At 28.6% G+C, this 115,343-nt stretch carries 125 protein-coding genes, 8 tRNA genes, 3 rRNA genes and 1 other RNA gene (1 of these 137 running past the window's edge); 61 read left to right on the forward strand and 76 right to left on the reverse strand.

Annotation, left to right across the window (positions count from 1 at the left end; all coding sequences use genetic code 11):
• Positions 1–65 precede the first annotated feature (65 nt).
• From rrf to fliI, 8 genes are all read right to left on the reverse strand, one after another.
• Positions 66–181 (reverse strand): 5S ribosomal RNA (rrf, locus tag ACZ5OA_RS00005).
• A 68-nt stretch (positions 182–249) separates the two neighbouring features.
• Positions 250–3,122, reverse strand: a 23S ribosomal RNA gene (locus ACZ5OA_RS00010).
• Between the two features lie 99 nt (positions 3,123–3,221).
• A tRNA-Ala gene (locus ACZ5OA_RS00015) sits at positions 3,222–3,297 on the reverse strand.
• Positions 3,298–3,301: 4 nt separating this feature from the next.
• Positions 3,302–3,378, reverse strand: a tRNA-Ile gene (locus ACZ5OA_RS00020).
• Between the two features lie 151 nt (positions 3,379–3,529).
• Positions 3,530–5,024: ribosomal RNA gene (locus tag ACZ5OA_RS00025) — 16S ribosomal RNA — on the reverse strand.
• Together the 16S, 23S and 5S rRNA genes with 2 tRNA genes alongside form the textbook arrangement of a ribosomal RNA operon.
• 213 nt (positions 5,025–5,237) lie before the next feature.
• A complete protein-coding gene (locus tag ACZ5OA_RS00030; RefSeq protein WP_464907491.1) occupies positions 5,238–6,065 on the reverse strand; it encodes a PLP-dependent cysteine synthase family protein in 828 nt (275 codons plus the stop codon).
• A gap of 33 nt (positions 6,066–6,098) precedes the next feature.
• Complete coding sequence (gene htpG, locus ACZ5OA_RS00035; protein ID WP_464907492.1) at positions 6,099–7,877, reverse strand: molecular chaperone HtpG; 1,779 nt, start codon at positions 7,875–7,877, stop codon at positions 6,099–6,101.
• A 253-nt stretch (positions 7,878–8,130) separates the two neighbouring features.
• Positions 8,131–9,429 carry a flagellar protein export ATPase FliI gene (fliI, locus tag ACZ5OA_RS00040; protein ID WP_464907493.1) on the reverse strand — a complete coding sequence of 433 codons (1,299 nt, stop codon included), beginning with the start codon at positions 9,427–9,429 and terminating at the stop codon, positions 8,131–8,133.
• Positions 9,430–9,505: 76 nt separating this feature from the next.
• Between fliI and tig the strand changes: the two genes are divergently transcribed.
• The 7 genes from tig (at position 9,506) to ACZ5OA_RS00075 (ending at position 15,673) form a co-directional block, all read left to right on the forward strand.
• Positions 9,506–10,786 carry a trigger factor gene (gene tig / locus ACZ5OA_RS00045; RefSeq protein WP_464907494.1) on the forward strand — a complete coding sequence of 427 codons (1,281 nt, stop codon included), beginning with the start codon at positions 9,506–9,508 and terminating at the stop codon, positions 10,784–10,786.
• Positions 10,787–10,866: 80 nt separating this feature from the next.
• Positions 10,867–11,448, forward strand: coding sequence for an ATP-dependent Clp endopeptidase proteolytic subunit ClpP (clpP, locus tag ACZ5OA_RS00050; RefSeq protein WP_464907495.1), 582 nt, complete (start codon positions 10,867–10,869; stop codon positions 11,446–11,448).
• A gap of 2 nt (positions 11,449–11,450) precedes the next feature.
• Positions 11,451–12,452, forward strand: a complete 1,002-nt coding sequence (locus ACZ5OA_RS00055; RefSeq protein WP_464907496.1) for a GGDEF domain-containing protein — start codon at positions 11,451–11,453, stop codon at positions 12,450–12,452.
• On the forward strand, positions 12,453–12,962 hold the full coding sequence (gene def / locus ACZ5OA_RS00060; protein WP_464907497.1) for a peptide deformylase: 510 nt from the start codon (positions 12,453–12,455) through the stop codon (positions 12,960–12,962). It begins immediately after the preceding gene.
• Positions 12,932–14,404: a YifB family Mg chelatase-like AAA ATPase gene (locus ACZ5OA_RS00065; RefSeq protein WP_464907498.1), complete on the forward strand. Its 1,473-nt coding sequence runs from the start codon at positions 12,932–12,934 to the stop codon at positions 14,402–14,404. Before def ends, ACZ5OA_RS00065 begins: the two co-directional genes overlap by 31 nt.
• The gene (queF, locus tag ACZ5OA_RS00070) at positions 14,405–14,788 is read left to right on the forward strand and encodes a preQ(1) synthase (protein ID WP_464907499.1); all 384 of its coding nucleotides are present in this window, start codon (positions 14,405–14,407) and stop codon (positions 14,786–14,788) included.
• A gap of 30 nt (positions 14,789–14,818) precedes the next feature.
• On the forward strand, positions 14,819–15,673 hold the full coding sequence (locus ACZ5OA_RS00075; RefSeq protein WP_464907500.1) for a Wzz/FepE/Etk N-terminal domain-containing protein: 855 nt from the start codon (positions 14,819–14,821) through the stop codon (positions 15,671–15,673).
• A gap of 26 nt (positions 15,674–15,699) precedes the next feature.
• On the opposite strand, the gene ACZ5OA_RS00080 is transcribed toward ACZ5OA_RS00075, so the two are convergent.
• The gene (locus tag ACZ5OA_RS00080) at positions 15,700–17,028 is read right to left on the reverse strand and encodes an FAD-dependent thymidylate synthase (RefSeq protein ID WP_464907501.1); all 1,329 of its coding nucleotides are present in this window, start codon (positions 17,026–17,028) and stop codon (positions 15,700–15,702) included.
• 533 nt (positions 17,029–17,561) lie between these two features.
• On the reverse strand, positions 17,562–18,023 hold the full coding sequence (gene ruvC, locus ACZ5OA_RS00085; protein ID WP_464908301.1) for a crossover junction endodeoxyribonuclease RuvC: 462 nt from the start codon (positions 18,021–18,023) through the stop codon (positions 17,562–17,564).
• Between the two features lie 130 nt (positions 18,024–18,153).
• On the opposite strand from ruvC, the gene dnaA reads away from it, so the two are divergent.
• The 5 genes from dnaA to ACZ5OA_RS00110 all read left to right on the forward strand — a co-directional run bounded on the left by dnaA (position 18,154) and on the right by ACZ5OA_RS00110 (position 25,017).
• Positions 18,154–19,458 (forward strand): chromosomal replication initiator protein DnaA, encoded by a 1,305-nt coding sequence (gene dnaA, locus ACZ5OA_RS00090; RefSeq protein WP_464907502.1) that lies wholly within the window; start codon positions 18,154–18,156, stop codon positions 19,456–19,458.
• A gap of 131 nt (positions 19,459–19,589) precedes the next feature.
• On the forward strand, positions 19,590–20,651 hold the full coding sequence (gene dnaN / locus ACZ5OA_RS00095; protein WP_464907503.1) for a DNA polymerase III subunit beta: 1,062 nt from the start codon (positions 19,590–19,592) through the stop codon (positions 20,649–20,651).
• Between the two features lie 53 nt (positions 20,652–20,704).
• Complete coding sequence (gene gyrB / locus ACZ5OA_RS00100) at positions 20,705–22,975, forward strand: DNA topoisomerase (ATP-hydrolyzing) subunit B (protein WP_464907504.1); 2,271 nt, start codon at positions 20,705–20,707, stop codon at positions 22,973–22,975.
• 363 nt (positions 22,976–23,338) lie between these two features.
• A complete protein-coding gene (locus ACZ5OA_RS00105; protein ID WP_464907505.1) occupies positions 23,339–23,611 on the forward strand; it encodes a NifU family protein in 273 nt (90 codons plus the stop codon).
• Positions 23,612–23,625: 14 nt separating this feature from the next.
• Entirely contained in the window at positions 23,626–25,017 is a 1,392-nt protein-coding gene (locus tag ACZ5OA_RS00110) for an NAD(P)H-hydrate dehydratase (protein ID WP_464907506.1), read from the forward strand.
• A 6-nt stretch (positions 25,018–25,023) separates the two neighbouring features.
• On the opposite strand, the gene ACZ5OA_RS00115 is transcribed toward ACZ5OA_RS00110, so the two are convergent.
• Genes ACZ5OA_RS00115 through fliK form a run of 4 tightly spaced genes read right to left on the reverse strand, consistent with a single transcriptional unit; the run spans position 25,024 to position 31,740 of the window.
• Positions 25,024–27,567 (reverse strand): flagellar hook-basal body complex protein, encoded by a 2,544-nt coding sequence (locus ACZ5OA_RS00115; RefSeq protein WP_464907507.1) that lies wholly within the window; start codon positions 27,565–27,567, stop codon positions 25,024–25,026.
• 50 nt (positions 27,568–27,617) lie between these two features.
• Positions 27,618–29,588 (reverse strand): flagellar hook-basal body complex protein, encoded by a 1,971-nt coding sequence (locus tag ACZ5OA_RS00120; RefSeq protein WP_464907508.1) that lies wholly within the window; start codon positions 29,586–29,588, stop codon positions 27,618–27,620.
• A gap of 3 nt (positions 29,589–29,591) precedes the next feature.
• Positions 29,592–30,266 carry a FlgD immunoglobulin-like domain containing protein gene (locus ACZ5OA_RS00125; RefSeq protein ID WP_464907509.1) on the reverse strand — a complete coding sequence of 225 codons (675 nt, stop codon included), beginning with the start codon at positions 30,264–30,266 and terminating at the stop codon, positions 29,592–29,594.
• A gap of 58 nt (positions 30,267–30,324) precedes the next feature.
• Positions 30,325–31,740, reverse strand: a complete 1,416-nt coding sequence (gene fliK / locus ACZ5OA_RS00130) for a flagellar hook-length control protein FliK (RefSeq protein WP_464907510.1) — start codon at positions 31,738–31,740, stop codon at positions 30,325–30,327.
• 87 nt (positions 31,741–31,827) lie between these two features.
• Between fliK and pyrC the strand changes: the two genes are divergently transcribed.
• The 4 genes from pyrC to ACZ5OA_RS00150 all read left to right on the forward strand — a co-directional run bounded on the left by pyrC (position 31,828) and on the right by ACZ5OA_RS00150 (position 34,466).
• Entirely contained in the window at positions 31,828–32,796 is a 969-nt protein-coding gene (pyrC, locus tag ACZ5OA_RS00135) for a dihydroorotase (protein WP_464907511.1), read from the forward strand.
• Complete coding sequence (locus ACZ5OA_RS00140; RefSeq protein WP_464907512.1) at positions 32,793–33,521, forward strand: YaaA family protein; 729 nt, start codon at positions 32,793–32,795, stop codon at positions 33,519–33,521. Before pyrC ends, ACZ5OA_RS00140 begins: the two co-directional genes overlap by 4 nt.
• Position 33,522: 1 nt before the next feature.
• A complete protein-coding gene (locus ACZ5OA_RS00145) occupies positions 33,523–33,867 on the forward strand; it encodes a putative Se/S carrier protein (protein WP_464907513.1) in 345 nt (114 codons plus the stop codon).
• A gap of 95 nt (positions 33,868–33,962) precedes the next feature.
• Complete coding sequence (locus ACZ5OA_RS00150; RefSeq protein ID WP_464907514.1) at positions 33,963–34,466, forward strand: bacterioferritin; 504 nt, start codon at positions 33,963–33,965, stop codon at positions 34,464–34,466.
• 18 nt (positions 34,467–34,484) lie between these two features.
• Here ACZ5OA_RS00150 and rlmN read toward each other — a convergent pair whose 3' ends face one another.
• The 5 genes from rlmN to ACZ5OA_RS00175 form a co-directional block, all read right to left on the reverse strand.
• Positions 34,485–35,549, reverse strand: a complete 1,065-nt coding sequence (gene rlmN, locus ACZ5OA_RS00155) for a dual-specificity RNA methyltransferase RlmN (protein ID WP_464907515.1) — start codon at positions 35,547–35,549, stop codon at positions 34,485–34,487.
• Positions 35,546–36,079: a purine-nucleoside phosphorylase gene (locus ACZ5OA_RS00160; RefSeq protein WP_464907516.1), complete on the reverse strand. Its 534-nt coding sequence runs from the start codon at positions 36,077–36,079 to the stop codon at positions 35,546–35,548. The genes rlmN and ACZ5OA_RS00160 overlap by 4 nt, the downstream gene beginning before the upstream one ends.
• A gap of 26 nt (positions 36,080–36,105) precedes the next feature.
• A complete protein-coding gene (locus ACZ5OA_RS00165) occupies positions 36,106–36,927 on the reverse strand; it encodes a ferritin-like domain-containing protein (protein ID WP_464907517.1) in 822 nt (273 codons plus the stop codon).
• 321 nt (positions 36,928–37,248) lie between these two features.
• Positions 37,249–37,713 (reverse strand): Crp/Fnr family transcriptional regulator, encoded by a 465-nt coding sequence (locus tag ACZ5OA_RS00170; RefSeq protein WP_464907518.1) that lies wholly within the window; start codon positions 37,711–37,713, stop codon positions 37,249–37,251.
• Positions 37,706–38,791: a potassium channel family protein gene (locus ACZ5OA_RS00175; RefSeq protein ID WP_464907519.1), complete on the reverse strand. Its 1,086-nt coding sequence runs from the start codon at positions 38,789–38,791 to the stop codon at positions 37,706–37,708. The genes ACZ5OA_RS00170 and ACZ5OA_RS00175 overlap by 8 nt, the downstream gene beginning before the upstream one ends.
• A gap of 253 nt (positions 38,792–39,044) precedes the next feature.
• Here ACZ5OA_RS00175 and galE point away from each other — a divergent pair, with 253 nt between their 5' ends.
• Positions 39,045–40,067: a UDP-glucose 4-epimerase GalE gene (gene galE / locus ACZ5OA_RS00180; RefSeq protein ID WP_464907520.1), complete on the forward strand. Its 1,023-nt coding sequence runs from the start codon at positions 39,045–39,047 to the stop codon at positions 40,065–40,067.
• 2 nt (positions 40,068–40,069) lie between these two features.
• Here the strand turns inward: galE and amrS are convergent, their stop codons facing one another.
• The 21 genes from amrS to nifB form a co-directional block, all read right to left on the reverse strand.
• Entirely contained in the window at positions 40,070–41,059 is a 990-nt protein-coding gene (amrS, locus tag ACZ5OA_RS00185) for an AmmeMemoRadiSam system radical SAM enzyme (protein WP_464907521.1), read from the reverse strand.
• Positions 41,034–42,278, reverse strand: coding sequence for an MgtC/SapB family protein (locus ACZ5OA_RS00190; RefSeq protein WP_464907522.1), 1,245 nt, complete (start codon positions 42,276–42,278; stop codon positions 41,034–41,036). Before ACZ5OA_RS00190 ends, amrS begins: the two co-directional genes overlap by 26 nt.
• Positions 42,279–42,329: 51 nt before the next feature.
• On the reverse strand, positions 42,330–43,553 hold the full coding sequence (rpoN, locus tag ACZ5OA_RS00195) for an RNA polymerase factor sigma-54 (RefSeq protein ID WP_464907523.1): 1,224 nt from the start codon (positions 43,551–43,553) through the stop codon (positions 42,330–42,332).
• 92 nt (positions 43,554–43,645) lie between these two features.
• Positions 43,646–43,936: a 2Fe-2S iron-sulfur cluster-binding protein gene (locus tag ACZ5OA_RS00200; protein WP_464907524.1), complete on the reverse strand. Its 291-nt coding sequence runs from the start codon at positions 43,934–43,936 to the stop codon at positions 43,646–43,648.
• 13 nt (positions 43,937–43,949) lie between these two features.
• The gene (locus ACZ5OA_RS00205; protein ID WP_464907525.1) at positions 43,950–44,327 is read right to left on the reverse strand and encodes a 2Fe-2S iron-sulfur cluster-binding protein; all 378 of its coding nucleotides are present in this window, start codon (positions 44,325–44,327) and stop codon (positions 43,950–43,952) included.
• A 35-nt stretch (positions 44,328–44,362) separates the two neighbouring features.
• Positions 44,363–44,749 (reverse strand): nitrogen fixation protein NifZ, encoded by a 387-nt coding sequence (locus ACZ5OA_RS00210; protein WP_464907526.1) that lies wholly within the window; start codon positions 44,747–44,749, stop codon positions 44,363–44,365.
• A 4-nt stretch (positions 44,750–44,753) separates the two neighbouring features.
• A complete protein-coding gene (locus ACZ5OA_RS00215) occupies positions 44,754–45,074 on the reverse strand; it encodes a nitrogenase-stabilizing/protective protein NifW (protein WP_464907527.1) in 321 nt (106 codons plus the stop codon).
• Between the two features lie 9 nt (positions 45,075–45,083).
• A complete protein-coding gene (locus ACZ5OA_RS00220) occupies positions 45,084–45,602 on the reverse strand; it encodes a flavodoxin (RefSeq protein WP_464907528.1) in 519 nt (172 codons plus the stop codon).
• A gap of 2 nt (positions 45,603–45,604) precedes the next feature.
• Positions 45,605–46,054: a NifX-associated nitrogen fixation protein gene (locus ACZ5OA_RS00225; protein ID WP_464907529.1), complete on the reverse strand. Its 450-nt coding sequence runs from the start codon at positions 46,052–46,054 to the stop codon at positions 45,605–45,607.
• Between the two features lie 9 nt (positions 46,055–46,063).
• Positions 46,064–46,516: a NifB/NifX family molybdenum-iron cluster-binding protein gene (locus ACZ5OA_RS00230; protein WP_464907530.1), complete on the reverse strand. Its 453-nt coding sequence runs from the start codon at positions 46,514–46,516 to the stop codon at positions 46,064–46,066.
• Between the two features lie 4 nt (positions 46,517–46,520).
• Positions 46,521–47,792, reverse strand: a complete 1,272-nt coding sequence (gene nifN / locus ACZ5OA_RS00235) for a nitrogenase iron-molybdenum cofactor biosynthesis protein NifN (protein ID WP_464907531.1) — start codon at positions 47,790–47,792, stop codon at positions 46,521–46,523.
• Entirely contained in the window at positions 47,789–48,298 is a 510-nt protein-coding gene (locus ACZ5OA_RS00240) for a nitrogenase component 1 (RefSeq protein WP_464907532.1), read from the reverse strand. The genes nifN and ACZ5OA_RS00240 overlap by 4 nt, the downstream gene beginning before the upstream one ends.
• Positions 48,299–48,338: 40 nt before the next feature.
• The gene (locus ACZ5OA_RS00245; RefSeq protein ID WP_464907533.1) at positions 48,339–49,148 is read right to left on the reverse strand and encodes a nitrogenase component 1; all 810 of its coding nucleotides are present in this window, start codon (positions 49,146–49,148) and stop codon (positions 48,339–48,341) included.
• Positions 49,149–49,270: 122 nt separating this feature from the next.
• Positions 49,271–50,818: a nitrogenase molybdenum-iron protein subunit beta gene (nifK, locus tag ACZ5OA_RS00250; RefSeq protein ID WP_464907534.1), complete on the reverse strand. Its 1,548-nt coding sequence runs from the start codon at positions 50,816–50,818 to the stop codon at positions 49,271–49,273.
• Positions 50,806–52,290 carry a nitrogenase molybdenum-iron protein alpha chain gene (gene nifD, locus ACZ5OA_RS00255; protein WP_464907535.1) on the reverse strand — a complete coding sequence of 495 codons (1,485 nt, stop codon included), beginning with the start codon at positions 52,288–52,290 and terminating at the stop codon, positions 50,806–50,808. The genes nifK and nifD overlap by 13 nt, the downstream gene beginning before the upstream one ends.
• Positions 52,291–52,323: 33 nt before the next feature.
• Positions 52,324–52,671 (reverse strand): hypothetical protein, encoded by a 348-nt coding sequence (locus ACZ5OA_RS00260; RefSeq protein WP_464907536.1) that lies wholly within the window; start codon positions 52,669–52,671, stop codon positions 52,324–52,326.
• Positions 52,672–52,743: 72 nt separating this feature from the next.
• Positions 52,744–53,649 (reverse strand): nitrogenase iron protein, encoded by a 906-nt coding sequence (nifH, locus tag ACZ5OA_RS00265; RefSeq protein WP_464907537.1) that lies wholly within the window; start codon positions 53,647–53,649, stop codon positions 52,744–52,746.
• Between the two features lie 142 nt (positions 53,650–53,791).
• Positions 53,792–55,288 carry a GNAT family N-acetyltransferase gene (locus ACZ5OA_RS00270; protein WP_464907538.1) on the reverse strand — a complete coding sequence of 499 codons (1,497 nt, stop codon included), beginning with the start codon at positions 55,286–55,288 and terminating at the stop codon, positions 53,792–53,794.
• Position 55,289: 1 nt separating this feature from the next.
• Entirely contained in the window at positions 55,290–55,556 is a 267-nt protein-coding gene (locus tag ACZ5OA_RS00275; protein WP_464907539.1) for a hypothetical protein, read from the reverse strand.
• 57 nt (positions 55,557–55,613) lie between these two features.
• On the reverse strand, positions 55,614–56,726 hold the full coding sequence (gene nifV, locus ACZ5OA_RS00280; RefSeq protein ID WP_464907540.1) for a homocitrate synthase: 1,113 nt from the start codon (positions 56,724–56,726) through the stop codon (positions 55,614–55,616).
• On the reverse strand, positions 56,726–58,141 hold the full coding sequence (nifB, locus tag ACZ5OA_RS00285; protein WP_464907541.1) for a nitrogenase cofactor biosynthesis protein NifB: 1,416 nt from the start codon (positions 58,139–58,141) through the stop codon (positions 56,726–56,728). The genes nifV and nifB overlap by 1 nt, the downstream gene beginning before the upstream one ends.
• Positions 58,142–58,249: 108 nt before the next feature.
• Here nifB and ACZ5OA_RS00290 point away from each other — a divergent pair, with 108 nt between their 5' ends.
• From ACZ5OA_RS00290 to clpX, 3 genes are read left to right on the forward strand one after another with little or no spacing between them, the layout of a single operon-like run.
• A complete protein-coding gene (locus ACZ5OA_RS00290; protein WP_464907542.1) occupies positions 58,250–58,756 on the forward strand; it encodes a thioredoxin domain-containing protein in 507 nt (168 codons plus the stop codon).
• On the forward strand, positions 58,753–59,592 hold the full coding sequence (locus ACZ5OA_RS00295) for an SIR2 family protein (RefSeq protein ID WP_464907543.1): 840 nt from the start codon (positions 58,753–58,755) through the stop codon (positions 59,590–59,592). The genes ACZ5OA_RS00290 and ACZ5OA_RS00295 overlap by 4 nt, the downstream gene beginning before the upstream one ends.
• A 10-nt stretch (positions 59,593–59,602) precedes the next feature.
• A complete protein-coding gene (gene clpX / locus ACZ5OA_RS00300) occupies positions 59,603–60,820 on the forward strand; it encodes an ATP-dependent Clp protease ATP-binding subunit ClpX (protein ID WP_464907544.1) in 1,218 nt (405 codons plus the stop codon).
• A gap of 22 nt (positions 60,821–60,842) precedes the next feature.
• Here clpX and ACZ5OA_RS00305 read toward each other — a convergent pair whose 3' ends face one another.
• The 7 genes from ACZ5OA_RS00305 to ACZ5OA_RS00335 are packed head-to-tail and all read right to left on the reverse strand — an operon-like array spanning position 60,843 to position 64,750.
• The gene (locus ACZ5OA_RS00305; protein ID WP_464907545.1) at positions 60,843–61,073 is read right to left on the reverse strand and encodes a hypothetical protein; all 231 of its coding nucleotides are present in this window, start codon (positions 61,071–61,073) and stop codon (positions 60,843–60,845) included.
• A gap of 60 nt (positions 61,074–61,133) precedes the next feature.
• A complete protein-coding gene (locus ACZ5OA_RS00310; RefSeq protein WP_464908302.1) occupies positions 61,134–61,220 on the reverse strand; it encodes a 4Fe-4S binding protein in 87 nt (28 codons plus the stop codon).
• A gap of 9 nt (positions 61,221–61,229) precedes the next feature.
• Positions 61,230–61,619, reverse strand: a complete 390-nt coding sequence (locus ACZ5OA_RS00315) for a DUF362 domain-containing protein (RefSeq protein WP_464907546.1) — start codon at positions 61,617–61,619, stop codon at positions 61,230–61,232.
• Positions 61,600–61,983: a NifB/NifX family molybdenum-iron cluster-binding protein gene (locus tag ACZ5OA_RS00320; RefSeq protein ID WP_464907547.1), complete on the reverse strand. Its 384-nt coding sequence runs from the start codon at positions 61,981–61,983 to the stop codon at positions 61,600–61,602. The genes ACZ5OA_RS00315 and ACZ5OA_RS00320 overlap by 20 nt, the downstream gene beginning before the upstream one ends.
• Positions 61,984–61,986: 3 nt before the next feature.
• Positions 61,987–62,385: a DUF362 domain-containing protein gene (locus ACZ5OA_RS00325; RefSeq protein WP_464907548.1), complete on the reverse strand. Its 399-nt coding sequence runs from the start codon at positions 62,383–62,385 to the stop codon at positions 61,987–61,989.
• Positions 62,386–62,431: 46 nt separating this feature from the next.
• Positions 62,432–63,130 (reverse strand): NifU family protein, encoded by a 699-nt coding sequence (locus tag ACZ5OA_RS00330; protein ID WP_464907549.1) that lies wholly within the window; start codon positions 63,128–63,130, stop codon positions 62,432–62,434.
• A gap of 36 nt (positions 63,131–63,166) precedes the next feature.
• Positions 63,167–64,750: an aspartate:alanine exchanger family transporter gene (locus ACZ5OA_RS00335; RefSeq protein WP_464907550.1), complete on the reverse strand. Its 1,584-nt coding sequence runs from the start codon at positions 64,748–64,750 to the stop codon at positions 63,167–63,169.
• A gap of 257 nt (positions 64,751–65,007) precedes the next feature.
• Between ACZ5OA_RS00335 and ACZ5OA_RS00340 the strand changes: the two genes are divergently transcribed.
• Positions 65,008–66,594 (forward strand): sigma-54-dependent Fis family transcriptional regulator, encoded by a 1,587-nt coding sequence (locus ACZ5OA_RS00340; protein WP_464907551.1) that lies wholly within the window; start codon positions 65,008–65,010, stop codon positions 66,592–66,594.
• A gap of 8 nt (positions 66,595–66,602) precedes the next feature.
• Here ACZ5OA_RS00340 and nifT read toward each other — a convergent pair whose 3' ends face one another.
• The 6 genes from nifT to rsmA form a co-directional block, all read right to left on the reverse strand.
• Positions 66,603–66,818, reverse strand: a complete 216-nt coding sequence (gene nifT, locus ACZ5OA_RS00345; protein ID WP_464907552.1) for a putative nitrogen fixation protein NifT — start codon at positions 66,816–66,818, stop codon at positions 66,603–66,605.
• Positions 66,811–68,490, reverse strand: a complete 1,680-nt coding sequence (locus ACZ5OA_RS00350) for an L-aspartate oxidase (protein WP_464907553.1) — start codon at positions 68,488–68,490, stop codon at positions 66,811–66,813. The genes nifT and ACZ5OA_RS00350 overlap by 8 nt, the downstream gene beginning before the upstream one ends.
• 1 nt (position 68,491) lies before the next feature.
• Positions 68,492–69,610 (reverse strand): aldo/keto reductase, encoded by a 1,119-nt coding sequence (locus tag ACZ5OA_RS00355; protein ID WP_464907554.1) that lies wholly within the window; start codon positions 69,608–69,610, stop codon positions 68,492–68,494.
• Positions 69,611–69,789: 179 nt separating this feature from the next.
• Complete coding sequence (locus ACZ5OA_RS00360; protein WP_464907555.1) at positions 69,790–70,035, reverse strand: HP0495 family protein; 246 nt, start codon at positions 70,033–70,035, stop codon at positions 69,790–69,792.
• 100 nt (positions 70,036–70,135) lie between these two features.
• A complete protein-coding gene (locus ACZ5OA_RS00365) occupies positions 70,136–72,010 on the reverse strand; it encodes a ribonuclease J (protein WP_464907556.1) in 1,875 nt (624 codons plus the stop codon).
• Positions 71,970–72,770 (reverse strand): 16S rRNA (adenine(1518)-N(6)/adenine(1519)-N(6))-dimethyltransferase RsmA, encoded by an 801-nt coding sequence (rsmA, locus tag ACZ5OA_RS00370; RefSeq protein ID WP_464908303.1) that lies wholly within the window; start codon positions 72,768–72,770, stop codon positions 71,970–71,972. The genes ACZ5OA_RS00365 and rsmA overlap by 41 nt, the downstream gene beginning before the upstream one ends.
• 59 nt (positions 72,771–72,829) lie before the next feature.
• On the opposite strand from rsmA, the gene hisF reads away from it, so the two are divergent.
• From hisF to ACZ5OA_RS00510, 28 genes are all read left to right on the forward strand, one after another.
• On the forward strand, positions 72,830–73,591 hold the full coding sequence (hisF, locus tag ACZ5OA_RS00375; protein WP_464907557.1) for an imidazole glycerol phosphate synthase subunit HisF: 762 nt from the start codon (positions 72,830–72,832) through the stop codon (positions 73,589–73,591).
• Positions 73,588–73,842 carry a hypothetical protein gene (locus ACZ5OA_RS00380; RefSeq protein ID WP_464907558.1) on the forward strand — a complete coding sequence of 85 codons (255 nt, stop codon included), beginning with the start codon at positions 73,588–73,590 and terminating at the stop codon, positions 73,840–73,842. The genes hisF and ACZ5OA_RS00380 overlap by 4 nt, the downstream gene beginning before the upstream one ends.
• Positions 73,839–74,999: an amino acid permease gene (locus tag ACZ5OA_RS00385; RefSeq protein WP_464907559.1), complete on the forward strand. Its 1,161-nt coding sequence runs from the start codon at positions 73,839–73,841 to the stop codon at positions 74,997–74,999. Before ACZ5OA_RS00380 ends, ACZ5OA_RS00385 begins: the two co-directional genes overlap by 4 nt.
• Before the next feature lie 73 nt (positions 75,000–75,072).
• Positions 75,073–75,495, forward strand: coding sequence for a hypothetical protein (locus tag ACZ5OA_RS00390; RefSeq protein ID WP_464907560.1), 423 nt, complete (start codon positions 75,073–75,075; stop codon positions 75,493–75,495).
• A gap of 121 nt (positions 75,496–75,616) precedes the next feature.
• Positions 75,617–75,928, forward strand: a complete 312-nt coding sequence (gene rpsJ, locus ACZ5OA_RS00395; RefSeq protein WP_464907561.1) for a 30S ribosomal protein S10 — start codon at positions 75,617–75,619, stop codon at positions 75,926–75,928.
• 9 nt (positions 75,929–75,937) lie between these two features.
• Complete coding sequence (gene rplC, locus ACZ5OA_RS00400; RefSeq protein WP_464907562.1) at positions 75,938–76,513, forward strand: 50S ribosomal protein L3; 576 nt, start codon at positions 75,938–75,940, stop codon at positions 76,511–76,513.
• A complete protein-coding gene (rplD, locus tag ACZ5OA_RS00405; protein WP_464907563.1) occupies positions 76,510–77,091 on the forward strand; it encodes a 50S ribosomal protein L4 in 582 nt (193 codons plus the stop codon). The genes rplC and rplD overlap by 4 nt, the downstream gene beginning before the upstream one ends.
• 3 nt (positions 77,092–77,094) lie before the next feature.
• Entirely contained in the window at positions 77,095–77,376 is a 282-nt protein-coding gene (locus tag ACZ5OA_RS00410; protein ID WP_464907564.1) for a 50S ribosomal protein L23, read from the forward strand.
• Positions 77,377–77,385: 9 nt separating this feature from the next.
• On the forward strand, positions 77,386–78,210 hold the full coding sequence (rplB, locus tag ACZ5OA_RS00415) for a 50S ribosomal protein L2 (RefSeq protein ID WP_464907565.1): 825 nt from the start codon (positions 77,386–77,388) through the stop codon (positions 78,208–78,210).
• A gap of 9 nt (positions 78,211–78,219) precedes the next feature.
• A complete protein-coding gene (gene rpsS / locus ACZ5OA_RS00420; protein WP_464907566.1) occupies positions 78,220–78,501 on the forward strand; it encodes a 30S ribosomal protein S19 in 282 nt (93 codons plus the stop codon).
• Positions 78,502–78,510: 9 nt separating this feature from the next.
• Positions 78,511–78,831: a 50S ribosomal protein L22 gene (gene rplV, locus ACZ5OA_RS00425; protein ID WP_464907567.1), complete on the forward strand. Its 321-nt coding sequence runs from the start codon at positions 78,511–78,513 to the stop codon at positions 78,829–78,831.
• A complete protein-coding gene (rpsC, locus tag ACZ5OA_RS00430; protein WP_464907568.1) occupies positions 78,831–79,547 on the forward strand; it encodes a 30S ribosomal protein S3 in 717 nt (238 codons plus the stop codon). Before rplV ends, rpsC begins: the two co-directional genes overlap by 1 nt.
• Positions 79,525–79,950, forward strand: a complete 426-nt coding sequence (gene rplP, locus ACZ5OA_RS00435; protein WP_464907569.1) for a 50S ribosomal protein L16 — start codon at positions 79,525–79,527, stop codon at positions 79,948–79,950. The genes rpsC and rplP overlap by 23 nt, the downstream gene beginning before the upstream one ends.
• Positions 79,937–80,122, forward strand: a complete 186-nt coding sequence (gene rpmC, locus ACZ5OA_RS00440; protein ID WP_464907570.1) for a 50S ribosomal protein L29 — start codon at positions 79,937–79,939, stop codon at positions 80,120–80,122. Before rplP ends, rpmC begins: the two co-directional genes overlap by 14 nt.
• Before the next feature lie 3 nt (positions 80,123–80,125).
• The gene (gene rpsQ / locus ACZ5OA_RS00445; protein WP_464907571.1) at positions 80,126–80,374 is read left to right on the forward strand and encodes a 30S ribosomal protein S17; all 249 of its coding nucleotides are present in this window, start codon (positions 80,126–80,128) and stop codon (positions 80,372–80,374) included.
• A 2-nt stretch (positions 80,375–80,376) separates the two neighbouring features.
• The gene (gene rplN, locus ACZ5OA_RS00450) at positions 80,377–80,745 is read left to right on the forward strand and encodes a 50S ribosomal protein L14 (RefSeq protein WP_464907572.1); all 369 of its coding nucleotides are present in this window, start codon (positions 80,377–80,379) and stop codon (positions 80,743–80,745) included.
• Positions 80,745–80,975, forward strand: coding sequence for a 50S ribosomal protein L24 (gene rplX / locus ACZ5OA_RS00455; protein WP_464907573.1), 231 nt, complete (start codon positions 80,745–80,747; stop codon positions 80,973–80,975). Before rplN ends, rplX begins: the two co-directional genes overlap by 1 nt.
• Before the next feature lie 4 nt (positions 80,976–80,979).
• Positions 80,980–81,531, forward strand: a complete 552-nt coding sequence (gene rplE, locus ACZ5OA_RS00460; RefSeq protein WP_464907574.1) for a 50S ribosomal protein L5 — start codon at positions 80,980–80,982, stop codon at positions 81,529–81,531.
• Positions 81,524–81,709: a type Z 30S ribosomal protein S14 gene (locus ACZ5OA_RS00465; RefSeq protein ID WP_464907575.1), complete on the forward strand. Its 186-nt coding sequence runs from the start codon at positions 81,524–81,526 to the stop codon at positions 81,707–81,709. Before rplE ends, ACZ5OA_RS00465 begins: the two co-directional genes overlap by 8 nt.
• Positions 81,710–81,721: 12 nt before the next feature.
• The gene (gene rpsH, locus ACZ5OA_RS00470) at positions 81,722–82,117 is read left to right on the forward strand and encodes a 30S ribosomal protein S8 (RefSeq protein ID WP_464907576.1); all 396 of its coding nucleotides are present in this window, start codon (positions 81,722–81,724) and stop codon (positions 82,115–82,117) included.
• 13 nt (positions 82,118–82,130) lie between these two features.
• Entirely contained in the window at positions 82,131–82,667 is a 537-nt protein-coding gene (rplF, locus tag ACZ5OA_RS00475; RefSeq protein WP_464907577.1) for a 50S ribosomal protein L6, read from the forward strand.
• Positions 82,668–82,677: 10 nt separating this feature from the next.
• Entirely contained in the window at positions 82,678–83,037 is a 360-nt protein-coding gene (rplR, locus tag ACZ5OA_RS00480) for a 50S ribosomal protein L18 (protein ID WP_464907578.1), read from the forward strand.
• 9 nt (positions 83,038–83,046) lie between these two features.
• The gene (rpsE, locus tag ACZ5OA_RS00485; protein WP_464907579.1) at positions 83,047–83,514 is read left to right on the forward strand and encodes a 30S ribosomal protein S5; all 468 of its coding nucleotides are present in this window, start codon (positions 83,047–83,049) and stop codon (positions 83,512–83,514) included.
• Positions 83,515–83,523: 9 nt separating this feature from the next.
• Positions 83,524–83,922, forward strand: a complete 399-nt coding sequence (gene rplO / locus ACZ5OA_RS00490) for a 50S ribosomal protein L15 (protein WP_464907580.1) — start codon at positions 83,524–83,526, stop codon at positions 83,920–83,922.
• A 1-nt stretch (position 83,923) separates the two neighbouring features.
• Positions 83,924–85,177, forward strand: a complete 1,254-nt coding sequence (secY, locus tag ACZ5OA_RS00495; protein WP_464907581.1) for a preprotein translocase subunit SecY — start codon at positions 83,924–83,926, stop codon at positions 85,175–85,177.
• A gap of 94 nt (positions 85,178–85,271) precedes the next feature.
• Positions 85,272–86,036, forward strand: coding sequence for a type I methionyl aminopeptidase (gene map / locus ACZ5OA_RS00500; protein WP_464907582.1), 765 nt, complete (start codon positions 85,272–85,274; stop codon positions 86,034–86,036).
• On the forward strand, positions 86,037–86,252 hold the full coding sequence (gene infA / locus ACZ5OA_RS00505; RefSeq protein ID WP_464907583.1) for a translation initiation factor IF-1: 216 nt from the start codon (positions 86,037–86,039) through the stop codon (positions 86,250–86,252).
• 9 nt (positions 86,253–86,261) lie between these two features.
• A complete protein-coding gene (locus ACZ5OA_RS00510) occupies positions 86,262–86,882 on the forward strand; it encodes a hypothetical protein (protein ID WP_464907584.1) in 621 nt (206 codons plus the stop codon).
• An 11-nt stretch (positions 86,883–86,893) separates the two neighbouring features.
• Here ACZ5OA_RS00510 and ACZ5OA_RS00515 read toward each other — a convergent pair whose 3' ends face one another.
• The gene (locus tag ACZ5OA_RS00515; protein ID WP_464907585.1) at positions 86,894–88,393 is read right to left on the reverse strand and encodes a UvrD-helicase domain-containing protein; all 1,500 of its coding nucleotides are present in this window, start codon (positions 88,391–88,393) and stop codon (positions 86,894–86,896) included.
• 71 nt (positions 88,394–88,464) lie between these two features.
• Between ACZ5OA_RS00515 and ACZ5OA_RS00520 the strand changes: the two genes are divergently transcribed.
• Positions 88,465–89,502, forward strand: coding sequence for a ribonucleotide-diphosphate reductase subunit beta (locus tag ACZ5OA_RS00520; RefSeq protein ID WP_464907586.1), 1,038 nt, complete (start codon positions 88,465–88,467; stop codon positions 89,500–89,502).
• Positions 89,492–90,181: a 7-carboxy-7-deazaguanine synthase QueE gene (locus tag ACZ5OA_RS00525; RefSeq protein WP_464907587.1), complete on the forward strand. Its 690-nt coding sequence runs from the start codon at positions 89,492–89,494 to the stop codon at positions 90,179–90,181. Before ACZ5OA_RS00520 ends, ACZ5OA_RS00525 begins: the two co-directional genes overlap by 11 nt.
• A 2-nt stretch (positions 90,182–90,183) precedes the next feature.
• Here ACZ5OA_RS00525 and ACZ5OA_RS00530 read toward each other — a convergent pair whose 3' ends face one another.
• Positions 90,184–91,029, reverse strand: a complete 846-nt coding sequence (locus tag ACZ5OA_RS00530) for a lysylphosphatidylglycerol synthase transmembrane domain-containing protein (protein ID WP_464907588.1) — start codon at positions 91,027–91,029, stop codon at positions 90,184–90,186.
• Positions 91,013–91,957 carry a glycosyltransferase family 2 protein gene (locus ACZ5OA_RS00535; protein ID WP_464907589.1) on the reverse strand — a complete coding sequence of 315 codons (945 nt, stop codon included), beginning with the start codon at positions 91,955–91,957 and terminating at the stop codon, positions 91,013–91,015. The genes ACZ5OA_RS00530 and ACZ5OA_RS00535 overlap by 17 nt, the downstream gene beginning before the upstream one ends.
• 32 nt (positions 91,958–91,989) lie before the next feature.
• On the opposite strand from ACZ5OA_RS00535, the gene ACZ5OA_RS00540 reads away from it, so the two are divergent.
• On the forward strand, positions 91,990–92,532 hold the full coding sequence (locus ACZ5OA_RS00540; RefSeq protein ID WP_464907590.1) for a phosphatase domain-containing protein: 543 nt from the start codon (positions 91,990–91,992) through the stop codon (positions 92,530–92,532).
• A gap of 22 nt (positions 92,533–92,554) precedes the next feature.
• Here the strand turns inward: ACZ5OA_RS00540 and ACZ5OA_RS00545 are convergent, their stop codons facing one another.
• From ACZ5OA_RS00545 to ACZ5OA_RS00585, 9 genes are all read right to left on the reverse strand, one after another.
• Entirely contained in the window at positions 92,555–94,039 is a 1,485-nt protein-coding gene (locus ACZ5OA_RS00545) for an ArnT family glycosyltransferase (RefSeq protein ID WP_464907591.1), read from the reverse strand.
• A gap of 44 nt (positions 94,040–94,083) precedes the next feature.
• Positions 94,084–94,746 (reverse strand): FAD-dependent oxidoreductase, encoded by a 663-nt coding sequence (locus ACZ5OA_RS00550; protein WP_464907592.1) that lies wholly within the window; start codon positions 94,744–94,746, stop codon positions 94,084–94,086.
• Between the two features lie 4 nt (positions 94,747–94,750).
• On the reverse strand, positions 94,751–95,140 hold the full coding sequence (locus ACZ5OA_RS00555) for an FAD-dependent oxidoreductase (protein ID WP_464907593.1): 390 nt from the start codon (positions 95,138–95,140) through the stop codon (positions 94,751–94,753).
• Positions 95,127–96,380: a transglycosylase SLT domain-containing protein gene (locus ACZ5OA_RS00560; protein WP_464907594.1), complete on the reverse strand. Its 1,254-nt coding sequence runs from the start codon at positions 96,378–96,380 to the stop codon at positions 95,127–95,129. Before ACZ5OA_RS00560 ends, ACZ5OA_RS00555 begins: the two co-directional genes overlap by 14 nt.
• A complete protein-coding gene (locus ACZ5OA_RS00565; RefSeq protein ID WP_464907595.1) occupies positions 96,377–96,817 on the reverse strand; it encodes a hypothetical protein in 441 nt (146 codons plus the stop codon). Before ACZ5OA_RS00565 ends, ACZ5OA_RS00560 begins: the two co-directional genes overlap by 4 nt.
• Positions 96,817–97,416 carry an LPP20 family lipoprotein gene (locus ACZ5OA_RS00570; protein WP_464907596.1) on the reverse strand — a complete coding sequence of 200 codons (600 nt, stop codon included), beginning with the start codon at positions 97,414–97,416 and terminating at the stop codon, positions 96,817–96,819. The genes ACZ5OA_RS00565 and ACZ5OA_RS00570 overlap by 1 nt, the downstream gene beginning before the upstream one ends.
• A gap of 87 nt (positions 97,417–97,503) precedes the next feature.
• Positions 97,504–97,601: signal recognition particle sRNA small type (ffs, locus tag ACZ5OA_RS00575), an RNA gene on the reverse strand.
• A gap of 50 nt (positions 97,602–97,651) precedes the next feature.
• Positions 97,652–97,741 (reverse strand) — tRNA-Ser (locus ACZ5OA_RS00580).
• Between the two features lie 76 nt (positions 97,742–97,817).
• Positions 97,818–98,756: a magnesium transporter CorA family protein gene (locus ACZ5OA_RS00585; protein ID WP_464907597.1), complete on the reverse strand. Its 939-nt coding sequence runs from the start codon at positions 98,754–98,756 to the stop codon at positions 97,818–97,820.
• Between the two features lie 49 nt (positions 98,757–98,805).
• Between ACZ5OA_RS00585 and tsaD the strand changes: the two genes are divergently transcribed.
• Genes tsaD through ACZ5OA_RS00625 form a run of 8 tightly spaced genes read left to right on the forward strand, consistent with a single transcriptional unit; the run spans position 98,806 to position 106,535 of the window.
• Positions 98,806–99,795, forward strand: coding sequence for a tRNA (adenosine(37)-N6)-threonylcarbamoyltransferase complex transferase subunit TsaD (tsaD, locus tag ACZ5OA_RS00590; protein WP_464907598.1), 990 nt, complete (start codon positions 98,806–98,808; stop codon positions 99,793–99,795).
• Positions 99,792–100,742: an agmatine deiminase family protein gene (locus tag ACZ5OA_RS00595; RefSeq protein ID WP_464907599.1), complete on the forward strand. Its 951-nt coding sequence runs from the start codon at positions 99,792–99,794 to the stop codon at positions 100,740–100,742. The genes tsaD and ACZ5OA_RS00595 overlap by 4 nt, the downstream gene beginning before the upstream one ends.
• A gap of 39 nt (positions 100,743–100,781) precedes the next feature.
• Entirely contained in the window at positions 100,782–101,849 is a 1,068-nt protein-coding gene (locus tag ACZ5OA_RS00600) for a CsgG/HfaB family protein (protein WP_464907600.1), read from the forward strand.
• Between the two features lie 9 nt (positions 101,850–101,858).
• Complete coding sequence (locus ACZ5OA_RS00605; protein WP_464907601.1) at positions 101,859–102,929, forward strand: LPP20 family lipoprotein; 1,071 nt, start codon at positions 101,859–101,861, stop codon at positions 102,927–102,929.
• A gap of 54 nt (positions 102,930–102,983) precedes the next feature.
• Entirely contained in the window at positions 102,984–104,261 is a 1,278-nt protein-coding gene (locus tag ACZ5OA_RS00610; RefSeq protein ID WP_464907602.1) for a 3-isopropylmalate dehydratase large subunit, read from the forward strand.
• Positions 104,262–104,270: 9 nt separating this feature from the next.
• On the forward strand, positions 104,271–104,561 hold the full coding sequence (gene tatB, locus ACZ5OA_RS00615) for a Sec-independent protein translocase protein TatB (protein WP_464907603.1): 291 nt from the start codon (positions 104,271–104,273) through the stop codon (positions 104,559–104,561).
• Positions 104,558–105,718 (forward strand): formate-dependent phosphoribosylglycinamide formyltransferase, encoded by a 1,161-nt coding sequence (purT, locus tag ACZ5OA_RS00620; protein WP_464907604.1) that lies wholly within the window; start codon positions 104,558–104,560, stop codon positions 105,716–105,718. Before tatB ends, purT begins: the two co-directional genes overlap by 4 nt.
• A gap of 31 nt (positions 105,719–105,749) precedes the next feature.
• Positions 105,750–106,535 carry a hypothetical protein gene (locus tag ACZ5OA_RS00625; RefSeq protein ID WP_464907605.1) on the forward strand — a complete coding sequence of 262 codons (786 nt, stop codon included), beginning with the start codon at positions 105,750–105,752 and terminating at the stop codon, positions 106,533–106,535.
• Between the two features lie 205 nt (positions 106,536–106,740).
• On the opposite strand, the gene ACZ5OA_RS00630 is transcribed toward ACZ5OA_RS00625, so the two are convergent.
• The 8 genes from ACZ5OA_RS00630 to ACZ5OA_RS00665 all read right to left on the reverse strand — a co-directional run bounded on the left by ACZ5OA_RS00630 (position 106,741) and on the right by ACZ5OA_RS00665 (position 110,720).
• Positions 106,741–106,824, reverse strand: a tRNA-Leu gene (locus tag ACZ5OA_RS00630).
• Positions 106,825–106,856: 32 nt separating this feature from the next.
• Positions 106,857–106,933 (reverse strand) — tRNA-Arg (locus tag ACZ5OA_RS00635).
• A 70-nt stretch (positions 106,934–107,003) separates the two neighbouring features.
• A tRNA-Arg gene (locus tag ACZ5OA_RS00640) sits at positions 107,004–107,080 on the reverse strand.
• A 26-nt stretch (positions 107,081–107,106) separates the two neighbouring features.
• Positions 107,107–107,183: transfer RNA gene (locus ACZ5OA_RS00645), tRNA-His, on the reverse strand.
• Positions 107,184–107,219: 36 nt separating this feature from the next.
• Positions 107,220–107,297, reverse strand: a tRNA-Pro gene (locus ACZ5OA_RS00650).
• Between the two features lie 245 nt (positions 107,298–107,542).
• The gene (locus tag ACZ5OA_RS00655; RefSeq protein ID WP_464908304.1) at positions 107,543–108,805 is read right to left on the reverse strand and encodes an adenylosuccinate synthase; all 1,263 of its coding nucleotides are present in this window, start codon (positions 108,803–108,805) and stop codon (positions 107,543–107,545) included.
• Positions 108,802–109,623 (reverse strand): ATP phosphoribosyltransferase regulatory subunit, encoded by an 822-nt coding sequence (locus ACZ5OA_RS00660; RefSeq protein WP_464907606.1) that lies wholly within the window; start codon positions 109,621–109,623, stop codon positions 108,802–108,804. The genes ACZ5OA_RS00655 and ACZ5OA_RS00660 overlap by 4 nt, the downstream gene beginning before the upstream one ends.
• Complete coding sequence (locus ACZ5OA_RS00665; protein ID WP_464907607.1) at positions 109,620–110,720, reverse strand: pyridoxal-phosphate-dependent aminotransferase family protein; 1,101 nt, start codon at positions 110,718–110,720, stop codon at positions 109,620–109,622. Before ACZ5OA_RS00665 ends, ACZ5OA_RS00660 begins: the two co-directional genes overlap by 4 nt.
• A gap of 202 nt (positions 110,721–110,922) precedes the next feature.
• On the opposite strand from ACZ5OA_RS00665, the gene ACZ5OA_RS00670 reads away from it, so the two are divergent.
• Positions 110,923–111,819, forward strand: coding sequence for a cation diffusion facilitator family transporter (locus ACZ5OA_RS00670; protein ID WP_464907608.1), 897 nt, complete (start codon positions 110,923–110,925; stop codon positions 111,817–111,819).
• A gap of 86 nt (positions 111,820–111,905) precedes the next feature.
• On the opposite strand, the gene ACZ5OA_RS00675 is transcribed toward ACZ5OA_RS00670, so the two are convergent.
• The 3 genes in view from ACZ5OA_RS00675 to ACZ5OA_RS00685 are tightly spaced (at most 8 nt apart) and all read right to left on the reverse strand, a layout consistent with a single transcriptional unit that may run on beyond the window.
• Positions 111,906–112,775 (reverse strand): AEC family transporter, encoded by an 870-nt coding sequence (locus ACZ5OA_RS00675; RefSeq protein WP_464907609.1) that lies wholly within the window; start codon positions 112,773–112,775, stop codon positions 111,906–111,908.
• 8 nt (positions 112,776–112,783) lie between these two features.
• Positions 112,784–114,637: a transketolase gene (tkt, locus tag ACZ5OA_RS00680; protein ID WP_464907610.1), complete on the reverse strand. Its 1,854-nt coding sequence runs from the start codon at positions 114,635–114,637 to the stop codon at positions 112,784–112,786.
• Positions 114,634–115,343, reverse strand: partial view of a polyprenyl synthetase family protein gene (locus ACZ5OA_RS00685; protein ID WP_464907611.1) — the 3' portion only. 142 nt of this gene lie beyond the right edge of the window; only the last 710 of its 852 coding nucleotides appear in the window; its start codon lies beyond the right edge, outside the window; it ends in the stop codon at positions 114,634–114,636. Before ACZ5OA_RS00685 ends, tkt begins: the two co-directional genes overlap by 4 nt.

Consider the following 115,343-nt stretch of genomic DNA (forward strand, 5'->3'; position numbering starts at 1 on the left):
AATAAGAGGAGTTTGTATTATATTATGTTAAGTAAAACATCTATTAAAAAAGAGTCATTATAATTGTTTAGCAGGGGCTTACTTTTCCACCTCCGTAGGAGGCAGTATCATCAGCGCAGAAAGGCTTAACTACTTGGTTCGAAATGGAACAAGGTGTAACCCTAACGCTATACCCACTAAACAAATATAATGACTCTTGAGTCAAATTGTTTAATTGTATATAAATTAGTTGATAAAAGTCTTGTCTGAATTAAAAAGTCAAACGGTCTATTAGTATTGGTCAGCTAAATGCATTACTGCAATTACACATCCAACCTATCAAGCATGTAGTCTTCATGCGACCTTCAGGGAAAGTTAATCTTGGAGTTGGCTTCGTGCTTAGATGCTTTCAGCTCTTATCACATCCGAATATAGCTACCCAGCGATGCCCTTGGCAGGACAACTGGTACACCAGAGATTCGTCCATCCCGGTCCTCTCGTACTAGGGACAGCTCTCCTCAACTTTCCTACGCCCACGGCAGATAGGGACCGAACTGTCTCACGACGTTCTGAACCCAGCTCGCGTACCGCTTTAAATGGCGAACAGCCATACCCTTGGGACCTGCTCCAGCCCCAGGATGCGATGAGCCGACATCGAGGTGCCAAACCTCCCCGTCGATATGAGCTCTTGGGGGAGATCAGCCTGTTATCCCCGGGGTACCTTTTATCCTTTGAGCGATGGTCCTTCCACACAGAACCACCGGATCACTAAGACCGACTTTCGTCTCTGCTCGAAATGTCTCTCTCGCAGTCAGGCTGGCTTATGCCTTTATACTCTACAACCGATTTCCATCCGGTTTGAGCCAACCTTTGTAAGCCTCCGTTACTCTTTAGGAGGCGACCGCCCCAGTCAAACTACCCACCAGACAATGTCCTCCTTGCTGTAAACAAGCGAGTTAGCAACCAAAATACCTAAGGGTGGTATCTCAAGGGTAGCTCAGATAGAACTGGCGTCCTATCTTCAAAGCCTCCCACCTATCCTGCACATAGATATCCCGATTGCAATGTCAAGCTGTAGTAAAGGTCCACGGGGTCTTTCCGTCTTGCCGCGGGTAGGAGGAATTTTCACCTCCACTACAATTTCACTGGATCCCTGGTCGAGACAGCTCCCAACTCGTTACGCCATTCATGCAGGTCGGTATTTAACCGACAAGGAATTTCGCTACCTTAGGACCGTTATAGTTACGGCCGCCGTTTACTGGGGCTTCAGTTCACTGCTTCGCTTGCGCTAACAGATCCCTTTAACCTTCCAGCACCGGGCAGGCGTCACACCCTATACATCCTCTTGCGAGTTAGCAGAGTGCTGTGTTTTTGCTAAACAGTCGGCAGGGACTTTTCACTGCGACCCACTACTCTCATAGTGGGCACACCTTATACCGAAGATACGGTGCTAGTTTGCAGAGTTCCTTAACCAGGGTTCTTCCACGCGTCTTAGAATACTCATCTCACCCACCTGTGTCGGTTTACGGTACGGGCCACTAATAATTCAAACGGTTTAGAGACTTTTCTTGGCACGACGGCATCATACTCACTTTCGCTCCTCCGAAGAAGATTGAAAGCCTATCAGGTATCGTTGTATTGTATAGCGGATTTGCCTACTATACCAACTACTCCCTTCGGTTACCTATTCCATCAGATAACAGTACTTAGCCCTATGCGTCCTCCCATCACCTCATTATTAGTGGGTACTGGAATATTAACCAGTTTTCCATCGATTACGCCTTTCGGCCTCACCTTAGGTCCCGACTAACCCTACACTGACGAGCATAGTGTAGGAATCCTTGGGTTTTCGACGAAGGAGATTCTCACTCCTTTTATCGCTACTCATGCCTGCATGCTCACTTCTTGCCGCTCCACTACTCCTTACCGGTATAGCTTCATCGCTGACAAGAACGCTCTCCTACCACTCCTGACCAGCAGGAATCTACAATTTCGGTGGATAACTTTAGCCCCGTTATATTTTCGGCGCTTTTCCGCTCGACCAGTGAGCTGTTACGCTTTCTTTAAAGGATGGCTGCTTCTAAGCCAACCTCCTGGTTGTCTAAGCAGAAAAACCTCCTTTTCCACTTAGTTATCACTTTGGGACCTTAATTGGTAGTCTGGGTTGTTCCCCTCTTGACATAGGATTTTATCACCCTACGCCTCACTGCCAAGATTCCACCATAAGTATTCGAAGTTTGACAGGGTTTGGTACAACTGTAGGTCGCCCTAGCCCTATCAGAGCTCTACCCCTTATGGCTACGTCTTGACGCTGCACCTAAATGCATTTCGGAGAGAACCAGCTATCACTGAGTTTGATTGGCCTTTCACCCCTATCCACAAGTCATCCGAAAGTTTTTCAACACTTACCGGTTCGGTCCTCCACGGGCTTTTACACCCGCTTCAACCTGCTCATGGATAGATCACTCAGCTTCGGGTCTACAGCATCTGACTAATCGCCCTATTCAGACTCGCTTTCGCTTCGGCTTCGCATTCGCTTAACCTCGCCAGACACCATAACTCGCAGGCTCATTATGCAAAAGGCAGTCCATCACCGTTGATAAACAATACGGCTCTGAATGATTGTAGGCATATGGTTTCAGGTTCTATTTCACTCCCCTCACTGGGGTTCTTTTCACCTTTCCCTCACGGTACTGGTTCACTATCGGTCTAACAAGTAGTATTTAGCCTTGGAGGGTGGTCCCCCCATGTTCAGTCAGAATTTCACGTGTTCCGACTTACTCACTAGGATATTATTTAGTCTCACATTTCATATTTCACTTACAGGACTATCACCTTTTATAGTTTAGCTTCCCAGCTAATTCAGTTATATAATATGCTACATAATATCGGGCTAATCCGATTTCGCTCGCCGCTACTTTCGGAATCTCGTTTGATTTCTCTTCCTCTGGCTACTGAGATGTTTCACTTCACCAGGTTAACTCCCTTGCGGGTGACTAATGTCTCCATTAGCCGGGTTTCCCCATTCGGACATCTACGTATCAAAGCTCTTTGGCAGCTCCACGTAGCTTTTCGCAGCCTAACACGTCCTTCATCGCCTCTGTTAGCCTAGGCATTCACCATACGCCCTTTATAACTTCTTAATTCTTTATTTGACAAGACTTTTAACAACTAATTTTCAATTAACTTTTTAAGAGTTTTTCGCTCTTAAATTAAATAACCGCAGTTATCTAATTTAAAAGTGGTGGAGAATAGCGGGATCGAACCGCTGACCTCCTGCGTGCAAGGCAGGCGCTCTCCCAGCTGAGCTAATTCCCCACTCTGGTGGGACTACCAGGACTTGAACCTGGGACCTCACCCTTATCAGGGGTGCACTCTAACCAGCTGAGCTATAGTCCCAAATGTACCCATGATAAGCTTTAAGCTTAAAACATATAATTAAGTAACAAACTATTTTCCTTTGAGTGTCAAAGTTTTATTTATTGTCGATTTGAATAGTTTTCTCTATATCTCGAAAGAAGAGAAATAAATCTCTTCTTCTTTCCTCTAGAAAGGAGGTGATCCAACCGCAGGTTCTCCTACGGTTACCTTGTTACGACTTCACCCCAGTTGCTGAGCCCACCGTAGAGGGTAGCCAATTTGGCATCCCCGCTTTGGGTGAACTCAACTCCCATGGTGTGACGGGCGGTGAGTACAAGACCCGGGAACGTATTCACCGTGGCATGGCTGATCCACGATTACTAGCGATTCCAACTTCATGTAGTCGAGTTGCAGACTACAATCCGAACTGGGATTAGGTTTAGAGATTTGCTCCACCTCGCGGTATTGCGTCTCTTTATCCTAACCATTGTAGCACGTGTGTCGCCCTAGGCATAAGGGCCATGATGACTTGACGTCGTCCCCACCTTCCTCCTGGTTACCCAGGCAGTCTTGTTAGAGTGCTCAGCCGAACTGTTAGCAACTAACAACAGGGGTTGCGCTCGTTGCGGGACTTAACCCAACATCTCACGACACGAGCTGACGACAGCCGTGCAGCACCTGTCACCAAGTTCCTGCAAGCAGGCACTCTCTCATCTCTGAAAGATTCTTGGGATGTCAAGCCTAGGTAAGGTTCTTCGCGTATCTTCGAATTAAACCACATGCTCCACCGCTTGTTCGGGTCCCCGTCTATTCCTTTGAGTTTTAATCTTGCGACCGTACTCCCCAGGCGGGACACTTATCGCGTTAGCTGCGTCACTGCTTTATAGCAACGACTAGTGTCCATCGTTTAGGGCGTGGACTACCAGGGTATCTAATCCTGTTTGCTCCCCACGCTTTCGCGCATCAGCGTCAATATTGTTCCAGTAAGTCGCCTTCGCTTTCGGTATTCCTCCTGATCTCTACGGATTTCACCCCTACACCAGGAATTCCACTTACCTCTCCCAAATTCTAGGTCTGCAGTTTTAGAAGCAGTTCCACAGTTAAGCTGGGGGATTTCACTTCTAACTTACAAACCAGCCTACGCGCTCTTTACGCCCAGTGATTCCGAGTAACGCTTGCACCCTCCGTATTACCGCGGCTGCTGGCACGGAGTTAGCCGGTGCTTATTCATATAGTACCGTCATTATCTTCCTATATAAAAGGAGTTTACAGACCGAAATCCGTCATCCTCCACGCGGCATTGCTGCATCAGAGTTTCCTCCATTGTGCAATATTCCCCACTGCTGCCTCCCGTAGGAGTCTGGACCGTGTCTCAGTTCCAGTGTGACTGATCATCCTCTCAGACCAGTTACGCGTCTTAGCCTTGGTAGGCTCTTACCCTACCAACTAGCTGATACGTCGCAGTCTCATCTCACAGCACTAAAGCTTTCCCCCGTGGGGTATATCCGGTATTAGCAATCGTTTCCAATTGTTATCCCAGACTGTGAGGCAGATAACTACGTGTTACTCACCCGTGCGCCACTTAGCTGACAATCTAACCGAAGTTAGATCCGTTCTCGTTCGACTTGCATGTGTTAGGCATGCCGCCAGCGTTCACTCTGAGCCAGGATCAAACTCTCCATAAAAAGTTTAATCCTTTGAATCACTCAAAGAAATTTTCGTTTGTTACTTATCTATATGTTTTCATTAATTCTTTCAATTTCTCTCAACCGCTTATTGCGTTTGTGGACTGGAATTATAGTAAATTATAATCCCTTTGTCAAGTCTTTTTTCTCTTTTCTTTTCAAATTTAATGAAGTTTCTTAATAAAATATATGAAAAGCCTTAATCTAGGGAAATTATAAAAAGCTCAAATATCTTTCAATATTATCAGATGCAACTGTAACTACATTTCCTTTTAACTTTTTAGCAGCTATTATATTCGCAGCTGTACTGATTCCTCCTGTTATTCCAATGTCAGGAAGATGTTTTGTAAACTCTATAACTTCATCATCATCTACTAAAATAACATCATCAATATAATTCATATCTATATTTGCAGGAATAAAACCTGCACCTATTCCTTGAATCTTATGTGATTTTAAATTATTGTTTTTATTAAACATCTTATTATATAAAGGAGATGAGTTTTTACTTTCAACTGCTACTATTTTAATTCCATAAGGTTTTAACCTTTTTGCCATTCCCATGAGCGTACCACCGCTTCCAACACCTGCTACAAAATAATTAATTTTTGGAACTTGTGCTAAAATCTCTGGTGCAGTCGTTTGGATATGTGCAATTTCATTCATTGGGTTGTTAAACTGATTTGTTAAATATAGACTGTTTTTTTTAGCATATTCTTTTGCTTCATTTATAGCATCACTCATATTTCCATCTACCAAAATTAAATTAGCGCCATAAAGTTTTATTATTTTTTGTCTTTCTATAGAAAAAAAAGATGGCATAAAAATAGTTGATTTAATATTAAAGTATTTTCCATAATAAGCTAATGCTATTCCTGTATTTCCACTTGTAGCTTCAACAATTTCTGTGTAACCTTTATTATAAGCGTCACTCAGCATATAAACTGCAGGTCTATCTTTAATACTTCCTGCTGGATTTTTATATTCAAGTTTTACATAAATATTGTTTAATTTTTTTATTGGAGTATTGAAAGAGTGCATAATCTCTCCTTTTTAGAAGAGATTATACTAAAATTATAGAGATTTTTTAAGTATAGAGTTAATTCTATCAATAAATTCTTTTGGATTAGATAGCTCTAAACCAAGTGTAAGTTTTGCTTCATCAACCAAAACTTTTAAAACTTCTTCTTTATAATTTTCATTTAGTTTTTTGATAATATCACTATTTGGATTCAATTCTAAAACTGGTTTTACTTTTGGTGCTTCCATTCCCATTTGTCTCATCATCATTTCCATTTGAGGATTATGGTCTTCATCAAATACTAAAACAGCTGGAGTTTCTTTTAGTCTATCTGTTACTTTTACTTCTTTTACCTCATCACCTAAGCTAACTTTCACTTTTGCAACTAAATCTTTGTATTCATCACTTAAATCTTTTACTTCTTCTTTATTAAGTGGTTTAAATTCATACTCTTTATATTTAGTTACCATTGGAAAAACTAATTCATCAATTTCATCACTTAATAATAAAACTTCTTTATCTTGATTTTCTAAAAGTGGTGAATTTTTAAGTAACTCTTTATTTTTCCCAACTAAATAATAGATTACCTTTTCATCTTTATTTGCTTGGATATATTCATCTAAACTAATAAATTCTCTTTTGTTTGTATCAAATTTAGAAAGTTCTAATATTTTTTCTTGATGTTCATAATCCCCTAAACCTTCTTTCATCACTTTACCAAATTCATTCCAGAAAGTTTTATATTTTTCATCATCAAGTTTAGAAATCATTTTGAAAATATTTTTTATACTTGTTTTTTTAATTTTAGCTAAAATTGGATTACTTTGAAGTATTTCTCTACTTACATTTAATGGTAAATCTTCACTATCAATAATTCCTCTAACAAATCTTAAATAAGTTGGTAATAACTCTTTATCATCATCTGTAATAAACACTCTTTTGATATACAATTTTACTCCACTTTGATAATCTACTCTATATAAATCAAGTGGTGCTTTACTTGGTAAATAAAATAAAGTTGTATATTCAATAGTTCCTTCTGCTTTTGTATGTATCCATTTCAATGGTTTTTCATTTGAATGAGCCATTGTTTCATAAAAAGATGCATAATCTTCATCACTTAATTCTTTTTTAGGTTTAGTCCATAATGCGGTTGCACTATTTACTTGAGCTACCTCTTTTTCAGTTTTACCATCTTCAAGATATTTAGTTTTTTCCATATAGATTGGATAAGGAATGTGATTTGAATACTTTTTGATGATATTATCTATTTTATTTTCATCTAAAAATTCTTCACTATCTTCTCTTATAAATAGAGTAATTTCAGTTCCATAATTTTCTTTTTTGGCTTTAGTTATTTCAAATTCACCATTTCCTTCACTAATCCATTTATAAGCCTCATTTTCACCAGCTTTTTTTGTAATTACTTCAACTTTTTTTGCCACTATAAATGCACTATAAAACCCAACTCCAAATTGACCAATTAAATTATTATCAACTTTTTCTTCTTTTTCAATTTGTTCTAAAAATGCTTTTGTTCCACTTTTTGCAATTGTTCCAAGATTTTCAACCAAATCAGTTTCATTCATACCAATACCAGTATCGCTAATTTTAATAGTTTTATTTTCATTATCGATTTTAACATCAATTCTTGGATCAAATTTAAGTGATTTTAGCTTATCGTCTGTTAATGTTAAATATTTTAATTTATCAATAGCATCACTTGAATTTGAGATAAGTTCTCTTAAAAAGATTTCCTTATTTGAATATAGTGAATGAATCATTAAATGTAATAATTGTTTTATTTCTGTTTTAAACTCTTGTTTAGCCATATAATTCTCCTTGAATTTTTTGTTAATTATAACAAGTTTAGTATATTATTGTCAAGTTTTCTTATTTATTTAATTAAACTTTATAAAAAAGTAATTAAATAAACAAAACAACTGCTAATTTTAACAAAAAAAAGCGTTAAAAAAAGTGTGCTTCAACCCCAAAGGGCGCTTGCGCTCTCTTTTTAGCTTTTTGTAATGTTAAAAAATTTGCATTATTGTTGAGTATTTTAGATTACTATTTATTTATTAAAATTTATGAAACTATACTTAAAAGCATTTTCTCAATCTCGTCATAAGAATATATTTCTTCAGCACCTTGTACCATAAAACCTTTCATCTTTTCTATTTTAGATACTGCTTCGTCAAGTTCAGCATCAACTCCTTTTGTATAAGCACCAATTCTAATCAAAACTTCATTTTCTTTATAAAGTGCATACAATTTTTTAAATTTCATCACAGCTTTTTTATGTTCATCACTAATGACATCCCCCATAACTCTACTTGCACTGTTTAAAATATTAATTGGAGGATAAATACCCATATCTGTAAGCTCTCTACTTAAAATTATATGTCCATCCAAAATTGATCTACTTTGATCAGCTATGGGGTCAGACGACATATCATCACCATCAACTAAAACAGTAAAAAATGCTGTAATTGCACCTTTACCATCCTCTTTTCCGGCTCTTTCCATAAGTTGTGGAAGTAACATAAGCGAACTTGGTGGATACCCTTTACTTGTAGGTGGCTCACCCATTGCAAGACCTATTTCTCTTTGTGCCATTGCAAATCTTGTAATACTATCCATCATAAATAAAACATCCATTCCTTTATCTTTGAAATATTCAGCAACTGCCATTGCAGAAAAAGCGCCATATTTTCTCATTAAAGCAGAATCATCACTTGTAGCGACTATCATTACCGTATTTTCTAAATTGCCACCTAAATTTTTTTCTATAAATTCTGGTATTTCTCTTCCTCTTTCTCCAATTAATGCAATTACTTTAATAGGTGAAGTACTTCCTCTAACAATCATACTCATGAGAGTTGATTTTCCAACTCCACTTCCGGCAAAAATGCCAAGTTTTTGTCCTTTTCCACAAGTTAATATACCATCAATAGTTTTCACTCCTGTTGGAAAAACATCGTGAATTAGCCCTCTTTTAAGAGGTGAAATTGGTTTTGACATAATTGGATATTTCGTATCTGTTTCGATAACTCCTTTACCATCAATTGGCTTCATAAAAGGATCAACCACTCTTCCTAAAAGTCCATCTCCTACTGGAATTTGCATACCATCTTCATCTATATAAACTTTATCATTAATTTTAAGCCCTTCCAAAAATCCAAAAGGAGTAATAGTAAAACTACTTCTATCCAAACTTGTTACCATTCCAAGAGTTGTAATATTTCCCTCTATTTTCACAATATCACCTATACTTGGAGTAATTCCAATAGCTATTAAGTTAGTAGGATTAATTTTAGTAACAACTCCAAATGGTTTTGAAAGTTGAGTTCGCTTTATTCTATTTTTTAATGATTTTAATGGCAAATTTTCATCCCTTAAATTTGTAATTTACTATTTTTTTTGATATTATACCTAATTAAAAACTAAATAAAGGTAAGAGATGACAACAGAAAGAATTAATAAAGCAAATGCTTTAATTAAAATCGAACTTGATAACTCAATTATAGATGTACAAAAAGAAAAAGTAGCTAAAAAACTTGCTAAACAAGTAAAAGTAGATGGATTTAGAAAAGGAAAAGTTCCTGTAGCAATCGTTAAAAAAATGTATGCTGAACAAATTGAAAAAGATGCCATCGATGAATTAATCAAAAAAGAATATCAAGAAGCACTTACGCAATTAGATATTAAACAAGAAGATATTATGGGTGAACCGATTTTCACTAAATTTGATAGAGGTGAAGAAAAAACTGATATTGAAATCAAAATTTCTTCAAAACCAGAAGTTGCAATCGAAAATTATGAAGATTTAATCCCAGAAGTTGAACTTCCAAAAATTAGTGATACAGATGTTGATGCTAAAATTGCTAATTATGCAAAAGAATCAAGTGAACCTGTAAAAATTGATAAAGATACTGTAGAAAAAGGTGATATTGCTGTAGTTGATTTCATCGGATATATTGATGATAAAGAAATGGAAAATGGTGAAGCAAATGATTATCCACTAGAAGTAGGAAGTAATACATTCATTCCTGGATTTGAAGATCAATTAATTGGTATGAAAGTTGGAGAAGAAAAAGAGATTAAAGTTACATTCCCAGCAGAATATCAAGCAAAAGAATTAGCTGGAAAAGAAGCGACTTTCAAAGTAACTCTTAAAGAAATTAGAGCAAAACAAGTTCCTGAAATTGATGATGAATTAGCCAAAAAACTTCTTCAAAAAGATGATGCAACAGTTGATACTCTAAAAGAAGAAATTAAAAAAGAACTTTTAATGACTAAAAAAGCTGAAGTATTTGCTCCTAAAAAAGAAGAATTAGTAGAAAAATTACTTAAAGCTGTAGAATTTGATTTACCAGATTCAATAATTGAAAAAGAAGCTGAACTTGTAATTAATGAAAAAGCTTCAAAAATGAAACCAGAAGAAATCCAAGCTCTTACTTCAAACGAAGAAAAATTAAATGAATTAAGAGAAGAATCTAAAAAAGAAGCAGCCGAAAAAGTAAAATTAACTTTTATAGTTGATGAATTAGCTAAAAAAGAAAATGTAAACGTTGATGATAATCAAGTTTTACAAGTTATCTATTTTGAAGCACTTAGAGCTGGTCAAGATGCACAAAAAGTATTAGAATATTATAAAGAAAACAATCTTTTAGCTGCTGTAAAAATGAGTATGGTAGAAGAACAACTTTTAGCAACTTTATTAGATAAAAAAGCTAAATAATCTTTTCCCTTTGGGGAGATTATAAATGTTAAACTATTTTAATATTTATAATTTGTAACAAATTAATTTAAAGGACATAAATGTTAATACCTACAGTCATAGAAAAAACAGGAAGAGGAGAAAGAGCCTATGATATATACTCTAGACTCCTAAAAGATAGAATTATTATGCTTCACGGAGAAGTTAATGATCAAAGTGCTAGTTTAATAGTCTCACAATTTTTATTTTTAGAAGCAGAAGACCCAGAAAAAGACATCTATCTTTATATAAATTCACCAGGTGGAGTTGTAACTGCTGGTATGAGTATTTATGATACTATGAATTATATAAAACCAGATGTTGTAACTATTTGTATGGGACAAGCTGCAAGTATGGGTTCATTCCTATTAAGTAGTGGTGAAAAAGGAAAAAGATATGCCTTGCCACATGCAAGAATTATGATCCATCAACCATTAGGTGGTGCGCAGGGTCAGGCAACAGATATTGAAATTCATACTAGAGAAATATTAAGAATCAAAAAAGAATTAAACGAAATTTTAGCTAAAAACTCAGGAAAAACTCTTAAAAAAATTCAAGCTGATACTGAAAGAGATAATTTTATGAGTGCAGCAGAAGCAGTGGAATATGGATTAATTGACAAGGTATTAACTAAAAAAGATTAAAAATGATACAAAAAAAAGATATAAAACTAACAGCAGATTTAGAGGAAGCTTCGACAGAACTTGAATTATTTGCTAAAAAAGTATTAGATAAGTTGATAGAAGAAAATATCTATCCAATTCCATACTATTATAATATCTATTTTTTCAATATGATTGAAGAAGAAAATTATGAATTTAAAAAATCTGTAATGGAAATAATTGAACTTGAAAGTAGTAATGAGTTAGAAGAAGATTTAAAATTTGAGCAACAATTAAAAAAATCTTTTCAATATTCTAAAAAAATAGTAAAAGATACTTCTATGATTTATAAACTATCATCACTTCTAAAAGATAAAAATAATTATTTTTTAAAAGAAGTAGATAGTGCAGCATCTCCACAAGTATTTAAAAATATATTATTAAATAGTAAAAAAAATATAGATATAATAAACAAAAAAATTTCTCAATCTTTACAAGAAATTAAAGAAATTTATGCACAAAACTTATCTACTTTAAAAGAAATTGAAAAAGAGTCTATATTTGACTCTTTATATGGAATTTACAATAATAAATATTTTTTTAGTGAAGTTGAAAAAGAGATAAAGCAAATTAAATCATTAAAACATATAAGCTCAATTATTATTTTAAAAGCAAAAGACAGTGTTATAAATAAATTAAAAAGTGATAAATCTAAAATTGTTGTAAATAAAATGATAGCAAAAATTTTACTTAAAACTTCAAGAAGAACTGATATAGTAGCCCACTTAGGTGATGGTAAATTTGCAATGCTTTTAAAACATACAGACAGAATTGGGGCAATAAGAACAAGCGAAAGACTTGCTGATATGATTAGTAATTCTTCTATGTTTATTGAAGATGATGAACTTGAAATTCAGATTGTTATTGGTATAAGTGAATTAACAATCAATAGCGATAAAATGGAAAGTATTATAAATTGTATTTACAATAAATTAGAAGAAGCAGAAGCAGAAGACGTTTTATATAAAATATGTGAAGGAAAATAATTGGAAATTGTAACTTATCCAAACAAAATTTTAAAACAAATTTCAAAACCAGTAGAAAGATTTGATAATGAGCTCCATAAACTTCTTGATGATATGTATCAAATTATGGTTAGTAATCAAGGTGTTGGACTTGCAGCTATTCAAGTAGCAGTTCCTTTAAGAGCCGTGATTATTGATATAGGTAATGAAGAAGGAAAGCAAGGAGAAGAAAGTAAAATAGAAGTAATAAACCCTGAATTTTTACTTTGGGATGGCTCTCAAAAAGATACAGAAGGGTGTCTGAGTGTACCTGATTATTTTGATGATGTTGAAAGATATGCAAATGTAAAAGTAAAATTTTATGATAGATTTGGTAATGTTCATATTCAAGATGCTGAAGGGCTTTTAAGCGTAGCTTTTCAACACGAAACTGACCATTTAGATGGACATCTATTTGTAGAAAAATTAGACTACATAAAAAGAAAAAAGTTTGAGAAAGAGTGGAAAAAGAAACTAAAACAAAAAAAATAAATTCTGCTATTTTTGATTTAATCACAAAAGAAGTGGAAGTTGAAACTACCTTTATAAAAGCTTTACCTGGATTTAGTATAGTTGGACTTGCAAGTAATGCTGTTCAAGAAAGTAAAGAAAGAATCAAAGCAGCCTTACTTAACAACGACTTCGCTTTTCCTCCACTTAAAATAATAGTAAACCTTTCACCTGCAAATTTACCAAAAAATTCAACTGTTTTAGATTTGCCAATTGCTCTTGGAATACTTTTGCAAAATAGTGAACTTGATTTGAGTGAATATTTGATTTTAGGAGAACTTGGACTTGATGGAGCAATCAAAGAAACTCCAGATATTTTCAGTATAGTTTTAGGTAGTAAATATAAAAAAATAATAACTGCAAAAAGTATAGCTGATAAACTTTCATTAATTCCAGGAATAGAAGTTTATGGATTTAATAATATAAATGAATTTTTCAATCTAAAACTAACTCCTACTAAACCAACCAATATAAATGCAAAATCTATAGAAATTAATGCTAAAAAATATTACTATTTAGATAAATTCAAGTTAGACTTCAAAGATGTAAAAGGCCAAAAAAATGCAAAAAGAGCTGCTTTAATAAGTGCATCTGGAATGCATAATATTTTGTTTGAAGGAAGTGCAGGAGTTGGTAAAAGTATGATAATTAATCGTCTTCGATATATTCTACCGCCGATGAGTTTAAAAGAAATTTTGGAAACTCAAAAAGTAAATGCACTTGAAAATAGAGAAATAGATTTTAAACCCATTCGCCCTTTTCGTATGCCACACCATTCAAGTAGCAAACCAGCTATTTTTGGAGGTGGATCAAGAGGAGCAAAAATGGGAGAAATTGCTTTAGCAAATCACGGAATTTTATTCTTCGATGAACTTCCATACTTTAATAAAGATGTTTTAGAGAACTTACGACTTCCATTGCAAGAAAGAAAAATTTTGATTTCAAGAGTAAATAATAAAATCGAATATAATATAAATATTCTTTTTGCAGGAGCTATGAATCCATGTCCTTGTGGAAATTTACTTAGTAAAAAAGAGTGCAGATGCAGCGAACTTGAAATAAAACGATACAAAAATAGAATAAGCGAGCCATTAATTGATAGAATTGATTTATATTTACAAATGACAGAAGATGACGATACTTCGGTAGTTTCATCAAAAGAGATGTTTAAAAAAGTTTTGATTGCTTTTGAGAGACAAATCAAAAGAGGTTATTTTAATGCAAGACTTCCTGAAAATTGGAAATTTAATATCGAAAAAGATGCCAGTGAAATTTTGGATAAAGCAATAACTAACTTTAACCTCTCAAAAAGAAGTGAATTTAAAATATTAAAAGTAGCTCAAACTATTGCTGATATAGAAAATTATGATAAAATAAACAAAAATGCTATTTTAGAAGCTTTAAATTATAGAAAAAGGACTTAAATGAAATATGGTGAAAAAGAGATAAAAGAATTTAGCATAGAAAATATGGAAATTTGGCCAAACAAACATAAAAAAGATTATCTAATCAAAATAACTTTGCCTGAATTTATGGCAAAATGTCCAAGAAGTGGTTATCCTGACTTTGCAACAATTTATGTAGAATACATCCCTAATGGATTTGTAGTAGAACTAAAAGCACTTAAACTATATATCAATAGTTTTATGTATAGATATATTTCTCACGAAGATAGTGCTAATGAAATTTATGACACAATTTACAACAAAATTAGCCCTAAAAAATTAAAAGTTACAGCAGATTTCAAACCAAGAGGTAATGTTCACACTGTTATTGAAATTGATAGTGAAATAGTTAAAAAAAATTGATATAATTTCAAAAAAATATAAAGAGAAAAAATGGAAAACAAACAACAAATGGTACCAGTACAATATATGTCTATGCCACAATGCGACGAAGATGAAATCGATTTAAGAGAATTATTTAAAACAATTTGGAAATATAAAAAATTTATAGCTATTTTTACAATAATAATAACAGTTTTAGCAGGAATTTATGCTTTTTCAAAAACTCCTATTTATGAAACAAAAGCAAATATTCAAGTAGGCTATATTAGCAATAATAATAATAATAATAATAAAATTTACTTATTAGAACCTCAAACTGTTAAAATTTATGTAAAAAATAATTTTGCCTCTTTTAATAATGACAAAACAACATATCCAAAAGTTGATATTGATATTTTAAAAGGAACAAGAGATATTTTAAATTTAAAAATTGATAATTTTTCTAATAAAGAAGGAATGGATTATTTAAATAAAATACTTAATTCCATACAAAAAAAAGAAAATAAAAAAATAAAAAACTATATAAAAAATATTAATTCACAAATTAATATATTAAAAAATTATTCAAAAGAATTAAAAAAACAAATAATTACTTTAAGAATACAATTGAAAAATGTAAAAGATCATAATATTTATAAAATAATTCTAGATAATATTAATGAAAATCAAAAAGATATAATTTCATCTAAATTACAAACATTAAATCTTCAAAATAAAATTTCTCCTATGAATATCAACAAAACTGAAATTATTGGAAAAATTGAACAACACGATTATCCAATAAAACCTAAAAAGAAATTAATAGTAATAGTTGCATTCGTTACCTCATTTATTTTAGCTATCTTTTTAGTATTCTTTATCGAATTTATTAAAGGATTTAAAGAAGAAGATGAAAATAAAGCATAACCTATTTTAGGTTTTGCTAAAGTTTATTAAATTTCTCTTTTATATTCACTAAATTTTAATTTCCAAACTTTCACCCCACAAAATCTATCGCCTTCAGGACAATATGGTCTAATACCTTCTTTGTATCTAACCGCACAAGGTGGTAAAAAGTTATCTGTATTTACTCCATTTTCTTCTAATTGTCTAATTTGTTCATACACAATATCAAAAATCTCTTGTTGTGCGTTATAGCATAATCTCATTTGCGCTTTATGTGTAAATTCATTAAAGTCATCTTTTTCTAAAATTTCAATATTATGTGCATTTGTAAGTGCATAAATAGCTTCTCCAAATTCTATATTCTTAGATTCTTCTTCAAAAAAGTAATAACTACAATTAATCGCTTTTTTATATTCATCTAATAAATTATCTTTTATAATTGGTGGAATATAATAATCTCTTCTATAAATATCTTTAACTGCTGGGCGAATTGCAGGGCTTCTTCTATGCCTTTGGTTTTGTGCATCAGCTGAAAAAGATAATTTGATATAAGAATTAAATCCTCCAAGCAGACTTTCATCTAAAAACAGATTAGATTCTCTTAAAACTCCTGCATAATTTGCATTCATTTCAAAATTGTGATTAACAATATCAAAGATTTTCACACTATTTTCACTTCTATATTTATCCATATTAATTTTTGGAAAAACTGCTTTTTGATTTTTTGCAAACTCAATTAATGGTTTCAAATTTGAATCAATTCTAAGCATCTCAATTTCTAGCTTATTAGCAAACTCTTTTGCTTCTATTTGACTTTCAGGTAAAAAATTAACTGCATTTAAATATCTAAGAGCAGTTACAACATTTATAGTGTGATAAAGATGCGCTTTCATTCCTACTGGAAGTAAATATCTCGCCATTTCTTGTGCTTTTTTCTTAGCACTATCTTGTTGAAATTTAGGAAGTTTATCTTTCATAATCGGTTCTAACTTTTTGCAAAATAGCTCATAATATTCAAACATTTTATTGTAATAACTATTCCACTTTTCTTGATTTGCTACTTTGGGTATATAAAAATTCTCTATTCTCATTTTTGCATATCTTTGAGATACTTGTTCACTATTATAAAACATATGAGAATGAAGTAATCTCCAAATAAGATGTCTGCTCATACCTTCAATCAAAATAGTGAAATGATAGTGTTGAAGTGTTGTATGATGCCCTGCTTTAAAAATAGAATTTAATAATTCACTCTTTTTATCCCAATTTTGTGCCATTTCAGGAGTTACAATACTTTTACCAACATAACAACTTCTTGCACTTCCTACTGCTATATCAGTTGGTTTATAATTTAAATCCAAAATTTTTATATTCATTTTTTACCTTTATAAGACAATTTTTCTCTTAATTCATTTCTAATTCATTTTTATTGATTATAATTCTACTGCCCGAATGAAAGATAGTTTTTTCATACTACGACTCCTTTTGAATAAAAAAATTATTGTTTTCATACGACACTCCTTTTTCCCCTTTTGGGGACATATAAAACAACACAACACAATTATATATATAATTTATTATACCATATATATAATTTTAAAAAACAATAAAACAATAAAACAATAATTCATTTTTAATTCATTTTAAACTATTATAATTATATTGAAGCAACTGATGAAGATAATTTTTTCATGACTCCTTTTTAATAAAAATTATTATTCTTCATCTTTTCTTACCTACTAAATATAATTCTAAATACTAACTTAAAACACTTAACAATAAAACAAATTTATTAACACTACAAAAAGCTAAAAAGTGTCAACGCAAGCGCCCTTCGGGTTTGAAGCACACTTTTTTTAACGCTTTTTTTCGTTAAAATTTGTAGTTGTTTCGTTTATTTAGTTAGTATTTAAACTCTTTGTGAATGACAGATTGCTATAGCCATAGCATCCGTAATATCAAGTGGCTTAATTTCACCTCTTATTCCCAAAATTCGTTTTACCATAAATGCGACTGATTCTTTACTTGCTTTTCCATTACCGGTAACTGCTTTTTTTACTTGCAAAGGTGTATATTCACTAAAATTACCATGTTTCTGAATAATTCTAAGACTTAGTGCCCCACGAAATTGAGCCAATTTTAAGACGGTTTTTGGATTATATGCAAAAAATATATCTTCTATTGCAACTTCATCAATATCATTATCTAAAACAGTATCAAGTCCTTCGATTAATTCTGCAATTTGATGTTGTAAGATTTTTTCTTTTATTTTTATAACTCCAGCATCAACTAATCTCACTCTATTTTTCTCTTTTTCAATTATTGCATATCCACATCTAATACTTCCAGGATCTATTCCTAATATTTTTATATTCACTCCTTTTTCACTATATTTTCACATTTAATTCACTAAAAAATTGTTTGATTTTATCCATATTTTTGGTATAATAAATCATTAATTGGTGTTATTTTCACCTTTATCACATACAAAGGGTAAAAAATTGATTTTTGATAAAATAAAATTTTCACTCAAAAACAGTGAAGATTCTGATATTTACAACAAATATATAAAAAATCTTAAATTAGATGAAAAAAATTCGACTTCAAATCATCTAATTATAGAAACTCCCAATATTTATATTGCTACATATGTAAAAAGATACTATACTCAAAAATTGATAAATATTTATCAAAAGTTAACTGAAATAATACCAGAAATTGAATTTATTACAAACCAAAATAGATCTATTAAAAATTCTTTTGAAGAATCAATCCAAAAAGAAATATCAAAATCAACAGCTACTTTAATACCAGAATTCACATTTGAGACATTTGTAATAGGTCCAAGTAATATGTTTGCATGCAATACTGCAAAAGCCATAGCCAAATCACCGGGGACTCTATATAATCCAATGTTTATCTATGGAGGAGTTGGGCTTGGTAAAACTCATTTACTCCATGCTATAGGAAATAGACTTAAAGATTCACTCCAAGTAACCTATGTTACAAGTGAACAATTTATGAATGATTTCACATATAATGTAAGAAACAAAACAATGGATAGCTTTCATAAAAAATATCGTGAGTGCGATCTACTTATAATTGATGATATCCAATTTTTTGAAGGAAGAGAAAAAACACAAGAAGAGTTTTTCCACACATTCAATGAATTGATAACACATAAAAAACAGATATGTGTAACAGCAGATAGGCATCCTAAAAATATTTTAGGTATAGATAAAAGATTATCTTCAAGGTTTGAGCAAGGAATTATCACAGAAATTCAACCACCAGAACTTGAAACTAAAATAGCAATCATTAGAAAAAAATGTGAATTAAACAGTATAAAACTTCCAGAAGATGTTATTACATTTATAGCAACTAGTTTAAATAATAATATTCGTGAAATTGAAGGAATGATAACACAAACATATGCAATGGCTAATGTTTTAGGTGAAGAAATTAATTTAGATTTTACAAAAGAAATTTTCAAAGATCAAATTGAAAATAAAGAAGTAGATTTAGATATAATATTAACATTAATTTCAAAAGAATTCAATTTAAAACCAAGTGAAGTAACAACAAAAAGTAGAAAACCAGCAATTGTCTTGGCTAAAAGAACAGGAATCTATTTAGCAAGAGAATTGACCCAAAAATCAACAACAAATATTGCTAAATTTTTTGGACTAAAAGACCATAGTGCTGTTAGTCATGCAATTAAAGCTTTTAATAAAAAAATAAAAGAAGATAAAGACTTTAAATTAAAACTAGAAGAATTAATTAATAAATTAAAGAGCTCATCGTGAATAATGTGAATATGTTTTCACCAAATATTAACATATATATACACCTTATTTTAGGTCTTTTTATTAGTTTTTCACTTATTCACATAGCCTACTACTATTACTATTAAATATATAAATAAAAGGAAAATGAAATGAAACTAAAATTTACAAAATCAATCATAGAAAATAATTTAGCTATAGCAATAAATTTTATAGAAAAAAAAGACAACTCTCAAATAACATCACACTTATTAATAATTGCTGAAGAACATTTATCAATAAAAGCAACTGATAAAGAATTTGGGGTAGAATTAAAAGATAAATCAACTGAGATTATAAAAAAAGGAAAAGCAACAATTAATGGAAAAAAATTTTACGAAATAATTAAAGCTTTAAATGATGATTTTATCTATTTAGAAATAGAAAACAATATAGCTACTATTACACAAAATAGTTCAATTTATAAATTACCTGTATTTGATGCAAATGAATTCCCTGAATTACCTACTGTAGAAGATTCAAAAGAAATTGTGATGGATCCTTTTATTTTTATGGATGGATTTAAAAAAATATTACCAGTTATAGATACAAATAATCCTAAATATGAATTAAATGGTGCATTACTTAATATAAATAATGAAACAATTGATTTAGTATCTACAGATACAAAAAGATTAGCAATTGTTTCAACAAAAAATAATAATTCAAAACAAATAGAGCTTATAATACCCAAAAAAGCTATTGCTGAGATTAGAAAACTATTTATTAATGATTTTAAACTATTTTTTGATGAAATTAATTTAATTATAAAATCTGAAAATATAAAATTTTTCACAAAACTTATAAATGGGAAATTTCCAAATTATCAAAGAATTATTCCTAATAGTTATAAAACAATTATAAAATTAAATAAAAGTGAATTTATAAAAAAAATAAAACAAATAACTGTAATTTCAAATGAAGTTAAATTCACAATTAATAATTCTATTTTAGAATTTAATTCTATTAGTGAAGAAACATTCGAAGCAAAAACAACTATGAATATTGAGAGTAGTTTAGAAAATTTTATTTTTGCTGCTAATTCAAGATTTATATTAGATTTTTTAAGTGTTATAGATAATGAAATATTTGAATTATGTCTAAATGAAGCAAATATACCGTTTACTTTAAAAGAAGGAGATTTCCAAACCATAATAATGCCACTTAGCATTTGAAATAAGTATATAAAAATTTGATATAATTACAAATATATTAAAAAAGGAAAATAATGTCAGAATATAGTGGAAAGAATATTAAAGTTTTAAAAGGCTTAGAAGCTGTTAGAAAACGACCTGGTATGTATATTGGTGATACTAATGAAAAAGGTCTTCATCATATGATTTATGAAGTAATAGATAATTCTATTGATGAAGCAATGGCTGGATTTTGTAATAAAATTGATATAAAAATAAACAAAGATGGAAGTGTTACTGTAATTGATAACGGAAGAGGGATTCCTGTTGATATTCATCCTACTGAAAAAATACCAGCAGCTACTGTTGTTTTAACTATTTTACATGCAGGTGGTAAATTTGATAGTGACACTTATAAAGTAAGTGGTGGACTTCATGGGGTTGGTGTGAGTGTTGTAAATGCTCTAAGTAAAAAACTTATAATGACTATTAAAAAAGATGGCGAAGTTTATGAACAAACTTTTGAAAAAGGAAAACCAGTAACTGAGCTAGAAGTTATTGGTACAACAAATAGAACAGGAACAAGTATTCAATTTTATGCAGATGATACTATTTTTGAAACTAATGAATTTAAAGATTCTATTTTAGTTAAAAGATTTGAAGAATTATCTTATTTGAATTCCCAAATCACAATTAATTATGAAAATGAAATAACAAAAGTTAAAAAAAGTTTTCACTCAGAGGGTGGAATCAAAGATTTTGTTTTAACTTTAAGCAAAAAAGAGAAAGTTAGTGATGTAATCTATTTCAAAGAAGAATCTGAGACTGAAGAAGATAGATTTGAAGCTGAAGTAGCTATATGTTATGATACAGGATATAGTGAAACTATGCTTAGTTTTGTAAATAATATTCATACTATTGATGGTGGAACACATGAAAGTGGATTTAAAGTAGGGCTAAGTAAAGCTATACTCAATTATATTAATAAAGAGATGAAACTTAAAGAAAATATCAAAATCTCTGGAGAAGATGTAAGAGAAGGTTTAAATGCTATTATTTCTGTAAAACTTGGTGACCCACAATTCGAAGGACAAACAAAAGGAAAACTTGGAAGTAGTTTTGTAAAGCCAGTAATTCAAAAAATAACTTATGAAGTTTTAAGTAGATATTTTGAAGAACATCCAAATGAAGCAAAAATTATAGCAAATAAAGCAATCGATGCGGCTCGTGGAAGATTAGCTGCTAAAAAGGCAAGAGAGCTTACAAGAAAACAATCAAAACTAAGTATTGGAACACTTCCAGGAAAATTAGCTGATTGTCAAAGTAAAGACCCTGAAATATCTGAACTTTATTTAGTCGAAGGTGATAGTGCAGGAGGAAGTGCAAAACAAGGAAGAGATAGAGTCTTTCAAGCAATCTTACCATTAAAAGGTAAAATTTTAAATACTCAAAAAGAGACAAATTTCACAAAAGTATTTTCAAGTGAAGAAATAAAAAATATAATTACAGCTCTTGGATGTGGAATAGCAGAAGAGTTTAATCCAGATAAGATTAGATATAAAAAAATTATTATAATGACGGATGCCGATGTTGATGGAAGTCATATTCAAACACTTATTATGACATTTTTCTATAAATATTTAAGAGAATTAATCCAAGAAGGATATATGTATATTGCTCAACCGCCACTTTATAGATATAAAAAAGGTAAAATTGAAAAATATTTAAAAGATGATAAAGAACTTAATGAATATCTAATCGAGCAAGGGATTGATTCACTTGATTTAGACATAGGAAGACCAGAACTTCTTGAGCTTCTTAAAAATATTGCTGAATATAAAATAGCCTTAAATCATTTACAAAAAAGATATTCACTTATTGAAGTGATTAGATTTTTGATAGAAGGTACGGGTGATTTAGAAGAATATTTGAAATCAATTGGATTTAATATTTTAAATAAAAAAGATGATAATTATTTCATACAAACAAATAGAGGTTTAGAAGAAATTATAATTAATGATGATTTAACTAATCACTATTTATTCAAAAGAGCTACTAAAGCTTATGAAAAAATATCAGGATATAAAAATTTAGTAGATGGAGATTTACTTGATTTACTTGAAACGGTTGAGAAAAAAGCAAGAAGTGGTGCAAACATCCAAAGATATAAAGGTTTAGGAGAAATGAATCCTGAACAATTATGGGAAACTACAATGAATCCTGAAAATAGAATTTTAGTTCGAGTAAATATTGAAGATATAGAAGAATCAAGTGAATATTTTGAACTATTTATGGGAAGTGAAGTTGAACCAAGAAGAAATTATATTCAAACACATGCCAAAGATGTAGAAAATTTAGATGTATAATAGTAGAGCTACTCTATTTAATACATAACTATAAAGATACCAAAATACGAAACAGAATGCTTCATTTGGTAATATAAAAAACTAATTATTTTGAAAAGATTTTATTTTTAAAATCTTTTAATTTCTCTTTAAGTTCATCAAAAAGTTTTTTAGCTTTGTTTTTACCTTTTATCTTTTTTGTTAAATTTTTCTATATTTTCTGGATTTATTTGTGTTATAAGTGAAGTTCCTAATAATAAAGATACTAACACAGTTAAAATTACTAATTTTTTCATAATTTATTTTTTTAGTAATTAAGTCTAAAAATGCATAAAAGAGATAAAATTTTATTATAATAAACAAAATTTATAAGTAGGAGAAAAAATGAGTAACAAATTTGATGAACTTAGTTTAACAGATAAGCTTGAAGAAATTCATCCGGTATTGAGCCAAAAAATTATGCCTCTTCTTGCAATGGATGGCGGTGGAATGGAAGTAATTGATGTAAAAGAAGCACCAAATGGTGATTTACAACTTTTTATAAGATATCAAGGAGCTTGTTCAACTTGTAGTAGTGGAAATGCCACACTATTTGCTATTGAAGAGACTTTAAGAAAAGAACTTGATACAGATAAAATAAGAGTATTTCAAGTATAAATAAAGAGGTAAAAATGAGGCCACTATTCAAAGAAGTTTATTCGCTTGATAAAAGATGTTATTCACTTGGAATGAGTGAAGATGTCTTAATGGAAAATGCTGCTTCTAAAATGTATGAAGAGATAAAAAATAGAAAATTAAAATCAGTTTTTATTATTTCAGGGCCTGGAAACAATGGTGCAGATGGAATAACTTTAGCTAGAATGCTTTTAGAAGAAGTTGATGTCTATCTGTTTTTACCTTTTGGTGCAAAAAGTAAAATGTCAAAATTGCAATTTAAAAGATATAAAAATTTTGGTGGAAAATATTCTGAATTTGAAATTGATAAATCAAAAATAAAAAAATATGATTGTTTTGTAGATGCTATTTTTGGAAGTGGATTAAAAAGAGAATTAGATAATAAAATAAATTCTATTATAAAAAATGTAAATAAAAAAGATGGATTTAAACTCTCTTGTGATATTCCAACTGGACTTGATGATAATGGAAATAAAAAGGGTGAAATTTTTAAAGCTGATGTAACGATTACAATGGGGGCTGAAAAATTATCTCTTTATAATGACACGGCAAAAGATTTCGTAGGAGAGATAAAAGTAGCAAATTTAGGAATAAGTTTTAAAAATTACATACAAAAAAGTAAATATTTTGTATTGGAAAAAAGTGATATGCTTTTACCTATTAGGAAGAAAAAAACTTCTCATAAAGGAACTTATGGACATTTAGGAGTGTTGGTAGGAGAAAAAGAGGGCGCAGGTATAATATCTGCACTTGCAGGAATTAATTTTGGTGCTGGGCTTGTAACAGCTGTTACAAAGGAAAAAATCCAGATTCCTTATGAAATTATGCATTCATATAGCTTAGGAAACTATTCTGCACTTGCTTTTGGTATGGGAATGGGTAACTTTTATGATGATGAGTTAGAAAGTATCTGTGAATTAGATATTCCAAAAGTAATTGATGCAGATATGTTTTATAAAAAAGAGATTCTTCATTGTTTGAAAAAAAATAGTGTTTTAACACCTCATCCAAAAGAGTTTTCCTCGCTTCTAAAAATATGTAAAATAGGTAAATATTCTACTTGCGAAATTCAAGAAAATAGATTTAAATTAGCTTTAGAATTTAGTCAAAAATATCCTAATGTTGTGTTATTATTCAAAGGAAGTAATACAATTATTGTGTATAAAAATCAACTTTATATAAATCCTTATGGAACTGGGGCACTTAGTAAAGGTGGTAGTGGAGATGTGTTATCTGGAATGATAGGAAGTCTTTTAGCACAAGGATATCATCCTTTAAAAGCTACCATTACTGCAAGCTTAGCTCATTCACTTGCGGGGGATATAAAACCTAATTATAATTTAACACCTCTAAAATTAATTGATAATTTTAAAGATTTATTAGACTAAAAAAGATTATCTTTTTAGGTCTAATAATGTTTGAAGCATTTGGTCTGATGTAGTAATTGTTTTTGAGTTTGCTTGGAAACCTCTTTGTATAACAATAAGTTCTGTTAAACTTTTACTTAAATCTACATTACTCATCTCTAATGCACCTGATTCAATACTTCCTCTACCTCCAGTTCCAGCAGTCCCTATGATAGGATCTCCTGAATTGGCACTTGCACTAAACAAGCTTCCACCTTCATGCATAAGACCTTCATTGTTTACAAATTTGGCCATTGCTACTTGTGCTAACGAATAACTTCTTCCATTTGTAAATACACCAATAACTGTTCCTGTTTGATCTATTGTTAAATCTTGAAGATCACCTCCTGGATAACCATCTTGAGTTTGCCCTGATGTTGCACTTGGTGAATCAAAACTTGTAAGACCTCCAAATCCATTTAAATCACCAAAATTAAGTTGAACTGCTTGTCCAGCATCACTACCATTATTTGGATTAAATATTAAACTTGGTGGATTAAAACTATTTAAACTTCCATCTGGATTAAATTTAACATATCCACTAGCTGGATTATCAAGTGTTGATGGACTTGGTACATCTGCATAAAAATTCCATACAGTTGGATCATTAGCACCAGTTGAAGTATGATTCTTTCTATAATGTATTGTTATTGTATGTTTACTTCCAAGAGTATCAAACATATCTAAACTTGTCGTATGAGTTGCAGCATTCATTACTTGTGAAAGTGCTGTTCCACCAGCTGAAAGTGTTCCATTTATAGAACTGAAAGCATCAGTGAATAATTGATTATCATGGTCTTCGTCAGGATAACCTTTGATTGCTATATTAAAAGAATTAGAAGAAGTGTTTTTAATACTTAATTTTCCATCTTTTAATGTAACTATACCACTATTACCTGATGTAGAATTAAGTGGATTTCCACTATCATCTACTGTTTGTTGCCATAAATTTTCTAAGTCTGAAATATCGTGAAAATAATAAATATCATTTTTCTTAAATTCATTTGTATCTGCGTTTGTTCCATTTAATCCTGATAAGATTTTACCTATTCTTCCTTCATCTGTTGTAGAATCAGAAGCAACTGCTCCTCCATTACTGTCTTGAACTGCTACATTAGTAATTACACTACCATCACTTTCGTGCATTTTACCATTAGAAAAAGTAATATTATCATCTTCATTCTTATCAGATAAATCTTTATTTAAAACACAACATAAATCAGCAATTGTTTGGAAATCTTTTCCATAAGTGTATGTGAAAGTGTCTCCTGCACTAGTATTAAATTTTACTTTTTGATTTACATTAAAAAAGGCTCTTTCATTATTTTCATCATAAGTCCAGTGCGTACCTTCGTTTGAATCAGATGTTACTGGATCTTTTGCATGGTAACTTCCTGAAGTCCCACCACAACCAGTATTTGCATTTATTGGCTGAGATGTGTATATGAATTTTCTATTTTCTCCTAACTGTTCTATATTACTAATAATTCCTTGTCCATCAGTTAAATGAAAAGCTTCACCATTTTGATTGAAAAGTTCACCAACATCATCTGAACCTATAAAAGCATTTTTTGTGTGTTTTATAGTTCCACTAGTTGTTGAAGCGCCATTTAGAGATTTTAGAATAGTAGATAATTTTGATGTATTTGATGAGGTATCAAATGTTACTGCATTATTTGGATCACTTATTCTTCCATTTCCGTTTAAAAAAACTTTATAATTTGTTTCACCTGTAGTGTCTTTGATGCTTGCATTAATTTCATCCATCAATTCTTTGACTGTTGTGAATTTCCCATCGGTATCTGAAGTGCTTTTTCCATAAGTTAATGTAACTGTATCTAGTGTTCCATCTTTTTTCTTTAAAACAAATTTAAAGTTATCAACATCTTCTGTCAAGTTTATCTTTTCTCCAATAGAATTATATGTTCCATTTAAATCATCTGTTGGAAGCAAAGTTGCATCAGTATTTGACATTTCTTTTATGGTATCACCACTATTAAGATTTGCTTTAATTGAAATTTTACTTGTAGCTTGAGCAGGAGTTGTAAGACCAGGTGGAATAGAAATAGGTTTTACCCCAGCACTTGAATCAATTTTATTATTTTTATCAGCCAACCATCCTTCTACTTTATAGCCGCTAGGATCTACAAAGTTCCCATCATTATCAAATGTAAAATCTCCTGAACGAGTATATTTGCTTGTTTTCCCATCATCTCCAGTTACTGCAAAAAATCCATCACCACTTAGTGCCATATCTGTCGATTTGTCAGTTTTTTGAATACTACCTTGTTTAAATATAGTTTCGACACTACTTACAGTTGAACCAAGTCCTACTTGAAGTGAATTTTTACCACCTAGTTCACCTTGTGGTGCAGTTGCAGATTTTTCTGTTTGACTTAGTAAATCTTGAAAGTTTGTTCTTGAATATTTAAAACCAGTGGTATTTACATTCGCAATATTATTACCTTCCACATCCATTGCAACTTGGTGGGCTTGTAATCCACTAACCCCACTCCATAAACTTCTCATCATAATAAACTCCTTAATTTACATTATAAATATATTAAGCAAAATATATTCCATTACCTTTTCATATCTATAGCTTTTTGAATCATTTGGTCAGATGTTGTTATTGATTTAGAATTTGAATCAAATGCTTTTTGCATAACAATAAGCTCTGTAAGAGCATTTGCCATTGAAACATTTGAATTTTCTAATGAATAATTTTTTATTTGTGCACCTGAGATGTAGTTTCCTTCACTGCTTTTATAAGTAAAAGCTTTACCAGAATTTGAAGTTTCTGTGAAATTTTGTTTACCTATATTATCAAGACCTTGTTCATTTTGAAAATGAAAAAGTGGAATTGCACCAATTACACCATCTTTTCCATTAGAAAAATTAGCAATAATTTCCCCATTTTGATCAATATCATATTTAGTTAAGTTTCCATTTAATAGTCCATCTTGTGAATATTGAAAACCTGTATTTTTTTTGTCAAAAGAAGTTAATCCTGCAAAATTACCACCAAAATTAATAGTTGAAGATGTGCCATTATTATCTATATTTATAGTTGTAGGTGATAATAGTCCACCATCTTTATCAAAAGTAAAATCTTGATTTTTTGTAGATACAACAGTTCCATCTGGCAGGGTTTCTGTGATAGTAGTATTCCAAGTGGTTGTATTATCATTTGTTTTTGTTTTTGTAAAATCAAATTTAAGATTATTTTTATTTCCCTCGGAATCTATAATATCTCCTGTAAAACCTTGATAATTGTGATTAAATACTAAAGAATTACTTGCAGTACGAGGATTAATCTGATTTCCTAATCTTCCTAAATTTTGAAAAAACATATCATTTGTATTGTTTGCTTTCAAAGATATAGTATTAATTGGGGTATCTGCATTATTTTGTATATATAATTTACCTTTTTCATCAACCCCTACTTTAGTAGTATTAGGATATACGTTATTTGCTAAATTTTGGATTTCACTGACAAAATCATTAATCGTAGTAAATTCACCTTTTGAAGTATCGGCTTTTGATTGGTATGTTAAGATCTCTGCACTTGCATTAGGGAAAAAATCTCCATTATTGTGTTTAATTATTAGTTTATTAGCTGATTTTATAGTAATTCCATTATCTGTTTTATCATAAAGAATATTGTTATCATCTAATTTTTGAGACAAGGCATTTATTATTGTATTTTTACTACTTCCATCAGGTAATGTTAGTTTTATATTCACTCCATTTACATCAAAATCAATATTTACATCTTTTCCATCGATGGGGTCATTATTTATACAATTATCTATTTTTACAAGTCCTGATTCATATTTTATATTATTACCAAATCCAAATACTGAATTTTGTCCATTTTTAATATTCATATTATTTTGGTCAATATTATACAAAACTCCAAAATCACTATTTATGCTAGCAGGTTTTACATTATCTGTTACATTACCATTATTCAAATTTCCAGATAAAGAAAGTTTTGTAGAAGCTAGTGCTGGGAAAGTTATTGATTCTGGAGCTATTAAAGAAGTTAGAGAAGTTGTATTATTCAAAATATTTGAAGTGTCTATATTTGAATTAAAGTTCCATTTATCACCCTCTTTTGTTAAAGTCTTCGCATCAATACCTAAGACTTTTTCTCCATTAGCATTAACTAATGTTCCTGTATTATCTCTTACAAAATTTCCAGCTCTTGTATAAAAATTTTCTCCATTTTGACCTTGAACTCTAAAAAATCCTTTACCTTCTATAGCCATATCAAATATATTATCAGTATTTTGTAAACTTCCTTGTTTTGTATTCATAGTAGTTACAGCGTCAGCACCACCTAATCCAATATCACTTTGAACTACTGGTGAATCGATTGTCATACCAGTATAAGTGGATGTATTTCCTGAAGAAAATAGTGTTTTAAAATCTACATTTTGAGATTTAAAACCAGTTGTATTTATATTGGCAATATTATCACCCCATACATCTATACCAGATTGATATGTTTTAACTCCATTTACCCCATTATAAAAAGATATATTCATATTTTACTCCGATACTTCTTTTATAGAAGAAAGTGGAACATAATTATCTGCCATTTTCACTAATGTTTTACCATTATCAAACTGAACAGAAGTGATTGGATAATATCCTAATTTTGTTGATTCTTGTTTATTATCAGTAGTTGTATAATCTGCAACTATTGAATATTCACCGTCATCTACTGGTTGTCCATTATTATCTTTTTGATCCCATGAAAAATCTTGAAGTCCTTTTTGTCCATTTTTTACATTTATACTTTTAACAATATTTCCATTTCTGTCTAATATTTTCACATTAGCTTCACTGAAATCATCTTTGAAATATAGTTTAAAAGGAATTTGTTGATTTGAATCTTTTGCATCACTTATAGTTACTTTATCTTGACCATTATTAGCTATTTTTCCTATCATTCCAATAGAAGAATATTGAGCACTTGAATCCATTCTGTCTATTAATTTTTGTAAATCATTTTTTAAATCAGTATTACTTTGAAGTTGTGTCATTTGAGAAGTTTGCTCAAGCATTTTATCTGTATCCATAGGTTTAGTAGGATCTTGATATTGAAGTTGTTTTATAAAAAGTTTCATAAAATCATCTGAAGTTAATTGAGCATTAGGATTTGACGCTACTTGGTCATTTGAAATTGTTTTAGTTACATTAGTTGTACTTGTAACATCCATTATATATCCTTTTTTAGGATATTAAGCAATTATTATTCCAAATGGAATAATTTTTTATTTATGCATATTTATATTTTGCTTCAATTTCAATATCTGAAAAATCTATATCATTACTATTATTTTTATAACTTTTTTTAGCTTGATTTTGTCTTCTCTCTTTTTCTTGATTAGAATTAAAATTCATATCTATATTACTAAACCCTATATTAGCTAAAGCTTGTCTAAATTCTGCTTGATTATTTTGAAATAGAATTACATTACTTTGATCTGTATTCATATGTAATGTAATATTATTTCCTCTTTGGATTATACTTACTTCTACTTTTCCTAAATTTTTAGGATTTAGTTCTATATTTACTTTTGAAATAGGTGGTTTGTAGTTTTTAATAGCTTCGTCTAAATTGTTTTTAAAATGATTAATTGTATCTTTTGCTAAAACTTGTTTTGCTTTTATTTCATTGATATTCACATCGGAATTAATTTGTGTATTTGTATCTATTGACTTTTTTTGTGAATTATGTAAAATAGTTTTTTCTACTTTTTCTTTTGCATTATTATTTAGTAAAGAGTTTAAATTTATTTGTTTTGTGGTATTTGTTTTTATATTATTGCTATGATTATTTAATTGAAGTGTTTTATCTATTGTGTGATTATTTTTAGTTACTTTGTTTGTAGAAGTTTTTAACTCATTATTTAGTTTTAATTTTTTATCTATAATTGAATTGTTTTGAATTGTTTTATTTATAGAAGTTTTTATATTATTATTTGTGTTTTTATTGTTTTTATTGTTTTTTATATTATCTTGTATAATATTTTTTATAGATATTTGTTTGTCACTATTTTTTGAGTTTGTTTTAATATTAGCTTTATGAGGGATAACTATTTTAGGTGTAGTATTTGTGATCTCTTTTTTTGTAGAAATTATTTGAGATGTTGATATCTTAGATTGTTTTTGTTTATTATCAAGTAATTTAGGACTTTCTTTTAAATTTTCAGTTATTTTAAATGTTAATTTTTTAATGTTTAACTCTTTTTTATTTGCAAATTTAATTAAATCAGTAATATTGTCAATTTTTTTAAATTGATTTATTTCAGTTTTAGTTAAAAGTATATTTTGTTGTTTTAAATTGGTTGTAATTATGTTTTTAATCTCTTTTACTATATCTTGATTAAAATTTATTTTATTTAAAACATTATTCAGATTTGGGATTTCATTTAAAATATTTTTATCTTTATTTAACAATAAATCTTTTAAAAGCTCTTGTATATCTTTTGTAATATCATCTTTTTCATTTTTAGAATTACTATTTTTAGTTTCTATATTATTTGCTTGTTTAGTTTTTATATCTTTTAATAATAAGTCTAAAAAGTTGATATTTTTTTTATCTTTAGAATTACTATCTTTAGTTTCTATATTATTTGCCTGTTTAGTTTTTATATTTTCTTTTGGTATTTCAATAGCCACTGTTTTCATATATATATCCTAAATATTGAATTATTAAAATTTATAAGCAATAATTATTCCCTTAAAATTTGCTATAATTAAAAAAAAGGTTATATTATGATAATAAATAAGCCAATAGATATGCATTTACATGTTCGTCAAGGTGATATGCTTAAAAAAGTCTTACCTGAGACTGTGCATCAATTTGCAGGTGCAGTGATTATGCCAAATACTATTCCTCCTGTAACTACACTTGATGGAGTTTTAAAATATAAAGAAGAGATTCAAAAAGTTAGTGGTGAAGATTTTACTCCTTTAATGGATGTTTTTTTACAAAACTTTACAGAAGAAGAGATTCAAAAGCTAAAAAATAATATTTTCGCTATGAAGTTTTATCCAGATGGAATCACTACAAATAGTGAAAGTGGAATTAATTCAATTGAAGATATTTATCCTACATTAGAGCTTTTAGCAAAATATAATATTCCTTTATCAATTCACGGTGAAACAAATGGAAGTATGCTAAATAGAGAAAGAGAATTTGCTCCTACTTATGAAAAATTAGCAAAAGATTTACCAAATTTAACCGTTATTATGGAGCATATATCTACAAAAGAGTTAGCTGAACTTGCTACAAAATATGACAATCTAAAAGCAACAGTAACAGTTCATCATCTACTACTTACATTAGATGATTTATGTGGAGGTGCTTTGAATGTTCATAATTTTTGTAAACCAACAGTAAAATTAGCAAGCGATAGAGACGCTTTACAAGAATTAGTAAGAAGTGGACATAAAAATGTAATGTTTGGAAGTGATTCAGCTCCACATCCACTTAAAAACAAATTCAAAGGTGCAGCTGGAATATTTTCTGCCCCTGTGATTTTGCCGGCACTTGCAGAGTTTTTTGAAGGAAACGAAGCAAAACTTCAAAGATTTATAAGTGATAATGCAATTAATAATTTTAATTTAAATGTAGTAAATAAAGATGTTGAATTGGTAGAAGAAGAGTGGGTAGCACCAAAAATGGTGGGTGAAGTTGTGCCTATGTTTGCTGGTAAAAGATTTAATTGGAGAGTGAAGTGAAGATACTTTTTTCTCCAAGTGAAGGAAAAACTACAAAACAAGAGTTTGAGCCGATAACTAAAGATAGCTTTATTTTTCCAGAGTTGTATGAAAAAAGAGAATTAGTTTTAAAAGAATATGATAAATATATTCACTCTTTAAGTGATGAAGAATTAAATCAATTTTTTGGTATAAAAAATGGTTGTGAATATGTTGTGAATATTTTTGAAGAACCTACTTGTAAGGCGATTGAAAGATATAATGGTGTTGCTTATGATTATTTAGAATATTCTTTGTTAGATGAAACTTCACAAAAATATATTGATGAAAATACTCTTATTTTTTCCAATTTATTTGGTGTGATTAAAGCAGATTCTTTATTGCCATTTTATAGAATGAAGCAAGCTAGAAATTTACCTAATATTGAAATAGATAAATATTACAAAAGAGAGTTTTCTGAAAAATTAGATGAGTATTTGTCTGATGAGGTTGTTTTGGATTTAAGAGCAGGACATTATGATAAATTTTATAAACCACAAAAATATATAACTATGAAATTTATAAAAAATGGAAAAGTTGTAAGTCATTGGGCAAAAGCTTATAGAGGTATAGTTTTGAAAGAAATGGCAAAAAATAAAATTAAAACTGGGCAAGAGTTACTTAATTTACAAATTAATAAATTAACTTTAACAGAAATTCAAGAAACTAAAAATAAAAAGACTATTATTTATGAAATAAAGGAATAAAATGGCTGAATTAAAATATTTATTAGATGGTGTTAGACTTCACGCGCAAGAGCTTTTTTATAAGATTACAAATAAACTGAATGATAAATATTATCTCTCTTTTTCAAATATTCCTGATGGCTTAAAAGCTGAAAAAATTTTAAAGAAAAATAAAACTAAGTTTAAATCAATTACAGTTCCAGATGATATTTTTGAAGCTTGTGGAGTAGCAATTGTAACGAATGAGTATGAAGATATAGCAAAAATTTTAAAAGATAATAATATTGAAGTAGAAGTTTTTATATATGAGGAGAATAAATCGGTCAAAATTTATGGTAATTTACAAAAAGAGGGTTGTGAATTGTAAAATATGTTACTATTAGTAACTTTTAAATAATAATTTTTTTCTTTTAGAAACTTTTTTCTTTATCTTAGTTATAATTAAGAAAAAAAGGAATCAAAATGGATAGAAGTAAAAGTATAGAGTTATTAAATAAAGCAGTAGGAGATGAATTGAGTGCGGTTCATCAATATATGTATTTTCATTTTATTTTGGATGATTTAGGGTATGATTTATTGGCTAATATTTTCAAAAGAACAGCAATTGAAGAGATGATGCATATTGAAAGATTTGCTGAAAGAATTCTGTTTTTAAGTGGTGATATAGAGATGAAAGCTTCACTTGAAGTAGTAAAAGAAAAAGATCCTGAAAAGATGCTAAAATGGGCGATGGATAGCGAAGAAGGTGCAATCGTTGATTATAATAAATGGGCAATGGAATGTGCAAATGCAAGTGATTCTATGAGTAAACAACTTTTTGAATCAATTATTGCAGATGAAGAAAGACATTTTGATCAATATGATACGGAATATCAAAATCTTAAAAAATTCGGAGATAGATATTTAGCTCAACAAGCTATGGAAAGAAGTAAAACTGTTGGTGGGATGATGCCACCAGCAAATTAATTCATCCTTTTGGATGAATTAATTATTTTCACAATTACACTCTTTTTCTCTAAGTTGTCCACAAGCAGCTGAGATATCCATGCCTTTACTTTCACGAATAGTACAAATAACACCTTTTTTGGTAAGTATATCTCTAAAATTTTCCATTTTTTGTTTAGTTGGTCTTTTATAATTTGTTCCAGGATATGGATTAAAATATATTAAATTTACTTTAGCTCTAATTCCATTTAATAATTTAACAAGTTTAGTGGCACTTTTTTCATCATCATTAATTCCATCAATAACTAAATATTCAAATAATACTTTTTTTCTTTTATCAATTGGAAATTTTTTCACAGCTTGAATAACTGAATGAATATTGTAAGCTTTATTCATTGGTATTAATTCTTCTCTTAATTTATCATCTACAGCATGTAAAGATATTGCCAAATTGATTCCTAGATCTTCAGTTGCCAATTTTTCTATTTTAGGAGCAATTCCACTCGTAGAAAGAGTTTGACGACGAGGTGCAATGTGAAGGGCATTTTCATTTGAAATAATTTTGATAGCTTTTACCATATTATTATAGTTATCAAGAGGTTCTCCCATTCCCATATAAACTACATTCAGAGTTTTTTGATTATTGAAATTTTTAACTTTTTTCATCAGCCATACTTGTGCTACAATTTCAGCTGGTGTTAAATTTCTAACAAATCCACCTTTTGCAGTTAAACAAAAACTACATCCAACTTTACATCCAACTTGACAACTAACACAAACAGTGTATCTATCTTCACTGATTATATTTCCTTCATCATCACTTTCTTCTTCTTTCATTTTCAATAAAACAGTTTCAACTGTGTGTCCATCTTTTAGTCCAAGTAAAAATTTTTCAGTCCCATCAGTTGCAATTTCTCTATTTATAATGGTTAATGGATTGATAATATATTCATTTTTCAACTCTTCTTTTAAAGTCTTTGGTAAATTTTTCATATCATCAAAATTTTCAATATATTTATCATAAATCCAATTGAAAATCTGTTTTTTTCTAAATTTTGGTTCAATCTCAAGCTCATCTGGTAAATAACTCATTATTTCTTTCATTTAATATATCCTTTTTCTTTTAAATAATTAATTAGTCTATTTTTAGCTTCTTTTATATTTTGTAAATATTGTTCGTGGGCATTTTCTTCGCAATAATTTGTAATTACAAAAATACCTTTTACTGGAATACTAAATTCTTTTGCAATTTTTACTACACTATAAAATTCCATATTTTCAACCTCAAATCTAAGTTTATCAAAAGCAAGGGCAGATAATTCATCAGTTGTGATATAATTTGAAGAATTAACTACTGTTTCACGTGAAACACTTGCTGTTATAAAATTATCAATTGGTGTATAAGATTTTTTTTGTAAAAAAGATATTTCCATTTGAGCAGCAGTTGAAGAAGTAATTATGTCGAAAATTTTATGTTTATTTGAATTGTAACTCCCGGCACTTCCAATAAAAATTAGTGATTTTGGCCTATCAAGTAAACATAAAGTAGTTAAATTGATTGCACTTTCAATAAGTCCAATTCCAATAGGATGAGCAAAAGAGAAAATTTCCTCTTTTCCAGCAGATAAAATCATACAATACCTTTTTTAATGGTATTATACTATTTTTTTAGATGAGATAATGCTCTACTTAATAATTCTGCGTGATAAACTTCTTGTCTTGAGATAAATAGTAAAAAGTTTGACAAATCATTATTTCCAATCTTTTCAGCTAATATTAAGCACTCTTTTTCAGCTCCTATTTCTTCTTCAATATTTTCTTTTAAAAATTTAACAACCTCTACATTTCTATATTTTTCTTTATCTATACTTCTTACAAAGTTTAAAGTACCAAGTTCTACTGCATATTTTGCAAATCTTTTTAGATGATAAATAGAATCACTTGCTAAATCAGCAAAACAATTTACTGCTTCTATATTGTCAGTTATGTGAGCTTTTAGATATGAATAGATAGTAATTAATTCATATTCTTTAAATGTTTCTCCTATTAAAAAGAAATTAAATGCATTAGCCTGAATAGGTGTTATTTCTATATTTTTTAGTGTTTTGTGTTCATCAAATGCTGTTATTTTTTCATCATCATTCATATTTTTTAAGATACTCAAGAAATACTCTTCATCATTTTTAAATCTTGCAATAGTTGGCGTGTCAACTCCATTACTATTTTTACATTTGATAGATTCTTTAATTTTTGTTATTATTTTTTCTCTTAATTCTTTTGTAGAAGTTACTTTTAAATCTCTTAAATTATCTATATCCATATCAAATTTAATATTATTCTTAACCATATCATTCATTGCCCACATCATATGTTTATATTCAATTAACCCAAAATCTTCATATATTTCTGCTATTTCTCTATTTGGGTGCATAAAAGATGCATACAATAAACTTAAATAATTTATTTGTTTAGTTTTTACCATTTTTATTCCTTCTTTTTTATTTATTTTATCATAAAATTTGAAAAAAATATAAAATAAGATAAAATTTGTATTAAATTGAGTAGAATTGTTACGACTTATATAAAATATGTCGTAGTAAATATACTTATTGACTTAATATATTAAAAATATTCTGACTAAATAAATGAAATGACTACAAATTTTAATGAAAAAAAGTGTTAAAAAAGTGCACTCAACCTGAATGGAACTTGTGTTTGAACTTTTTAAATTTTTGGAGTGTTAAGAAATTTGTTCTATTGTTGAATGTTTTAGGTTAGTATCTAAATATATAATCAAGTTTATTTAATCATTTTCTACAACTTCTACCAATGCATTAAAAAGAGTTATTACATCATTATCTGCTTTTTTTAAGTGATTCACACAATTTTTTGCCATATGCCATATAATTTTATATCCTATTTCTGGATTTTGATCCATAAAATTTTTGAGATCATCTCTTGTTACTTCTAAAATTATAGAATCTTCAATAGTTTTAATTGTAGAAGTTATTTTTCCTTCATCAATTAAATTTATTTCACCAAAAAACTCATCTCCACCTGCATCTATTATAGTTACAATATAATCTTCATTATATATATTTTCTTTTGATATAGAAACTTTTCCTCCTATAAGTAAAAATGCACTATTTCCAATTTCACCTTCTTTTATTAAAATTGTATTTACTGGAATTTCTTTTCTTTTAAAAATTTGTGTAAATTTTTGTGCTTCTTCTTTGTTTAATTCTTTAAATAGAGGATGATTATACATTATTTTCCTTTTCTATTATTATAAGTGCTGTATGATTTTGTATTATATAATCATTATTAGGGGTTAAAATTACTTTATTAAGTTGTATATCTTTTAATTTATGTATTTTATCATATAATTTATCTATATTAGGAGACTCTTCAGCTTCTTTAATATACTCTTTTTTTAGTTGTTTTAAGTTACCATAATTTTCTATTATTCCAATAAGAAGTGAATTATTTTGTAACATTTCATCAAAAATTTCTTTGTAAGTTACTGATGTTTTACTAGAATGAATAATTTTAAAATTTTTATCTTTAATTAAATTACCAACTACTTTTGAAATACCAGGGTCAGTAATTGCTTTTGATAAAAGGTCTTTATTATACTCTTCATTTAAAATAATTTCATCGCATTCTATTCTTTCTAAATATTTTTCAAATTTTGGATTTATTATTTCTGCAATTAAATAAATGTTTTTATTAAATGATTTTAATAAAATAGAAGTTGCTAATACTTTTGAATCGCTATTTTCATTATGTTCAGCAATTATAATAGCTTTACTAGCTTTGTTGGCTTTTGCTTTTAATAAAACTTCATCTTCACTAAAATCACCTTTTACAAATTTTATATGTTTTATTTTTTCAAGTACCATTTCTATTCCTGGTGTTAATTCGTCATTTATTATGACGATACCTTCTACATTTAATCTATTGTTTGACTCTAAAAATCTATTTAGTAGTATTTTGAATTGAGGTTTGTATCCACAAATTATTAAATGATTATTTAATTTATCCACACTTTCCCACTCCCTTATTTTAAATATAGTTTTTTGAATTAGTCGATTTGTTACAATCGCTGTAAAAAGTGAAACAGCTATTGTCGATAAAATGATTAAAATTATAGTGACAGCTTTTGTTAATGTTGTATGAGGAGTTATATCTCCATATCCAACAGTTGATGCTGTTATTACTGCCCAATAAAAAGTTTCAAAATAGCCTTTGAAACTTGAATCTAACTCAGGAAATATATAAGAAATACTTAATATAAAAAAAATAAAAAATAAAAAATAAAAAATCCAAGCTTTTATCTCTTTCATCGTTTTACATTATAAGTTATAAATTTATTCAAACTTAAATTTCCTTTTTATATTTTAATTCCACACTTAATAATTATCGCTATTTTTATTAAATTTTATAATTACTTGTATTGTTTCTCGTGAAACATTATTTATTATATTTAATTATACCAAAAATATTTAAAAATGATAATTAAATAAATAGATATATTTAAGCAGAACTATTTTGATATAATATGAGTATAAAAATTATAAATAATAAGGAAATATTTAAATGCAAATACTTATAACAGGTGGAGCAGGATATATAGCAAGTCATACATTGATAGAATTAGCAAAAGCTAATTATAACTTTATAGTTTATGATAATCTTTCTAATTCATCTTCCAAGTCTCTAAAAAGAGTATCTGAAATTATAAATAAAGATATAACTTTTGTTGAAGGTGATATAAGAGATAAGTCCAAACTTCAGGAAGTTTTTTCAAAATATAATATAGATTCTGTAATTCATTTTGCAGGGCTTAAAGCAGTAGGGGAGTCAGTAGAAAAACCTCTTAAATATTATGATAATAATGTATGTGGAACTTTAAGATTATTAGAAGTTATGAGAGAAAATAGTTGTAAAAAAATAGTATTTAGTTCTTCTGCCACTGTTTATGGAGATCCAAGTATTACGCCTATTACAGAAAAATTTCCAGTAGGAAGTACGACAAATCCTTATGGAACAAGTAAATATATGATAGAGAGAATTTTAGAAGATTTATATATCTCTGATAACTCTTTTAAAATAGCAATACTTAGATATTTTAATCCAGTTGGAGCATATGAAGATGGAACTATTGGTGAAAATCCAAATGGAATACCAAATAATTTAATGCCTTTTATAACACAAGTAGCAGTTGGTAAAAGAGAATATTTAAATGTTTTTGGAAATGATTATGATACTTACGATGGTACAGGAGTAAGAGATTATATTCATGTAATGGATTTAGCTAATGCTCATGTAAAAGCGATTGAATATCTAAATAAAATAGGTCAAATAGAGCCACTTATTGTAAATGTTGGAACTGGAAAAGGGTATAGTGTTTTAGATGTTGTAAAAGCATTTGAAAAAGTAAGTGGTAAAAAGATACCATATAAAATTGTAGATAGACGAGCTGGAGATGTAGCTAAAGTTTATGCAGATCCAACTTTTGCTAAGAAAATTATTAATTGGCAGGCAACGAGAGATTTAAACAAAATGTGTGAAGATAGTTGGAGATGGCAAAGTAAAAATCCTAATGGATATGGAGAATAAATTTATTTATTCCACACTCCTGCTATTTTATCATTACATTTAGGACAAGTTCCTTTATCTGTAATTTCGTTTTTAATTACTTCATATCTATGTCTTATAACTATTTCATATCCACATTTTGGACAATATGTAATGTCAGGTACATCTATATTTCCAAAATATATATAATTAAGTCCATATTTTTTACCCATATCATATGCTCTTTTTAATGTTTCTATTTGAGTTGCCTTTTTATCAAGCATTTTATAATCAGGATGAAAAGCGCTTAAATGCCATGGAATATTTTTATCAACATTTGCTATAAATTTAGCCATATTTTCTAACTCTTCATCGGAGTCATTAACTCCATCAATAAGTAGGGTTGTGATCTCTATCCATATACTTTTATCGTGCATTCTTTGAATGGTATTTAAAACTGCATCTAAATTACCTTTTAAAACTTTTTTGTAATACTCTTTATTGAAGCTTTTTAGATCAATATTTGCAGCATCTAGCCAATTCATATCTTCAATCTCTTCAATAGATTCAAAACCATCTGTTACAAATATATTTTTTGCCCCTTTAAGTTCTACTAATTTACCAATATCTTTGGCATAAGGATAAAAAATCGATGGTTCATTGTATGTATAAGCTACTCCGTCACATTGATATTCTGTTACTAAATTTGCCATATTCTCAGGTGTAACTACGACATTTTCATCAATTTTATTTGTTTGTGAAATTTGCCAGTTTTGGCAAAATGGACATCTAAAATTACATCCGACAGTTCCAATTGATAAAATATTACTTCCTGGTAAAAAGTGGTAAAGCGGTTTTTTTTCGACTGGGTCTATATTTAAAGCGCTTGGATGATTGTAAACTAAATTTTTAAGTTCACTGTTTTTATTTTTATTTACTCCACAAATTCCAGTTTGCCCCTCTTTTAATTTACAATAATGTCTGCATAACAAACATTGTATAGTGTCTTCATTTAATGTTTTGTAATATTGCATAACTTCCCCCTAATATTAAGATTATAATTAAATTAAAAGTAGCAAAATATTTAAAATTTTGTTTACTACCAATAAAATAACTATAAATAAGTTTTGCTATTTGATTTGTAACTGTTGCTATTAATATACCATAAATAGCAATATTTTGTAATAAAGTTCCATTTTGGGCATATTTGCTTAATGTAATTGTAATAGCATCTACATCAGTAATTCCGGCAATAAATGAAACTATTAAAGTTCCACTATCTCCGAAATAAGTATGAGCAACTTTTACACCTGCAAAAATTAGACCAAAAATTAGTCCATATTTTAAACTTTCCCATAATTCAAGTGGATTTTTATATTCTATTTGAGTATTAGTATAAGTATTCAAATTATCTTTTATTAAATAATAAATGTATATAAAACCTCCAATAGATGCTAATAGAAAAGGAATTACAAGTTTATGCATAATAGATATATTAAATAAAGCAGTCCAAATGAATACTCTTAAAAGCATAATAGTGTTTGCCAAATTGATAGCTATTGCTGTATGTTTTGAAACGGAAGGTTCTATTTTAGATTTTTGTGAAAAGGTTATTGTTGTTGCTGTGCTCGAAGCAAGTCCACCTATAATTCCAGTTAAATATATTCCTTTATTTCCCCAGAGTTTATTTAAAATATATCCTAAAAATGAAAGGCCACTTAGTAAAATTACAAATAGCCATAATTGATAAGGATTTATTAATTGCCATTTATCTATATATCTGTTTGGTAAAATCGGCAAAACTATAAATGTAATTAATAAAAATGTCACTACAGCATTTAAATCAATTTTAGATATATATTTTTCATATGTTGTAAGAGTTGATTTTAAATTTAATAAAAATACTACTAAAACAGATGTATAAATTGCAAATTCTATATTTTTATTTATCATTATTCCAAGAAGATAAGTAGCTATAAGACTTACTTCTGTTGTTATTCCTCTTCTTTTATTGTTATTATTTAAATTATTAAGATAGTAGCCAATTCCTATAATAAAAATAAGTCCATAGATAATATTTATATTTAAATATGTGGAAAGATAACCAATTAATGCAACTATAGCAAAAGTTCTAGCCCCTGCTAAATCTGTTTGATTTTTGTATAAATTATTGAGCTCTCTTTGTAAACCTATTATAAATCCTATAATTATAGGAATTAATATTTTTATATATTCATTTTGAAGATAGTTCATTTATTACTCCTACTGATAAATTTTGTTTATTATAATAAAATTTTCTCTCTTTTATGAATTTTTAATTAAATATATAAATTTTCTCTCTTTATAAGAAGGAATATTCATCTCCTGCCTATATTTTACAATAGTTCTTCTTTTCATATCAATATTATATCTTTTAATAATATTATTAAGAATTTCTTTATCATTTAAGGGTTTGTTATTATCTTCATTTTCTATTAGTTTTTTAATAAATTCTTTTATTTCAACAGTTGAAATATTATTAATATTGTTTACAAAAAAATCTTTAAACGCGAATACACCCCACTCTGTTTGTATATATTTGTTTTTTATAGCTCTTGAAATAGTTGATTCATTAAAACCCAACTCATTTGCAATATCTTTTAATCTTAATGGTTTTAAATTTCCACCTACAAAAAAATTGTATTGTTTTTCAGTAATAATTAAGGTTATATTGTAAAGTGTTTTTTTTCTAAGTTCCAACATATTTACAAGTTCTTTTGCTTCTTTAAATTTTTTCTTTAAAAAATTATTTGAATTATCTATAAGATTTATTTTTATATTTAATTTTTCTTTTTCGAAAAATACATGAATATCTGGAGAAATATGCCCTTTATTTTTTTTAAATTCAATTGCTGGAGGATATTTTAAATATTTTAAATATTTTTTTGCTTCATTAAAACGAGGATAATTAATAAATTTTTCTAATGATTTAAGTTCATTAATCATATTATTTAATAATATACTTAATTCATCATCCAAATCATAATTATGAATTTGAAATAAAAATGATTCTTTTAAATCTTTAGCCCCTATACCATTTGGTTCTAAATATTTGAAACGTTGTCTAATCGATTCTACAAATGTAGAAGTAACATTACAAATATTAGCAATCTCTTCAATATTACCATCAAAATAGCCTTCTTCATTGATATTTAAAATAATTTTCTTTGCAATTTTTTGTGATTTATCTGTTGGAAATAAAGGGGGAATATTTTGTTCTTCTAATGTTTCATATAAAGTTTTTTGGGTAACACTCATAGCCTCTATTATGTCGCTTGAAGAATTTGAAACACGATTTTGATATTCGAGATATGCATTATTAGAAAGATTTGATGAAGTTTTATTTGATATTTCAATACAAGGATTTTCATAAGATATTGTTCTTATATATTCATCTAATTCTGAAACTGAGCATTCTAAAATAGGTAGCCATATTTTCATAGATAAACGCGGAATTTGTTTTTGATATAAATTTTGTTTAAATTTCATAAAATTGCCCTTATAATAAGTTATATAATTATATATGCAATTTTTATTCCACATAAAATAAATTATCCGATTCTATATGAATCGGATAAAAATTAATATTTAATACGAACTACTCCATTTGGTTTAACAATTTTCATTTGACATGCAAGTCTAGCTTTAGGACTATTTTCATTTAATGTTTTCATAACACCTTTTTCTTTTTCGTTCATTTCACTCAAATATTCCATTCCACTTTCAATATATACAATACATGTTCCACATTCACCATCTCTACATCCAAAAGGTAAAGCAGAACCAGATGCCTCTACAATATCTTGAATAGTTTTACCAGGTTTTACATTTATCGCTAAAAAATCATTTATAATCTCTACTCTTGTTGTCATATTTTTTCCTTTTTTATTTAAATGGTTTTATAAGCATATCAGTTTGAATTACACATTGACATGCAAGTCTAACAGGTGTTTGTCTATTATACTGCTGAGCAATTTCAGCCTCTTTTTTTGATATTGCACCCATCTCTACTAAAGTACTAAGTTCTTTATCTTCCATATATATTGGCGTTGCTTCACTATAACCTTCTTCATCAGGTCTTAACACATCTTTTGTTTTTAATTCTTCGATTTTAACTATACAACTACCACATGTACCATCTTCACATTCACTTGGTATTTTAATTCCATTTTGTTTTGCTACTCTTAATAAAAGATCTCCTTTTTTTGCAAAAACTCTTTTATTCATTCCCTCGCCAAATCCACAAAAAATTACACTTACCATTTATTCTCCTTTATTTTTTTTTAACAAATTCAAAACTAAGTAACCCTGCTTTGAATTTGTTTTTCGGCTTCTTTTTTTGCACGATGTTCTCGAATCCATTTTAATTCTTCTTCCATTTCATCATAGAATTCATCATTTTCCACTGTTTCTAATTCTTCTTCACGACATCCGAAAATAACTCCTTTTTCTATAAAATGGACTTCATAAATTCTAATTACTTGTAAAAAATCTCCAATAGTTTTAATATATCCTTCTTCTCCATGTTCGATTAAAATTGCATTTTTTTCATTAAAAGGATTTGTTCCATCATTTTTTATAGGAACTTTTATTCTAACTTTTTGACCTATTTTAAATATAGGAAGTATTTCATCTTTTGTTGAAGATGAAATTAATTCTTCTTGTTCAATTGTATATTTTTTCATAGTTTTACTCCTTTAGGGTATTACAGCTATTTGCACCCATACAAGTTCTGCAAGGAGAAGGAGGTCTGCTAAATGTATCCCATATTTCTGCAGCGCTAGGAGAATAACCATTTTCAAAATTTTTATAAATATTAAAAAAAGCAAATTTATAATAATCTAATTTTTCTTGCTCATTTTTAAATTTTTCCTTTTTTCCTTTTTTCAGTATTTCAGCATATTTTTTTAAAATATGAAATCTTTTAACACTTACAATCTCTCTATCATATTCTATATCAAAAAAATCAAAATATTCTTCTATAGTTTCAAATTTTTCAAATTTATTCATAACTGCTCCTTAAAGATTCATCTCTTTTTTTATTTGTTTAGCCCATTCAATTACTCTTTTTTCTGTAAGTTCAGGTTGATTGATATCATCAATAGCCAAACCACAAAACTTTCCATTTATAATTGCTTTTGAATATTGAAAATCATATCCATTAATTGGCCAATAACCATACTCAGTATCTGTTCCTAATTTATTAAAAATAGTTTTCATTTTCCCAAGTGCTGTTACAAACTCTTCCCCATGTTCTTTTTGATCTCCTGCTCCAAAAAAAGCTATTTTTTTACCGCTTAAATTTGGCAGTTCATTTTCAAGTTCAAACAAAGGATCAACCCAATCCCTTTGGGGATCACCTTGTCCCCATGTCGAAGAGCCTAAAAGCAATATATCATATTCTTTAAACTGTTCAATGCCATCAAAATCTTCTTCCATATTTATAAGTTCACAATTTTCAAAAAATTCTTCTAGCATTTCAGCTGTATTTTGAGTAATTCCTCCACTACTTCCTACAAATATTCCTATTTTTGCCATTTTTATTCCTTACAAGGTTTGTATTGTAAATATACAGTATGAGCTTTATTTAATAATTTCTCACCATCTTCATATAATTTATCAAGAGTTCTATAACTAAAACGATGAGCATCTTTAAAATATTTATCAACAAGAACAATTTTATCAGCTATAACAATACAACGACCAAATCCTTCATGGCTCATTTCCATAACTACATTACACATAACGCCAGTTTTTCTTTCAAACTGTAATGCAATGGCTTTAAAAATCATTTTTATTTCATTTATCCAAATTTCATCAATATCTGCAATAATTGGTATTTTTTTAAGTTCTTCTTTAGTTTTTATATATTTTTTTGTTAAAAGTTCTTCATCACTTATTTTAGACCAGCTTCCAAACTGATCCGAAGCCCTAAGCTGTCTTATTAGCTCTTTTTTAAAATCCTCTTTGTTTATAACTATTTTATTCATTTTTATCCTTTATTCGCTTTTCCATCTATCAAGTCTTACATCTTCTAATTCTATATTCATAATTTTTCTAATCCATGGTGGTGGATTATTATTTATCATATATGTAAATTGACTTAATAGTTCTTCAATAGAATCAATATATTTTACTTTTACAGGAGTTATACCAGAAGAAATGACTTTTGCCGCATCTCCTCCTATAATGTTTTTACAATATATTATATTAACTCCTTTCAATGAAGAAATTATATATTTTATTTTTTCTCCTTCTGGAAGATTTGAAGTATCTATTTCAATAATTTTTTTTATTGTACATTTATCCTTTGAAATATCATATACAATGAATTTTTTTGCTTTTGAAAAACTTCGATCTACAGTATTATCATCATCTGTTGCAAAAGCAACTTTTAAAGTGTTATTATTAGCTTCATTAGATGTAACATTAATGTTTGTTGTTTTAGCCATAAACTTACTCCTTATTTAATAAATTAGCCACTTCAAATAAAAAATATGCACCACCTTCATAAAGTTGGTCATTTTTTAGTTGATTTCCAAATTCTTCATAATTTGGGAATCCTCTTACTATTAAGTGTGCTTTACTTTCAATAGAGTGCAATATCCGTTCCCCATGAGAATTTGCAATTAATACATCACATTCTGTTAAAAATTTAGTAGCATCTTCAAAATCTCCTACGAAAATATTTTCAGCATCAATGTTTTTTAATATTTCAGATGTAGTAGTGGCTATTACAGCCTTTATTTTAGCACCAACACTTCCAAATAATTCACATATACCAGCACACATATCAGGTTCACCAATTATTACAAAAGTTTTATTACCAATTACAAAATGAGTATCTAACATTGCATCTTGCAACCTACCTCTCCATCTTTTTATGGAAGAAATAGGATTAATTTGTTGTAAACCCATCAAAAATGTTACAAAATTGTCAGTTTCATTTAATCCCATTAAAGAATTAAAATGTTTATGTATTATTTTTGGATTTTTTTCCAAAAGAGTTTCGGCTGCAATTTTCATGGATTCTCCAATTGTTACCACATAAGCAGAATCTCCTAAATTTTTAATATCTTCTAAACTGATTGCCCCATTGCCAAGTTTTCCCTGTCCTTCGCTTAAACACCCATCAAGTGATGTTGAAATATCAGGAAGTGCATATGTTTCAAAACCAAAACTTTCACAAAAATTTTTTATTTTTTCAATTTCAATAGGTTGAATGTTTACATTTGGCAAAAGTAACAATTTTGTATTATTTATTTTATTAGAAGGATTTGTAAACTGTTCAATAAGTGCTTTTACAGTTAAAGCCCATCCACTTTCCATCCCTCCTTCAAAATCAGGTGTATGGACATAACAATACGGAATATTTATAAAATCTTTAGCACTTTTTATATCATCACCCTTTGTTTCTGTAAGTCCTGTAGTATGTAATCCTATAATTTCTGGTTCAAAGTTATTTTTTTTAATAATATTTTCTACCGATTTTATAATAGTCTCATATCCACCCTCAAGAACAGCTGTAATATCACTCACTGATGTATTGTACATAGCAATTGGTTCATTATAATGGCTTGTAAAAAAAACTTTTGTAAAAGAAGCACAACCTTTTGAGCCATGCATTAAAGGAAGAGAATTTTTAATTCCCATAAAAGCTAAAGCAGCTCCCATAGGCTGAGAATGTTTAATTGGGTTAATTTGAAGTGGTTTTTTTAATGTATTCATATTTTCACCTCCCAAGGTGCATTTTTTGCATAATTGCTAAACACAGGATTATCCAAAACATTATCCAAATCTTTTGCAAAATTTAAAAGCCCATTGTATCCTCCGTAAATTTTCTTTTTTTCTTGATTTACATTAATATAAGGTATTCCTTTTTTAAATGCAGTGTATAAACTTCTACCACCACCTAATAAAATATCTGCGCCTTTTTCTTCTACTATTTTTATCTGCTCTGATGCAGGGGATTTCATTAAAATAATATCTTCTCCCAAAATTTCTTTTGCTTTTGTTATGTCTCCCTCCACAGACTTTGCAACAGAAGTTGCTATAACTTTAATTCCCAAATCCTGTAATGCAGAAGCTATTGACCATGCTTTGTTTCCTCCTGTATTTAATACAGCTTTTTTACCTTTAAATTTTTCAATATATGGTTTTAATTTCTTCTCTATTTTAATTTCTTCTTCTTTTGTTATTTCAACGGCCTTTTCAACAAGTTCAGCATTTCCCAAAGCTTTGGCTATCTCAATAATAGAAGCTGATGTTTGACTTTTACCTGTAAAAAGAAGCAGAAATCCATGGGATATTGTATTTTTCTTTCATTTTTCTGCAAAGTGTTATTAAAGATTTTGAACAGTTTATAACATTAAGTTTTGCACGGTGGGCTGTTTTTATTTTTGCGATTCTACCATCACCACTCAAAGTACTAAGAACTCTTATACCAATTTTTTCCAAAATAGGGGTAATTTGCCACAAATCACCTGTAACATTATAATTTCCTATAATATTAATATCATAAGGCGTTGTAAAATCTGGCTCTTTTGTGCCTATTAGATGTTCTAACACATCTTCTCCGGCAAGCCTTGAGCCAAGATTTTTACTACCTACAAAACCAGGTGCATGCACAGGGACTATAGGAATATTATATTTTTCACTGTTTATTTTACATATTGAATCAATATCATCCCCTATAAGAGCTGTTACACAGGTTGAATAAACAAAAATAGCCTCTGGAGTATATTTTCCCATTATATATTCAATCGATTTTTTAAGGCGTTTATTACCTCCAAAAATTATATCATTTGTTGTAATACCTGTTGTAAATCCCATATATGTAAAATTTGCTTTTTCATATGAGCTTGGAGTTAGTCTTGTTTCCCATGAAGCACCAAGGCATGTTTGAGGACCATGTACTAAATGAATAGCATCAGCAAAAGGAAATAGTGAAATTTGTGCACCTTCAAAAGCACATCCTCCTGCACCAAGACCAGGTTTTGTTATATTACAACCTTGTTTTTTATTTTTTGAATGTTCACAAGCACTTTCATTTAACAATTCTTTTATTTTTTTTCTTCCAAGCATATTAACTCCTTAGTAGTTGTATAATTAGAAATATGCATTTTTTATTCTATATTCTATATTTGTATTGAAATAAATTAAATAAGAAGTTAAAAAAAATAAAAAAATTTCCCAAAAAGGGAAGATTATCTTATTAAATCGAAAAAATAATCTGTTGTTGCAATACCTTTTGTCTCTTCATCAAGTCTATCAAGAACGCCATTTACTATCCAAGTTAATAAATTTAACGCACCATCATATCCGCTCATAGAATATCTGTGTAAATGATGTCTGTCAAATATAGGAAACCCTATACGAATAAGAGGTGTTCCAGTATCTCTATAAAGCTCTTTTCCATAAGAATTACCAATCATAAAATCAACTGGTTCAGTAAAAAGTAAACTTCTCATATGCCATAAATCTTTTCCAGCCCATACATGTAAATCATCTTTTGCCTTAGATGTGTCAAGTAATGCTCTCATTTCTTCTTCCCATCCTTTAGGAGCATTGTTACATAATACATGTGTTGGTTCAGCACCCATTTCTAGTAAAAAGCTAACTGTACCAAGTAAAAAGTCAGGATCACCCCAAATAGCAATTTTTTTACCATGCATATATGGATAACTATCCTGCATAGCATCTACAAGTCTTCCTCTTTGAAGTTTCAAAGATTCAGGAACCTCTTTTCCTGTAAGCTCAGATATTTTCATTATAAAATCATCTGTTCCTTTTAATCCTATAGGATTTGCAAAAACTTTTTCTTGTTTCCATATTTTCGAAAGTTTCATCGTTTTTTTAGTGGCATATTTTTGCAATGAAATTGTTGCTTTTGAATTGGCACAATCTTTTGTATCATCAAGTTTTGTACCACCTGCAAACATTTTATAATTCCCAGATGGCGTATCAAATTGATCAGAATGATCACCCAAAATAAGATAATCATATCCAAACTCTTCAAGGATATTTTTGATGGATCTAATACTTCCTACATAAGATTCAAATCCAGGAATAATATTTATTCTCTCTTTTTTATTTACTTTATCAACATTTCCTTCTGTAAGCTGACCCAAAATACCATGCATCATATTATCATATCCGGTAATATGACTACCAGTAAATGATGGAGTATGAGCATAAGGTATTGGCATATCTTTTGGAATATATTCTCCACCATCTTCTTGTTTTGCTCCATCAATAAAAGATTTTAAATCATCCCCAATTACTTCTGCCATACATGTTGTTGATACAGCAATCATATCAGGTTTATAAAGGGCACAACAGTTTTTAAGCCCATCTTTCATATTAGCTAAACCTCCAAAAACCGCTGCATCTTCTGTCATAGAATCACTAACACATGGTGTTGGTTCTTTGAAATGTCTTGTAAAATATGACCTAAAATATGAAACACATCCATGACTTCCGTGAACATATGGCATTGTGTTTTCAAATCCTAGTGCTGCCATTACAGCTCCCAATGGTTGACATGCTTTTGCAGGATTAATTGTAATAGCTTCTCTTGCAAAGTTTTTTTCTCTATATTCCCAAGTTTTTGTCCATTCGGAAATTTCTTTTAATTTTTCAGGATTAGTTGCTCCTGCAATACTTTCAAACTCTTTTTTATTTTTTAAAAGTTCTTGGTATTCAGGTTTTAAAAATAGCTTCTGTCCATCTACTATATTTTCTACATTTTGCATTTTTCTTCTCCTTTATTTTCCCATGGTGCATCATTTATTTTCCAAACAGGAGAATTAATAGCAAGGTCCATATCTGCTGCAAAAATAGCAAAACCATCATATCCGTGATAAGGACCACTATAATCCCATGAGTGCATTTGTCTATATGGAAGCCCCATTTTTTGGAATACATATTTTTCTTTAATACCAGAACCTACAAGATCTGGATGTAATTTTTTAGCAAAAGCTTCAAATTCATATTCATTTACATCATCATAAATAATAGTAGCATGACCAATATCTTTTTTTGTTTTTTCATAATCATCATCATGACCAAACTCATAACCGGTTCCTATAACTTCCATTCCCAAATCTTCATAGGCACCTATTGTATGCCTTGGTCTAAGACCTCCTACAAAAAGCATTACCTTTTTACCTTCAAGTCTTGGTTTGTATTTTGCTATAACAGCATCTGCCATAGAACGATATTTTTCAATAACTTTTTCAGCATTTTCCTGAATTTTTTCATCAAAAAATGAAGCTACTTCTCTAATAGATTTTTCTATATTTGTTGGACCAAAGAAATTAAATTCAATCCAAGGGATTCCATATTCTCTTTCTACATGTCTTGCAATATAATTCATAGAACGATAACAATGCAAAAGATTTAATTTAACTTTAGATGTTTGTGCCATCTCTTTTAAAGTTGCATCTCCTGTCCATTGAGAAACAACTCTAAGACCCATATCTTCAAGTAAAATTCTGCTTGACCATGCATCACCACCAACATTATAATCTCCAAGAATTGCTACATCATAAGGACCAGGCTCTATTTCTTTTCCATATGCTGGAATTTCAGGATCAATCACATAATCTCTCATAACATCATTTGCAATATGATGTCCTAATGATTGAGAAACACCCCTAAATCCTTCACAGCTTGTAGGGACAATAACTTTGCCTGATTTTTTAGAATAAACTTTTGATGTTGATTGTATATCATCACCTATTAAACCTACTGGGCATTCGGATTGAACAGTAATACCTCTATTGAGAGGGAAAAGTTCATCAATTTCTTCAAAACATTTCATAAGTTTTTTATCACCGCCCAAAACAATGTCTTTTTCTTGAAAATCAGAAGTAAAATCCATTGTTGCAAATGTATCGACCCCTGTTGTACCTATATAATAGTTTCTTCTACCTGCACGGGAGTATTGGCCGCAACCTATAGGACCATGTGAAATATGAATCATATCTTTAACTGGCCCCCATACAACACCTTTACTTCCAGCATAAGCACAACCTCTTTGACTCATAACACCCGGAACTGTTTTTTTATTACTTCTTACATTTCCTGCTGTTTTTTGACTTTCATCTTCTGGAGTTGCAACACCTAAATGCCTTGAACGGTTTTTTGCCGCTTTTTTAGGATATACACTTAACACCTCTTCTACTATAGATTTTTGTTTATCTTTTAATGTGTCTAAACCCATATGTTCTCCTTTTAATGTTTTATATATTTTTATTTAAGCAACTTCAATACGAAAAAGAGCCATAGAGTCAAATTTTTTACAAAGTTTCATAGTCTCATTATCACTATCAAGTCTTTTTGAAAGTTCAGAAATTTGATAACGATTTGTATAAATCATATAATTTGTCTCTGCAGTTTTTGCATAATGAGCTAATGCTTTAAACATAAAAGTATCTTTGTTTGTATAAGTTAATTCTTTTTTTTGGCCATATTCTTCCATTGTAAGTTTTATTTCATTTACATCACTGAAATCAACACCTGAGTTATCTAATTTTTCAATAACTTTTTCATCTGGAACATTATTTCCCATTTCTGCTGGGAAGTAAAAACCTAAAATAAACATAATAATTCTCCTTTTTTTTCTTTTTTTCATTATGAGATTTTGTAAAGAATTATTTCTTTACAAAATTTTGACTTAAGCCTCAGCTGATTGACCAATTTCATCTTCTAATACTTCTTCTTCTAAACCAAATTCCATTAATAAGTCTTCCAAATCATCCATTTCAAGAGGAGTTGGAATAACTTTTAAATCATTTTTAATAATTTTTCTTGCAAGTTCTTTATATTCTAATGCTTGATCAGATGAAGGGCTATATTCAACAACAGTCATTCTTCTAAGTTCAGCATGTTGAACAATATTATTTCTTGGAACAAAATGTATCATGTGAGTACCAAGTTTACGAGCAAGTGCCCATGCAAGGTCATATTCTCTATCAGTCATTCTTGCATTACAAATAAGTCCCGCAAGTCTAACTCCACCAGTGTTTGCATACTTTAAAATACCTTTTGAAATATTGTTTGCAGCATACATAGCCATCATTTCACCAGACATAACTATATAAATTTCTTGTGCTTTACCCTCACGAATAGGCATAGCAAATCCACCACAAACAACATCTCCTAAAACATCATAAGATACAAAATCTAAACCATCTTTCTCATAAGCACCTTCTTCTTCAAGAAAATTAATTGCGGTAATAACACCTCTTCCTGCACAACCAACACCAGGTTCCGGTCCACCTGATTCAGCACAATCTATCCAACCACCTGGTGTATCTGGAGTAAACATTCCAGCCCCATATTTTAATGCATCTTCAAGTTCTAAATCTTCAACAGTTCCTAATTCAGCAGCCATTGATAAAATAGTATTTTGTGCTTTTTCATGTAAAATAAGTCTTGTAGAATCAGCTTTTGGATCACAACCAACTATCATTATATTTTTATCAAAATAATGAGCCATAGAAGCTAATGTATTTTGAGAAGTAGTAGATTTACCAATTCCACCTTTTCCATAAAATGCAATTTGTCTTAATTCAGCCATTTTTTTCTCCTTAATTTTTAATCTCATTTAACTATAGTGCATAATGTATTCCATCTTTTTATGCTAAAAAATTAAAAAACAAACAAAATATTTATAAAAGATAATAAAATAAAAACAATTTTGTAGAAAAAGGGAGAAAGGATTAAGGTTTGTAATGAAAAATTTTTAGGTTAGTTTGGTAAAAACCTCTTTTTATATAAAATATATGTGCATTTTCATTATTAATATCTGCTGCAAGTTGTATTCGCTTATATCCAAGTTGTTGGGCAATAGAGCGAATTTTATTTAATAATCTACTTCCTATTCCCATATTATGGTAATCTTTTTTTATAATTAAATCTTCAATCTGTCCTATATAATTACCTTCTGCACTTGAAATAAGCCTTTGCATTGTAACCATTCCAACAACTTTATCATTATGTTTCGCAACTAACAAAACATTACTTTTTTGTTCTAACAATTTTGTAATACCTGTTAGCTGTTTATTAAAATCTGCCTCGAAATCTTTTTCTATTGAAAAAAGTTCATCTATTAAATGAGCCATTTGGGGAAGATCAAATTCTTTAGCCTCTTCAACAATAATTCCTTTTTTCATTTTAATATCACAAATTTTAGGATGTAAAACATTAATTACTCTTTTTGCATGCTCTTTAAGAGGATTTCCTTCAATATATAAAATTTTTAAATTATTTAAATTTGCTAAATTATCTGGTAAATCTTTTATATTGTTATCATCAATATTTAATTCTTCAAGTTTGCTATATTGTATAATTTCTTCAGGGATTTGAATAATTTCATTTGATGTATAACATAAATTTTTAATTTCTATGGATTTAAACATTAAAAATTCTTTTATCCCACATCCTTCAGCCGAAAAAACTTTTAAATATGGTGCAAAATCATCACTTAAAGAAATTTTTTGTATAGGATTATTATCAATTGTTAAGTTTTCTAAATCCTGCATTTCTTTTAATCTTAATTCCATAATTTGATTATCGCTTAAATCTAATTCTTCCAAAGAAAGTTTATAGATTTCTTTAGAAATTTTGTTTATTTGATTATCTTGAACATCTAAGACATTTAAAGAGATTAAATATGAGATATTGTCTGGAATTTCTTCAATTAAATTTGAAGAAATATTAAATCTTTCTACATTACAAAGAGTTTTACAAAGCGAAGAAATATCTTTTATAAAATTATTGGATATATTTAAAACTCTTAAATTATTATTAAATGCTATACTCTTAAATTCATTAAGCTTATTTAAACTTAAATTTAAAACTCTTAAATTTAGACATTTAGGGATAATATCACTTTTTTCTATTAAATTACTACTAGCATTTAAAGAACTTAAATTTAAATGTTCTAAAACTTCAGGTAATATTTTAAAATAATTTTTGCTAATATTTAAATTTATAAGTTTTTTTAAATTTTTAATATTTTCAGGTAAAAACTCTAATAAGTTATTACTTAAATCTAATGTAATCAGATTTTCAAGTATTCCTATATGTTCAGGAATTTCTTTTATTTGTTTTGAATTTAGATTTATTCTTTTTATATCTAGAGGATTATTAATATTTTTATCTATTGCTTCATATTTAATAAGCCAATTTTTGAGTTCATACCAATCATTATTCATTTTATTCTCCTTGGGCTATTTTTCTTATTCTTTCCAGTCTTTTTTCTATCAACATTTCAATTTCTTCTAAATCATATTTTCCAAATTGTTTCATATCATATAATTTCTTCAATGCCTCTCTACAGCAACATCTGTTACATTCTGTTACCAGTTTTTTTGCTTTTTTAAAAGGCAAAGAAGTATTTTCAAAAATTTCAATTGCTTGGGATACATTTTTTTCACCACATTCACAAATTTCCATTTGTAAAATTTCTTCTTTTGTTCTCATTTTCCTAGCTCTTTTCTTAATTCTTTTTTATCCATATTTATCATAATAATATTTTTTTTATAAACATATATATTTTTTATAATAATCAATAAGTTCATTAGTATTTAAGACTTTTTTTCTTTTAGTAACTATCTTTCTTATTTTTGGGACTAAATTTCTCAAAACATCTCTTTTTGCTTCTATACCGACAGCTTTTAAGTGATATAGAAGTGTAGAAGAGCCTGAATGTTTACCTATAGGAAATTCTCTTTTTGCACCGACTTCCTCAGCTTCAAAAGGTTCATAAGCTTTTTTGTTTTTTATCACACCATCGGCATGTATTCCACTTTCATGAAAAAAAAGTCTTTCCCCAATTATTGGCGTATTTGGTGCAATTTCAATATTGGCAGCTTTACTTACGATATCACTTAATTCTCTAATAGATTTAGAATCTATATCTATTTTTTTTGCATATAAATGTTTTAAAGACATTAAAATTTGTTCAAATGAGGCATTTCCTGCTCTTTCTCCTAAACCTATAACCGTTGTATTTGCACTTATGGCACCAGCTTCAAAACCACTTAAAGCATTTGCATTAGCTAATCCAAAATCATTATGTGTATGCATTTCTATTGGTAAAAGATTTAATGAAGAGAGTTTTTTAATGATATTATAAGTTTTTAAAGGAGTTAATATTCCTACAGTATCACAATATCTAAATCTATCGGCTCCGAGTTCATGGCCTAGTTTCATAATTTCGGTTATAAATTCAATATTAGCTCTTGATGAATTTTCTGCTCCTATACATACAAAAAGTCCCTCTTTTTTTGCCTCGCTTATTGTTTTTTTAAGATTATTTAATAATTTATTTTTATTTCCTTTAAATTTAATATCTATTAATAAATCAGATACTGGAATAGATAAATCAACAGCTTTTACACCACATTTAATAGATGCTTCTAAATCTTTCATTGTAGCTCTATTCCATGTCATCATACGAACCCCTAATCCTAAAGAAAGCAACTCTTTTATATCTTTTTTTTCTTGATTTCCCATAGCAGGAATACCTATTTCAAGCTCATTAGCACCACTTTTAACAAGCATTTTTGCAATTGTGATTTTTTCTTTTGTATTAAAAGCAACATAAGGAGCCTGCTCTCCATCTCTCAATGTTGTATCATTTATAATCATTAGTTTACCTCCATTTCTTCAACCTCTTCAACTAAATTAAAGTATTTTCTTGTGGCTTTTAAAACCGATATTTTTATAGGCTCAAAAGCAAAATTGTCATCTACTGTAATTCCAGCTTCTTTTAAATCATTTTTAGGTATTTGACCTATTTTTGCTGTTAAAAGTAATTCACAGTCTTTTAGTATATTTGTTATTTCATTCATAGGATTATTAAATTCAGTAGCTTCTGAATATGCACTATTTATTTTTCTGTGTTGTATAAATGTAACTCCATTATCTCCTGCTTTATAAATCAAAAATTCTTTAGTAGAGCCAAAATGTTGATTAATTATACCTTCTCCAGCAGTTGTAACTGCAACTAAAATAGTTTTATTGTCTGAGCTTAAATTTTTTTCTATCTGCTCCATTTTTTTATTAGCACTTTCTAAAATTTTTCTCCACTCTTCTATTTTTTGATGAGCCTCTTTTCTATTTTCAATATTGTAATGTTTTTCAAGTTCTTCAAAATTCTTATTTACAAATACATCTTTTGTAAATTCAGCGCCTCTGTCTTCTCCTATTAGCCCCACAGCATCAGCTCTACATTGTCTGCAGTGTTTCATTAATTTTACATCTACGCCACAGGCCTTTTGAGTTTCCATAACTTGTTGTGGAGTTGCGCTAGGAACTCCTTCTAATCCAAATTTAGTCCCAAATTCAGGTTCAGAAATAAGTGGCATAATATTGTGCAAAAATACACCAAGTTCTTTTAATTTTTTACCAACTTTAGGTAAATGTTTATCATTTATTCTAGGAATTAAAACAGAATTAGCTTTAATTAAAATTCCTTTTTCAACGCATTTTTTAATACCTTCAAGCTGTCTTTGAAGTAAAATTTTTGCTGCTTCTTTACCAAAATATCTTTTGTGGTTATAATAAATCCAAGAATATATTTTTGAGCCTATTTCACCAGTTTCATCAACACTGTTTATTGTAACTGTTACATGATCAACTCCATATTTTACAAGCTCATCCACATAATTTGGAAGAACTAATCCATTTGTTGAAAGACACAGTTTAAGATCAGGTGTTTTTTCTCTAGCAAGTCTTAAAGTTTCAAATGTTTTTTTTGGATTTGCCAATGCATCACCAGGACCTGCAATACCTAAAACACTGAGGCGTTTAACCTCTCCTCCTACATAAAGTACTTTTTTTATTGCTTCTTCTGGGGTCATTCTTTCACTTGTAACTCCAGGACGGCTTTCATTAGAGCAATCATATTTTCTATTACAGTAATTACACTGAATATTACATGCAGGTGCTACCGCCGCATGAATACGCGCATAATGATGATGTGCATCTTCACAATAACAAGGGTGATTATTTATTTTTTCTTTTATATTCTCAGGTACAAATTTATTGTTTATTGAATTCATTTTATTTCCTTTATTAAAAACTATTTTATTGTTTATATGCAATATTTATTCTATATAAATTTTTTTATAGAATAAATATTGCATACTTATTATAAAAAAGGAGATGTTTTGAAAATTAAATATAAAAATAAATTTTATTCTTTAGAAGAGATACCACTTGATATTGGATATAAAGCTGAAGCAGTAACTTTATATGATAAAAACTCAATAACAATTAAAATACCACAAAAATGCAAAAATACTCAGCTTATTATTACTTTACCTTTTATGGATAATAATTTATTGAAAGAAATTATTAATATTGATAAAACTATAGAAGATTTAAATATTCATACATATTTAGTTTTAACAACAGATGAAGAACTTCCTATATTTGAAAATATATTATCTTTAACAGATAGAGAAAGAGAATTAGCTGATATGTATGGTTTATCCCTTAAAGGAGGTATTCTTGAAAAAAAACTTACAAAAGCTCTTATATTAATATCAAAAGATGGAGCTATCTATTATGATGAATATCCAAAAGATATTTATCAAGAATTTAATTTAGAAAAATTAAAAAGAAAAATATTATCTTCAAAAGATATTTATAATAAAAAAGGATGTGAAATATGAATAAATTAATTGAAAAAATAAAAGAAGAAATAAAAAATCAAACAACAATTCCTTATTTAGGTATAGGAATTTTTAAAAATGTTAAAACTAAAGAAGGTGAACAGATACCTTATGATTTTGATTCACTTATTTTAAAAATGAATAACAATAGGCCCATGAGTCCAAGACTTATGTATGAATTCTCAAGAGCCGCTATGCATTTAGAACAAAGAAGAGGTTATGAATATATACAACAGCTTACAAATTTTATATATACCAAATCGTTTGAACCAACTAAGTTACATAAAGAAATTATAAATTTAAATCCGAAATATATAATAGATACGAATAGAGACTTAAAATTTCAAGAAATTCTTTCAAATACACCTTATACTCTTATTGTAGGAAAAGCAAGGATTTTAAATAATGATTATAGATTTGAAATTTACAAATGGGAAGTAAAAACAAAAAAATATATAAAAAGTACTCAAGAAGAGTTGAAAAATGCTACAAAAATTCTTTTTAAGCCTATGGGTTCGCCTCTTCCAAATCCAAGTTTTATTGTTTCAGATGCAGATTATGTAGATTGGTTTACTGAAGCTATGGGCGGATTTGCAGTTCCATCATTTCTAAAAAAATACAGAAAAAGTAAAAAATATCTATTTTTAGGTACTAATTTTTCAACAGATACAGACAGAATGATGGCAAATGAGTTAACTTTGGATTTAGAAGGCGGATATTATGTAAAAGAATCCCCACTGACAAAAAAAGAGGAAAATTTTCTAAAAAAACATAATTTAACCCATATTCCAATATCTCTGGAAGAATTCAACAAATATTTTATAGAAGCATTATAAAAGGTTTAAGATGGATAATGAAAAAATATGTTCATTTTGCGGGAGAAAACAAAATGAAGTTAAAAAAATGTTTTTTATAGAAAAAACAAATGTTTGTAGTGAATGTATAACAACTTATTATAAAATTTTAAAAAGAGAGGCATATTTTGAAAAGCGTAAACAAAATGAATTTAAATTATTAAAACCTGAAAAAATTGTAGAACATCTAGATAAATATATTATAGGCCAAGAGAATGCAAAAAAAGTTTTAGCAGTTGCTTTATATAATCATTATAAAAGAATTGAAAATCCAATATATAATGGTATAGAACTTGAAAAAAGTAATATTATATTGATAGGTCCTACTGGGAGTGGTAAAACACTTCTTGCAAAAACACTTGCTAAAGTTATAAATGTTCCATTTGCAATAGCAGATGCTACTGCTTTAACAGAAGCTGGATATGTAGGAGAAGATGTTGAAAGTATTTTATCAAGACTTCTAATAGCAGCAAGTTACGATATAAAATTAGCTCAAAAAGGAATTATTTATATTGATGAAATAGATAAATTAGCAAAAAAAGGAGAAAGTGCTACTATAGGAAGAGATGTTTCAGGCGAAGGAGTTCAACAAGGGCTTTTAAAAGTATTAGAAGGTTCAGATGTGTATGTGCCAGTAAAAGGTAATAGAAAAAATTCTACAACAGAGACTGTTTTAATGAACACTTCTCAAATTTTATTTATATGTGGAGGAGCATTTATTAATTTAATTACAAATAGTAATAAAAAAAATAATCATAAAATTGGATTTGGAATAAAAAAATCTACCTTAGCTAAAACAGTTGAAGAAAAAATTCAACAAAAAGATTTGATACGTTATGGTATGATACCTGAATTTACGGGAAGAATTCCTGTGATTACTCAATTAAAAGAACTAAAAAAAGAGCAAATGATAAAGATATTAATTGAACCTAAAAATGCAATAATCAAACAGTATCAAGCTTTTTTTGAAATGGATGGAATTGAGCTTGTTGTTGAAGATGACGCCATTGAAGTAATTGCAGAAAAATCTATTTCTACTGGGACAGGTGCTAGAGGACTTAGAGGAATAATAGAAGAAATAATGCTTCCTATTTTATATGCTACACCTACAAAAGAAAACTTACAAACATGTATAATTACAAAAGATTTTGTTACAGGGGAAAGTAAAGAGGCTATTTATATTTTTAAAAAAAGTGAACAATTAAATTAAATATTTTTTTTATCTTTAAATTTTAGGAATCTTTTTGAACTTCTTTACCTATTCCTCTTAATTCTAAAGAAATATCTTTTCTATATTTTTTTTCTCTTAAACTAGGTGTTTTAAGTTTACCACCTTTTGTAGTACTTATTTTATATTTATTATTATTTAAAAAATGACTTTCAAATTCTTTAGTATAAGAATAGTCCCAAGTTATTGTCCCAGTTGATGGGCAAATTGCTGCACATTGAGGATCTTCATACACACCAACACATTCTATACATTTTTCGGGTTGAATATAATAACGTTTCTTTCCTGTAGGATTTTAAAAATCACTAACAATTGCATTTACTGGACAAACTTGTAAACATGCATCACAATTTACACAACTTTTTTCTATAATTACAGCCATTTTTTCTCCTTAATTATAAAGTTTTAGTGTTTTTCCAACACTTATATATTCTTTTCTTTGATCAATGGTAATATTTTCCCTGTAAGGTTTTGGTGAAACTTTGGGAGACATAAGTCCTTTTTTCTTGTGTACCCTTATTACATAATTGTCATTGTTTACAAAATAGTCATTAAATTCTTCTATATAAGGAAAATCCCATAAGATACAATTTTCAATAGGACAAATATCTGCACATTTAGGAACTGCTGAATTGACACATTCAATACATTTTTCTGGTTTTACATAAGTATGCTCTGCAAATTCCAAAGGCGAATTATCTACACTTACTATTGCTGTTGCAGGACATTCGTCTATACACGCCTCACAGTTTGTACACAAATCAGTAATCATTACCGCCATTTTGACTCCTTTTATATATCCTCAAAAGCCATATCGGAGGATTATTTTTTAACATATTCTGAATTTTTTCAATTACATCTCTAATATCTTCATTTTCTTTTACTTTTACAGGGAAAACATTAAAAGAGTTAGCTATTTTAGAAGCACCAGGGCCAATTTGCACACAGTATAATAAATCACACTCTTTTAATTTTCCAAATTTAAATAAAAGTTTTTCATTCTCTTTTTCAGGCTCGTTTACAGATTCTATTTTTTTAATAAATTTACTTTTATTTTTATCTATTTCATAAATATAAAAAAATTTACACCAACCAAAATGCTCGTTAATTTTTTCCCCGTTATTAGATGCAAAAGCTATAACCATATTTTAAGCTTTAAAAAATTTTAAAACCGCAGAGTGTGCTTTTCTCTCTTCTACCGATACAGATTCAATAAAAGGTTTTTCTTTTATTGAAGGAAGCATTAAACCTTTTTTCTTATGAACTCTTATTTTATAAACGCCTTCATTGTTACCTTTTCCATAATATTCACTAAATTCTTTTATATATGGCAAATCCCATACAATACATCCTTCTGTAGGACATGCTTCAACACATCTAGGTACATCTGCGTGACCAACACATTCAACGCAGTTTTCAGGTTTTACATAAAAATGTTCCCCCATATATGGATTTCTATCTTTTGAATCATCTAAGATTGCCGCAACAGGGCACGCTTCTGCACAATCTCCACAGTTTATGCAAGCTTCCGTTATCATAACAGCCATTTTTACTCCTTTATTGATATTTAAAAAACATTATGCAATTTTTATTCTAAAATAAATATAAAATAATATTTTTATCAATTAATTGTTCAAAATATTTTATTATCATATCTGCGGTAGTAGTTTTACCAAATGAACAGCCTGAGCATGCCCCTATATAATGGAGCCAAATTTCTGGAATTTTCCCTGGAATATATTCAATAAGTTCAATTCCACCACCATCTTTTTGTAATATAGGAATAATTTCATTTTTCAACAAATCAATAATTTTTTCTTTTTGTTCATTTTCATCCAATTTTCTAAATTTTTCATTCAAATCAGTGTCTAAATTTTTATTACTAACATATGTTATAATCTGTTGTGCCTGTGGATGACCATTGTATGCAGCTTTTATAAAATATTTCATTGCTTTACTTATATCTTTTTGTTTATAAAAAAGTGCTAATTTAAACTGTGAATTTTTTTCATTCAACTTTGCCGCTTTTTCGTAATATTCAACAAATTTTTTGTTATTTTCTTTTTCATAAATATTTGCTAAATAAAAAATCCCTTTTGATTCGTTAAATTCAGCCGCTTTTTTAAAATATTCTTTTGCTTTTTCAATATCCTTTTTACATCCTAATCCTTTTAGATAAAATATTCCTAAATTAACCAATGATTTTGGATTGTAGGATTCTAGAAAATATTCTATTGCTTTATTATAATTTTTTGTTTCATATTCCTTAATACCTTTTTTAAACATTTTCATAGTAGTCCTTTTCCAATTTTATATGCAATTTATATTCTAAATTTTTAAAACAAGCTGAGCCAAAAAAATTGTAATTACCAAAGACATTGGATAAACAGCTGTATAAGCTATAGAAGGATAATCCGATTTTGAAACAGAATTTACAACGCTCAATGTAGGAGTTGATGTCATTCCTCCAGATAAAACACCTAAAATGTTTAAAAAATTCATTTTTAAAAAAATTCTACATATAAAAGCAACAAAAAAAAGTGAAAATGTAATGGAAAACAACCCAATATATATCGGTAAAAATCCGTTTTTGGAAAGTTCTTCCAAAAGATATTTTCCGGCATTTGTTCCGATAGCTACCATAAATATTAACTGTCCGGAAGTTTTCAATAGACTATTTGAATTAGGGGAAAGTTGAAAAACAATATTTCCTATTCTTCCTATTCTCCCTAGAATTAAAGCCGTAATTAATATACCTCCTACAAAACTAAGTTTAATCTCTCCTATAAACGGTAAATATAAAGGTATACTCCCCAAAGCTATGCCAAAAATTATACCTAAGGATATAGATAAAAAATCTGCTGCAGGATATTTTAAGAGATTATTTCCTATAAGTTTTGTAATTCTTTGTCCATATTCCTCAGGAGCAACTACATAAAGTTTATCGCCAAGCATTAATGTTAATGACGGATGAGGTTTTATATCTATCCCTGCTCTTCCTACTTTTGTTACAACAGCTCTAAGGGATTTTAATTCTTTTATACTTCCTATTTTTTTACCAATAATATTTTTGGATGTTAGAAGTAATTTAAAAATTTTCATATCATCGTGAAATTTATAAGCATCTCCTATTTCATTTCCAAGTATAATACGTAAAGATTCTAGTTGTTCTTTGCTGCCAGAAGCCCTTACTATATTGTTATAATGTAGATAGATATCTTTTTTTTCTTCTAAATCTTCTAAATTTTGCGATTCAACTCTTTCTATAATAGTTGATGTTATTTTTTCTACTTGGGATTTTTTAATAGGTCGTTTTTTAAAATTTTCATTTGTAATTTTGAAATTTTTTGTAAGAATTAAAGGACTTTTTTCTTTTTTTTCTTTTTCATAATTTTCAACTTCTTTATTTAAATCCACTCTAAATATAACAGGTAACATTCTTATAAAAAATATAGTAACAAAAATACTAAAAGGATAAACAGCTCCAAATATAATAGAAATTATAGGATCGTTTTTTACTTCAAGTGCACTTGCAAGTGAAGGAATATTAGTTAGTGAACCTGTAAGAATTCCATCTATAACACTTTTTTTTAAATTAAAATAATTACCTAGAAAATATATACATATAAAAATACTAAGTAATAAAATAACAGCAATAATATTTAATTTAATTCCTTCACTTTTGATTATTTCAAAAAAACCAGGGCCTGATTGAAGACCTACAGCGTAAATAAAAATAGCCAAACCGAAAAGCTTAAAATTATCAGAAATAATCATACCAAAATGCCCAGCAATTAATGCAACTAGGAAAATAGCAGTAATGTCTAAAGAAAAACCATTAATTTTTATATTTCCTATAATATATCCAATAGAGATGATAAAAAAAAGATAAAATATTTCACTGTTTATCATTGTATGCCTTAAGTTTTTAATTTCGTTTTTCTTTCTAATATGTATATGCAATTTTTATTCTACGCTTAAATAAGTGTTAAATAATTATATATATCATTAAGAAAAAACTTTATATAATTTTTTACTTAATATATTTAGTGAAGAATTTAAAAATTTCTTAAATTGATTGTTTTTTAATCAAAAAAAATCTATTTTTTTTACTTTTTTTTGTTATTTTATTAAACATATTATTTTTTAATAATAATAAAGGAAAACTAATGCCTAATAATAATTTTTTGGAAAAATGTAAAGAATGTAAGGCTTTACATTCATATGAACAAATGAAACAGTTGTATGAAATAGCAAATCTTTTAAATAGTTATGAAGATATGGAAAAAAGCATTGAAAAAAGTATGAAATTACTAAAAAACGAGCAATATTTTGAAAGATGCTCCCTTTTTATTTATGAAAGTGAAACAAATTATCTCTCATTATTTACATCAGTAGGACTTACTCCTCAACAGAAAAAATTAGCTGTATATAAACTAGGAGAAGGAGCTACTGGACTTGCTGCTAAAGCAAAAGAACCTATTGTTATAGAAAATATTCACAATAATATTATTTATTTAAATAAAATGGGGACAAGAAACACATCTATTATTTCATATGTAGCTGTCCCAATTATTAGACAAAATAGAATATTGGGTGTTGTTTCAGTTAATTTAGTTAAAAAAAGTAAAATCAATTTTGAAGAAATTATAACAATGATGACAATATTTGGTTCTTTATCAATCAGTGCAATAAATTATAGAAAAAAAATTGAAAAAGAAAAAGAAAACTTAAAAGAGCTTAATGTATATTATAAAAAAGAAGTATTTAAAGAATATCAATTCGAAAATATAATAGCTAAAAGCACAAAAATGAAAAAGATTTTTAATTTAGTTGAAAAAATAGCCCCAAGTGATGCTACAGTACTTATTAGGGGTGAAACTGGAACAGGAAAAGAACTTATTGCAACAGCAGTTCATAATTTAAGTAAAAGAAAAAATGGGCCATTAATAAAATTAAATTGTGCTGCAATTAGTGAAACACTTCTGGAATCAGAACTTTTTGGTCATGAAAAAGGAGCTTTTACCGATGCAAAAGAATCTAAAAAAGGACGATTTGAACTCGCTAATAAAGGAACATTGTTTCTTGATGAAATAGGAGACATATCACCAAATATGCAAGTTAAATTATTAAGAGTATTACAAGAACAAGAATTTGAGCGAGTAGGGGGAGTTAAAACAATAAAAACTGATGTAAGATTGATAGCAGCAACAAACAGAAATTTAGAAAAAATGGTTGAAAATAATGAATTTAGAAAAGATTTATATTACAGATTAAATGTAATACCTATTAATCTCCCACCTTTAAGAGAAAGATATGAAGATGTATCTTTACTTATAAATTATTATTTAAATAAAAATATGAAAGAAAATAATAAAAATATGTTTTTTAGTAAAGAAGCTATGGAATTACTTCTTCAATATCCATGGCCAGGAAATATACGTGAGCTTCAGAATATTATGGAAAGAATTACACTTATTTGTTATAATGGTGAAATTAAACCTGAAATGCTTGATTCTATACTTCCATATGATTTTCAAAAACTTTATCTAAAAGAAAATAAAATTAAAAATTTAGAACAACCTAAACAAAAACAAAAAATTTCTACAAAAAAAGAATTACAAGAAATGGAAAAAGAAGCTATAATAGAAGCGCTAACTAAAAGTAATGGAGTTCAAACAAAAGCAGCGAAACTCCTTGGAATTACTACAAGACAAATAGGATATAAAATACAAAAATATAATCTCAAATTATAAGAAGTTTTTTAATTTCTTCTTATTAATTTTGCGTTTACCTGATCTGGTAATTTTTTTGGCATAGGTTTTATAAACCATATATTTCCATTTTTAAGTTGGATTTCACCTCCCCATTTTTCATCACTGTCAAATTCTATTTTTTCAATTGTTTCTTCTATGTCTTTTTTTACAACATAAAATAAAACTTCACCTTCACTGTTTTCTCTCAACATTATTTTAGCCATGTCTTAACCTTTCTATTGATTTTTTAATTATTTTTTTTAGACTATATGCATAATCTTTTTTAAAATTTATTTCTGAAAAGATTTTGAAATAATCTTTTGAATATCTAACAATATTTGTATTTAAATAATCATAATTTTGATCAATAAAATTATAATCATTTCTATAATGAACGCCTCTACTTTCTTCTCTGTTTAGGGCACTATATATCATTAATTCTGCAATTGTTAAAGAATTGAAAAATTCCAAAATTAACGATAATTCCACATTATTATCTTTTTCTTTATTGATACAACAAATTCCTAATTTTAATTCTCTTAAATACCGAACATAATCATGGGCTTTAAGAAGTGATTTTTCAGAACGAAAAGGACCGATGTTAAAAAAAAGAACTTCACCTAAGTTATTTTTTAATGAATTAATATTATATAAATTTTCACCATTTAAAATATAATCTATATTTTTTTCATCTTTTTCAAGATTAATAAAATTGATAGGTTTAAAATTTTCATTTTTTGCATATAATGCTGCCTCTTTTCCTGAAATTTTGCCAAAATAAGAAGCTTCAAGAAGTGAATTTCCTCCTAGCCTATTAGCTCCATGAATACCACTCATTGAGCATTCCCCACATGCATACACTCCATCCATAGTTGTTGAAGTATCATCTCTTATATAAATTCCTCCAATAGTATAATGAGCTGAAGGAGCTATTTCTAGAAGCTCTTTTTTTATATCAATATGTGCACTTCCCATAGCTATTTTATATGTTGCAGGGAGTTTTTCATCTATAATTTTTGTAGATAAATGTCTAAAATCAAGATATACTCTATGACCAATTTGAATATGTTTTAATATATCTCTTGATAAAACATCTCTCGTTGCTAATTCTTTCGTAAAGCGTTTTCCTGTTTCATCAATCAAGTAAGCGCCTTCAGCTCTTGCTGCTTCTGATATTAAAGAACCACTTCTTTTTAAAGCAGTTGGATGAAATTGTACAAATTCCATATTTGAAATTTTAATACCAGCTCTAAATGCAGCTGCAATTAAATCTCCTGAACTTTCTTGTGAATTAGTAGTATATCCTTTAAAAATACCAGCATACCCACCACCTGCTAATATTAATGCTTTACATCCTAAAGCAGTAACTTTTGAGTCAGCCTTTTTTAATAAAGAAATTCCTGATATTTTACCTTTACAAGGTATTAGATTAAGTAAATAATGATTTGTATAAAATTCAATACCTTCTTTTCTACAAGATTGCAATAATGACATTACTATAGCCGAACCTGTTCTGTCAGCAATATGGCATGTTCTTTTTTTACTACTGCCTCCCAGAGTTCTTTGAGATATTTTATTATCATTAGTCATATCAAATTTTACCCCCATTTCTATAAATTCTTTTATAATATTAGGGGCATCTTCACACATTTTTTTAACCATCTTATTTTTTGATAATTTTTTGGAAGCTTTTATAGTATCTTGAGCATGAAGTTTAGGAGAATCACCATTATTAGTATATATTGCAGCATTAATTCCACCTGAAGCTACTGCTGAATTTGACCTTAATAAAGAACTTTTAGTAACTACTGCAACTTTTAAACCCTCTTTTTTTGCATTAAGAGCTGCGGATAAACCTGCAATTCCACTTCCTACTACAATTACATCATATAGCATATTATTCTCCTACCAATAGATTTAACATATTTTCTTTTTTTGCCAAAGGTATATATGATAATATAAGATTATCTTTTATATGCTCTGGATTAACTGATCCAAATAAAGTAGTTAAACTACCGTTTGACCTTGCAAACTGAAGTGCTGTTATAATATTATTTAATTCCAAAGTATTAGTTAATTTTTTTATTTTTTTATTAAATTTACTTTTAAATAAATTCATTTGTAAAAGAGAAGAAGAATTTATTATATTTATTCCATATTTCTTAGCAACTTGATGTAAAGTATAATATTTTCCGTCTTCATCCATTTGATTTACATAATTAAACATATGGGGTTTAGCAATATTAAAAGGTGTTTGAATATATTTAAAATGATGTTTTTCCCCTCCAACGGATTTTGCTATATCAATCATTTCTTTGAGATTCAAATATTCAAGATGATTTTCTTCATATAAAAAAGCATTCCAAGATGCTATTCCATAATATTTAATTTTCTTTTTTTCCACCATTTGTTCAAAAAATTTAAAAGATTCTTTAATTCTTTCTATTACAATATCTCTTTTTACATATCCTAACTGAAATTCTGGATTATGTAAAAAGAAAATATCTATTCCTTCAATATTTAAATTTTTTAAAGAATTATTTAAACTCCATTCTAAAAACTTTGGATTCATACAGTGTTGATCTGCGACTATTTCTTCTTTTTTCGCCAAATAGTTTTTTATTATATTTTTATATATCCATTCATATGGATTATTGGGAAAAGGAAATTCTAAAGGTATAAATCCAGCTTTTGAAGAAATAACAAAATTTTCTCGAATAATTTCTCCATTTTTTATCATTTCGTTTAAAGCTTTTCCTATTTCTTTCTCACTTTCTTGATATCTATACACACTTGCAGTATCTATAAAATTTATACCATTTTGTAAAGCAGTTTTAGTAGATTTATAAAAATTTATTTGGGAAAGATAATTTTCTTCTTTATAAGGTTCTTTTCTAAAAGTTCCTAATCCTATTGATGAAACAAAAAAATCACCATTAAAATTATAAAAATCTTTTGAATATTTAGGAAATTTTTTAATATAAGAAAAAGTTCCTTCTACTGTAGCAAAATTCATTTTTTAATACCTTTATTTATAATTATTTACAATATATAATATGCAATTTTTATTCTATAAAGATACTTATGAGTTTAAAAAGATTAAATGTAGTTTATGGATAATGCTAAAAAATCACTAATTTTAGATAAGTTTTTATTCCCAAAATATACAATAATAATTGTAAGGAGTAATATAAGTTATAAAATATAATTTATTTCAGGATGGTTTTGTAATTTTTTGTAAAACTCATTTCTCTCATCTTCACTATTTACCATTACCTTTGCTTTTTGTGAATGAAAACTTTTATGACTTTTTGAATGTTTATGATCAAAATGAGTTGGTAAACACTCTTTTATAGCACTATGCAATTTATCTTTATCTTTTCCAAATACACAAAATTCCCATGTACAAGGATATTCTATTTTTGCTTCTTTTTTTTCCATAATCTATTCCTTTATTTATAAGATGGTTATATAATATAATATTTTTGAAGATTTGTCAAGTTTATTTAGTCTAAGCATATCAACTTAGACTAAATTGTTTTTATTGAAAAAATACAGTTGGGACAATTGTAGGATATTTTTTCATTTTTCTAAAGATATGTTTTCTTATAACACCTCTAACTTCATTTTCAAATACTCTATTTTTTTCAAATACATATGGTTTTGCATGTTTTAAAAATTCCACTAAAATACCTTCCATTTCTCTAGCAAATGAGGCATCTTCTCTATCACTTACAAGACCATAACTTGTAACTTTTGGTTTACCAATCAATTTTTTATTTTCTGAATCAACTTGTGCGATTATCATTACAATTCCATCATTTGCTAGTTTTTGTCTATCAACTACGATATCATCTGTAATTTCTTTATTTATTTGATTATCTATAAATATTTTACCTGTTTTGACAGTTTTAACTTTTCTAACTCTTTTTTGAGTTATTTCCATTTGGTCACCATCTTGCATAATAAAAATATTTCTATCATTAATTCCTATACTTTCAGCAGTTTTTTTATGTCTTAATAAATGATTATATTCTCCATGCACTGGCAAGAAAAACTTAGGTTGAACAAGTCTTAGCATAAGTTTTTGTTCTTCTTGTGCGGCATGTCCACTTACATGAATTTCACTAAAATCTTGATATGCTACTTTGGCACCTTTTTTCATTAAATAGTTGATTAGTTCACTAACTCCTGGTTCATTTCCTGGAATTGCTCTTGCACTAAGAACTATTTGATCACCTTCTTTTAATTTAACATGTCTATGTTCATCAATTGCCATTCTGTATAATGCACTCATACTTTCACCTTGGCTTCCAGTTGTTACAATTAAAACTTCATTATCTGGGTATCTTCCAATTTCATGTGCATCAATAAATATATTTTTAGGAAGTTTTATGTAACCTAAATTCATAGCTACATCAAGATTTTTTTCCATACTTCTACCAATTATACATACTTTTCTACCATGTTTTACTCCATAATCTATTGCTTGATAAACTCTATGGATGTTTGAAGAGAATGTTGACATAATAACTCTACCCTTACTTTCTGTAAAAAGTCTATCAAATGTTGGTCCTACTACACTCTCACTTGGAGTAATTCCTGGTTTATAAGAATTTGTAGAATCACTAAACATTGCTAAAACACCTTTTTCACCATAATATGCAATTCTTTGCAAGTCGGCTGGATAACCATCTATTGGTGAATGGTCGATTTTAAAATCGGCTGTATGGAAAATTGTTCCTGCTGGTGTTTGAATAGCAATTGAACTTGCATCGATGATTGAATGAGTCATATGAATCCATTCAACTATAAAATCACCTATTTTAATCTGTTTTCTTTTTTTTATACTTCTAAAATATGAAGTATATTCAAGCATTTTATGTTCTTTAAATTTATTTTCTATCATTGAAAGTGGAAGTGAAGTCCCATAAATTGGTACTTGTAATTCTTTAAATAAATATGGAACTGCACCAATATGATCTTCATGTCCATGAGTAATAATTAAACCTTTAAGTTTGTGTTTTATTTCTCTAAGATATGTAAAATCTGGAATTAATATATCAACTCCATGCATATCTTCTGTTGGGAAACTCATTCCACAATCGAAGATTATTGCGCTATCTTCTGTTTCAAAAACAGCACAGTTTCCTCCAATTTCATCAAGTCCTCCAAGTGGAGTAAATCTAACCCATCCCTTTTTTTCTTTATCAAGTTTTTGATCTGTATTTAATCTTGCAGCTTGAACTTTTTCATTTTCATTAAAAGCTTGTTTTAAATCTTTAAACCATACAAAATTTTTAGGATTTGGTTGTTTTCTTTGATAAGATTTATTATAAGTTTTTGTATTTTTAGTTTCTTTAGTTTCGTTTGAACTATTTTCTACTACTTTTTCCGTTTGTTGTTGTGGTGTCATTTTCGTTTTCTCCTTTTAATTCAGAAAAAACTTCATAAAACAGTTTGTCACTTACTTGATGTGGCCGAATATTTTCTTTTAAATTTATTTTATTAAATATAGTTTTTATAAATTCTTTATCATATTTTTGAGATAAATTTTTTAGGAGTGTTTTTCGCGGTTGGCTAAAAGCAATTTTTAGAAATTTTGCATAATCTTGATCATATTTTAATCTATTTTTTTTAAACAAAATTACTGATGACATCACTTTTGGTGCAGGGTTAAATGCAGTAGGAGGAATCTCAAATTTTATTTCTACTTCTGCTACTGAGTGTGCAATTATACTAAGCCCACTATGAATTTTTTCCCCACACTCGGCACTAAATTTTTGTGCTACTTCTTTTTGGATTAAAACCAAAATATTCTCACAATTTTCGTCATTTAGCGCTTTTAAAATGATATTTGTCGCTACATAATAAGGTAAATTAGCGATTAAGTTATATTTTTTTTCTCTTAATCTCCCCGTTTGCCAACTATCTAATACATCTCCACAGACAAGTTCTAAATTATCGAACTTGTCTTTTAATATTTTACATAAATCTTCGTCAATCTCATAAGCTACTAAGCTGTTTTTTTGAAGTAACTTTTCTGTTAAATCACCCAATCCAGGACCAATTTCGACAATTATATTGTCATTATTGGGCATCGATTCGATGATTTTATTTATATAGCTTTTATCTTGTAAAAAATTTTGTCCGAATTTCTTTTTTGCTTGTATTATAACATATCCTTTCGTTTTTTGGTAGAATTATAATATAAATTCATAAAAAAGGTAAAAAATTGAATTATTTAGCAAAAAGAATTATCCCTTGTTTAGATGTAAAAGATGGAAGAGTTGTTAAGGGTGTGAATTTTGTGGGTCTGCGTGATGCAGGCGATCCTGTAGAAGCAGCGGTCAGATATAATGAAGAAGGAGCAGATGAACTTACATTTTTGGATATTACTGCTTCAAATGAGGAGAGAGATACAATTGTTGATATTGTAAAAAATGTAGCAAAAGAAGTTTTTATCCCTTTAACTGTAGGAGGTGGAATTAGAAAACTTGATGATATTTATAAATTACTAAATGTTGGATGTGATAAAGTTTCTATCAATTCAAGTGCAGTAAAAAATCCTGATTTTATTAATGAAGGTGCTAAAAGATTTGGAAGTCAATGTATTGTTGTTGCTATTGATGTAAAACAAGTGAGAGCAAATAAATGGAATGTTTTTGTAAAAGGTGGTAGAGAAGATACTGGACTTGATGCAATTGCTTGGGCAAAAGAGGTAGTTGATAGAGGGGCAGGGGAAATTCTTCTCACAAGTATGGATACTGATGGAACAAAAGCAGGATTTGATATAAATATAACTAAAACTATTTCTGAATTAGTAAATGTGCCAGTAATTGCAAGTGGAGGTGCTGGAAAAATGGAACATTTCAAAGAAGTATTCCAAAATAGTGCTGACGCAGCCTTAGCCGCTTCTATTTTTCATTTTAAAGAAATTGATATTATGGATTTAAAACATTATTTAAATAATGAAAATATTACGGTTAGATTATGAATGAGATAGATTTTAAAGTTATTGAAGCATATTTAATAGATGGGTGGAGTCACAGAAAGATTCAATCTAAAATTTTTGAAATAGAAGCACCTTCAAGAGGCGGTGGTTTTGAAGCCATGAAAATTTTACATAGATTTGGTATAATTGCTAAATTCAAAGCTATTTTAGCTGGTCAAAAATTAAATAGAAAGTTATTCCAAGAATCACAAAATATAGAAATATACTTGGACAGAGTTAAGAAATATAAATGAATCATAAAAAAATAAATATTTATCAAGGAATTGCAACTATTATAGTAACACTTCTTGGAAGTGGTGTTTTCATAGTTCCAGCTCTTAGTGCAACATACAGTGGATGGTTTTCCTTGCTTTTATGGTTTTTAATGGCAATTTTAATTTTGCCTGTTGCATTTGTTTTTGGTAAACTTGGTAAAATTTATCCAAATGCTGGTGGAAGTGCTTATTTTGTAGAAAAAGCTTTTGGTAAAACTTTTGGAAAAATTACTTCCTTGCTTTATTTATCTATCATTCCTATAGGCCCTCCTGTAGTAATTATTACCGGAGCTGCATATTTAGCTGAAGCTTTTAATACTACAAATTTAATACCTTTTATTATTTTTATGAGTTTAATTATATTTTTATTAAATCTCATATCCTTTCGTATATCATCAAATATTAATATTTTCATAACTGTAACAATTGTTTTACTTGTTTCACTGTTTTTCATTATTTCTTTATTTCAGAATTTTAGTATCTCAAGTCATACATTAAATTTTATAAAAACAATGGGTATAATCTTTTGGTGTTTTGTAGGAATTGAAGCAATAACTCATCTTTCTCACGAATTTAAAAATGAAAACGATTTTTTCAAAGCTATATTAATAGCAATTTTTATCGTAACTTTTATGTATATGGCAGCAACATTTGCAGTTTTGGTATTTGGTGCTTATGGAGATGAATATAAAAATTTAAGCTCTTTTACTTTTATAGCATCTAAAATTTTACCTTTTGCTAAAATTATAATTGGAATAATTGCATTTTTAATATGTCTTATGGCGGTTAATTTATACATTGCTTCACTGACTAGACTTGCAACTACTTTTAATATTAATTTTAAAGTTGCACTTAGTATTATTGTTTTAACGATTTTGGGAGTAAGTTTATTAAAAGTTATATTTAATTTCAAAATTGATTTATTGATTATATATGCTAATGGAGTATTTGTTTTGGTTTATTTACTTGTAAGTTTAAGTGCCTTAAAACTTCTTGAAAATAAAAAAACAGCTTTTTTTGCTGTTTTAAATATGTTATTTGTAATTTTTATAATAGGTTTTGATATGGTTTATGCGTTTGGAATTTTGATTTTTCTTTATATATTTTTGAAATATAAAAGTAAATTTAGCATATAATGAAGAAAATAAGTGTTAAACTAATATATGATATAATATAAACAAGTAACCTCTCAAAAACAAAGGATGTATAATGAAAAAAGTAATTATTATTTTTTTTGTAGTTTTTTCATTTGCTTTTAAAGTTGAATTTAATAATCAATATCAAACTTATATAATTCCAAATAAACAAGCTATTTTAATTACAAAAGTTTTTCCAATTAATTATAGCAATAAAGTTATAACTAAAAAAGGAATAGTTTTATTAAATTATCAAAAAGCAGATGATTTTGTAAGAAATAGTCTCTATTTACCCCAAGGTGCTAATGTAAAAGATATAAATATTGCTATTTTTGATATTGATAAAGTAAGATTTAATATTATTCAAATGCTACAAAAAAAATATAAAACTTGCCAAATCAAAAAAATAGAATTTTTAGATAATACTCTTCAAAAAGTCTATTTTAAACCTACTACTATAAATTTAAAATATAAAACCATATTAAATTGTAAATAGTTTTTCCTTTTTAAAAGGAAAAGACTTACATAAAATCTATTGAAAAAAAGTTATATTTTATATATAATTTTATTCCAAAAACAAGTTGGGCAAACCAACGAGATCTTTTAAAGGAAAATTAATGGAAAGAATTAGACTTAAACTACAGGCTTACGAACATAGAGTATTAGATAAATCAGTAGCGATTATTATCGAAGCGATTAAAAGAACTGGAGCTGAAATCAAAGGTCCAATTCCATTACCTACAAAAATCAAGAGATACACGGTATTGAGATCACCTCATGTTAATAAAGATTCTAGAGAACAATTTGAAATAAGAATTCATAGAAGAATGATTGACGTTGTAGCAGCAAGCGGAGATACAGTTGACCAACTTATGAAACTTGAACTTGCACCAGAGGTGGATGTAGAAGTTAGAGCTTTAAATAAGTAAGGAGAAATGATGGAATTTATAGTTGAAAAAATTGGAATGAGTAGAACAATCTCAGTTCCAAGTACATCAGTTACTCTATTAAAAGTAAAAGATATCAAAGTAGTAGAAGTTAAAGATGATAAATCTTTAGTTGCTTACTCAGATGGTAAAAAATTTAATAAAGCAATTGAAGGTATGCAAAAAAAATATAATTTAAGTAAAGAATTTAATAGATTTGCTGAAATTGAAACAGCAAATAAAGAAGCTGGAGATTTAGATGTAACTCCAATTGCAACAGGAAAAACTGCAAAAGTTACATTTACTTCAAAAGGTAGAGGATTCAGTGGTGTTATTAAAAGACACGGATTTGCTGGAGGTCCAGGAGGTCATGGTTCAAGATTCCATAGAGCGCCAGGTTCAATCGGTAACTGTGAATGGCCTGGACGTGTTCAACCCGGACAAAAAATGCCAGGACAATATGGAAATACTACTAAAACTGTTAAAAATGAAATTTTAGAATTTAATGCAGATAGTGGAATTATTGTAGTAAAAGGAAGCGTTCCAGGTGCCAATGGGGCATTAGGAAGAGTAAGGATAGAAAAATGAGTATTGAAAAAGTAACAACATTACCAGAAGATTTTCAAGGTATTAATTCTCACAACCTTTACCTTTATGCAAAAGCATATTTAGCTAATTTAAGAGCAGGAACTGCTCATGCAAAAACAAGAGCAGAAGTTAGCGGTGGTGGAAGAAAACCTTTTAGACAAAAAGGTACAGGTAGAGCTAGACAAGGTAGTACAAGATCACCTATTCATGTTGGTGGTGGTGTAGCTCACGGACCAAGAAATGAAAGAAATTGGTCTCAAAAAATTAATAAAAAACAAAAAAAAGTTGCTTTAAAATATGCTTTAAATGAAAAAGCTGAAAGTGAAGCACTATTTGTAGTTAATTCAATTAAAATTGAATCAGGAAAAACAAAAGATGCAATTGCGTTTTTAAACCAAATAAATGCAAGAGACTATTTAGTAGTAGTTGATACATTAGATGAAAAAACATTTTTAGCATTTAGAAATGTTACAAATGCTTATGTTATTGAAGCAAGTGAATTAAATGCTTACGATACAGCAAGTTTTTACTCAATAGTAATCGAAAAATCAGCTTTTGACAAAGTTATAAAAGGCTAAAAAATGGCAGATATTACAGATATTAAATCAATCGTATATACAGAAAAAGCTCTAAATTTACAAGAGCAAGGTGTGTTAGTAGTTCAAACTGCACCAAAAGTGACTAAAAATCAAATTAAAGAGATTTTTAAAGATTATTTCGGAATCAAAGTTTTAGGTATTAATTCTTTAAGACAAACTGGTAAAGCTAAAAGATTTAAAGGAATTGCCGGAAAAAGAAATGACTATAAAAAATTCTATGTAAGTATCCCAGAAGATGCTAAAATAGAAAGTTTAAGCGTATAAGGATAAAAAATGGCAATAAAATCATATAGACCATATACACCTTCAAGAAGATTTATGTCAACACTTGATAATAGTGATATTACAAGTAAACCGACAGTAAAAAGCTTATTAAAAAAACTTCCAGCAACAGCAGGAAGAAATAATAATGGTAGAATTACTTCAAGACATAGAGAAGGTGGGGCAAAAAAACTTTACAGAATTATTGATTTCAAAAGAAACAAATTTGGAATTGAAGGTGTAATTTCAACAATCGAATATGACCCATATAGAAATTGTAGAATTTGTCTTGTAACTTACAAAGATGGAGAAAAAAGATATATTATTCAACCAGAAGGACTTAAAGTTGGTGATGTAGTACAATCTGCAGAAGCTGGACTTGATGTTAAACCTGGAAATGCAATGAAAATCAAAAACATCCCAGTTGGGACAGTTATTCACGCTCTTGAAATGAAACCTGGAAAAGGTGCTCAAATCGTAAGAAGTGCTGGAAATTCAGCTCAAATTATGGGTAGAGAAGGTAAATATGTAATCGTTAGATTACCATCTGGTGAAATGAGATATATTCTTGGTGAGTGTATGGCAACAGTTGGTACTGTTGGTAATGCTGATATTCAAAATGTTACTATTGGTAAAGCTGGTAGAAGCAGACATTTAGGTAAAAGACCACAAACTAGAGGTATCGCAATGAACCCAGTAGATCATCCACATGGTGGGGGTGAAGGTAGAAGTAAAGGTAACATTCCTGTAACACCTTGGGGTAAACCAACTAAGGGTTATAGAACTAGAAAAAATAAACAATCTGATAAATATATTATCTCAAGAAGAAAAAAATAAGGACGGGAAATGGCTAGAAGTTTAAAAAAAGGTCCTTTTGTTGATGCTCACTTAGAGAAAAAAGTTGAGACAGCAAAACAAGAAAAAAACCCAAAACCTATTAAGACATGGTCAAGAAGAAGTACTATTACTCCTGATATGATTGGTTTAACAATTAATGTACATAATGGAAGAGATTTTATTCCTGTATATGTTACAGAAAGACATGTTGGATTTAAACTTGGTGAATTTGCACCAACAAGAACTTTCAAAGGACACAAAGGTAGTGTTCAGAAAAAAATTGGTAAATAAGGATAATTTATGAGTACAGCAAAATTAAAATTCATCAGATTATCATCATTAAAAGCTAGATTAGTAGCGAAAGAAATTCAAGGTATGAATGCAGAATTAGCTTTAGCTAAAATGGAATTTATGCCAAACAAAGCTGCTAGACTTATCGCAAAAGTTGTTGCAAGTGCAATTGCTAATGGTGGTTATGATGCAAATGAGGTAGTTATCTCATCTGTTAGAATTGACAAAGGGCCAGTTTTAAAAAGATTTAAAGCAAGAGCAAGAGGTATGGGGACAAGAATAATTAAACCAACATCTCATATTTTCGTAGAAGTTACAAAGGAACAATAATGGGTCAAAAAACGAATCCTATCGGACTAAGACTTGGTATTAACAGAAACTGGAGAAGTAGATGGTTTACTGACGAAAAAGTTATGCCAGCTAATGTTAAAGAAGATTATGAATTAAGAAAATTCTTAAAGAAAAAACTTTATTATGCAGGGATTAGTGATATTTTAATTGAAAGAACAGGAAATAAAGTAAGAATTACAATTTTTGCTGCAAAACCTGGAATTATTATTGGTAAACAAGGTAGTGAAGTTGAAAAACTTAAAATTGAACTTGTTAACTATACTGATAAAGAATTAGTATTAAATATTAAAGAAGAAAGAAAGCCTCAACTTTCAGCACAACTTGCAGCAGAATCTGTAGCGACTCAACTTGAAAAAAGGGTTGCATTTAGAAGAGCTATGAAAAAAGTTATGCAATTAGCTTTAAAATCTGGAGCAAAAGGAATTAAAGTTCAAGTTGCAGGAAGATTAGCTGGAGCTGAAATGGCAAGAACTGAATGGTATCTTGAAGGAAGAGTTCCTCTTCATACTTTAAGAGCAAAAATCGATTATGGTTTTGCTGAAGCTTTAACAACTTATGGAATTATTGGTTGTAAAGTTTGGATATTCAAAGGTGAAGTTCTTTCTAAATCGCCATTAGAAGAAAAATCTGAAAGACCTCAAAGAAGAAAACCAAGAGGTAAAGGAAGAAAACATGTTAATGCCAAAAAGAACTAAATATAGAAAACAAATGAAAGGTAGAAACAGAGGTAAAGCTCAAAGAGGAAATAGCCTTGCGTTTGGAACTGTTGGATTAAAAGCGACTGAACTTGGAAGAATTAATTCAAGACAAATTGAAGCTTGTAGGGTTACAATAAGTAGAACAATGAACAGAACTGGTAAAATTTGGATTAGAGTATTCCCTGACAAACCATTAACTTCAAGACCTGTTGGAGTGAGAATGGGGAAAGGTAAAGGTAGTGTAGAAGAATGGGTTATGAATATTCAACCTGGAAGAGTTCTATTCGAAATTACTGGTGTTAGCGATGAAATAGCTAAAAAAGCTATGAAAAATGCATCACAAAAATTACCATTTAAAGTAAAAATGGTTACAGTGGAGAGTGAAAATGAAATATACTGAGTTACAAGATAAAACATTAGAAGAATTAAATAAACTTCTAAAAGACAAAAAAGTTGAACTTTTTGAAAACAGAATGAAATTAAGAACTATGCAATTGCAAGATAGTTCTGTTATTAGAAAAATCAAAAAAAATATAGCTAGAATTAAAACCGCTATATCAATAAAAGGTTGATACATGGCTAAAAAAACTATCCAAGGAAAAGTTGTAGCTAAAAGTGGTGATAAAACTGCAAGAGTTCTTGTAGAAAGAAGAGTTCTTCACCCAAAATATAGAAAAATTGTTAAAAAATTTAAAAACTATTTAATTCATGATGAAAATAATCAATTAAATATTGGAGATTCCGTTGTTGCTGAGGAATGCAGACCTCTATCAAAAACAAAAACTTTTGAACTAAAAAGTGTTATCTCTAAAGCAGGAGAATAATTATGATACAACCATTCACAAGACTACAGATTGCCGACAATAGTGGGGCAAAAGAAATTATGTGTATTAAAGTATTAGGTGGTAGTAAAAGAAGATATGCAACTTTAGGTGATGTTATTGTTGCTTCTGTAAAAAAAGCTACTCCTAATGGAAAAGTAAAAAAAGGTGAAGTAGTAAAAGCTGTAATCGTGAGAACTAAAAAAGAAGTTCAAAGAGAAAATGGATCTTTAATTAGATTTGATGAAAATGCGGCTGTTATTCTTGATGCAAAAAAAGAACCAATTGGAACAAGAATTTTTGGACCTGTTGGAAGAGAAGTTAGATATGCTAACTTTATGAAAATAGTTTCACTTGCACCGGAGGTATTATAATGGCAAAATTTAATATAAAAAAAGGTGATAATGTAAAAGTTATTGCTGGAGACGACAAAGGTAAAACTGCAGAAGTTTTACAAGTATTAAGAAAAGAAGAAAAAGTTTTAGTTAAAGGTGTAAACCTTGTAAAAAAAGCTGTAAAACCAACAGAAGAGAATCCAAAAGGTGGTCATGAATTTGTTGAAAGACCAATTCATATCTCTAATGTAAAAAAAGTAGAAGGCTAAGAAAATGAGTTTAAAAGAATTATATACAAACGAAATTAGACCGAAATTAGCTGAAGAATTTGATATTAAAAATCCTATGCTAATTCCAGCACTTGAAAAAATTTCAATTAGTGTTGGTCTAGGAGAAGGTGGTAAAGACAAAAAGTATATTGAAAATGTAGTTAATACTATTAGTTTAATTGCAGGGCAACATGCTGTTGTTACAAAAGCTAAAAAATCTATTGCTGGATTTAAACTTAGAGAAGGTATGGAAGTTGGTGTAAAAGTTACACTTAGAAAAGATAGAATGTATAACTTCCTAAAAAAACTTATTTCTATTGCACTTCCAAGAGTTAGAGACTTTAAAGGTGTGAATAGAAACGGTTTTGACGGAAGAGGAAATTTTAGTTTTGGTTTAACTGAACAATTAATTTTCCCAGAAGTTAAATATGATGAAATTATTAAAGTTCATGGTATGAATATTACTCTTACTACAACAGGTGAAAGTGATAAAGAAGCTTTAAGAATGCTTGAAATGTTTGGTTTCCCATTCACAAAAGGAAGAAACAATGGCTAAAAAAAGTATGATTGCAAAACAACAAAGAAAACCTAAATTTAAAGTAAGAGCTTACACAAGATGTTCTATCTGTGGAAGACCTCACTCTGTTTATAAAGATTTTGGAATTTGTAGAATTTGTTTAAGAAAAATGGCTAACGAGGGATTACTTCCTGGTGTTAGAAAAGCAAGCTGGTAAAAGGATACGACTATGATGAGTGATATTATTGCAGATGGATTAACAAGAATCAGAAATGCCGCTGCTAGAAAACTTGATACAACAACTTTGCTTTATTCTAAACTTATGGCTAATGTTTTAGAAGTATTCAAAACAAAAGGATACATCGAAAGCTATAAAGTTGAAGATAAAGATAAAAAACAATCAATTGTTGTTGTTTTAAAATATGATGAAAACGGAAATTCTGTTATAAATGAAATTAAAAAACTTTCAAAACCTGGAAGAAGAGATTATAAAGGGTTTAAAGAAGCTAAATCTTTTAAAAACGGATATGGAACAATTGTTGTTTCTACAAGTAAAGGTGTGATTGCTAATGATGAAGCTTACAAAAACAAAGTAGGCGGAGAAGTAATCTGCAGTATTTGGTAAAAAGGAAAAATAAATGAGTAGAATTGGAAAATTACCTATAGCTTTACCTGCTGGAATTGAGGCAAAGTTAGAAGGAACAAAACTAATTATCAAAAATTCAAAAGAAACAAAAGAATTAGAAACTTTTGCTAGAGTAGCTATTGAAATTAAAGATAATAGTATTGTAATGAGTAGAATTGGTGAAGATAAATCATCAAGTGCATTCTGGGGAACATATAGAGCGTTAGCAAATAATATGGTTCTAGGTTTAAGTACTGGATTTACAAAACAACTTATATTCAACGGTGTTGGATATAGAGCTGCTGTAAAAGGTAAAGTTTTAGAACTTAATCTTGGTTTTTCACATCCAATTAATTTTGAAATTCCAGCTGAAATTACTATCACAGTTGAAAAAAACACTATCACAATCAAAGGTAGTGACAAACAATTAGTTGGTCAAGTTGCGGCTGAAATCAGAGGTTATAGACCACCTGAACCTTACAAAGGTAAAGGAATTAAATATGCAGATGAGCATATTATAAGAAAAGCCGGAAAAACAGCTAAGAAATAAGGTGTGATGAATGAATAGAGCAAAAGTATTGGCTAAAAAAAGCCTTAAAAGACAAAAAAGAAAATTAAGAATTAGAGGAAAAATCTCTGGAACAGCAGATTTTCCAAGAGTAAGTGTATTTAAATCAAATAAATTCATTTCTGCTCAAGCTATTGATGATGTAAAAGGTAATACATTAGCTCATGTTGATGGTAGTGCTTTAAAAATTGCATCAAATAAAGAAGGTGCAGTAAAAGCAGCTGAAGTTTTCGCAACTCAATTAAAAGAAGCGAAAATTGAACAAGTAAAATTTGATAAAAATGGTTATCAATACCACGGTGTTGTTAAAGCATTCGCTGATGCTTTAAGAGACAGCGGTATTAAACTATAAGGTGTGATGATGGCTATAAACATTAAAGATATAAACAAAGAAGATTTTGAAGAAGTTGTAGTTGACGTAGGTAGAATTACAAAAGTTGTAAAAGGTGGTAGAAGATTTAGATTCAACGCTCTTGTAGTTGTTGGAAATAAAAATGGAATTGTTGGAATTGGAACAGGAAAAGCAAAAGAAGTTCCTGATGCAATTAAAAAAGCTGTTGATGATGCACTTAAATCACTTGTTGATATAAGTGGTGCAATTAATGGTACAACAATTAATCACGATGTTCAAGTTAAATATAATTCAAGTGTAATTTTACTTAAACCAGCAAGTGAAGGGACAGGAACAATCGCAGGCGGTGCGGTTAGACCAGTATTAGAACTTGCAGGAGTTAAAGATATTCTTACAAAATCATTAGGTTCAAATGAACCACATAACTTAGTACATGCAGCAATTAATGCATTAACTAAAATTAAAACTAAAAAATAAGGGTTGAAAATGGCATTACATAATTTACAACCAGCAGAGGGTTCTACTCACCCAACTAAAAGAATTGGTAGAGGTCAAGGTAGTGGAACTGGTAAAACATCTGCGAGAGGACAAAAAGGTGCTAAATCTAGAACCGGATATTCAAGAAAAATTGGATTTGAAGGTGGACAACAACCACTTCAAAGAAGATTACCAAAAGTTGGATTTACTTCAAGAGTAGTTAAACCTTTAGCTATAAACGTAGTAAAATATCCAGCTATCAAAGAATTAAAAGAAATTACAATAGAAACACTAAAACCTGTAGTAAACTTTAGTAAAAGTGTAACAAAAGTTAAACTTATCGGAAGTGAAGCTAAAACTTTAACAGATAAAATTAAAGACAGCAATATTACAACTTCTGGAAAGTAATATGAATCCTATAGCAAAAAAAATCCTAATTACTCTTGGATTTTTGCTAGTATATAGGATTCTTGCCTATGTACCAGTGCCAGGAGTAAATATTAGTGTAGTTAAAGATTTCTTTACTTCTCACAGTGGTGATGCTCTTGGTATGCTAAATATGTTTAGTGGGAATGCTGTGAGCAGATTATCTATCATTTCTCTAGGTATTATGCCTTACATTACAGCTTCAATTATTATGGAATTATTAGCAGCTACTTTCCCAAATCTTGGTAAACTTAAAAAAGAAGAGATGGAAAAATATATGCAAGTTATCAGATATACAACTGTTGCTATTACATTAGTCCAAGCAATTGGTGTTAGTGTAGGTTTGCAAAGTATGACTGGTAAACATGGTGAAAGTGCTATTATGATTGATAGTAATACTTTTATTTTAATTTCAGCATTTAGTATGTTAGCTGGTACTATGACACTTATGTGGATAGGTGAGCAAATCACTCAAAAAGGTGTAGGAAACGGTATTAGTTTAATTATTTTTGCTGGTATTGTTTCACGTATTCCAACAGCAATTGCAGGGACATTTGAAAGTGTAAATACAGGGGAACTTAATGTAATAGTTTTACTTGCAATTATTGCAATTATGATTGCTACAATAGGTGCTATTATTTATGTGGAATTGGGTGAGAGAAGAGTGCCAGTTTCATATCAAAGAAAAGTACTTATGCAAAATAGTAAAAAAAGAATAATGAACTATATTCCTATTAAAGTGAATTTAAGTGGAGTTATTCCTCCAATTTTTGCAAGTGCAGTTTTGATGTTTCCAACAACTGTATTGCAAGCAGCAACGAATCCAATATTAGTTGCAATTAAAGATTTTTTAAATCCAAATGGATTATTTTTTAACTTTTTAATGTTTTTATTTGTAATATTTTTTGCATATTTTTATGCATCAATTACATTTAATTCAAAAGATATTTCAGAAAATCTAAAAAAACAAGGTGGTTTTATTCCAGGTATTAGACCAGGGAAACATACTGCAGAATTTTTAAATGAAGTAGCGAGTAGATTAACATTTTGGGGTGCAATATATCTTGGGATTATTGCCGTTGTTCCTTGGTTACTTGTAAAATCAATGGGAGTGCCTTTCTATTTTGGTGGAACAGCAGTTTTAATTGTAGTTCAAGTAGCAATTGATACAATGAGAAAAATTCAAGCTCAAATGATGATGCAAAAATATGATACTCTTTCAGCTACTGGACTTTAATCTTTTCTTTTCCCTTTCGGGAAACAATCAACAAATTACAAATATATTTACAAATTATGTTAAAATACGAAATATTTAAATAAGGAATAATAAAATGGCAATATCTTTACGAAAAAAGAGTGAAATTGAAGAAATTAAAAAATCTGCCGAGTTGGTTGCAAAAGCATTAGAACTTTCAAGAAGTATGGCCAAAGTAGGTGCAACTGGATTAGAAGTTGATAAAGCAGTAGAAGATTTAATAGTTGCTAATGGAGGAAGACCATCTTTTAAAGGTTTATATGGATTTCCAAATAGTGTATGTGTAAGTGTGAATGAAGTTATTATTCATGGAATTCCTAATGATATTCCTTTTAAAGAGGGTGATGTAGTTGGATTTGATATTGGTGTTGAGCTGAATGGTTGGTTTGGTGACGCGGCTATTACAGTTGGAATTGGAGAAATTAGTGATAAAGATCAAGAATTAATCGATGTAAGTCGTGATACACTTTATAAAATGATTGATTCAATTAAAGTGGGTATGAGATTTAAACAACTTAGTAAAATTGCCGAAGATTATACGATATCAAGAGGATATGTTCCATTAAGAAATTATTCAGGACATGGAATTGGAAGAAAACCACATGAAGAACCTCAAATTTTACATTATTTAGAAGGTAAACCAAATCAAGGTGATAAGATTAAAAATGGAATGGTATTTTGTTTTGAGCCTATGATTTGTCAGGAAACAGGAGAAAATGACACTATTGAAGATGGATGGGGAGTAGTGAGTTTAGATGGTAAAAGAGGAAGCCATTATGAGCATCAAATAGCAATGGTAGATAATAAACCAGTAATATTAACACAAACACAAGGAGAATAGATGGCGAAAGATGATGTTTTAGAGGTAGATGGAACTGTTACAGATGTATTACCAAATGCAACATTTAAAGTTACACTTGATACAGGGCATAAGCTTTTATGTCATATTTCAGGTAAGATTAGAATGCATTATATTAGAATAGTTGCGAGCGATAAAGTAAAAGTAGAGTTAAATCCTTATTCGTTAGATAAAGGTAGAATTACATATAGATACTAAGGAGAAATTGTGAAAAAAATAATTTTAGCATTATTAGTTGTGAGTGGTTTATTTGCTTTAACAACTGATCAAAAGCTTGATTTAATTTTAAATAAATTAAATAATATTGATACGAAAGTAAATAAAGTTGATAATAAAGTAAATATTCTTAATAAAAGAGTAAATAAAGTTGAAATAAAAGTTAACAAAACTCAAAAAGCTCAAAAAGAAATTTCAATTAAACAAAAAGTCATTTCTAAAAAGGTTACAGAAGTAAAAGCAAAATCTTGTGATAATATTAAAGTTATGGATTTTGATTATAAACCTGTAACTATTGGACTTGATGAAGGCTTTAAATTAGGATTTAAGCTAAAAAATAAGTATAAAAAAACTATAAAAGCTGTAAATATTTTAATAAATTTTAGAGATGCTGATGATAATAATTTGTTAGCAGAATCTTTAATTAAAAGTAATCTTGATATTAAACCAGGAAGTGTTAAATATGTAACAGATTTATATGATTCTACTGTAATGGGCAATGAATTAGCAAAATATTTACCAACAACTCCTAAAAAAGATATACATTTAGAAGTAAAACCTCTTTATATTAAATTTACTGATGGTTCTGTAGTTAGATGTAATAGATGGTGATTAAGTAATAATTATTTACTTATCATCTCTTCTATTTTTTCTTTAATTTTTATTTCTGCTAAATCTTTAGTTAAATAATTAAAATCTGTTTTATCAATTAATTTTATTTTTGTTCTTGTAACTGCTACATAATATAGATTAAGTTCATCTATTTGAGATTGCTCTTTGCAGTTATTTAGAAAAAATTTTAAATATCCTTCATTTGGCTTTTTTAAATTTTCAGTATCTTTAAACCATCTAGCTATACTTGAATAACAAGGAAAATCATCACATATAGTAACTTTATCAAATTCCAATCCTTTTGCAGTGTGTGCAGTTGTCAAAAAAAGATTTGAGTCTGAAGTTTTATAATATTTTTGTGCTTGTTTATAAATTTGCTCTAAATTATCTATTTTTGCTACTTTTACAGCTGTTAATAATTCTATATCTTCATCAGCTATTTCTTCTATATAATTTAAAATATCAGATTTATATTGTTCTTTTTTCCTTTTTGATAATGTTTTAAATTCTCTATCAAATGATTTAAGATAATTAAATTCTTTATCTAAATTTCCTCTATTTTCTAGTTTATTTAGATTCAAAGCAAGTCCAAAAATAGCAGAAGGTGCACGAATAGTTTTAAACTTTTTTTTATCTTCCAATAGGTATTTCATTTGTAAAATAAGTTCTGCATTTGTTCTAGAAATAATAGCTGTTGTTTTAATCTCTCTGTTTTTTCCTAAACCTTTAAGATTAGCTTTTTCATTTTTAAATATTTGTAAAAAATTAGTGGCTTTAAAGGCAATCTTTTCATCAAATCTAAAAGAGTGTGTCAAAAAAGCAATTTTTGCTTTAATTTTATTTATAGCATTTACACTTCCTCTAAATGAGTAAATTTGTTGGTGCCTATCTCCCACTATTATTTTTTGTTTAGCTGGTAAATTATAAAAGATAGACAAAGTTACATCATTAGTATCTTGTGCTTCATCAAGCAAAATCATATCGTATTCATTAAATGTAATATTTTGAGATATTAAATCTAATTGAAACTTTTTAAGATAAAAAGAGTGATTAACTGATAGTTTCTTATTTAACATATCTTCAAATATAGTTTTTGCTAATTTTTTTTCATTTGTCATATTTTCTTCATTAAAACCACTACTTGCAGAATTACAAAAATTTTCAAATATTGTTTTTGCATTATATGCTGTTGTGTAATCAACATTATAAATTTGAGTAATTTCCATTGTGGAATAATTTTGTTTAAGTGTATATCCATATCTGTGAATAACATAATTATAAGCAAGTGAATGAGTAGTTTTTACCCATGTATTTGTGCCTTTAAATCTCTCAAAAGCTTCATTTGCAATAGCTTTATTGAAGGCAAGGTATAATTTTCTTCCTTGATTTTGTTTAGCTATTTCATAAAGTAATGTAGTTTTACCAGTTCCTGCAAAAGCTATTATTTTTAATAATTTTTCTCCACTTTTAATAATATCTAATATATTCTTTTGTTCATTTGTAAGTTTCATTTAGCTCTTTTGTTTTTAAGCGAATTATAATATAATTATACTCTTAAAAAAATATAATAAAGGACAAATAAATGAAAAAAAAATTATTTAACTACAATTGTCCTATACACAAAGGTTCAACAAGTTCAATTATCAATGGTTGCACTGAAGGTATAATCAATTTAAACAAATTAAGTTATAAATGGGCTTATAATTTATGGGAAATGACACTTGCAAATACTTGGTTTCCAAAAGAGGTGGATTTGACAGAAGATGCAAGACAATACAGAAACTTATTACCTAGTGAAAAAAGAATGTATGATAAAATACTCAGTCAATTAATTTTTATGGATTCAATCCAAACAAATAATTCAGTGGATAATGTAAATCCTTGGATTACTGCACCTGAAGTTAATATGTGTTTAGTTCGTCAAGCGTTTGAAGAAGCTCTTCACTCTCAAAGTTACGCTGTTATGGTGGATAGTATTAGTATGAATACTGATGAAATTTATGAAATGTGGCGAACAGATAAGCAATTAAAAGGTAAAAATGAATTTATAGGTAATGTTTATGAAACTTATGGACAAAAAGCGATAGATGGAGATGATGAAGCAAAAATTTATATGATAGTAGCTAATCAATGTTTAGAAGGAATTTATTTTTATAGTGGATTTGCCGGATTTTATGTTTTGGCAAGAGCTGGAAAAATGCTTGGATCTGCTCAAATGATTAGATTTATCCAAAGAGATGAGATTACACATCTCCAACTTTTTGCAAATATTTATAAAGAGATCCAAAAAGAAAATCCTAATCTTTTTACAGATAAAGTTATTCAAAATGTTAGAAATATGTTTTATCAAGCTTATGAGCTTGAAAGAGATTGGGGATATTATATTACAAATGAGCAAATCTTAGGATTTAGTAATAAATTAATTGATAATTTTATTAAATATCTTACAAATCAAAGACTTCATGCCATAGGTCTTGAAGTATTATTCCCTGAAATTGGTGATAAAAATCCACTTTCTTGGTTTGATAGTTTTAGTAGTTTTAATGAACAAAAAACTAACTTTTTTGAAGCAAATGTAGCTAATTATTCAAAAGGAAGTTTAGATTTTGATGATTTCTAAAAGCATTCCAATTAGTGAAATTTTTTATTCAATTCAAGGAGAAGGTAAGTATAGTGGCCATCCTTCTTTATTTATTAGAGTTGGAGGTTGTAATCTAACTTGTCCTGGATTTTCCTCTCATGGATGTGATAGCTTCTATGCTGTGGATAAAAAATATAAATCATCTTGGAATATGATGAGTATAAATGAATTAACTCAAGAAATAGAAAAACATTATCCTTGTGATATTGTTTTAACAGGAGGAGAACCTACTTTATATTATCAAAAACTTTATCCAATAATTGAAAAATTTGGAAATATAACAATAGAAACAAATTCTACTATTGATATAGATTTTGATAAATATCCAACTTTCAAAGATGTAACTTTTGCGATGAGTGTAAAACTCTCAAATAGTGGAGAAAAATATTCTAAAAGAGTAAATAAAAAAGCAATAAAAAATATAGCTAATAATGCAAAAAAAAGCTTTTTTAAATTTGTAATTAATTCTGATGTTCATTTGGAAATAGAAGATATTACAAAAGAAATCAATTTACCAATTTACTGTATGCCTCTTGGTGAAACAAAAGAAGAATTAGAAAAAAATGCTATATTTACTTTTGAATTTTGCCTAAAACATAACTATTTTTATAGTGATAGAATACATATTAGACTTTTTAGTAAAAAAAGAGGGGTGTAATACTAATTTGTATTAATATTTCCTACTTTTTTTATAAATAAAATTCCAATGCTTGAAGAAATTAGACTTATTATAAAAAATAAAAATGCAACTACCACACCAGTTGCAGGATTTAGATGTAATAATTCAAGTCCATATAAAAAAGTAAGCTCTCTTAGTCCCACTCCTCCTATTGATATAGGAATACTGCTAACAACAGATGATATTAAAAATAGAATAGAAAAATCGATTAAATGCACTTTAATTCCAAAAGAAAATAGTATAAAAATAAAGCTTAATACTTGTAAAGATTGGATTATTATTGAATAATTTAAGTTTTTACAAAAAGAGGGCTTGAATTCTATAAAAAATATTTTATGTATAAAATATAGGGCAAATGGAGATATGATTAAAAGGAATACTCCAAAAGCTAAAAATGAAGTGAATGAGCTAAAAAATAGCAATATTGACATTAAAATAAATATTGCAAAAAGTCCAGAAACTCTATCTATCAGAAGAGATTTGATTATAAGTTTATATCCTTTGTTAAATGATTTCTCAAATTTATAAGCTTTATAAGCATCTCCTCCAATTCCTCCTGGAAGCAGGGTATTATAAAACATTCCTACATAATAAAGCATTAATTGATATTTAAAAGTTGGAGTAATGTTAATATTTGCTAAATAAGTGTGAATTCTTTTTGCAGATATTATTTGAGATAAATTAAATATTATAAAAGCTACTAAAAGCCAAAAAGGCTCTTTTAATTCTATTTTTTTTAGCTCATCTATATTTAATTTATGAAAAATTATCCAAAATGCAAATAGAATAAAAGCTATTTTTATAACTAATTTAATTTTGTTCTTCATTATTCTCTTTTGAAATTATTTCTTTAATCACATAAGGTTTTTTATTTTGTGCTTCATAATAAGTTCTAGTTAGTAATTCTGCTATAAATCCTGTTGTAATTAATTGAATACCACCAATTATAAGCATAGTTCCAAGTGTAAGAAGAGGTCTTCCACCTATACTTTGGCCAAAAAGTTTAATAATTAAAAGATAAAAATCTATTAACATACCAGAACTAAACATTATAAATCCAACGCTTCCAAAAAAGTGCATTGGTTTTTGACTAAATCTTTGCATAAATACTAAATACATTAAATCACTAATAACCTTGAAAGTTCTATTGAATCCATATTTACTGCTTCCAAATTGTCTTTCGTGATGTTTTACCGGAATTTCTGTGATTTTTGCCCCATACATTTTGGCTAAAATTGGTATAAATCTATGAAGTTCTCCATAAAGTTGTAAATTTTTAGCTACATCTTTTTTGAATACTTTTAAAGTGCAACCATAATCAGTAATATGAACTCCTGTAACTTTTCTAATGATTTTGTTTGCAATTTTACTAAGGAATTTTCTTACAGGTTCATCTTGTCTTTTTGCTCTAATTCCCGCAACTACATCATAACCTTCATTTAATTTTTCTATCATCATTGGGATATCACTTGGATCGTTTTGTAAATCTCCATCCATTGTTACTATTAAATCACCCTTGGCTACTTCTATACCAGCTGCCATTGCTGGAGTTTGTCCATAATTTCTATTGAAAATAACTAGTTTTGTTTTATCATTCATATGTTTTTTTATTTCATCAACTGTATTATCTGTGCTTCCATCATCTACTAAAATAAGTTCATAAGTGAAATTTTGCAAAGCTTCATCTACTTCTTTTATTAAATATTTTATATTTTCTTCTTCGTTCATCAAAGAAACTACTACTGAAATTTGCATTTAATTCCTTTTTTTTTGATATTATATCATTTATGAAAAGAATTATTAAATTTTTATTTTTAATCCTATGGATTATTTTATCTTTTGTTGTTGCGTGGCTTGCCATCATTAGAATTGGTGGGAATTTTCATCAAGTAGCACCAGGAGTATATAGAAGTGCTCAGTTGTATGAATATAATTTTAAAAAATTTTATCAAAAATATCATTTTAAAACTATACTTAATTTAATAGGCAAAAAAAAAGATAAAAAGTGGTATCGATATGAAATAAAATTTTGTAAAGAATATAATATCACACATATTGATTTTGCTATGAATGATAAAGAAAAACAGAGTATAAAAAGAATGAAAAAGCTTATTTCTAGTATTAAAAATTCTCAAAAGCCTCTTTTAATTCATTGTAGAAGTGGTGCTGATAGAACAGGTTTAGCAAGTAGTTTATATTTGTATAGTTTAGGCGATAAAAATAATAGTATGCTTAGTCTTAAATATGGACATTTTCCATATTTAGGTTCTCCTACAAAAGCTATGGATGAAAGTTATAATGAATATATTAAAAAACAACTAACTAAATAAAGAAGAGAATTTACTTTATTTATTATTTCTTTTCTCCTAATGCAATTAAACCATTTTTATAAATAACTTTATATCCTTTTATATCTTTTGCTTTTAATAAAGCTATTTCACCTTTTTTAGGATCTTCTTTTGGTGTAATTTTATTGAAATAGACACTAAATGATGGCAAATCTGTCTTTAAATATACTTTTTGAATATGATGTTTTTTTGCAAATATAGCAGCCTCTTTTACTGGCAGTGCTCTTGCATGAGAATAGATCCAACCTACATAATTTAAAACAAAAATCGTGCTAAATCCTAAAATTAATACTTTTGTATCTTTATTTGTTTTAAGAAGAGTTAAAATTAAAATAGCTCCCATTAAAATAAAATATAAATAATTAAAATATGGCATCATAGCTTTTGTGGCTAAAACTACATCTATATTATGGATGTTAGGCAAAATAAAAGGAAGTGCAATTAATAAAATTACAAATAGAGCGAGTGGTAAACTTAAATAAAATGTTTTAACTCTATCATAAATTAAAGCCATAAAAATAAACATAGGAGTATATCCGTAAATTATATAATGAGGAAGTTTTGTTCCTGAAAAAGAGAAAAATATAAATACAAATAAAAACCAAATAGAACCAAACAGAAAAAAATCATCTTTTTTGCTAAGAAATTCTCTAAATTTAATAAAATATCCAATCATTAAAGTAGTCCAAGGTAAAAATCCAATTAAAAGAACAGGAATATAATAAAAATAGTTTCCTTTATGATGTTCCATTGGTGAACTAAATCTTTCTAAATTGTGTTTTAAAATAAACCCATCAATAAATTTATCACCTTGTCTGATATATTCCATAACATACCAAGGAAGTGCAATTATCAAAAATATAGCAATACCTTTTGGATTGAAAATTGATTTGAAAAAAAACTTTAAATCTTTTTTTATTAGCATATAAATAAATGTTACAACCAAAGGAATCATTATAGCAACTGGCCCTTTTGTAAGAGTTCCAAATCCTATAAAAGCAAATGCAAAAAGTAGATATTTTTCTTCTCTTTTTTTAAGATACAAATAGATACTAAACATTGAATAAGCAATCCACATATTTAACATACTATCAGCAATTGCAGCCTTTGCAATAAGCCCTATTTGCAAGGTAGTTACCATAAAAAAAGCGCTTAAAAGGGCAACTTTTTCATCATATATTTTTTTAGTAAAGTAGTAAATCCCACCTACCCAAAATGTAGCAGCAATAGCGCTTGGAAGTCTAAAAGCAAATTCATTAAGGCCAAATATTTTGATACTTAAAAGTTGCATCCAATAAATAAAAATAGGTTTATCAAATCTTAAATTACCATCTAAAAATGTTGTAATATAGTTGTGATTATGTAGCATTTCTCTTGTAGCTTCACTAAAAGCACCTTCATCTAAATTAAATAAAGGAGTAATTCCAAGTAGAATAAAAAAGTTTAATAATAAAGCTAATAAAAGATAGTTTTTGTTTATTTTATCCATTCAATTCCTTTTTTGAGTGGTATTGTAGCATAAATTGTTTTGTATTATTTATCCATTTTACGAGCATATTTTATAAAAAGTCTTTTTGTATCTAAAAATTCAGGAATAGGAGTTTTATTTAATAAAAACTGTGATAAAAATTTAGCAGAATATACATAATTACTAAAACCTCTTCCACCACCACCATTAATGATATAAAGATTACCAATATAAATAACTTCTTTTGGAATCCTACCTTTTTTTATTTGGGGATATTTTTCAAGAGTTTTATCTGTATCTATAATTTGACCAATAATTGGGAAATAGTCGATACTTCCAGCTCTCATTCCAGCTTTCATAGAGTAAATTGAATATTTAGGAAGTTTTACAATTTCTTGTGCTTTATTTATTAAAATATTAGCATTTTCCGCGTTAGGTTCTTTTTCACTCCATCTTCGCTCATGTGTTGCACCAATTTTAACTATTCCATCAAAATTTGTAGAAACTGAACAGTTTTTATGGTAATGATGTTTTGTAGAAAGCGAGGTCTTAATCTCTATTCTTTCTCCCCAAACTGGACGAATTTTAATATAAGGAATATTGATAATTTCTTCCCAGCCAGTAGCTAAAATAAGGTTTTTTGCTTCTATAGAATCATTCAGTATAAAATTTTTTTCTTTTTTTATTGAAGTGATTTCGATTTGTTTAAATTCTACATTTTCAATCAATTTTTCACAAGTTTTTTGACTTCTCTATTGCACCGCCATTTTCAAAAAAAAAGCCACCTTTTTTTTCTTCATAAGGCAAAGTAAAAGTTTTTTTATATTCTTGAAATTTTGGAATATCTTTTTCATCTCGTGGGAGGATTAAAACGCCAGATTTATTTGTTTTGATTTCTAATTTTTCATAAAAATCAAAAGCATAAAGTAGGGCATCATTTACAAATTTGGTGTATTTTGTATTAAATCCAACTTTTGGGAAAAGAAAAGCACCTGCAGCATTACTCGCTTTTTGACAAAGACCAGCTTTATCTACAATTAATACTTTTTTATCTTGTAAAAAGTGAGCTATGCTGCATCCTGCAATACCAGCTCCAACAATTACATAATCATAAATCTCCATTCTTTAAAGCCTTTGAATAAATTAAATATCTTTTTGTAACTCTTTTCAAATAATTTTTTGGTTCATCATATTTTAAATTAGCTAATAGATAATTATAAACTTCATGTGAGCTCATAGAATTAATTTTATAGGAAGCTTTAATGATATTATAATCTCCTCTGTTTCTTCTACATACTGTTACACCCTTTGAGTTTTTTTCATGTGAATTAAAAGCGCAAGCTACATTTCCGGCCCCCGTATTATAAGCAGCAACCGAACAATAAAATCTACTTACTGGATTTTTAATTTTTCTCATATAACCATAATAAATCTTATTTAAATAAGCACTTCCTATTAAAATGTTATTATGTGAATTGTATAAATATCCTGGAGTTAAGATTTTTTTATCACCATATAACATTTTGTAAGCATCAGCACCTGCAGTTGTAGGAACTATTTGCATAAGTCCAAAAGCTGGGACATAACTTCTTGCCATAGGATTGAAAGCACTTTCTGTATGAATTATAGAGTATATAAAAGGTGCTTGTATTTTGAATTGATTTGATCTTTTTAAGACATCTACTTTAAATCTTCTAGCTTTGTTTAAAAAAGCTTCTGAAGGCAATTTGATTTTAATTGTATAAACAAAATTATTTTTAATTTTTGATGGTTTTTTGATTATTCTAGCATTTTTCGTTTTATTTATAGCATAATTGACTGCTTTTTTAATTGTTGGAGGTTTTTTAAAAATCATATCACCGACTATCGGTTCATTCGATGGAGTTCCCTTTTCTACTACATTTTGTAATTTTGGATTAGTTGAAAGTTTTTCATCTACTTTTTTTAAAACAGGATTGTTATTAACAGCTTCTTTTGTAGTTTCTGTTGTTAAATTATATAGAGATTTAGCCATAGCTTCTTTAGCAGCTTTTTCATTTTTACTAATAACATTAATTTCTATATAATTATTATTATAATCAATTTTTTTTCTTATTTTTTTATCTTTTGAATATTCTACAAATATTTTTTTTGAACTAAGTTCAGGATTTTTCCAATATTTAGAAATCTCTTTTTTATATTCAATAAAGCCTTTACTTAAGTTATCTATATATTCTTTATAGCCTTCATTTAACTCTTTTTTATAATTATTAAATTGATGATTTGTTTGATTTTGAAAATCTTGAAAATCTTTTATTTCATTATTTTGATTTAAGGCAAATAATGAAGTAACTAGTAATAAATATGATAAGGTTTTTTTCATTTTAATCCTTTATCTGTTTCCATTAAAATGTATAAAAAATTATTATTTGGATTTTTACAACTTTTAATAATTTTTGAACTAACTTTTTGACCATTTACTGTTTGAAATGAAATAGAATTAACAGAATGATTACCTGCTTTATTGTTTAAAGTAGAATTACTAATAGTCTCTAAATTTACAATAGTATTTAGCTGAGCTGCTATTTCTGAAATCGCTTTAGAAATAGCTGATTTTCTTTGAGCTGATTCTCCATAAAAATTAGGAGGGGCTATCCCAATACCATAAATTTTACCTTTTTTTACAGGAATATTTAAAATCCAACTTGGCTTATTTAGACATATTCCATTATTTTTATTGTTATTCAAAGAAATAGTAGAACATCCTACCATTATCAAGGTAGATAATGATAAAATAATACTACTATATTTTAATTTCATTATTTAGAACCAAATTCTTTTTCTACTGCTGCATCTAACTCTTGGTCTGCTTTTTTAGCTTTGAATTCTTGCCATAATGCTTTATCATTTTTAAAAGATGTTTTAGCTGCATTTTTTACTTGCTCAGCTACTGCTTTTGAATCAGGCATTCCAACTAATATAAATAGTGTCCCTTTTGTTGGTGAAACCCAAGTTTTCATAATTTTTGAACCACTTAAAGTAGCCTCGGCAACTTGTTTTGAAACATTTTGAGTTGCTTTATCTGCTGTTTGAGCATCTCCTACCCCAGTACTTGCTTGGAATTGTTTAAACATGTTTTTTACTTTTACTTTAAGTTGTCTTGTTAGTGCATCTCTTGCAGCTGCCGTAGCTTCTGTTCTTTGGAAAGAGATTCCTAATGGATTTTTTTCAGAACTTCCTACACCAAAAAGTCCACCTTCCATCATAGCTCCACCATCACATACCCAACTAGGTGCTTTAGCCCCTTCTATTGTACATTGTTGAATATCTTGAGCTGGAGCTGGTTGATTTTTATTACATCCAGCCATAAACCCTGCTATCGCTAATGCTAATATTGAACTTGTTACTAATTTTTTCATTTTTCATCCTTTTTTAGATTATTTTGGATAATGATAGCACATAAAAACTTAAATATTACTTAATGATTTTGTTTGTAGTTATGAAGACTCTTCCCAGATACTTGCGGCACATCTATCTAAAAGGTGCTCTGCTGTATTCCTACCCTGAAGCGTTGCTTTTTAAACGGATTGCACAAGTCTGAAAAGAGCAGTAAAAAAACAGATAATTTTCTTAATGCTCTTTTTGGAAATTTGATGGCGGAAAGGGCGGGATTTGAACCCGCGGTACCCTTACGAGTACGACGCCTTAGCAGGGCGTTGGTTTAAGCCACTCACCCACCTTTCCACGGTGTAGTCAAATTGGAGTGGAATTATAATAAGTTTTTATTTTTTTGTCAAGAAATCAAGAAAGCGTTTGTTTTTTAAATCCACTTTTTCTTTTTTAGCCATATAAAAATACCACTAGCAACTAATATATTTACAATAGTTACTATAAAGTATCCATATTTGTTATGAAGTTCAGGCATATTATCAAAGTTCATACCATAATTACCTACTATAAATGTTAATGGTAAAAATATAAGTGAAATAGCTGCTAGTCTTTGCATAGCTTGGTTCATTCTATTAGATAAAATCCCCATATGAACATTTAATAAATATCCAGTTCTATCAAGCAAGGCTTTTGATTCATTTATCAAGAATTTAGCATGTTCTTTTAGATCAGCAAATTCATATTTTAATAATTTTTTCGTTTTTAATGGTAAATCGTGATAGATTTTATTAATTACATCTGTTTCTTGAATAAATAATTTTGCAATTCTATTTAGTGTTCTTCTAGTGTTATAGATATTTTTTTGAATATTTTCTTCATCTACTTCATCAATTAAAATATCATCTTCCAAACTTTCCAAACTTTCATCAATTACATCAATCATAAGCATTGCATTATCTACTAAAATATCTAAAACTTTATAAATTGCTGAATTAATTCCATCAGTAGTTTTTATTCTTTTTTGAAATTTTTTTGAAATTTCTATTAGAACATCGGTATCATCACTTAAAAATATAAGTTTATTTTCCATTTTTAAAATAGATATGTTTTCTTCATCAGAAAGTAAAAATTCATCTTCTTGAAAGAAGATATATTTAACTGTAATTAACTTTATATCTCCCCAATCATCATATCCTACACTTTGGTCTTCGTTTGAAATATCTTCAAAAAAGTGTTCTGGTAAGTTTTTGGATTTTAGCCATTCTAAAAGCTGTTTGTTCTCAGCTGAGGTGAAAATAATTTGTTTTTCATCATCGTTAATTTTAATAATTTCGCTTTTATTAAAGTGACCATTTTCAAAAATAAACATTTTCTACCTCCTTTTTTGATAGAATTATATCTAAAAAAAGGTTTTTATTTTGATTTTATCAATAGAAAGTAGTTGTGATGATAGTAGTATTGCTATAACTGATATAAAAAATAAGAAATTATTGTTTCACAAAAAAATTTCACAAGAATTAATTCATTCTCAATATGGAGGAGTAGTACCTGAGCTTGCAAGTAGATTACATTTAGAAGCACTTCCTAGAATTTTAGCCCAAACAAAAGAGTTTTTTCCTAAATTAAAAGCCATAGCTGTTACTGCGTCTCCGGGATTAAGCGTAACTTTGAATGAAGGTGTAATGATGGCAAAAGCTTTAAGTATATCTTTAGATATTCCATTGATTGGAGTAAATCATTTAATAGGGCATATTTATTCTGTTTTTATTGATAAAGATGTAACTAGCGATATTATGATTTTACTTGTAAGTGGGGGGCATACTAAAATCTTGAATATGCAAAATGGATATCAAAATATAACAGAACTTGCTACAACTATTGATGATAGTTTTGGAGAAAGTTTTGATAAAGTTTCTAAAATGCTTGGACTTGGATATCCAGGTGGTCCTGTTATTGAAGAATTAGCTAAAAATGGAAAGCCTATTATTGATTTCCCAATTCCACTTAGACAATCTCCTGAAATTAAATTTAGCTATTCTGGACTTAAAAATGCAGTTCGTCTTGCTATTTTAGAAAATAAATATTCAAAAGAAGATATTGCAGCATCTTTTCAAAAAGCAGCAATTGAACATCTCACAATGAAACTAAAAAAACTTTTTAAAACAAAAACTCCTAATAATTTTGCAATTGTTGGAGGTGCTAGTGCGAATTTGGCTTTGAGAGAAGAGATAGAAAAAATGGGTAAAAAATATAAATTTAATGTTATTTATCCTGAACTTAAATACTGCTCTGATAATGCAGCTATGATAGGAAGAGTTGCAGTTGATATGTATGAAAATGAAGATTTTGTAAATTATAATGATTTAAAAGTTCAGCCAAGAGTGGAATTTAAAAAAGAAGTTTTATGAAAAGTTATTTGATTCCAGAATGGGAAGAACAAAGTTTTATACAGTTAGTTTTACCGCATAAAAATACAGATTGGAGTTGTTGTTTAGAAGAAGTTTTAAATATATTTAAAAAGATAGCTTTTGCAATTGCCAAATATGAAAAAGTAATGATTTGCTATGAAGATGTTCTAAGTTTAGAAGGATTTGAGCATCCAAATTTCAAATATAGAAAAATTCAAAATAATGATACTTGGGCTAGAGATTTTGGAGCTATTTCTATTAGAAAAAATGGTAAAGCAAAAAAACTTGATTTTGTATTTAATGGTTGGGGACTTAAATTTCCAAGTAATTTAGATAATAATATTTCAAGAGCTATTTTTGATGATATGAAAAGTTATAATTTCGTATTAGAAGGTGGAAGTATTGATACAAATGGGGAAGTATTACTTACTAATACTCAATGTTTACTTGAAAAAAATAGAAATTATCCTATGAGTAAAAAAGAGATTGAAAAGTTCCTCAAAAAAACATTAAAAGTAAAAAAAGTACTTTGGTTAAATTATGGGTTTTTAGCAGGTGATGATACAGATTCTCACATAGATACACTTGCAAGATTTGTAAATAAAGACACAATTGTTTATGCTAAATGTTATGACAAAAATGATATTCATTATGAAGAACTTAAAAAAATGGAAAAAGAGCTTAAAAAAACTAAATTTAATTTAACCCCTTTGCCACTTCCAAATCCAATATATTTTGAAAATGAGAGAGTTCCAGCAACTTATGTGAATTTTTTGATTATAAACAGAGCAGTTTTAGTTCCTATTTATAATGATAAACAAGATAAAAAAGTGATAAAAATATTTAAAAAGCTTTTTCCAAATAGGGAAATTATTCCAATTAATTCAAATCCACTCATTAAACAACATGGAAGTATTCATTGTGTTACAAAAGAGTATTTTGATTGAAAATTTGATATTATTATGAAAAAAAAGGATGTTTGTATTATGAAAAAATTATCAATGATTAGTGTTGTTATGGCATCAGTTTTATTTATAGGATGTGGTGGAAGTAATATTAGTATTTCTGATTATTCTAATATAATAAAACAATCTAATACAATTCCAGATGTATGTAAAAAAGAGTATGAAACTTTAAAAACTATACCGAGAGTTGCAGTTGTAAGATTCACAAATAGTAAAGATAGCTATGATAATATAGCAAAAATGGTTGATCCAAAAATTGATAAAGAGATAGTTTCTGTGCTTGAAGGAAGTTTAATTCAAATGGGTGGTGTGTATGTTTATTCTAGAGATCGTTTAAATGAACTTATGAAAGAGCAGAAATTACAACAATCTGGTCTTTTTAATGAAAAAACATTAGTTAAAGTCGGGCAATTAACAGGTATAAAATATATTATTACGGGTTCAATAGATTCAGAAATACAAAAGTTTAAAGATGATGCAAAATCAGATACAGAAAATAAGGGAAAAAATGATAAACAACAAAGTTTTGGAAGTATGCTACTTTCGAAAGCTTCAAAGTTAACATCAAGTGTTACCAGTGGAACGAAAGTAACCTCAAGAGCAACTATTAAAATAATTGATATTACAACTGGTCAAATTGTTTTTTCTAAACAAATTGAAGAAACTAAAAATATAGGGATGATAAAAAATCCTACATATAGCCAATCAATTAGTGCTATTGAAGATAATTTAAGAGAAGGTTTAAAAAATGTAAAATCTGATTTATCTAAATTTTTTGCACCAAGTGGATATATTTTACAAATAAGAAGTGATAAAGAGCATAAAAATTTCATTGCTCAAATTACTTTAGGAAGTAGTAAAGGTATCAAAGCAGGACAAACATTTCAAGTTTATCAGTTTGAGAAAGTAACAGATCCTGTAACTAATAAAACTATTTGTGATAAATATAAAATTAATGTAAAATTAGTGGTCTCTAAAAATCAAATAGGAGTAAATAGTTCTTGGACAAAAGCAAATGGTGATGATACTCTAAAATTGAGCGCAGGACAAATAGTAAAAAGAGATGTCCTTGGAAATAGTTTATTTTAAAGGTTTAAAATGAAAAAACGAATTATAGTTTTTTTTGCTTTATTAATTTTAATAGGATGTATCGTATATATAACAAATATCTATTTCCAACCTTCTAAGAAGCAAAAAATAGATGTTCAAAACAATATAAGTTCTATTGATAAAGATAAAAAAGTAGATATTTCAAAAGTATCATATAGTATGCTTAAAATTAGTGATAAAATTCCTGATTGGTTCTATTTGGCACCTAAAAGTGATGAATATTTTTATGGAGCTGGTGAAGGAAGAGATCCAAACGAAGCAAAAAATTCGGCTTTAAATTATATTGCAAGTGAAATCCAAACAACTGTTTCAAGCGAGTTTTCTAAAACTTCTGCTTATTCAAAAAGTGACTCTTCTACTGATTTTTATGAAAAAACTAGAAAAAATATAAATGTAAATGTTTCTAAAATAAGTTTTAGTAATATTCAAATTGTAAAAACTGTAAAAGTTGATAATGAAATTTATATTTTACTTAGAATCAATAAACAAGAACTTTTTAGAAATTTAAAAAATAAATTTGAAATGTTAGATGCTAAAATTGATTCTGAAATTAAGGCAAGTCAAAAATACTCTTTATTAGATCAAAAAATTATTATAAATAAATTAATTCCAAAAATAGCAGATGCTCTTAATGAGGCAACTATTTTATCTGTTTTAAATCCAAATTTTGACATAAAACCTTATGTGCAAAAGTATAATAGCTATATAGAAAAAAAAAGTGAAATTTATCATAAATTAACATTTAAAGTTTTAAGTAATAATTTTTTTGCAGAAAAATTAATAGAAGTTATGAATGAAAACAATTATAAAGTTGGAAATAGTTCTAATGTAAAAATAAGAGTTATTCCAAATATTAGATATTCAACTCCTATGGATATGAGTGTTGCAAGAGTAACTGTAACTATCCAAATAATAGCAAAAAATAAAATCTTCAAATCAACTTCGCTTGAAGTAAAAGGTATATCTGATACCAAATCTCAAGCTGTTGTAAAAGCTGCTACTCAATTTAAAAATCAACTAGAAGAAAAAGGAATCAATAAACTACTCGGATTTGAATAATCCTTTTCTTCTTTTTTGGTATAATACTCTTAAAAAACTTATTAAAGGTAAATTATGGCAATGACTATTACAGAAAAAATATTTGCACAACATATTGGCAGAGTTGTAAAAGCTGGAGAAATTATTAGATGTGATGTTGATATGACTATCGGAAATGACATTACTACGCCTATTTCAATTAAAGCATTCAAAGAAAGTGGGGCTAAACAATTAGCAAAACCAGATAATTTTGCCCTTGTTTTGGACCATTTTATTCCTGCAAAAGATATTGCAAGTGCAAATCAAGCAAAAATTAATAGAGATTTTGCTTATGAATACGATTTAAAGAATTTTTTTGATGAAAAAAGAATGGGAATTGAGCATAGAGTTTTACCAGAACATGGACTTATTTTACCAGGTGATGTAATTATTGGTGCGGATTCTCATACTTGTACTCACGGTGCATTAGGGGCTTTCTCAACAGGTATGGGCTCAACTGATATAGCTTTTAGTATGATTACGGGAACAAGTTGGTTTAAAGTGCCAGAAAGTATAAAAGTAGTTTTTACGGGTAAAAGAAGTAAGCATGTTTATGGAAAAGATTTAATATTAGAGCTTATTAGAAGAATTGGAGTTGATGGAGCTTTATATAAAGCACTTGAATTTACAGGTGATACGATTGAAAATCTTCCAATGGATGATAGAATGAGTTTATGTAATATGGCTATCGAAGCTGGGGCAAAAAATGGAATTGTTGCTTATGATGATATTACAAAAGCATTTTTAGATGAGGTTGAAGCGATTAATCCATTACGAGGAGAGAGAGTTATTCATCAAAGTGATGCTGACGCTTCTTATTCACAAATAGTTGAAATTGATGTTAGTAAACTAGAACCTGTAATAGCTTATCCATTTTTACCAAGTAATGGAAAAAGTATGAGTCAAGCAGTGAAAGATGATATAGAAATAGATCAAGTATTTGTGGGAAGCTGTACAAATGGAACATTAACTGATTTAAGAATTGCCGCAAATATTTTAAAAGGTAAAAAAGTAGCTAGAAAAGTGAGAATGATAGTAACTCCAGCAACTCAAAGAATCCTTAAAGCAGCAGAAAAAGAAGGCCTTATAGATATTCTAATTGACGCTGGTGCAGTAGTTAGCAATCCAACTTGTGGAGCTTGTCTTGGTGGATATATGGGGGTTTTAGGTGATGGTGAGAGATGTGTTTCTACAACAAATAGAAATTTTAGAGGTAGAATGGGGGCAAGAACAAGTGAAGTTTATCTTGCGAACTCAGCAGTAGCCGCAGCAAGTGCCATAGCAGGAAAAATAGCAGACCCAAGAGAATTATAAGGATAAATTATGTTAGATATCGGTTTTAGTGAGCTTTTAGTTGTAATTGTTTTGGCAGTTTTGGTTTTAGGACCGGATAAATTACCAGAAGCTATGAAAGATTTTGCTCGTTTCATCAAAAAAATGAAAAAAATGTGGACTGATGCTACGGCCGATATTACACGAGAGCTTGAAATGGAAGACATGAAAGAAGAAGTTACAAAATATAAAGAAGAGCTTAAAAAACTTCAAAATGAAACAAAAATAGATAATCCATTAGATACATTAAATAGTAGGGATATGAAGGATTTGTTAAAATGAAACTTGCAACACCTTTAAAATCAAATAGAATTAAAATTATGCTTTTAGGAAGTGGAGAACTTGGTCGAGAAGTGGCAATAGAAGCCCTTAGATTAGGTTGTGAAGTAGTTGCAGTAGATAGATATGCAAATGCTCCAGCGATGCTTGTAGCTCAAAACTCTTATGTAGTTGATATGACTAACAAAGATGCACTTTTAGAGATTATTAGAAGAGAAAATCCAACTTTTGTTTTACCAGAAATTGAAGCTTTAAGTATTGAAGCACTTTTTGAAGCTGAAAAAGAGGGATATCATATAATTCCAAATGCTGAGGCTGTAAATAAAACAATGCATAGAAAAAATATTAGAGTTTTTGCAGCTGAGGAGCTTGGATTAAAAACTAGTAAATATGAATTTGTTACAACTTTCGAAGGTCTTGAAAAAGCAGTAGAAAAAATTGGGATTCCTTGTGTTGTAAAACCTGTGATGAGTAGCTCAGGACATGGGCAAAGTATTATAAAAAATAGAAATGAAATCAAAAAAGCGTGGGATTTTGCACAAAGTGATGCGAGAGGAAGTGCAGATGAATTAATTGTAGAAGAATTTGTGAATTTTGATTATGAGATTACTTTACTTACTGCAAGAAATGAAAAAGAGACAATTTTTTGCCCACCAGTTGGTCATATTCAAAAAGATGGAGATTATATTTATTCTTGGCAAGAGATGAAAATGAGTGAAATAGCACTTAACAAAGCAAAAGAGATGGCAAAAAAAATCACTGATGGACTTGGTGGAAGAGGAATTTTTGGTGTTGAAATGTTTGTAGCTGGTGATGAGGTATATTTCTCAGAAGTAAGTCCACGACCACACGATACTGGAATGGTTACAATGATTACTCAAAGTCAAAGTGAATTTGCACTTCATATTCGAGCAGTTTTAGGACTTCCATTAGGATTTGAATTTTATGGAGAGGGAACAAGTGCAGCGTTTAAAGCTGATAAAGATAGTTATGCTCCAACTTTTGAAATTCCAGATGAATTATATTCTACTAATTCAAGATTTATAGCTTTTGGAAAACCTGAGAGCCATAAAGGTAGAAGAATGGGAGTTTTACTTGTAAGTGGTGAAAATTCATTTGAAAAAGCAAAAGAGATGATAAAAAAGGTTAAATTAGTTTAACTTTTTTGAATCCTTCTCATAGGAATAAAAAATGACATATTTAACTATTAAAAAAAGACTAATACTACCAATATTAACTATATTGATATTTATTTCTACTCCTTTATACAAAAATATTTCAGAAAAATATATAAATGATACTTTATCAGATGCAGTAGTAACTTATGCGACTTTAAGAGGAATAAACGCTGGTGTTTCAGTGATTCAAGAAAGTAGTGTAAGTCTTGGAGTAGGGGTAGAAGGAAATATTGCAATAGGGCAGACATTAGATCCAATTAATGATGCAGTTGAGAGATTTTCAGATATGCTTACACTTTCATTATGGGTACTTGGTAGTGAAAAAGCTATATTTGAATTATCACGAAGTAAGATTATTTATATTTTTTTAGTACTCGCAATAATTGGTGCTATTTTCATAAAAAATGATTTTTTCAATAAAATATTAATTATTCTTATTGTAATGAGACTATTTATTCCTTTTAGTGCAATAATTTCAAATTATACAAATCAAGATATATTTGCTTCTAAAATAGCAAAAGATTTAAAAATTTTAAATTACACGAAAAATAAACAAGTAAATATAGAAATGACAAGTGATAGTAGCTTATGGGGATATGTAAAAAATAGTGCTTCTAATGTATCTAAATCATTTCATGATTTTAAGGATACAATGCAATTTTATATCAAAAATTCAAAAGCTATAATAACAGCTTTAGTTGATTTATCTATTTTGTATTTTAGTAAGTTTTTATTAAATTTAATTTTATTACCAATGGTTTTTGTTTATATAATTAAAAATATAGAAATAAAAATATAATTGTTCATTAGCAATATTTAGTTAGTGCCTAAATTCTATATATTTTAATATAAAGTATAGTTTCTATAAAATAATCATAATTTGATTTTGTTATAGACTTTTATCTTATATTTAGTTATTTGAAATAATCTATTTTTAAAAAGATTTATTGATATAAATTTTAAAACTATATAAAATAAAAAGTGTTTGATTTGTTAAAATAAAGTGGTGCGGACGAGAGGACTTGAACCTCCACATCATAGATACTAGATCCTAAGTCTAGCGCGTCTGCCAGTTCCGCCACGTCCGCATAATTATTGTTTTTTTGTAGTCTCTAAAAAGTGGTGCGCCCTACAGGATTCGAACCTGTGGCCTACGGCTTAGAAGGCCGTTGCTCTATCCAGCTGAGCTAAGAGCGCATAATGTTTGAAATGAGAATTTAACTTACCAAAATAAGCTAAAGTTTCACTTCACAAGTGAAGTAAGTTGTGGTGCACCTGATAGGAATCGAACCTACAACCTACGGATCCGAAGTCCGTTGCTCTATCCAGTTGAGCCACAGATGCTTAACTAGATAAAACAATTTTAACAATGGGGTGGATAACCGGATTCGAACCGGCGGCCCCCAGTGCCACAAACTGGTGTTCTAACCAACTGAACTATATCCACCAAAATAGATAGTTTCTAACTATTTTGCTAAATAAGTGGTCGGGGTGAAAGGACTCGAACCTTCGGCCCCCTGGTCCCAAACCAGGTGCGCTAACCAAACTGCGCTACACCCCGACAAGTGTTAAATTGGACTGAAATTATATACTAAAATCCTTCGTATGTCAAGTAAAAATTTAAAATTTCAATAAAAGATATATTATTAAAATTATCAATTGACTAAAAACACTCCACAAGAAAGCAAATTCTTAACACTTCAAAAAGCTAAAAAGTGTAAACGCAAACGCCTTTCGTGCCTAGTATACTTTTTTTAACGAATTTTTGTTAAAATTTGCAATTGTTTCGCTTTATTCAATCAATTGTTAAATATAAATTTGTTCTCTAATTACAGTTTCATCTCTTTTAGCACCTGTTGCAATATATTTGATCGGGCAAGAAATTAATTTTTCAAGAGCTAAGATATATTCTTGTGCATTTTTAGGAAGTTCTTCAAATTCTGTAACTCCTGCACTTTTATCCCATCCAGCAAATGTTTCATAAATTGGTTTTAATCCATCTAAATTAGTTGGAAAATAGTTGATTTCTTCTCCATTATTATTTTCATAAGCTATACAAACTTTTACTTCTTTTAATCCATCTAAAACATCAAGTTTCATAAGAGCTACTTCATCACAACTATTTAATGTAATAGCATATTTTCCTGCAACCGCGTCAAACCAACCGCATCTTCTTGGTCTTCCTGTAGTTGTTCCAAATTCAAACCCTTTTTCTCTTAGATATTCTCCATTTTTACCAAAATCTTCTGTTGGAAACGGTCCATTTCCAACTCTTGTAGTATAAGCTTTTGCAATACCAGTTACTTTTCTAAGTTGTTTAGGTGGGATTGCACTACCAGTTAAAGCACCACTTGCTATTGTGTTTGAAGAAGTAACATACGGATAAGTTCCATGGTCAATATCAAGAAGTGTAGCTTGTGCTCCTTCAAGTAGGATATTTTTATCCATATTATCCCATAAAAATTTTGTAGTATCAGTGATTAAAAAACCTAATTTATTTTGATAACCTTGAAGTTCGATTTTCATTTCATTTTGAGTTGGAATATGAATTCCTAAATATTCAAAATAACCTTTGTTCATTTCAAAATAGTCTGTAAGTTTTTCAAGTGCTTTATCAATATCTAATAAATCTCCAATTCTAAGGGCAGTTCTTGTAACTTTATCTGCATAAGCTGGGCCTATACCTCTACCAGTTGTTCCGATAGCATTTTTACCTCTAAGTTTTTCTCTTGCTTGGTCAATTTGTGCGTGATAATCTAAAAGCATTGTAGCTTTATCAGAAATAAAAAGTCTTCCTTTCATTTCTCCAAATTTTTCCATTTCTTCTATAATTTCAGCAGGAGAAACTACAACACCATTTGCGATTACATTGACAGCATTTTGATTTAAAATACCACTTGGCATTAAATGAAGTGCATATTTTTTATCACCAATTACAACTGTATGCCCTGCATTATGTCCACCTTGACTTCTAACTACGATATCATAGTTTTTTGCTACCAAATCAACAATTTTACCTTTTCCTTCGTCTCCCCATTGAAGACCTACGATTAAATCCGCTGCCATTATTGTCCTTTTATTTCAATTACATTGTCAGTATAGATGCTAAATCCTGTAATTTTTATATGGTTTACTTCATATTCTCCACCCATACTTAGTAAGGTATTATCTGTAAAAAATCTATAAAATACTCCATTATAATAGTTAAAATCTGCATAAAAAAGTGGAGAAATAACTACATCAATAGTTAAGTTTGAAATTAATTCTTTTATTTTTTGAAGTTCGTTTTTGATAGGTTCTGGGTATATTGATAAATCTTCTAAATCCTCTTTTTTGTTAATATAAGCAAGTTTTTTAAGCCAATCTATTTTGCTAAATACTTCAAGATTTTCTTTTTTTAAATCTTCATCACTTATATTTGTAAGCTCTTTTACAAGTTTTACTATTTTTATATTTGAAATTTGTAGAACTGGAGATAGTGAAAGTTTATCCATTAAAAGTTTATTTAATTTAATAGTTTCATCAAGCTTTCCATTAATCATTTCACAACCAATTTGATTGATTTCTATACTTGGATATCTAAAAACTGGTTGAATATAAAACCATTTTTTTGAATCAGATTTTAATCTTTTCAAAACTAATCTAATTACATCGATACTTGAATCACCTCTTAAAGCCATATTTCTGTTTTTTACATCTCTTAATTTGATGAGTTCTTTATCTTTTAGGGCTTCAAGTTGGTGATATGAAAAAAATGGAGTAACAATTTCATTGAAAAAATTGTTTTCAAAAACTTCTGCACTTACATTTTCTATTTCTCTTTTAAGTTTTGCAGTTTTACCAAAATAGAGATTACCTCCATTTGGTATATCGTGGCTATAAATCATTTAATTTTCTCACTAAATATTTTTGCAGCAGTCCCATCAAATTTTCTAATATTAAGTTCATCTAATGTCATTTCGATTGAATTTACAATCCATAACATTTTGTAATCTTCAATTAGTCCCATATTATTAATTCTAAAAATTTTACCTTTTAAATGGTCTTGACCACCAGCCATATTTACTTCAAATTTGTTTTTCATTATACTTCTAATTTCTTCAGCTTGTTCTGAATATACAGTTGCCATACTTTTTGCCGGAACAGATGGGTAAATATTTAATCCAATTGCTTTTAGTGATTCTAATAAAGCATTATGTCTTTTTGCAGTTTTTGCATATAAATTATCAAGTCCAATCTCATTTGTAACTTTTTCTAATACTGCTTTAAGAGCGATTATTAAAGTTGTAGCAGGTGTGAAAGAAGTTGAAAATTCTCTTTGTTTTTTAATTTCATTTGCTAAATTAAAGTAATAACCTTTTCCACTTCCAATTCTTTTCACGGCTGCCTCGCTAAATCCAATCATTGCAAGCCCTGGTGGAAGCATCGGTGCTTTTTGACTTCCAGTAATTAATACATCAATGTTTGTAGTATCGATTTTTTCAACTCCAACTGCTGTAATTCCATCTGCAACTACTATAATATCTGGATTTACTTTTTTAATTTGGGCTGCTATTTCTTCAACTGGGTGTCTTAAACCACCAGCACTTTCACTAACTTGGATGTAAAAACTATCAATTTCACTATCTGCTTTAATTGCAGCGATAACATCTTCTGCATTTGCTGGAGTATTCCATTCATAGCAAAGTTGTGAAAATTCAATATTGTGAGCTTTTGCAATTTTTCCCCATCTTTCCCCAAATTTACCAGCATTAATTGTAAGTGCTTTTTTCTTAGTAATATTTGTAAGAGCGGCTTCCATTGCACCACTTCCACTACTTGCTAAAAATACTGCATCAGGTAAATTTACTAAATTTTTAAATAGAGATAAAGTTTCTTTCATGATTTCTTTAAATTCAGGAGTTCTGTGATGAATAGTTTCACCTAAAACTGCTTCTTGAGCAAAAAATGGAACTTCTACTGGTCCTGGAGTTGCTAATATCATAATAATTCCTTTTAAAAGTTTTTAATAATTATATCAAAAATTTATATTAGATAATAAATACAGTTATTAATTATAATATAAAAGTAGTTAAATAAGAACTGTGTTATGTTAGATATTATTTGTTAAATTTCTTTTTTTTTATTATAATAATATTATAATTGCTAATATCATATTGTTTTATCTATATTTAAAGGGAAAAAAGATGAGTGAATACCATCACCACCATCATGATGTAAGTGGTAAAAATATTTTTATTACTATCGTTTTAAACATTATCATTACGCTTTCACAAATTGTGGGAGGAATAATGTCAGGATCATTAGCACTTTTGAGTGATGCAATGCATAACTTCAGTGATGTATTGGCACTTTTGATCGCTTACTTTGCAAACCGTTTGGCTGCCCGTCCAAATAATGAGTCAAAGACATTCGGTTATAAACGCGCAGAGATCCTAGCGGCACTTTTCAATGCTTCGGTACTTATCGGAATTGCCATATTTCTTATTATTGAAGCTTTTCACAAGTTCTATCATCCCGAACCGATCAATTCTGTCTGGGTTATAAGGCTGGGAGCATTGAGTATTGTACTAAATGTGGCGAGTGTCTTGCTTGTTAAAGATGATGCCCATAACAATATGAATATAAAAGCGGCTTATCTACATCTTTTAACAGATGTAATGACAAGTGTAGCTGTTGTCGGTGGTGGTCTTTTAATGTACTACTTTGGACTTTTTTGGATCGATCCTGTGGTTTCTGCTTTAATCGCACTCTATCTTATATGGGCATCTTTTGGTCTTGTGCGTGAGAGCAGTGCCATACTTATGCAGTTCACGCCAAAAGGGATCGATATAGAAGAGATCGTCAGTGCTATTGAAGAAGATCCTGAGATTAAAAATGCACATCATATCCATGTATGGAAACTCGATGACAATCACATCCATTTAGAAGCACATTTGGACTTTAACGAAGATGTGCCGCTTTCAGTTTCCAATGCTGTCATTGATAGACTTGAGAAAAAACTACATGACAGTTTTGATATAGAACATGCAACGTTTCAGTGTGAATATGGCCGAGAAGATAATAAAGAGTTAATTGTTTAAAGAAAAAAGTTGTACTATATTACTATATAAAGTGTAATTCCATAACTATTATATTTCTATTTTGATAATGAAGTGTTATATAATTTTTATATCAAAAATTTATACAATGGTATAACTATAAAACTAAGTAAAATTCCAACTCCTAGAGCAGAGACTGCCAAATCTTCTCTAAGTCTTGCTTCTATTGCCAAAACGGAAGCCATAACCATCGGTGGCATCGCTGATTCTATGAAAGCAACACTTAAAGCCGGGGCGTGAATATTTAAAAATAGATTTATAAAAATATAGATAGTTAATGGAACTAAAAACATTTTTATAAGTAGAGCAAGACTCGCAAGTTTGAAGTTTTTTTTCACATCTAAAAAACTAAATTTCATACCAACTGCTAACATTACTAAAAAAATTAAAGAATCTCCAAAAGGTTTGAGAAAATCGATATTTATATTAAAATTTCTTAAAAATAGGGCAAAAATCAGGGCAATAAAAGGAGGAAATTTAATAATATCAATTATCATTTTTTTGATGTTTATCTCTTTTTCACTTCCATAGGCTACGAAGAGACTACCAAAAATTACAAGTCCAAAAAATGTAATTTCATCAAAAAATATTGCCCAAATTAGGTTTTTTTCTCCAAACATACTTACAACCATAGGAAAACCTAAAAATGAAGTGTTTCCAAGGGTTGTGACTAATAAAAAAGAGGCAGTAGTTTTTTTATCAAATTTAAAAAGTTTAGAAGTAGCAAATCCTAAACTCATACCAACAAGCATAGTTAAAAGTCCAATTCCAAAAACTTGCCAAATTTGAGTTGAATATTCTAAATGATAGATTTTATAGATGATTAAAGCAGGGAAAGAGATATAAATAACTACATCAATTAATGCTTTTGAATAGTCAGCTTTTAAAACTTTAAAAAGATAACCACTCAAAAAAATTAAAAAAATAGAAAAAAGCAAAGAAATCCTTAAATCTCTTTGGCTATTTGTTGGGCGTCAAATCCAAAATGTTTATAAACATCTGCACCTTTCCCACTTGCACCAAATGTATGCATATTAATAACTTTATCAGCATATTTATACCATTCGTAAGCAGTTGCAGCTTCAATTGCTACTGTTTTAGTGTTTAGTTTGATTACTTGATTTTTATACTCTTCATCTTGCGCGTCAAATAGTTCAAAACACGGCACACTAACTACATTACATGGTTTATCAAGTAGCTTTTTCACTTCCATTGCAAGGCTTACTTCACTACCCGTCGCAATTAATGTAATTTGGGCATTTTCATCTTCACTTAAAATATATCCACCTTTATCTACATTTTCACACTCTGTAAATATTTCAATTCCTTGTCTAGTTAAAGCAAAAGCACATGGTGCATTTTCTAATTTTAGTGCAGTTTTCCAACAAGCTATATTTTCATTGGCATCAGCAGGTCTGAAAGTATAACTATTTGGAATACTTCTTAGAGTTGCAATTTGTTCTATTGGTTGGTGAGTTGGTCCATCTTCTCCTAAGAAAATTGTATCATGAGTGAAGATCCAGTAGTTTTTATGACCACTTAGAGCTGCTATTCTGTAAGCTGGTTTTAAATAATCACTAAAAATTAAGAAAGTTGCTACATAAGGCGCTAATCCGTAAGCTGCAAAAGCATTGCTTATTGCACCCATTGCGTGTTCTCTGATTCCAAAGTGCATATTTCTACCAACTGGGAAATCTTCTTCATCATTTAGGTGAGTATTGTTTGATGGAGCCAAATCAGCACTTCCACCTATGAAACTTGGAACTCCCGCGGCAATTGCATTTAAGATTTTTCCATTACTTGCACGAGTTGCTAGTTTTTCACCTTTATTAAATTTAGGAAATTCAATTTTTGAATAATCTTTATTAAAGAAAGCTTCTATTTCTTGGATATTAGCATTTTTGTTAAATTCAGCCTCTGCTAATTCACCTTTTTCAATCATACATCTAAATCTAACTAAAACATCTTCATCGATATTGAATTTTGCTTCACTAAATCCAGCTGCTTTTTTACTTTCGCTAATTACATCATCTCCAAGAGGTGAACCGTGAGTTTTGTGACTACCTTCAAGTCCTACGGCACCTCTAGCTATAATTGTTTTTGCCATAATCAGAGTTGGTTTTGTAGCGTTTTTAGCTATTTTAAGAGCTGAATCTATTTCATCATAATTATGTCCATTAATTTGTAATACATTAAATCCTTGTGATTTAAATCTTTTTTTCACATCTTCATTAAAAGCAATTTTTACATTTCCTTCGATTGAAATTGAGTTGTCATCATAAATAATCACTAAATCATTTAATTTATGAATTCCAGCTAAACTGCAAGCTTCATAGCTGATTCCTTCTTCTAAATCTCCATCTCCACAAAGACAATAAACTTTGTGAGTTATTTCTGGGAATTTTTTTGCGATGAATTTTTTTGCCATTGCAAAACCAACTGCATTTGCAACACCTTGACCAAGAGGTCCTGTTGTTACTTCAACTCCTGGAGTATGTCCAAATTCGGGATGACCTGGAGTTTTGCTACCAAGTTGTCTAAACTCTTTTAAATCTTCTAAACTTACATCAAATCCCCATAAATGAAGCATACTATATACTAAAGCACTTGCATGTCCCCCTGAAAAAACTAATCTATCTCTATTTATAAACTTAGGATTTTTTGGATTTAATGTAAGGTATTCACTCAAAACTGTCATAACATCTGCAAGTCCCAACGGAGCTCCTGGGTGACCTGAATTTGCTTGTTGGACCATATCTGCTGCCAAAAATCTAATAGTATCTGCCATTTTTTTTCTCATTGTTTATGCCTTTTTAAATATTTTGTTATAAGTGGTCTTAAATTTTGTTTTAGTTTTTTATCAAACGATTCAAACTCTTTTTCTAGTTTTTCAGCTAATTTATCGGCTTCTTTTATACTTTTTTCAAGTCCTATTAGATTCACAAATGAATTTTTGTCACTATCATTGTGTGTATCTTTGCCAGCTTCTTCACTACTTTTTGTTTCATCTAAAATGTCATCTTGGATTTGAAATAGTAATCCCAAATCAATTCCGAAATTATATAATTTTTTTTGGAGTTTTTTATCTAAATTTACAATAATTGCACCCATTTTCAGACTTGCTGCGATAAGTTTGGCAGTTTTATGAATATGTAAAAATTTAACTTCATCTAAATTTAGTGGTTTGTTCTCAAAATAACAATCAATTGCTTGACCTAATACCATTCCATTTAATCCGCCGTTTTGTGATAATTCTTTAGTTAATTCTACTTTTATATCATTATGAAGTGGTGAAATAGCAATTAATTCAAAAGCATAAGTATTTAATCCGTCTCCTACCAAAATAGCCGTAACTTCATCAAAAGTTTTATGTAGAGTTGGATGACCTCTTCGTAAATTTGCATTATCCATTGCTGGTAAGTCATCGTGAATAAGTGAATAAGTGTGTAAAGATTCAAGTGCTAATGCTGGATAATAAGCACTTTCAAGTAAAAGTGGATTATAAC

Source organism: Thioreductor micantisoli (genome assembly GCF_055392745.1).

What these genes read in the sequence shown, in the direction of transcription:
- nifN (WP_464907531.1), bottom strand. Translation starts at nt 47,792, where the DNA reads ATGAATACATTAAAAAAACCACTTCAAATTAACCCAATTAAACATTCT.
- galE (WP_464907520.1), top strand. Translation starts at nt 39,045, where the DNA reads ATGCAAATACTTATAACAGGTGGAGCAGGATATATAGCAAGTCATACA.
- ACZ5OA_RS00150 (WP_464907514.1), top strand. Translation starts at nt 33,963, where the DNA reads ATGGATAGAAGTAAAAGTATAGAGTTATTAAATAAAGCAGTAGGAGAT.
- ACZ5OA_RS00245 (WP_464907533.1), bottom strand. Translation starts at nt 49,148, where the DNA reads ATGCTTGGAAGAAAAAAAATAAAAGAATTGTTAAATGAAAGTGCTTGT.
- secY (WP_464907581.1), top strand. Translation starts at nt 83,924, where the DNA reads ATGAATCCTATAGCAAAAAAAATCCTAATTACTCTTGGATTTTTGCTA.
- ACZ5OA_RS00310 (WP_464908302.1), bottom strand. Translation starts at nt 61,220, where the DNA reads ATGGCTGTAATTATAGAAAAAAGTTGTGTAAATTGTGATGCATGTTTA.
- rplP (WP_464907569.1), top strand. Translation starts at nt 79,525, where the DNA reads ATGTTAATGCCAAAAAGAACTAAATATAGAAAACAAATGAAAGGTAGA.
- tatB (WP_464907603.1), top strand. Translation starts at nt 104,271, where the DNA reads ATGTTAGATATCGGTTTTAGTGAGCTTTTAGTTGTAATTGTTTTGGCA.
- ACZ5OA_RS00670 (WP_464907608.1), top strand. Translation starts at nt 110,923, where the DNA reads ATGAGTGAATACCATCACCACCATCATGATGTAAGTGGTAAAAATATT.
- ACZ5OA_RS00105 (WP_464907505.1), top strand. Translation starts at nt 23,339, where the DNA reads ATGAGTAACAAATTTGATGAACTTAGTTTAACAGATAAGCTTGAAGAA.
- ACZ5OA_RS00270 (WP_464907538.1), bottom strand. Translation starts at nt 55,288, where the DNA reads ATGAATAATGATTGGTATGAACTCAAAAATTGGCTTATTAAATATGAA.
- map (WP_464907582.1), top strand. Translation starts at nt 85,272, where the DNA reads ATGGCAATATCTTTACGAAAAAAGAGTGAAATTGAAGAAATTAAAAAA.
- ACZ5OA_RS00390 (WP_464907560.1), top strand. Translation starts at nt 75,073, where the DNA reads ATGAAAAAAGTAATTATTATTTTTTTTGTAGTTTTTTCATTTGCTTTT.
- ACZ5OA_RS00080 (WP_464907501.1), bottom strand. Translation starts at nt 17,028, where the DNA reads ATGAATATAAAAATTTTGGATTTAAATTATAAACCAACTGATATAGCA.
- ACZ5OA_RS00340 (WP_464907551.1), top strand. Translation starts at nt 65,008, where the DNA reads ATGCCTAATAATAATTTTTTGGAAAAATGTAAAGAATGTAAGGCTTTA.
- ACZ5OA_RS00530 (WP_464907588.1), bottom strand. Translation starts at nt 91,029, where the DNA reads ATGAAGAACAAAATTAAATTAGTTATAAAAATAGCTTTTATTCTATTT.
- ACZ5OA_RS00165 (WP_464907517.1), bottom strand. Translation starts at nt 36,927, where the DNA reads ATGGTAAAAACTAAACAAATAAATTATTTAAGTTTATTGTATGCATCT.
- rplR (WP_464907578.1), top strand. Translation starts at nt 82,678, where the DNA reads ATGAATAGAGCAAAAGTATTGGCTAAAAAAAGCCTTAAAAGACAAAAA.
- rplN (WP_464907572.1), top strand. Translation starts at nt 80,377, where the DNA reads ATGATACAACCATTCACAAGACTACAGATTGCCGACAATAGTGGGGCA.
- ACZ5OA_RS00215 (WP_464907527.1), bottom strand. Translation starts at nt 45,074, where the DNA reads ATGAATAAATTTGAAAAATTTGAAACTATAGAAGAATATTTTGATTTT.
- ACZ5OA_RS00295 (WP_464907543.1), top strand. Translation starts at nt 58,753, where the DNA reads ATGAATAAATTAATTGAAAAAATAAAAGAAGAAATAAAAAATCAAACA.
- infA (WP_464907583.1), top strand. Translation starts at nt 86,037, where the DNA reads ATGGCGAAAGATGATGTTTTAGAGGTAGATGGAACTGTTACAGATGTA.
- ACZ5OA_RS00210 (WP_464907526.1), bottom strand. Translation starts at nt 44,749, where the DNA reads ATGAAAAAATATACAATTGAACAAGAAGAATTAATTTCATCTTCAACA.
- rpsC (WP_464907568.1), top strand. Translation starts at nt 78,831, where the DNA reads ATGGGTCAAAAAACGAATCCTATCGGACTAAGACTTGGTATTAACAGA.
- ACZ5OA_RS00230 (WP_464907530.1), bottom strand. Translation starts at nt 46,516, where the DNA reads ATGGCTAAAACAACAAACATTAATGTTACATCTAATGAAGCTAATAAT.
- ACZ5OA_RS00520 (WP_464907586.1), top strand. Translation starts at nt 88,465, where the DNA reads ATGAAAAAAAAATTATTTAACTACAATTGTCCTATACACAAAGGTTCA.
- ACZ5OA_RS00355 (WP_464907554.1), bottom strand. Translation starts at nt 69,610, where the DNA reads ATGAATTTTGCTACAGTAGAAGGAACTTTTTCTTATATTAAAAAATTT.
- ACZ5OA_RS00660 (WP_464907606.1), bottom strand. Translation starts at nt 109,623, where the DNA reads ATGATTTATAGCCACGATATACCAAATGGAGGTAATCTCTATTTTGGT.
- ACZ5OA_RS00225 (WP_464907529.1), bottom strand. Translation starts at nt 46,054, where the DNA reads ATGAATAAAATAGTTATAAACAAAGAGGATTTTAAAAAAGAGCTAATA.
- queF (WP_464907499.1), top strand. Translation starts at nt 14,405, where the DNA reads ATGAAATATGGTGAAAAAGAGATAAAAGAATTTAGCATAGAAAATATG.
- fliK (WP_464907510.1), bottom strand. Translation starts at nt 31,740, where the DNA reads ATGAAAACAGTGGCTATTGAAATACCAAAAGAAAATATAAAAACTAAA.
- clpP (WP_464907495.1), top strand. Translation starts at nt 10,867, where the DNA reads ATGTTAATACCTACAGTCATAGAAAAAACAGGAAGAGGAGAAAGAGCC.
- ACZ5OA_RS00190 (WP_464907522.1), bottom strand. Translation starts at nt 42,278, where the DNA reads ATGAACTATCTTCAAAATGAATATATAAAAATATTAATTCCTATAATT.
- ACZ5OA_RS00555 (WP_464907593.1), bottom strand. Translation starts at nt 95,140, where the DNA reads ATGGAGATTTATGATTATGTAATTGTTGGAGCTGGTATTGCAGGATGC.
- ACZ5OA_RS00560 (WP_464907594.1), bottom strand. Translation starts at nt 96,380, where the DNA reads ATGAAAAAAACCTTATCATATTTATTACTAGTTACTTCATTATTTGCC.
- rpoN (WP_464907523.1), bottom strand. Translation starts at nt 43,553, where the DNA reads ATGAAATTTAAACAAAATTTATATCAAAAACAAATTCCGCGTTTATCT.
- ACZ5OA_RS00125 (WP_464907509.1), bottom strand. Translation starts at nt 30,266, where the DNA reads ATGGATGTTACAAGTACAACTAATGTAACTAAAACAATTTCAAATGAC.
- rplB (WP_464907565.1), top strand. Translation starts at nt 77,386, where the DNA reads ATGGCAATAAAATCATATAGACCATATACACCTTCAAGAAGATTTATG.
- ACZ5OA_RS00260 (WP_464907536.1), bottom strand. Translation starts at nt 52,671, where the DNA reads ATGTTTATTTTAGGTTTTTACTTCCCAGCAGAAATGGGAAATAATGTT.
- ACZ5OA_RS00410 (WP_464907564.1), top strand. Translation starts at nt 77,095, where the DNA reads ATGGCAGATATTACAGATATTAAATCAATCGTATATACAGAAAAAGCT.
- ACZ5OA_RS00055 (WP_464907496.1), top strand. Translation starts at nt 11,451, where the DNA reads ATGATACAAAAAAAAGATATAAAACTAACAGCAGATTTAGAGGAAGCT.
- rplF (WP_464907577.1), top strand. Translation starts at nt 82,131, where the DNA reads ATGAGTAGAATTGGAAAATTACCTATAGCTTTACCTGCTGGAATTGAG.
- nifV (WP_464907540.1), bottom strand. Translation starts at nt 56,726, where the DNA reads ATGATTATAAATGATACAACATTGAGAGATGGAGAGCAGGCTCCTTAT.
- rpmC (WP_464907570.1), top strand. Translation starts at nt 79,937, where the DNA reads ATGAAATATACTGAGTTACAAGATAAAACATTAGAAGAATTAAATAAA.
- nifH (WP_464907537.1), bottom strand. Translation starts at nt 53,649, where the DNA reads ATGGCTGAATTAAGACAAATTGCATTTTATGGAAAAGGTGGAATTGGT.
- purT (WP_464907604.1), top strand. Translation starts at nt 104,558, where the DNA reads ATGAAACTTGCAACACCTTTAAAATCAAATAGAATTAAAATTATGCTT.
- ACZ5OA_RS00200 (WP_464907524.1), bottom strand. Translation starts at nt 43,936, where the DNA reads ATGACAACAAGAGTAGAGATTATAAATGATTTTTTAGCGATAAATGTA.
- amrS (WP_464907521.1), bottom strand. Translation starts at nt 41,059, where the DNA reads ATGCAATATTACAAAACATTAAATGAAGACACTATACAATGTTTGTTA.
- ACZ5OA_RS00625 (WP_464907605.1), top strand. Translation starts at nt 105,750, where the DNA reads ATGACATATTTAACTATTAAAAAAAGACTAATACTACCAATATTAACT.
- ACZ5OA_RS00385 (WP_464907559.1), top strand. Translation starts at nt 73,839, where the DNA reads ATGAATCATAAAAAAATAAATATTTATCAAGGAATTGCAACTATTATA.
- ACZ5OA_RS00360 (WP_464907555.1), bottom strand. Translation starts at nt 70,035, where the DNA reads ATGGAAAAAAAAGAAGCAAAAATAGAATATCCTTGTACATGGGAATTT.
- tig (WP_464907494.1), top strand. Translation starts at nt 9,506, where the DNA reads ATGACAACAGAAAGAATTAATAAAGCAAATGCTTTAATTAAAATCGAA.
- dnaN (WP_464907503.1), top strand. Translation starts at nt 19,590, where the DNA reads ATGAAACTAAAATTTACAAAATCAATCATAGAAAATAATTTAGCTATA.
- ACZ5OA_RS00325 (WP_464907548.1), bottom strand. Translation starts at nt 62,385, where the DNA reads ATGGCTGTTATGATAACGGAAGCTTGCATAAACTGTGGAGATTGTGCA.
- rpsE (WP_464907579.1), top strand. Translation starts at nt 83,047, where the DNA reads ATGGCTATAAACATTAAAGATATAAACAAAGAAGATTTTGAAGAAGTT.
- htpG (WP_464907492.1), bottom strand. Translation starts at nt 7,877, where the DNA reads ATGGCTAAACAAGAGTTTAAAACAGAAATAAAACAATTATTACATTTA.
- ACZ5OA_RS00315 (WP_464907546.1), bottom strand. Translation starts at nt 61,619, where the DNA reads ATGGCGGTAATGATTACTGATTTGTGTACAAACTGTGAGGCGTGTATA.
- nifD (WP_464907535.1), bottom strand. Translation starts at nt 52,290, where the DNA reads ATGGGTTTAGACACATTAAAAGATAAACAAAAATCTATAGTAGAAGAG.
- rlmN (WP_464907515.1), bottom strand. Translation starts at nt 35,549, where the DNA reads ATGAAAGAAATAATGAGTTATTTACCAGATGAGCTTGAGATTGAACCA.
- ACZ5OA_RS00605 (WP_464907601.1), top strand. Translation starts at nt 101,859, where the DNA reads ATGAAAAAACGAATTATAGTTTTTTTTGCTTTATTAATTTTAATAGGA.
- ACZ5OA_RS00110 (WP_464907506.1), top strand. Translation starts at nt 23,626, where the DNA reads ATGAGGCCACTATTCAAAGAAGTTTATTCGCTTGATAAAAGATGTTAT.
- ACZ5OA_RS00465 (WP_464907575.1), top strand. Translation starts at nt 81,524, where the DNA reads ATGGCTAAAAAAAGTATGATTGCAAAACAACAAAGAAAACCTAAATTT.
- rplE (WP_464907574.1), top strand. Translation starts at nt 80,980, where the DNA reads ATGAGTTTAAAAGAATTATATACAAACGAAATTAGACCGAAATTAGCT.
- nifB (WP_464907541.1), bottom strand. Translation starts at nt 58,141, where the DNA reads ATGAATTCAATAAACAATAAATTTGTACCTGAGAATATAAAAGAAAAA.
- ACZ5OA_RS00170 (WP_464907518.1), bottom strand. Translation starts at nt 37,713, where the DNA reads ATGTATAATCATCCTCTATTTAAAGAATTAAACAAAGAAGAAGCACAA.
- ACZ5OA_RS00275 (WP_464907539.1), bottom strand. Translation starts at nt 55,556, where the DNA reads ATGAGAACAAAAGAAGAAATTTTACAAATGGAAATTTGTGAATGTGGT.
- ACZ5OA_RS00175 (WP_464907519.1), bottom strand. Translation starts at nt 38,791, where the DNA reads ATGAAAGAGATAAAAGCTTGGATTTTTTATTTTTTATTTTTTATTTTT.
- rplD (WP_464907563.1), top strand. Translation starts at nt 76,510, where the DNA reads ATGAGTATTGAAAAAGTAACAACATTACCAGAAGATTTTCAAGGTATT.
- ACZ5OA_RS00320 (WP_464907547.1), bottom strand. Translation starts at nt 61,983, where the DNA reads ATGGTTATAGCTTTTGCATCTAATAACGGGGAAAAAATTAACGAGCAT.
- ACZ5OA_RS00115 (WP_464907507.1), bottom strand. Translation starts at nt 27,567, where the DNA reads ATGATGAGAAGTTTATGGAGTGGGGTTAGTGGATTACAAGCCCACCAA.
- ACZ5OA_RS00350 (WP_464907553.1), bottom strand. Translation starts at nt 68,490, where the DNA reads ATGCTATATGATGTAATTGTAGTAGGAAGTGGAATTGCAGGTTTATCC.
- ACZ5OA_RS00365 (WP_464907556.1), bottom strand. Translation starts at nt 72,010, where the DNA reads ATGACACCACAACAACAAACGGAAAAAGTAGTAGAAAATAGTTCAAAC.
- gyrB (WP_464907504.1), top strand. Translation starts at nt 20,705, where the DNA reads ATGTCAGAATATAGTGGAAAGAATATTAAAGTTTTAAAAGGCTTAGAA.
- ACZ5OA_RS00565 (WP_464907595.1), bottom strand. Translation starts at nt 96,817, where the DNA reads ATGAAATTAAAATATAGTAGTATTATTTTATCATTATCTACCTTGATA.
- ACZ5OA_RS00220 (WP_464907528.1), bottom strand. Translation starts at nt 45,602, where the DNA reads ATGGCAAAAATAGGAATATTTGTAGGAAGTAGTGGAGGAATTACTCAA.
- ACZ5OA_RS00380 (WP_464907558.1), top strand. Translation starts at nt 73,588, where the DNA reads ATGAATGAGATAGATTTTAAAGTTATTGAAGCATATTTAATAGATGGG.
- ACZ5OA_RS00535 (WP_464907589.1), bottom strand. Translation starts at nt 91,957, where the DNA reads ATGCAAATTTCAGTAGTAGTTTCTTTGATGAACGAAGAAGAAAATATA.
- nifT (WP_464907552.1), bottom strand. Translation starts at nt 66,818, where the DNA reads ATGGCTAAAATAATGTTGAGAGAAAACAGTGAAGGTGAAGTTTTATTT.
- ACZ5OA_RS00600 (WP_464907600.1), top strand. Translation starts at nt 100,782, where the DNA reads ATGAAAAAATTATCAATGATTAGTGTTGTTATGGCATCAGTTTTATTT.
- ACZ5OA_RS00525 (WP_464907587.1), top strand. Translation starts at nt 89,492, where the DNA reads ATGATTTCTAAAAGCATTCCAATTAGTGAAATTTTTTATTCAATTCAA.
- rpsQ (WP_464907571.1), top strand. Translation starts at nt 80,126, where the DNA reads ATGGCTAAAAAAACTATCCAAGGAAAAGTTGTAGCTAAAAGTGGTGAT.
- rpsS (WP_464907566.1), top strand. Translation starts at nt 78,220, where the DNA reads ATGGCTAGAAGTTTAAAAAAAGGTCCTTTTGTTGATGCTCACTTAGAG.
- ACZ5OA_RS00145 (WP_464907513.1), top strand. Translation starts at nt 33,523, where the DNA reads ATGGCTGAATTAAAATATTTATTAGATGGTGTTAGACTTCACGCGCAA.
- rpsH (WP_464907576.1), top strand. Translation starts at nt 81,722, where the DNA reads ATGATGAGTGATATTATTGCAGATGGATTAACAAGAATCAGAAATGCC.
- ACZ5OA_RS00075 (WP_464907500.1), top strand. Translation starts at nt 14,819, where the DNA reads ATGGAAAACAAACAACAAATGGTACCAGTACAATATATGTCTATGCCA.
- clpX (WP_464907544.1), top strand. Translation starts at nt 59,603, where the DNA reads ATGGATAATGAAAAAATATGTTCATTTTGCGGGAGAAAACAAAATGAA.
- ACZ5OA_RS00540 (WP_464907590.1), top strand. Translation starts at nt 91,990, where the DNA reads ATGAAAAGAATTATTAAATTTTTATTTTTAATCCTATGGATTATTTTA.
- rpsJ (WP_464907561.1), top strand. Translation starts at nt 75,617, where the DNA reads ATGGAAAGAATTAGACTTAAACTACAGGCTTACGAACATAGAGTATTA.
- rplO (WP_464907580.1), top strand. Translation starts at nt 83,524, where the DNA reads ATGGCATTACATAATTTACAACCAGCAGAGGGTTCTACTCACCCAACT.
- rplV (WP_464907567.1), top strand. Translation starts at nt 78,511, where the DNA reads ATGAGTACAGCAAAATTAAAATTCATCAGATTATCATCATTAAAAGCT.
- tkt (WP_464907610.1), bottom strand. Translation starts at nt 114,637, where the DNA reads ATGAGAAAAAAAATGGCAGATACTATTAGATTTTTGGCAGCAGATATG.
- ACZ5OA_RS00585 (WP_464907597.1), bottom strand. Translation starts at nt 98,756, where the DNA reads ATGTTTATTTTTGAAAATGGTCACTTTAATAAAAGCGAAATTATTAAA.
- rplX (WP_464907573.1), top strand. Translation starts at nt 80,745, where the DNA reads ATGGCAAAATTTAATATAAAAAAAGGTGATAATGTAAAAGTTATTGCT.
- ACZ5OA_RS00665 (WP_464907607.1), bottom strand. Translation starts at nt 110,720, where the DNA reads ATGATATTAGCAACTCCAGGACCAGTAGAAGTTCCATTTTTTGCTCAA.
- ACZ5OA_RS00570 (WP_464907596.1), bottom strand. Translation starts at nt 97,416, where the DNA reads ATGAAAAAATTAGTAACAAGTTCAATATTAGCATTAGCGATAGCAGGG.
- ACZ5OA_RS00030 (WP_464907491.1), bottom strand. Translation starts at nt 6,065, where the DNA reads ATGCACTCTTTCAATACTCCAATAAAAAAATTAAACAATATTTATGTA.
- nifK (WP_464907534.1), bottom strand. Translation starts at nt 50,818, where the DNA reads ATGCAAAATGTAGAAAATATAGTAGATGGACAGAAGCTATTTTTAAAA.
- ACZ5OA_RS00335 (WP_464907550.1), bottom strand. Translation starts at nt 64,750, where the DNA reads ATGATAAACAGTGAAATATTTTATCTTTTTTTTATCATCTCTATTGGA.
- ACZ5OA_RS00515 (WP_464907585.1), bottom strand. Translation starts at nt 88,393, where the DNA reads ATGAAACTTACAAATGAACAAAAGAATATATTAGATATTATTAAAAGT.
- ACZ5OA_RS00205 (WP_464907525.1), bottom strand. Translation starts at nt 44,327, where the DNA reads ATGGTAAGTGTAATTTTTTGTGGATTTGGCGAGGGAATGAATAAAAGA.
- ACZ5OA_RS00595 (WP_464907599.1), top strand. Translation starts at nt 99,792, where the DNA reads ATGAAAAGTTATTTGATTCCAGAATGGGAAGAACAAAGTTTTATACAG.
- rplC (WP_464907562.1), top strand. Translation starts at nt 75,938, where the DNA reads ATGGAATTTATAGTTGAAAAAATTGGAATGAGTAGAACAATCTCAGTT.
- ACZ5OA_RS00160 (WP_464907516.1), bottom strand. Translation starts at nt 36,079, where the DNA reads ATGATTTTATCTGCTGGAAAAGAGGAAATTTTCTCTTTTGCTCATCCT.
- ACZ5OA_RS00545 (WP_464907591.1), bottom strand. Translation starts at nt 94,039, where the DNA reads ATGGATAAAATAAACAAAAACTATCTTTTATTAGCTTTATTATTAAAC.
- ACZ5OA_RS00120 (WP_464907508.1), bottom strand. Translation starts at nt 29,588, where the DNA reads ATGAATATATCTTTTTATAATGGGGTAAATGGAGTTAAAACATATCAA.
- pyrC (WP_464907511.1), top strand. Translation starts at nt 31,828, where the DNA reads ATGATAATAAATAAGCCAATAGATATGCATTTACATGTTCGTCAAGGT.
- ACZ5OA_RS00610 (WP_464907602.1), top strand. Translation starts at nt 102,984, where the DNA reads ATGGCAATGACTATTACAGAAAAAATATTTGCACAACATATTGGCAGA.
- ACZ5OA_RS00330 (WP_464907549.1), bottom strand. Translation starts at nt 63,130, where the DNA reads ATGAAAATGTTTAAAAAAGGTATTAAGGAATATGAAACAAAAAATTAT.